At 66.1% G+C, this 111063-nt stretch carries 103 protein-coding genes, 1 tRNA gene, 1 other RNA gene and 2 pseudogenes (1 of these 107 only partly in view); 48 read left to right on the top strand and 59 right to left on the bottom strand.

Features of this window, described 5'->3' with window-relative positions; translation table 11 throughout:
* Positions 1 to 134: 134 nt before the first annotated feature.
* Both ACFVYC_RS16425 and ACFVYC_RS16430 read right to left on the bottom strand, forming a co-directional pair.
* A complete protein-coding gene (locus tag ACFVYC_RS16425; protein WP_387552233.1) occupies positions 135 to 767 on the bottom strand; it encodes a uracil-DNA glycosylase in 633 nt (210 codons plus the stop codon).
* 211 nt (positions 768 to 978) lie between these two features.
* Positions 979 to 2184, bottom strand: a complete 1206-nt coding sequence (locus tag ACFVYC_RS16430; protein ID WP_387552235.1) for a cobalamin-independent methionine synthase II family protein — start codon at positions 2182 to 2184, stop codon at positions 979 to 981.
* 349 nt (positions 2185 to 2533) lie between these two features.
* Between ACFVYC_RS16430 and ACFVYC_RS16435 the strand changes: the two genes are divergently transcribed.
* The 6 genes from ACFVYC_RS16435 (at position 2534) to ACFVYC_RS16460 (ending at position 8100) form a co-directional block, all read left to right on the top strand.
* Positions 2534 to 3583: a M14 family zinc carboxypeptidase gene (locus ACFVYC_RS16435; RefSeq protein WP_387552237.1), complete on the top strand. Its 1050-nt coding sequence runs from the start codon at positions 2534 to 2536 to the stop codon at positions 3581 to 3583.
* Positions 3584 to 3844: 261 nt separating this feature from the next.
* Positions 3845 to 5134: an adenylosuccinate synthase gene (locus tag ACFVYC_RS16440; RefSeq protein WP_387552239.1), complete on the top strand. Its 1290-nt coding sequence runs from the start codon at positions 3845 to 3847 to the stop codon at positions 5132 to 5134.
* 314 nt (positions 5135 to 5448) lie between these two features.
* Positions 5449 to 5802 (top strand): YegP family protein, encoded by a 354-nt coding sequence (locus tag ACFVYC_RS16445; RefSeq protein WP_387552241.1) that lies wholly within the window; start codon positions 5449 to 5451, stop codon positions 5800 to 5802.
* A gap of 295 nt (positions 5803 to 6097) precedes the next feature.
* The gene (locus ACFVYC_RS16450; RefSeq protein ID WP_387552243.1) at positions 6098 to 6649 is read left to right on the top strand and encodes an RNA polymerase sigma factor; all 552 of its coding nucleotides are present in this window, start codon (positions 6098 to 6100) and stop codon (positions 6647 to 6649) included.
* The gene (locus ACFVYC_RS16455; protein ID WP_387552245.1) at positions 6646 to 7617 is read left to right on the top strand and encodes a hypothetical protein; all 972 of its coding nucleotides are present in this window, start codon (positions 6646 to 6648) and stop codon (positions 7615 to 7617) included. Before ACFVYC_RS16450 ends, ACFVYC_RS16455 begins: the two co-directional genes overlap by 4 nt.
* A gap of 57 nt (positions 7618 to 7674) precedes the next feature.
* On the top strand, positions 7675 to 8100 hold the full coding sequence (locus ACFVYC_RS16460) for a CoA-binding protein (RefSeq protein ID WP_387552247.1): 426 nt from the start codon (positions 7675 to 7677) through the stop codon (positions 8098 to 8100).
* Positions 8101 to 8112: 12 nt separating this feature from the next.
* Here the strand turns inward: ACFVYC_RS16460 and ACFVYC_RS16465 are convergent, their stop codons facing one another.
* A complete protein-coding gene (locus ACFVYC_RS16465) occupies positions 8113 to 9141 on the bottom strand; it encodes an isopenicillin N synthase family dioxygenase (protein WP_387552249.1) in 1029 nt (342 codons plus the stop codon).
* A 45-nt stretch (positions 9142 to 9186) separates the two neighbouring features.
* Here ACFVYC_RS16465 and ACFVYC_RS16470 point away from each other — a divergent pair, with 45 nt between their 5' ends.
* From ACFVYC_RS16470 to ACFVYC_RS16485, 4 genes are read left to right on the top strand one after another with little or no spacing between them, the layout of a single operon-like run.
* Positions 9187 to 9603, top strand: coding sequence for an MmcQ/YjbR family DNA-binding protein (locus ACFVYC_RS16470; protein WP_387552251.1), 417 nt, complete (start codon positions 9187 to 9189; stop codon positions 9601 to 9603).
* Positions 9600 to 10175 carry a DUF1990 family protein gene (locus ACFVYC_RS16475; RefSeq protein WP_387552253.1) on the top strand — a complete coding sequence of 192 codons (576 nt, stop codon included), beginning with the start codon at positions 9600 to 9602 and terminating at the stop codon, positions 10173 to 10175. Before ACFVYC_RS16470 ends, ACFVYC_RS16475 begins: the two co-directional genes overlap by 4 nt.
* Complete coding sequence (locus tag ACFVYC_RS16480; RefSeq protein WP_387552255.1) at positions 10172 to 10489, top strand: putative quinol monooxygenase; 318 nt, start codon at positions 10172 to 10174, stop codon at positions 10487 to 10489. The genes ACFVYC_RS16475 and ACFVYC_RS16480 overlap by 4 nt, the downstream gene beginning before the upstream one ends.
* A gap of 26 nt (positions 10490 to 10515) precedes the next feature.
* The gene (locus ACFVYC_RS16485; protein ID WP_387552257.1) at positions 10516 to 10809 is read left to right on the top strand and encodes a DUF503 domain-containing protein; all 294 of its coding nucleotides are present in this window, start codon (positions 10516 to 10518) and stop codon (positions 10807 to 10809) included.
* An 85-nt stretch (positions 10810 to 10894) separates the two neighbouring features.
* Here the strand turns inward: ACFVYC_RS16485 and purL are convergent, their stop codons facing one another.
* The 3 genes from purL to purS are packed head-to-tail and all read right to left on the bottom strand — an operon-like array spanning position 10895 to position 14227.
* Positions 10895 to 13204: a phosphoribosylformylglycinamidine synthase subunit PurL gene (gene purL, locus ACFVYC_RS16490; RefSeq protein WP_387552259.1), complete on the bottom strand. Its 2310-nt coding sequence runs from the start codon at positions 13202 to 13204 to the stop codon at positions 10895 to 10897.
* A complete protein-coding gene (purQ, locus tag ACFVYC_RS16495; RefSeq protein WP_387552261.1) occupies positions 13201 to 13974 on the bottom strand; it encodes a phosphoribosylformylglycinamidine synthase subunit PurQ in 774 nt (257 codons plus the stop codon). Before purQ ends, purL begins: the two co-directional genes overlap by 4 nt.
* A 1-nt stretch (position 13975) precedes the next feature.
* Positions 13976 to 14227, bottom strand: coding sequence for a phosphoribosylformylglycinamidine synthase subunit PurS (gene purS, locus ACFVYC_RS16500; RefSeq protein ID WP_015935902.1), 252 nt, complete (start codon positions 14225 to 14227; stop codon positions 13976 to 13978).
* A gap of 270 nt (positions 14228 to 14497) precedes the next feature.
* On the opposite strand from purS, the gene ACFVYC_RS16505 reads away from it, so the two are divergent.
* Together ACFVYC_RS16505 and ACFVYC_RS16510 are read left to right on the top strand one after the other, a co-directional pair.
* Entirely contained in the window at positions 14498 to 14680 is a 183-nt protein-coding gene (locus ACFVYC_RS16505; protein WP_104043216.1) for a hypothetical protein, read from the top strand.
* Between the two features lie 283 nt (positions 14681 to 14963).
* Complete coding sequence (locus ACFVYC_RS16510; RefSeq protein WP_387552426.1) at positions 14964 to 18065, top strand: S8 family serine peptidase; 3102 nt, start codon at positions 14964 to 14966, stop codon at positions 18063 to 18065.
* Positions 18066 to 18152: 87 nt separating this feature from the next.
* Here ACFVYC_RS16510 and ACFVYC_RS16515 read toward each other — a convergent pair whose 3' ends face one another.
* The 4 genes from ACFVYC_RS16515 to ACFVYC_RS16530 are packed head-to-tail and all read right to left on the bottom strand — an operon-like array spanning position 18153 to position 20619.
* Entirely contained in the window at positions 18153 to 18500 is a 348-nt protein-coding gene (locus tag ACFVYC_RS16515; RefSeq protein ID WP_387552263.1) for a serine protease inhibitor, read from the bottom strand.
* A complete protein-coding gene (locus ACFVYC_RS16520; protein WP_387552265.1) occupies positions 18497 to 19438 on the bottom strand; it encodes a 3-methyladenine DNA glycosylase in 942 nt (313 codons plus the stop codon). The genes ACFVYC_RS16515 and ACFVYC_RS16520 overlap by 4 nt, the downstream gene beginning before the upstream one ends.
* Entirely contained in the window at positions 19407 to 20084 is a 678-nt protein-coding gene (locus tag ACFVYC_RS16525; RefSeq protein ID WP_387552267.1) for an SSI family serine proteinase inhibitor, read from the bottom strand. Before ACFVYC_RS16525 ends, ACFVYC_RS16520 begins: the two co-directional genes overlap by 32 nt.
* Positions 20085 to 20118: 34 nt before the next feature.
* Positions 20119 to 20619: a MarR family winged helix-turn-helix transcriptional regulator gene (locus ACFVYC_RS16530; RefSeq protein WP_387552269.1), complete on the bottom strand. Its 501-nt coding sequence runs from the start codon at positions 20617 to 20619 to the stop codon at positions 20119 to 20121.
* Positions 20620 to 20698: 79 nt separating this feature from the next.
* Here ACFVYC_RS16530 and ACFVYC_RS16535 point away from each other — a divergent pair, with 79 nt between their 5' ends.
* Both ACFVYC_RS16535 and ACFVYC_RS16540 read left to right on the top strand, forming a co-directional pair.
* Positions 20699 to 20941 carry a hypothetical protein gene (locus ACFVYC_RS16535; RefSeq protein ID WP_387552271.1) on the top strand — a complete coding sequence of 81 codons (243 nt, stop codon included), beginning with the start codon at positions 20699 to 20701 and terminating at the stop codon, positions 20939 to 20941.
* A 123-nt stretch (positions 20942 to 21064) separates the two neighbouring features.
* Positions 21065 to 21280: a hypothetical protein gene (locus ACFVYC_RS16540; protein ID WP_387552273.1), complete on the top strand. Its 216-nt coding sequence runs from the start codon at positions 21065 to 21067 to the stop codon at positions 21278 to 21280.
* Positions 21281 to 21395: 115 nt separating this feature from the next.
* Here the strand turns inward: ACFVYC_RS16540 and ACFVYC_RS16545 are convergent, their stop codons facing one another.
* Positions 21396 to 22754 (bottom strand): aspartate kinase, encoded by a 1359-nt coding sequence (locus ACFVYC_RS16545; RefSeq protein WP_387552275.1) that lies wholly within the window; start codon positions 22752 to 22754, stop codon positions 21396 to 21398.
* Between the two features lie 248 nt (positions 22755 to 23002).
* Between ACFVYC_RS16545 and ACFVYC_RS16550 the strand changes: the two genes are divergently transcribed.
* Together ACFVYC_RS16550 and ACFVYC_RS16555 are read left to right on the top strand one after the other, a co-directional pair.
* The gene (locus tag ACFVYC_RS16550) at positions 23003 to 23962 is read left to right on the top strand and encodes an ABC transporter ATP-binding protein (protein WP_387552277.1); all 960 of its coding nucleotides are present in this window, start codon (positions 23003 to 23005) and stop codon (positions 23960 to 23962) included.
* Positions 23959 to 25092, top strand: a complete 1134-nt coding sequence (locus ACFVYC_RS16555; protein ID WP_387552279.1) for an ABC transporter permease — start codon at positions 23959 to 23961, stop codon at positions 25090 to 25092. Before ACFVYC_RS16550 ends, ACFVYC_RS16555 begins: the two co-directional genes overlap by 4 nt.
* Positions 25093 to 25151: 59 nt before the next feature.
* Here the strand turns inward: ACFVYC_RS16555 and ACFVYC_RS16560 are convergent, their stop codons facing one another.
* The 5 genes from ACFVYC_RS16560 to ACFVYC_RS16580 all read right to left on the bottom strand — a co-directional run bounded on the left by ACFVYC_RS16560 (position 25152) and on the right by ACFVYC_RS16580 (position 30344).
* The gene (locus ACFVYC_RS16560; protein ID WP_387552281.1) at positions 25152 to 25751 is read right to left on the bottom strand and encodes a GNAT family N-acetyltransferase; all 600 of its coding nucleotides are present in this window, start codon (positions 25749 to 25751) and stop codon (positions 25152 to 25154) included.
* Positions 25752 to 25764: 13 nt separating this feature from the next.
* Positions 25765 to 26364, bottom strand: a complete 600-nt coding sequence (recR, locus tag ACFVYC_RS16565) for a recombination mediator RecR (RefSeq protein WP_387552283.1) — start codon at positions 26362 to 26364, stop codon at positions 25765 to 25767.
* 37 nt (positions 26365 to 26401) lie between these two features.
* Positions 26402 to 29827, bottom strand: coding sequence for a DNA polymerase III subunit gamma and tau (locus ACFVYC_RS16570; protein WP_387552285.1), 3426 nt, complete (start codon positions 29825 to 29827; stop codon positions 26402 to 26404).
* A gap of 51 nt (positions 29828 to 29878) precedes the next feature.
* Positions 29879 to 29975: signal recognition particle sRNA small type (gene ffs / locus ACFVYC_RS16575), an RNA gene on the bottom strand.
* Positions 29976 to 29993: 18 nt separating this feature from the next.
* Positions 29994 to 30344, bottom strand: a complete 351-nt coding sequence (locus ACFVYC_RS16580; protein ID WP_387552287.1) for a hypothetical protein — start codon at positions 30342 to 30344, stop codon at positions 29994 to 29996.
* A gap of 325 nt (positions 30345 to 30669) precedes the next feature.
* Between ACFVYC_RS16580 and ACFVYC_RS16585 the strand changes: the two genes are divergently transcribed.
* Positions 30670 to 30754 (top strand) — tRNA-Ser (locus ACFVYC_RS16585).
* A 47-nt stretch (positions 30755 to 30801) separates the two neighbouring features.
* Here ACFVYC_RS16585 and ACFVYC_RS16590 read toward each other — a convergent pair.
* Complete coding sequence (locus ACFVYC_RS16590; protein ID WP_387552289.1) at positions 30802 to 31743, bottom strand: oxygenase MpaB family protein; 942 nt, start codon at positions 31741 to 31743, stop codon at positions 30802 to 30804.
* A gap of 179 nt (positions 31744 to 31922) precedes the next feature.
* Positions 31923 to 32252 (bottom strand): hypothetical protein, encoded by a 330-nt coding sequence (locus ACFVYC_RS16595; RefSeq protein WP_387552438.1) that lies wholly within the window; start codon positions 32250 to 32252, stop codon positions 31923 to 31925.
* 34 nt (positions 32253 to 32286) lie between these two features.
* Between ACFVYC_RS16595 and ACFVYC_RS16600 the strand changes: the two are divergent.
* Positions 32287 to 32640: pseudogene (locus ACFVYC_RS16600) on the top strand (M23 family metallopeptidase); the annotation flags it as partial.
* Positions 32641 to 32780: 140 nt separating this feature from the next.
* Here ACFVYC_RS16600 and ACFVYC_RS16605 read toward each other — a convergent pair.
* On the bottom strand, positions 32781 to 33518 hold the full coding sequence (locus ACFVYC_RS16605; protein WP_387552440.1) for a hypothetical protein: 738 nt from the start codon (positions 33516 to 33518) through the stop codon (positions 32781 to 32783).
* A gap of 189 nt (positions 33519 to 33707) precedes the next feature.
* Between ACFVYC_RS16605 and ACFVYC_RS16610 the strand changes: the two genes are divergently transcribed.
* Positions 33708 to 34637: a phosphodiesterase gene (locus tag ACFVYC_RS16610; protein WP_387552291.1), complete on the top strand. Its 930-nt coding sequence runs from the start codon at positions 33708 to 33710 to the stop codon at positions 34635 to 34637.
* A 9-nt stretch (positions 34638 to 34646) separates the two neighbouring features.
* On the opposite strand, the gene ACFVYC_RS16615 is transcribed toward ACFVYC_RS16610, so the two are convergent.
* Together ACFVYC_RS16615 and ACFVYC_RS16620 are read right to left on the bottom strand one after the other, a co-directional pair.
* The gene (locus tag ACFVYC_RS16615; RefSeq protein ID WP_387552293.1) at positions 34647 to 36284 is read right to left on the bottom strand and encodes a stealth family protein; all 1638 of its coding nucleotides are present in this window, start codon (positions 36282 to 36284) and stop codon (positions 34647 to 34649) included.
* 61 nt (positions 36285 to 36345) lie between these two features.
* The gene (locus ACFVYC_RS16620) at positions 36346 to 37275 is read right to left on the bottom strand and encodes a hypothetical protein (RefSeq protein WP_387552295.1); all 930 of its coding nucleotides are present in this window, start codon (positions 37273 to 37275) and stop codon (positions 36346 to 36348) included.
* 148 nt (positions 37276 to 37423) lie between these two features.
* On the opposite strand from ACFVYC_RS16620, the gene ACFVYC_RS16625 reads away from it, so the two are divergent.
* Both ACFVYC_RS16625 and ACFVYC_RS16630 read left to right on the top strand, forming a co-directional pair.
* On the top strand, positions 37424 to 37723 hold the full coding sequence (locus ACFVYC_RS16625; RefSeq protein ID WP_170850843.1) for a type II toxin-antitoxin system VapB family antitoxin: 300 nt from the start codon (positions 37424 to 37426) through the stop codon (positions 37721 to 37723).
* Positions 37716 to 38390 (top strand): LytR C-terminal domain-containing protein, encoded by a 675-nt coding sequence (locus ACFVYC_RS16630; protein WP_387552297.1) that lies wholly within the window; start codon positions 37716 to 37718, stop codon positions 38388 to 38390. Before ACFVYC_RS16625 ends, ACFVYC_RS16630 begins: the two co-directional genes overlap by 8 nt.
* Before the next feature lie 74 nt (positions 38391 to 38464).
* Here ACFVYC_RS16630 and ACFVYC_RS16635 read toward each other — a convergent pair whose 3' ends face one another.
* Together ACFVYC_RS16635 and ACFVYC_RS16640 are read right to left on the bottom strand one after the other, a co-directional pair.
* Positions 38465 to 39115, bottom strand: coding sequence for a TetR/AcrR family transcriptional regulator (locus tag ACFVYC_RS16635; RefSeq protein ID WP_387552299.1), 651 nt, complete (start codon positions 39113 to 39115; stop codon positions 38465 to 38467).
* Between the two features lie 36 nt (positions 39116 to 39151).
* Positions 39152 to 39850, bottom strand: a complete 699-nt coding sequence (locus tag ACFVYC_RS16640; protein WP_387552301.1) for a DsbA family oxidoreductase — start codon at positions 39848 to 39850, stop codon at positions 39152 to 39154.
* Positions 39851 to 40076: 226 nt separating this feature from the next.
* Between ACFVYC_RS16640 and ACFVYC_RS16645 the strand changes: the two genes are divergently transcribed.
* Both ACFVYC_RS16645 and ACFVYC_RS16650 read left to right on the top strand, forming a co-directional pair.
* Positions 40077 to 41138 carry a glycosyltransferase family 4 protein gene (locus tag ACFVYC_RS16645; RefSeq protein ID WP_387552303.1) on the top strand — a complete coding sequence of 354 codons (1062 nt, stop codon included), beginning with the start codon at positions 40077 to 40079 and terminating at the stop codon, positions 41136 to 41138.
* A 60-nt stretch (positions 41139 to 41198) separates the two neighbouring features.
* A complete protein-coding gene (locus tag ACFVYC_RS16650; protein ID WP_387552305.1) occupies positions 41199 to 43358 on the top strand; it encodes a glycogen debranching N-terminal domain-containing protein in 2160 nt (719 codons plus the stop codon).
* Here ACFVYC_RS16650 and ACFVYC_RS16655 read toward each other — a convergent pair.
* The 5 genes from ACFVYC_RS16655 to ACFVYC_RS16675 are packed head-to-tail and all read right to left on the bottom strand — an operon-like array spanning position 43355 to position 47966.
* The gene (locus tag ACFVYC_RS16655) at positions 43355 to 43888 is read right to left on the bottom strand and encodes a GNAT family N-acetyltransferase (RefSeq protein ID WP_387552307.1); all 534 of its coding nucleotides are present in this window, start codon (positions 43886 to 43888) and stop codon (positions 43355 to 43357) included. The genes ACFVYC_RS16650 and ACFVYC_RS16655 overlap by 4 nt on opposite strands.
* Positions 43889 to 43905: 17 nt before the next feature.
* Positions 43906 to 44901, bottom strand: coding sequence for a sugar phosphate isomerase/epimerase family protein (locus ACFVYC_RS16660; RefSeq protein ID WP_387552309.1), 996 nt, complete (start codon positions 44899 to 44901; stop codon positions 43906 to 43908).
* A gap of 1 nt (position 44902) precedes the next feature.
* Positions 44903 to 46084 carry a Gfo/Idh/MocA family protein gene (locus ACFVYC_RS16665; protein ID WP_387552311.1) on the bottom strand — a complete coding sequence of 394 codons (1182 nt, stop codon included), beginning with the start codon at positions 46082 to 46084 and terminating at the stop codon, positions 44903 to 44905.
* Entirely contained in the window at positions 46081 to 47220 is a 1140-nt protein-coding gene (locus ACFVYC_RS16670) for a Gfo/Idh/MocA family protein (protein ID WP_387552313.1), read from the bottom strand. The genes ACFVYC_RS16665 and ACFVYC_RS16670 overlap by 4 nt, the downstream gene beginning before the upstream one ends.
* Entirely contained in the window at positions 47217 to 47966 is a 750-nt protein-coding gene (locus ACFVYC_RS16675; protein ID WP_387552315.1) for a sugar phosphate isomerase/epimerase family protein, read from the bottom strand. The genes ACFVYC_RS16670 and ACFVYC_RS16675 overlap by 4 nt, the downstream gene beginning before the upstream one ends.
* 154 nt (positions 47967 to 48120) lie before the next feature.
* On the opposite strand from ACFVYC_RS16675, the gene ACFVYC_RS16680 reads away from it, so the two are divergent.
* Positions 48121 to 49332 (top strand): ROK family transcriptional regulator, encoded by a 1212-nt coding sequence (locus tag ACFVYC_RS16680; RefSeq protein WP_387552317.1) that lies wholly within the window; start codon positions 48121 to 48123, stop codon positions 49330 to 49332.
* A gap of 42 nt (positions 49333 to 49374) precedes the next feature.
* Here ACFVYC_RS16680 and ACFVYC_RS16685 read toward each other — a convergent pair whose 3' ends face one another.
* The gene (locus tag ACFVYC_RS16685) at positions 49375 to 50334 is read right to left on the bottom strand and encodes a D-2-hydroxyacid dehydrogenase family protein (RefSeq protein ID WP_387552428.1); all 960 of its coding nucleotides are present in this window, start codon (positions 50332 to 50334) and stop codon (positions 49375 to 49377) included.
* Between the two features lie 138 nt (positions 50335 to 50472).
* Here ACFVYC_RS16685 and ACFVYC_RS16690 point away from each other — a divergent pair, with 138 nt between their 5' ends.
* Positions 50473 to 51669, top strand: a complete 1197-nt coding sequence (locus ACFVYC_RS16690) for a CynX/NimT family MFS transporter (RefSeq protein ID WP_387552319.1) — start codon at positions 50473 to 50475, stop codon at positions 51667 to 51669.
* Between the two features lie 366 nt (positions 51670 to 52035).
* Here the strand turns inward: ACFVYC_RS16690 and aceB are convergent, their stop codons facing one another.
* Positions 52036 to 53688 (bottom strand): malate synthase A, encoded by a 1653-nt coding sequence (gene aceB / locus ACFVYC_RS16695; RefSeq protein ID WP_387552321.1) that lies wholly within the window; start codon positions 53686 to 53688, stop codon positions 52036 to 52038.
* Positions 53689 to 53911: 223 nt separating this feature from the next.
* Entirely contained in the window at positions 53912 to 55228 is a 1317-nt protein-coding gene (aceA, locus tag ACFVYC_RS16700; RefSeq protein ID WP_387552323.1) for an isocitrate lyase, read from the bottom strand.
* A 177-nt stretch (positions 55229 to 55405) separates the two neighbouring features.
* On the opposite strand from aceA, the gene ACFVYC_RS16705 reads away from it, so the two are divergent.
* A complete protein-coding gene (locus tag ACFVYC_RS16705) occupies positions 55406 to 56893 on the top strand; it encodes a helix-turn-helix domain-containing protein (RefSeq protein WP_387552325.1) in 1488 nt (495 codons plus the stop codon).
* Positions 56894 to 56991: 98 nt separating this feature from the next.
* Here ACFVYC_RS16705 and ACFVYC_RS16710 read toward each other — a convergent pair whose 3' ends face one another.
* From ACFVYC_RS16710 to ACFVYC_RS16720, 3 genes are read right to left on the bottom strand one after another with little or no spacing between them, the layout of a single operon-like run.
* On the bottom strand, positions 56992 to 58008 hold the full coding sequence (locus ACFVYC_RS16710) for a TAXI family TRAP transporter solute-binding subunit (RefSeq protein WP_387552327.1): 1017 nt from the start codon (positions 58006 to 58008) through the stop codon (positions 56992 to 56994).
* Complete coding sequence (locus tag ACFVYC_RS16715) at positions 58001 to 59449, bottom strand: sensor histidine kinase (protein ID WP_387552329.1); 1449 nt, start codon at positions 59447 to 59449, stop codon at positions 58001 to 58003. The genes ACFVYC_RS16710 and ACFVYC_RS16715 overlap by 8 nt, the downstream gene beginning before the upstream one ends.
* Positions 59446 to 60114 carry a response regulator transcription factor gene (locus ACFVYC_RS16720; protein WP_387552331.1) on the bottom strand — a complete coding sequence of 223 codons (669 nt, stop codon included), beginning with the start codon at positions 60112 to 60114 and terminating at the stop codon, positions 59446 to 59448. The genes ACFVYC_RS16715 and ACFVYC_RS16720 overlap by 4 nt, the downstream gene beginning before the upstream one ends.
* 309 nt (positions 60115 to 60423) lie before the next feature.
* Here ACFVYC_RS16720 and ACFVYC_RS16725 point away from each other — a divergent pair, with 309 nt between their 5' ends.
* Both ACFVYC_RS16725 and ACFVYC_RS16730 read left to right on the top strand, forming a co-directional pair.
* A complete protein-coding gene (locus tag ACFVYC_RS16725; RefSeq protein ID WP_387552333.1) occupies positions 60424 to 61830 on the top strand; it encodes an MFS transporter in 1407 nt (468 codons plus the stop codon).
* Between the two features lie 231 nt (positions 61831 to 62061).
* On the top strand, positions 62062 to 63282 hold the full coding sequence (locus ACFVYC_RS16730) for a serpin family protein (RefSeq protein ID WP_387552430.1): 1221 nt from the start codon (positions 62062 to 62064) through the stop codon (positions 63280 to 63282).
* Between the two features lies 1 nt (position 63283).
* Here the strand turns inward: ACFVYC_RS16730 and ACFVYC_RS16735 are convergent, their stop codons facing one another.
* From ACFVYC_RS16735 to ACFVYC_RS16745, 3 genes are all read right to left on the bottom strand, one after another.
* Entirely contained in the window at positions 63284 to 64141 is an 858-nt protein-coding gene (locus ACFVYC_RS16735) for a hydroxymethylpyrimidine/phosphomethylpyrimidine kinase (protein WP_387552335.1), read from the bottom strand.
* A gap of 139 nt (positions 64142 to 64280) precedes the next feature.
* Positions 64281 to 65198, bottom strand: a complete 918-nt coding sequence (locus tag ACFVYC_RS16740) for a TIGR01777 family oxidoreductase (protein ID WP_387552337.1) — start codon at positions 65196 to 65198, stop codon at positions 64281 to 64283.
* Between the two features lie 27 nt (positions 65199 to 65225).
* A complete protein-coding gene (locus ACFVYC_RS16745; RefSeq protein ID WP_387552339.1) occupies positions 65226 to 65879 on the bottom strand; it encodes a TetR/AcrR family transcriptional regulator in 654 nt (217 codons plus the stop codon).
* Positions 65880 to 66065: 186 nt separating this feature from the next.
* On the opposite strand from ACFVYC_RS16745, the gene ACFVYC_RS16750 reads away from it, so the two are divergent.
* Positions 66066 to 66800 carry a queuosine precursor transporter gene (locus ACFVYC_RS16750; protein ID WP_387552341.1) on the top strand — a complete coding sequence of 245 codons (735 nt, stop codon included), beginning with the start codon at positions 66066 to 66068 and terminating at the stop codon, positions 66798 to 66800.
* 98 nt (positions 66801 to 66898) lie between these two features.
* Here the strand turns inward: ACFVYC_RS16750 and ACFVYC_RS16755 are convergent, their stop codons facing one another.
* From ACFVYC_RS16755 to ACFVYC_RS16780, 6 genes are all read right to left on the bottom strand, one after another.
* Positions 66899 to 67837 carry a type IV toxin-antitoxin system AbiEi family antitoxin domain-containing protein gene (locus tag ACFVYC_RS16755; RefSeq protein WP_387552343.1) on the bottom strand — a complete coding sequence of 313 codons (939 nt, stop codon included), beginning with the start codon at positions 67835 to 67837 and terminating at the stop codon, positions 66899 to 66901.
* Positions 67838 to 68025: 188 nt separating this feature from the next.
* On the bottom strand, positions 68026 to 69255 hold the full coding sequence (gene tgt / locus ACFVYC_RS16760; protein ID WP_387552432.1) for a tRNA guanosine(34) transglycosylase Tgt: 1230 nt from the start codon (positions 69253 to 69255) through the stop codon (positions 68026 to 68028).
* Positions 69256 to 69413: 158 nt separating this feature from the next.
* Positions 69414 to 70139, bottom strand: coding sequence for an SRPBCC domain-containing protein (locus ACFVYC_RS16765; RefSeq protein WP_387552345.1), 726 nt, complete (start codon positions 70137 to 70139; stop codon positions 69414 to 69416).
* Between the two features lie 48 nt (positions 70140 to 70187).
* A complete protein-coding gene (locus ACFVYC_RS16770) occupies positions 70188 to 71186 on the bottom strand; it encodes a DUF6707 family protein (protein ID WP_387552347.1) in 999 nt (332 codons plus the stop codon).
* A gap of 87 nt (positions 71187 to 71273) precedes the next feature.
* Positions 71274 to 71813, bottom strand: a complete 540-nt coding sequence (locus ACFVYC_RS16775) for an NUDIX hydrolase family protein (RefSeq protein WP_104043177.1) — start codon at positions 71811 to 71813, stop codon at positions 71274 to 71276.
* A 9-nt stretch (positions 71814 to 71822) separates the two neighbouring features.
* Positions 71823 to 72557, bottom strand: coding sequence for a VOC family protein (locus ACFVYC_RS16780; RefSeq protein WP_387552349.1), 735 nt, complete (start codon positions 72555 to 72557; stop codon positions 71823 to 71825).
* A gap of 105 nt (positions 72558 to 72662) precedes the next feature.
* On the opposite strand from ACFVYC_RS16780, the gene ACFVYC_RS16785 reads away from it, so the two are divergent.
* Both ACFVYC_RS16785 and ACFVYC_RS16790 read left to right on the top strand, forming a co-directional pair.
* On the top strand, positions 72663 to 73262 hold the full coding sequence (locus tag ACFVYC_RS16785) for a YdeI family protein (RefSeq protein ID WP_387552351.1): 600 nt from the start codon (positions 72663 to 72665) through the stop codon (positions 73260 to 73262).
* 113 nt (positions 73263 to 73375) lie between these two features.
* Positions 73376 to 75355 carry a glycoside hydrolase family 32 protein gene (locus ACFVYC_RS16790; protein ID WP_387552353.1) on the top strand — a complete coding sequence of 660 codons (1980 nt, stop codon included), beginning with the start codon at positions 73376 to 73378 and terminating at the stop codon, positions 75353 to 75355.
* A 59-nt stretch (positions 75356 to 75414) separates the two neighbouring features.
* Here the strand turns inward: ACFVYC_RS16790 and ACFVYC_RS16795 are convergent, their stop codons facing one another.
* Complete coding sequence (locus ACFVYC_RS16795) at positions 75415 to 76638, bottom strand: glycoside hydrolase family 76 protein (RefSeq protein WP_387552355.1); 1224 nt, start codon at positions 76636 to 76638, stop codon at positions 75415 to 75417.
* Positions 76639 to 76774: 136 nt separating this feature from the next.
* On the opposite strand from ACFVYC_RS16795, the gene ACFVYC_RS16800 reads away from it, so the two are divergent.
* Together ACFVYC_RS16800 and ACFVYC_RS16805 are read left to right on the top strand one after the other, a co-directional pair.
* Positions 76775 to 77626 carry an SDR family NAD(P)-dependent oxidoreductase gene (locus tag ACFVYC_RS16800; protein ID WP_387552357.1) on the top strand — a complete coding sequence of 284 codons (852 nt, stop codon included), beginning with the start codon at positions 76775 to 76777 and terminating at the stop codon, positions 77624 to 77626.
* Positions 77623 to 78846 (top strand): acyl-CoA dehydrogenase family protein, encoded by a 1224-nt coding sequence (locus ACFVYC_RS16805; RefSeq protein WP_387552359.1) that lies wholly within the window; start codon positions 77623 to 77625, stop codon positions 78844 to 78846. Before ACFVYC_RS16800 ends, ACFVYC_RS16805 begins: the two co-directional genes overlap by 4 nt.
* Here the strand turns inward: ACFVYC_RS16805 and ACFVYC_RS16810 are convergent.
* Positions 78843 to 79670: a DUF1684 domain-containing protein gene (locus ACFVYC_RS16810; protein ID WP_387552361.1), complete on the bottom strand. Its 828-nt coding sequence runs from the start codon at positions 79668 to 79670 to the stop codon at positions 78843 to 78845. The genes ACFVYC_RS16805 and ACFVYC_RS16810 overlap by 4 nt on opposite strands.
* A gap of 96 nt (positions 79671 to 79766) precedes the next feature.
* On the opposite strand from ACFVYC_RS16810, the gene ACFVYC_RS16815 reads away from it, so the two are divergent.
* The 3 genes from ACFVYC_RS16815 to ACFVYC_RS16825 all read left to right on the top strand — a co-directional run bounded on the left by ACFVYC_RS16815 (position 79767) and on the right by ACFVYC_RS16825 (position 83658).
* On the top strand, positions 79767 to 80327 hold the full coding sequence (locus tag ACFVYC_RS16815) for a hypothetical protein (protein WP_387552363.1): 561 nt from the start codon (positions 79767 to 79769) through the stop codon (positions 80325 to 80327).
* A 113-nt stretch (positions 80328 to 80440) separates the two neighbouring features.
* Complete coding sequence (ppc, locus tag ACFVYC_RS16820) at positions 80441 to 83263, top strand: phosphoenolpyruvate carboxylase (RefSeq protein ID WP_387552365.1); 2823 nt, start codon at positions 80441 to 80443, stop codon at positions 83261 to 83263.
* 89 nt (positions 83264 to 83352) lie between these two features.
* Positions 83353 to 83658, top strand: a complete 306-nt coding sequence (locus ACFVYC_RS16825) for a hypothetical protein (RefSeq protein WP_387552367.1) — start codon at positions 83353 to 83355, stop codon at positions 83656 to 83658.
* 6 nt (positions 83659 to 83664) lie between these two features.
* Here the strand turns inward: ACFVYC_RS16825 and ACFVYC_RS16830 are convergent, their stop codons facing one another.
* The 3 genes from ACFVYC_RS16830 to ACFVYC_RS16840 all read right to left on the bottom strand — a co-directional run bounded on the left by ACFVYC_RS16830 (position 83665) and on the right by ACFVYC_RS16840 (position 85479).
* Positions 83665 to 84288 (bottom strand): DedA family protein, encoded by a 624-nt coding sequence (locus ACFVYC_RS16830; protein ID WP_387552369.1) that lies wholly within the window; start codon positions 84286 to 84288, stop codon positions 83665 to 83667.
* Between the two features lie 86 nt (positions 84289 to 84374).
* The gene (locus tag ACFVYC_RS16835) at positions 84375 to 85088 is read right to left on the bottom strand and encodes a BTAD domain-containing putative transcriptional regulator (RefSeq protein ID WP_387552371.1); all 714 of its coding nucleotides are present in this window, start codon (positions 85086 to 85088) and stop codon (positions 84375 to 84377) included.
* A gap of 187 nt (positions 85089 to 85275) precedes the next feature.
* Positions 85276 to 85479, bottom strand: a complete 204-nt coding sequence (locus tag ACFVYC_RS16840) for a hypothetical protein (RefSeq protein ID WP_387552373.1) — start codon at positions 85477 to 85479, stop codon at positions 85276 to 85278.
* A gap of 224 nt (positions 85480 to 85703) precedes the next feature.
* Between ACFVYC_RS16840 and ACFVYC_RS16845 the strand changes: the two genes are divergently transcribed.
* The 3 genes from ACFVYC_RS16845 to ACFVYC_RS16855 all read left to right on the top strand — a co-directional run bounded on the left by ACFVYC_RS16845 (position 85704) and on the right by ACFVYC_RS16855 (position 88654).
* Positions 85704 to 85907: a hypothetical protein gene (locus tag ACFVYC_RS16845; RefSeq protein ID WP_387552375.1), complete on the top strand. Its 204-nt coding sequence runs from the start codon at positions 85704 to 85706 to the stop codon at positions 85905 to 85907.
* A 60-nt stretch (positions 85908 to 85967) separates the two neighbouring features.
* On the top strand, positions 85968 to 86168 hold the full coding sequence (locus tag ACFVYC_RS16850) for a hypothetical protein (RefSeq protein WP_387552377.1): 201 nt from the start codon (positions 85968 to 85970) through the stop codon (positions 86166 to 86168).
* 86 nt (positions 86169 to 86254) lie between these two features.
* Positions 86255 to 88654: a MinD/ParA family protein gene (locus ACFVYC_RS16855; RefSeq protein ID WP_387552379.1), complete on the top strand. Its 2400-nt coding sequence runs from the start codon at positions 86255 to 86257 to the stop codon at positions 88652 to 88654.
* Here the strand turns inward: ACFVYC_RS16855 and ACFVYC_RS16860 are convergent.
* Positions 88638 to 89645 carry an RluA family pseudouridine synthase gene (locus tag ACFVYC_RS16860; protein WP_387552434.1) on the bottom strand — a complete coding sequence of 336 codons (1008 nt, stop codon included), beginning with the start codon at positions 89643 to 89645 and terminating at the stop codon, positions 88638 to 88640. The two genes, ACFVYC_RS16855 and ACFVYC_RS16860, sit on opposite strands and share 17 nt — an antisense overlap.
* Before the next feature lie 98 nt (positions 89646 to 89743).
* Positions 89744 to 90319 (bottom strand): TetR/AcrR family transcriptional regulator, encoded by a 576-nt coding sequence (locus tag ACFVYC_RS16865; protein WP_387552381.1) that lies wholly within the window; start codon positions 90317 to 90319, stop codon positions 89744 to 89746.
* A 79-nt stretch (positions 90320 to 90398) separates the two neighbouring features.
* On the opposite strand from ACFVYC_RS16865, the gene ACFVYC_RS16870 reads away from it, so the two are divergent.
* Entirely contained in the window at positions 90399 to 90923 is a 525-nt protein-coding gene (locus ACFVYC_RS16870; RefSeq protein WP_387552383.1) for a DUF4188 domain-containing protein, read from the top strand.
* On the opposite strand, the gene ACFVYC_RS16875 is transcribed toward ACFVYC_RS16870, so the two are convergent.
* On the bottom strand, positions 90913 to 92448 hold the full coding sequence (locus ACFVYC_RS16875) for a PLP-dependent aminotransferase family protein (protein ID WP_387552385.1): 1536 nt from the start codon (positions 92446 to 92448) through the stop codon (positions 90913 to 90915). The genes ACFVYC_RS16870 and ACFVYC_RS16875 overlap by 11 nt on opposite strands.
* 61 nt (positions 92449 to 92509) lie before the next feature.
* Between ACFVYC_RS16875 and ACFVYC_RS16880 the strand changes: the two genes are divergently transcribed.
* The gene (locus ACFVYC_RS16880) at positions 92510 to 93160 is read left to right on the top strand and encodes a YitT family protein (RefSeq protein ID WP_387552387.1); all 651 of its coding nucleotides are present in this window, start codon (positions 92510 to 92512) and stop codon (positions 93158 to 93160) included.
* 90 nt (positions 93161 to 93250) lie between these two features.
* Here ACFVYC_RS16880 and ACFVYC_RS16885 read toward each other — a convergent pair whose 3' ends face one another.
* The 3 genes from ACFVYC_RS16885 to ACFVYC_RS16895 are packed head-to-tail and all read right to left on the bottom strand — an operon-like array spanning position 93251 to position 100774.
* Positions 93251 to 94081, bottom strand: coding sequence for an Fpg/Nei family DNA glycosylase (locus tag ACFVYC_RS16885; protein WP_387552389.1), 831 nt, complete (start codon positions 94079 to 94081; stop codon positions 93251 to 93253).
* Positions 94074 to 99191: a DEAD/DEAH box helicase gene (locus ACFVYC_RS16890; protein WP_387552391.1), complete on the bottom strand. Its 5118-nt coding sequence runs from the start codon at positions 99189 to 99191 to the stop codon at positions 94074 to 94076. The genes ACFVYC_RS16885 and ACFVYC_RS16890 overlap by 8 nt, the downstream gene beginning before the upstream one ends.
* A gap of 56 nt (positions 99192 to 99247) precedes the next feature.
* Positions 99248 to 100774: an FAD-dependent oxidoreductase gene (locus tag ACFVYC_RS16895; protein WP_387552393.1), complete on the bottom strand. Its 1527-nt coding sequence runs from the start codon at positions 100772 to 100774 to the stop codon at positions 99248 to 99250.
* Positions 100775 to 100966: 192 nt separating this feature from the next.
* On the opposite strand from ACFVYC_RS16895, the gene ACFVYC_RS16900 reads away from it, so the two are divergent.
* Entirely contained in the window at positions 100967 to 101428 is a 462-nt protein-coding gene (locus tag ACFVYC_RS16900) for a DUF4383 domain-containing protein (RefSeq protein ID WP_387552395.1), read from the top strand.
* A 140-nt stretch (positions 101429 to 101568) separates the two neighbouring features.
* On the opposite strand, the gene ACFVYC_RS16905 is transcribed toward ACFVYC_RS16900, so the two are convergent.
* The 4 genes from ACFVYC_RS16905 to ACFVYC_RS16920 form a co-directional block, all read right to left on the bottom strand.
* Positions 101569 to 102213, bottom strand: coding sequence for a DUF4232 domain-containing protein (locus ACFVYC_RS16905; protein ID WP_387552397.1), 645 nt, complete (start codon positions 102211 to 102213; stop codon positions 101569 to 101571).
* 104 nt (positions 102214 to 102317) lie between these two features.
* On the bottom strand, positions 102318 to 103073 hold the full coding sequence (locus ACFVYC_RS16910) for a YcnI family protein (RefSeq protein ID WP_387552399.1): 756 nt from the start codon (positions 103071 to 103073) through the stop codon (positions 102318 to 102320).
* Positions 103074 to 103169: 96 nt separating this feature from the next.
* Positions 103170 to 103796, bottom strand: a complete 627-nt coding sequence (locus tag ACFVYC_RS16915; protein WP_387552401.1) for a hypothetical protein — start codon at positions 103794 to 103796, stop codon at positions 103170 to 103172.
* Between the two features lie 151 nt (positions 103797 to 103947).
* Positions 103948 to 105021 carry an NAD(P)H-dependent flavin oxidoreductase gene (locus tag ACFVYC_RS16920; protein WP_387552403.1) on the bottom strand — a complete coding sequence of 358 codons (1074 nt, stop codon included), beginning with the start codon at positions 105019 to 105021 and terminating at the stop codon, positions 103948 to 103950.
* A 115-nt stretch (positions 105022 to 105136) separates the two neighbouring features.
* Here ACFVYC_RS16920 and ACFVYC_RS16925 point away from each other — a divergent pair, with 115 nt between their 5' ends.
* Positions 105137 to 105481, top strand: coding sequence for a hypothetical protein (locus tag ACFVYC_RS16925; RefSeq protein ID WP_387552405.1), 345 nt, complete (start codon positions 105137 to 105139; stop codon positions 105479 to 105481).
* A gap of 84 nt (positions 105482 to 105565) precedes the next feature.
* Here ACFVYC_RS16925 and ACFVYC_RS16930 read toward each other — a convergent pair whose 3' ends face one another.
* Positions 105566 to 106597, bottom strand: coding sequence for a LacI family DNA-binding transcriptional regulator (locus ACFVYC_RS16930; RefSeq protein WP_387552407.1), 1032 nt, complete (start codon positions 106595 to 106597; stop codon positions 105566 to 105568).
* A 200-nt stretch (positions 106598 to 106797) separates the two neighbouring features.
* Between ACFVYC_RS16930 and ACFVYC_RS16935 the strand changes: the two genes are divergently transcribed.
* From ACFVYC_RS16935 to ACFVYC_RS16955, 5 genes and pseudogenes are all read left to right on the top strand, one after another.
* The gene (locus ACFVYC_RS16935) at positions 106798 to 107643 is read left to right on the top strand and encodes a sugar phosphate isomerase/epimerase family protein (protein ID WP_387552409.1); all 846 of its coding nucleotides are present in this window, start codon (positions 106798 to 106800) and stop codon (positions 107641 to 107643) included.
* A gap of 48 nt (positions 107644 to 107691) precedes the next feature.
* The gene (locus tag ACFVYC_RS16940; protein WP_387552411.1) at positions 107692 to 108699 is read left to right on the top strand and encodes a Gfo/Idh/MocA family protein; all 1008 of its coding nucleotides are present in this window, start codon (positions 107692 to 107694) and stop codon (positions 108697 to 108699) included.
* A gap of 14 nt (positions 108700 to 108713) precedes the next feature.
* A pseudogene (locus ACFVYC_RS16945) lies at positions 108714 to 109094 on the top strand (peptide ABC transporter ATP-binding protein); the annotation flags it as partial.
* 58 nt (positions 109095 to 109152) lie between these two features.
* Entirely contained in the window at positions 109153 to 110013 is an 861-nt protein-coding gene (locus ACFVYC_RS16950; protein ID WP_387552413.1) for a sugar phosphate isomerase/epimerase family protein, read from the top strand.
* A gap of 27 nt (positions 110014 to 110040) precedes the next feature.
* A protein-coding gene (locus ACFVYC_RS16955; protein WP_387552415.1) for a Gfo/Idh/MocA family protein crosses the window boundary here: on the top strand, positions 110041 to 111063 show its 5' portion. It continues 144 nt past the right edge of the window; the window shows 1023 of its 1167 coding nt (coding positions 1-1023); it begins with the start codon at positions 110041 to 110043; the stop codon falls past the right edge of the window.

Genomic DNA, 111063 nt, shown 5'->3' on the forward strand with positions numbered 1-111063 from the left:
CCCTCGCCCCACCCCCCCCCGCGAGCCCGGGGGCGCGGGGGGGGGGGGGGGTGGGGTTACACACCCCCGGGGCCGTCCCCAACTAAACAAACCGCCCCCCCCCCGCCGTCGTTCGCTGCCGAAAACTCGAAAGGTCAGGCCGGCTTCTGGAGCCCGGTCCGCGCCATGGCGTCGGCGTAGGCCACGCGCATGTCCTCGAGGTACTCCTCTTGGCGGGCGGGTGAACCGGCGAACGCGCGGCCGCTGAGGGAGCGCACCTTGTACGTCTTCAGTCCGCGGCGCCAGAGCAGCGGCACTTCAGTCTTCAACAGCAGGTTGGCCAGGCGGTTGGCTTCGGTGCCGTGGGCCACGATCACCGAGGCGCGCGGCACCAGGGCCAGGAACTTGAGCAGCGGCTTGAGGCCGGCGGAGATCTGGTCCGGGGTGAACTTCCCGTTGATTTCACCGGCGGTGTGCCAGGGGTGGACGTTCCACGGCATAACGAACTCCGGACGAAGCCCCAGCTTCCACTGGATGCCGAGCATCCGGGTGGCAGCGTCATGGTCGCCGGGGGTGATGAACCCGGACGGGTCGGCCTCGCCGATGTTGGAGTACAGGCTGATGATGCGGCACTCGTCGACGTCGTGCATGGGGTCAACGTAGGGCACCACCGTGCCGGGCTTGGCCTCCTGCAGGGAATCGCACAGTTCGTTCACGGCGGCAACATTGGGTTCGTAGCGGCGGCTCAGAAGCTGCTCATGGAAGGATTCGGGTGCCAGGGCTGTCATGTAGTGCTGGATCTCCTGCGGGGATTGGTGTTGCTGCCACCTCGGAAAATGGGCGCACTATGGCGCAGGGATCCGCGGTGGATGAAATGGGGTGGACCGATTCCTGGTCGGCCTCTACTAGTTTAGCAAGCCCCGGGAAACGAAACGCCGGTCCCGAGCACCCGATTTCAGCGGGGCACGGAACCGGCGGGTTTACTCTTAGTGTCCTGTGTTACCAGAGCCGCTTGGTGGCCCGGCGTGCGCCCTCGCCGAGTGCTTCGAGCTTGGCGAAGGCAATCTGCGGGTGGACCCTGCCGCCGAGGCCGCAGTCGGTGGAGGCGATGACGTTCTCGCGGCCCACCACCTCGGCGAAGCGCACAATCCGGTCCGCCACGAGGTCCGGGTGTTCCACCACGTTCGTCGCGTGCGAGACGATGCCCGGGATGATGACCTTGCCCTCCGGGAGCCTGGTGTCCTCCCAGACCCGCCACTCGTGCTCGTGGCGCACGTTTGCCGCCTCGAAGGAGTAGCCGCCGGCGTTGATCTGCAGCATGGTCTCCACCAGGTCCGCAAGGGGAAGGTCCGTGGTGTGGGGCCCGTGCCAGGAGCCCCAGCAGAGGTGGAAGCGCACCTGCTCCTCGGGGAGGCCTCGGAGTGCGTAGTTCAGGGCCTCCACGCGGATCCGGGTGAAGTCGAGGTAGTCCGCCACGCTCGGCTCCGGGCTGATCTGGTCCCAGTTCTCGGCGATCGAGGGATCGTCGATCTGCAGGATCAGGCCGGCGTCGATGATGGCCTTGTACTCTTCGCGGAGCGCATCAGCGCAGGCGTAGATGTACTCCTCCTCGGTGGCGTAGTACTCGTTGGTGATGCGTGAGGCGCTCCCGGGGGAGAGCGCAGCAACGAAGCCCTCCTTCAGCCCGGTGGCTGCCAGGCCCGCCTTCAGGTTGGCGATGTCGGAGGCGACGGCGTCGTGGCCGGTGTAGACGAGCGGTCCCGTGACCTTCGGGAACGGCTTGGGGCCGCCGGTGAAGATGCCGCTGGTGGGATCGTTGTAGGCCTCGGCGAAGATGGTGCGGTCACGGCGGTGGATGAAGCCCGTGAGCTGGACGTTGCCCGGGGTGGACTCCTTCGGCTCAACGGCCCACTTCGCGTCGTTGTCCAGCTCCAGTCCGCCCATACGGGCAAAGGAGTAGGACCACCAGGCGCCGTAGTCCACGGAAGCGGACATGGCGTGCCCGTACTCGCCGTCGTTCGGGATATCAACGCCCAGGCTTTGCTGGCGCTGGACCAGGTCCACCACGGAAGCAGTGAGGAGTTCGTTGTAGCCCTGAAGGTCGGCGGGGTTCTCCTCGCGGGAGGCATTGGCGGCAATCAGCTCAGGGGTGCGGGGCAACGATCCTGCGTGGGTGACGCGGATGTGGTCTGTGTTCAAGGTCATGCTGGAATTTCCCTTCCATCGGTCCTGGCAGTAGCACCTTCGCAGGCAGGACGTCCTGCACTTGGGGTTGCTGCGGCGTCATCGATCCAGGTCTCTCGGCCGCTCCGGATGGTCCACTCTCACTTAAATCCAGATGGCTCCCCGGGAGCAAATTCGCTTCGGTTTGTGTCGGAGGGGAAGCCGGTGTGTGGCGCACTTTCGGAACGTAATAACTGTATGCACAATTCTGTTATTTCCATTGACAGGTTTCGTTTAGGTTGGTTGGCTTCTGTCACAGCCCGCGATGGGGAACATGGCGGGCTGGCCGCACCTAAGCACTCGAAAGAGGTACCGCACCGTGAGAAAAACCATGGCAACCTTCAGGACCCTTGCCGTTTCAGGGGCCCTGGCCCTTGCCGTAGTGGCAGCGCCCACCCCGGCCCTCGCCGTGGGCGAAGGCCCCAACTTTGACGGCAACGGCCAGATCACCACATCAAAGCTGGCCTCCTACGACCAGATGGTCTCGTTCCTCAAGGACCAGGATGCCCGCCAGCCCGCCATGGAACTGGAAGTCATTGGCCAGACCGTGAAGGGCCGGGATATCCACCTGGTCAAGTACATCTCGGATCCAGCCAAACCCACCATCCTGTACCTGACTCAGCAGCACGGCAACGAACAGCTCACCACCGAAGGCGCACTGGAATTCGTGAAGCACCTTGGCACCGGAAAGTCCGGGGATGTTCTCGACGGGGTGAATATCCTCATTGTGCCGATGCTCAACGCAGACGGCGCCATGGGAGACGTGAACTTCCCACTGGACGACTACCTGGCCAAGGGCGACCGGAACATGACCCGCTACAACGCCGAAGAGGTGGACCTCAACCGGGACCATGTAGCCAAGATCCAGCCGGAAACCCAGGCACTGCACAACAACGTGATGCGCAAGTACAAGATCGACTACATGATCGACCTGCACCACCAGGGCACCCGCAGCCAGCGCGACGGCGAGCTGGTGTCCGGGTCCATCCTGTATCCCACCACGCCGAACGCCGATCCCGCCCTGGTGGAGAAATCCAAGCAGCTTGGTGCAGTGGTGTTCCACAACGTCGACTCCACCGGCTGGGGGCACCTGGGCAAGTACGTGGGTGGCAGTGCCGAAACCATTAGCCGCAACGGCATCGCGGTGGAATATGGAATCGCCACGCTGCTGTTCGAAATGCGCGGGATGTCCGACCACTACCTGGATGGCTACGCCCTGGGCCTCCGGAGCAACGGCTACCTGATCAAGCAAACGGTCACTACGCTGACCGCCACGGCCGCGGCGATTGCGGACGGATCAATTGACGACGCCGACACCACCTTCTGGGACAGCCTCGCCACCCAGACCTCCCGCCCGGCCGGAGAAGCCGACGACGAATAAGCATCACCGCTGACAACCCGCCGCGGCCCTTCGTCCTGCAGGGGCCCTTTACCCTGCAAGAAGGACCGCGGCGGCCCAACGAGTGGACTAAGTAACTGATCGGCTAAACTTGGGTGGTAAGAGCCCCGAAACTCTTGCGTCGCTGTGCTGCCCGCAGACCAGCGAAGGCCGGTCTGCGGGGCATTCTCATGAACGGCGCTGCACCAGGCCTGCCACGTCGTGGCCGGCCCCGGGCGGCCCGAACGAATGGGGGAGGATCCCATGCCAGCAATTGTGATCGTAGGAGCCCAGTGGGGCGACGAAGGAAAAGGCAAGGCGACCGACCTGTTGGGCGGCCGTGTTGACTACGTCGTCAAACCCAACGGCGGCAACAACGCCGGGCACACCGTCGTCGTAGGCGGTGAAAAATACGAACTCAAGCTGCTTCCCGCAGGCATCCTCAGCCCCAACGCGGTACCCATCATCGGCAACGGCTGCGTGGTCAACCTCGAGGCACTCTTCCAGGAAATTGAAGGCCTTCAGGCCCGCGGCGCCGACACCTCAAAGCTTCGCGTTTCTGCCAACGCCCACCTCGTGGCCCCGTACCACCAGGTGCTGGACAAGGTGACCGAGCGCTTCCTCGGCAGCCGGGCCATCGGCACCACCGGGCGCGGCATCGGGCCTGCGTACATGGACAAGGTGGCCCGGCTGGGCATCCGTGTCCAGGACGTCTTTGACGAGTCAATCCTCCGCCAGAAGGTGGAAGGGTCGCTGCGGCAGAAGAACGAACTCCTGGTCAAGATCTACAACCGGCGCGGCGTGGTGGTGGACGAGATCGTGGAGTACTTCCTGTCCTTCGCCGAACGGCTCCGCCCCCTGGTCATCGACAGCACACTGGTTCTGAACACTGCCCTCGATGAGGGCAAGGTGGTCCTGATGGAGGGGGGCCAGGCAACCTTCCTGGATGTGGACCACGGAACCTACCCGTTCGTCACTTCCTCCAACCCCACCGCCGGCGGAGCCTCCGTGGGATCGGGCATCGGGCCCACCCGCATCTCCCGCTCCATCGGCATCATCAAGGCCTACACCACACGCGTTGGCGCCGGCCCGTTCCCCACGGAACTCTTCGACGAGATGGGCCTGTACCTGCAGAAGACCGGCGGTGAATTCGGCGTCAACACCGGCCGGCCGCGCCGCTGTGGCTGGTACGACGCCGTCCTGGCCCGCCACGCCTCCCGCGTCAACGGCTTCACTGACTACTTCGTCACCAAGCTGGACGTGCTCACCGGCATCGAACAGATCCCGGTGTGCGTGGCCTACGACGTTGACGGCGTGCGGCACGACGAGATGCCCATGACTCAGACCGAGTTCCACCACGCCGTACCGATCTTCGAGTACTTCGAGGGCTGGACCGAGGACATCACCGGTGCGCGCACACTGGCGGACCTGCCGGAGAACGCCCGCAACTACGTGCTGGCCCTGGAGAAGCTGTCCGGCACGCGCTTCTCCGCGATCGGTGTTGGCCCGGACCGGGACCAGACCATCGTGGTGAACGACCTCATCAACGACTAACGCGTGGGCCCACGCCCGCGGGGTTCCCTGGCCGAGCTTGCGAGGCTAGGGAGCGGGTGGGGACGACGACGGCGGGCCACCTTCACAGGTGGCCCGCCGTTTGCGTTTCCCGGGGAAGCACAGCAATTTACACAGGGTTAACGCTCCGGGCCTTGCGGGGCTGCAGGCAAAACCGGGAGACTCGTTGGTACACCCGGCGACCCGATCACCAATCGTTCGACCAGACCCGCGGGAAAGAGCTGCAGCGATGCGCCCGGACCGGCCGGTGGCAATGGCGCCGCCGGACAAGGACCCGCAGAACGGAAGGATTAGTTATGGCCGGCAAGTTTGAAGCATTTCTTGACCAGGACTCGTTTTTCAGGTTCCGCCTCCTCGCTCCGGATGGCGCCGTTATGGCTGTCTCCGGCCCCTTCGACAGCAAGTCTGCCCTTGCTGCCGGGATCGCCGCCGTCCGGGAATGCGCAGGCACGGGGCTGGTGACCGATCTCTGCCCCGCCGGAACTGCGGCGCGTCAGGCACCTGCTGCAGCTCCGGCGTCGGTCGCTGGAACCGTACCGGAAGACTGCGACGATCGGCGCGTCCCCGCCGGCGCACACACTTTCAGCCTGGCCCAGGGGCCCCGCCGCCAGGTCAGCCGGCCCCGCTGGATTACCTCCGCCGCCCGTTGAACCGGCCCGTATAAAAATCTTCAAAGTTTTTTGCCCCACGGCGTAACCCTTGGGGTGCCAACAGCGATTACCCCTGTGTAGTGCCGGCCTGGAACTTGTCCCCCATCACGTTCCGGGCCGGCTCTTTCTTATTCCGGTGGCAGGGGCAGCTGCCATACCCGCCGCGCGGCGTGTGCGTGGCGGGCTCCGGGCACTGGTTACTGAAGGGTAGAGTGTTCCGGGGAAAAGGCATTCCAGGCTTCGCCGCTGCCGTTCCCCGCAACACCACCTCTCTTTGACTGAAAGCACTACGTCCGTGACTGATGCACTGACCGACGGGGGCCTGGAAGACCAGACCGCCGGAACAGCCGTTTTCAGTGTCGTCTACCGGACCTATGCATCACAGGTCCTGGGCTATCTCGCGGCCCGGGGAGTCGAGGATCCGGAGGCGGCCATGCAGGAAGTGTTCCTCTCCGTCCTGCCCCGGCTCGACACGGTTCATGGGGGTGCCGCCGGACTCCGCACGTTTATCTTCTCTGTGGCCCACGCACGGATGGTTGACGACCATCGCCGCCAAAGCCGGACGCCCGCCAAGCTGCCTTTTGAGCCCGAGTTGGACGGCCGGGAAGATTCGTCTGCCGAGGCGGAAGCCCTCGAACGGATCTCCCCGTCTGAGGTCCTGCACCTGCTTGACGGCTTGCCGCAGGACCAGCGCGAGGTCCTGGCGCTTCGCCTTGTTGCCGGTCACACGGTCGAGCAGGCGGCTGAATCCATGGGCAAGAGCGCCGGTGCCGTGAAGCAGCTGCAGCGGCGTGCACTGGCGAAACTCCGGGACCTTGCGGCAGTGAAGGAGTACCTCAGGCCATGACCCAAGCCAATCACTTGCCTGACACTGTGGAGGAAATGCTTCTCGACGCCGGTCAGGCACGCAGCGACGAGTTGCGCGCCGCCCTTCTTGCACTGGGTTCCCTGGCGTTGCTGCCCGCCCCGGCCCCGTCGGGGGAACTTGCCGCCCTGCTGGCGGCGTCCGACGGCAAGCCCGGTGGCGGCGTGGACGGCGCGGGCGCTACAGCGGACAGCGGATCCGAAGACGAGTCGACGAAGCGCCGCCGCCTCCGCGCACACCGGCCGACGGTAGTTGGCCTTGCGCTGATCGCCGGGATGGGACTTGGCGTGGGCGGAGTAGCGGCCAGTTCCCCCGTCCCCGGACACTCCGGCGCCCGCTCAGTCCAGCACCTGCTCGAAGACTGGGCCCCCGCGTGGAGCCTTCCCGTGCCAGGTGCCCTCGGGTCAATGCTGCCGGAGGGCCCGAACGGCCTGAAGGGCCTGAACGGCCTGAACGGCCTGGACGGCCTGGGCGGACACGCTGAGGTGGAAACGGCGACGGGTGAACCGGTGGCAGGCGTCAGCACAGACAACGCCAACGGCGGCACCTCTCCGGCCCCTCTGGCTGCGGAGGATCCGTCTGTCCCGCCCAGCGCCGGGGAAGCCCCGGTGGTCCCGCCCTTTAACCCGCCCGGGCCCGGGACGCAAGGAAACGCCGAGGCACACGATGGCGGCGGGCAAGGCGCGGCCACAGACCAGAGGAAGAGCGACGCCAGTGCTGCCGCCAGGGAAAACCACGGCACTGCAGCCGGACTCCCGGAGCAGGCAGCCGGCCGGGATGCCGGCGCGCCTGTCGCCGGCGGCCAGGGCGGGGCGGACCACCAGGGTGGAGCAGGCTTGGGGGCACACGTGGATTCCGTGCCGGGAGCCCTCAGGCAGGGCGCAGAGGCCGCCGGGGCGGCGGTAAAGGCCGTTCCCGGGACGAAATGGCTGCAGAAGTTCAGCCGGTAGCCGCCACGGCGAAGTCCGGTGGCCCAGTCTGCCTTCCCGGCCACGTAGGCTAGGCGCATGGGGCACAAAAATGATCCTGCCGTCGTCGAACGCCTGATGCGGACCAAAGGGCGGTGGGCCATCGTTGGGCTCACCACCAATGAGTGGCGGGCCGCCTACGATACTTCGCTTTTCATCCGCGACCGCCTGGGCATGGAAATCATTCCCGTCAACCTTCCGGGCGAGGCCGTGCACGGGGAAGCAGGCTACCGGAGCCTGGGCGACATCCCCGCTGAAAAGCACCCCATCGACGTCGTGGACTGCTTTGTGAACTCCCAGAAGGTGGGTGACGTGGTGGACCAGGCGATCGCGGTAGGAGCGAAGGCGGTGTGGCTGCAACTGGGCGTCATTGACGAGGCCGCGGCCGAGCGGGCCAAAGCGGCCGGGCTGGACGTCGTGATGGACACCTGCCCCGCCCAGCAGGCCTGGAAATACAACCTCTGACGGCTCGGCGCTTCAGCGCTTCATAAGCTCCGGATAATGCCGCTCCGTGACGTCGGGGTGGGCGCGCATCCGGCCCTTGAGCATGTTCATCCCGAATGACGCCAGGAGTGGGTTGGCGGGATCGTCCGAGATGCCCCGGGCTCCGGCCTTCAGCTCGGGCGGCAGGGGCACGGGGTCGATCACGGCATCAAGCCGGGGAGACCAGAAAAACGGGACGGAGTACCTGTCCACGCCGGGGGGCGGCGCCTGCACCCTGTGGATGGTGGCAACAAGATAGCCCTCCGTGGCTACCTCCAGCATCTCGCCCAGGTTCACCACCAGGGCTCCGGGGATGGGTTCCACAGGCGCCCACTCGGTGGCGCCGGGCGGCAGGACCTCCAGCCCGCCGACGTCGTCCTGCAGCAGGAGCGTGACGAAGCCGTAGTCTGCGTGCGAACCGACGCCCTGGTCGTCGGCGGCTTCCACTACTCCACCTACGTAGTGGACCAGCTTGCCCATCCAGGCCGGGGAACCCTTGAACGGCTCGTCAAAGTAGTCCTCCGGCAGCTTCAAAGAGACGGCAATGGCCCGGAGCAGCTCCATTCCCACCGCGGACATCAATTCCGCCCATTCCATGGCCACCGGCCTGAGCTCGGGGAACGCGTCGTCCGGCCAGAGGTTCGGGCCTTGAAGCAGCCAGTACGGCCGGTCCGGCGGGTAGTCCGTGACCGGCTCGCGCTCCGGGGAGTAGTCGATCTGCTCGCGGGCATCAGCCCGCCCCTGGGTCACCTCGGTGCCCATCCGGGTGTACCCGCGGAAATGGGGGGACAGCCTGTTGTCCAGCTTCATCCTCTCCTCCAGCGGCAGGGCAAAGAACCGCCGTAAAGCATCCAGCAGGTTTTCCGCCTGGCCGGGGGCGGCGCCGTAACCGGTGATTTGGAAGAAGCCCACGTGGTGGGTGGCGTTCCGCAGCTGCTCTATGAAGTCCGGGCTGAATGAACCGTTGGCCTGCCGTGCCCTGCCCAGATCCAGAACAGGTATGGCCCCCTGATCGTGCGACATCCTCGCAGACTAGCACCGCAGCAGCCGGCTTTGTAGGCTTCCTGCATGGACCCTGCTGCACTGCGGAAAATCTGCCTTTCGTTCCCCGGCGCGTATGAGGATTACCCGTTCGGGCCGGAGACTGCCGTATTCAAGGTCCGTGCAGAGGTTGCCGGCGGTGCGCGGCATGTGGCCAAGCTCTTCGCCTTGTCCTCGCTGGACTCCCGGGACTTTTACGTGAACCTCAAGTGCGATCCGACCCTTGCCGTTCAACTGCGTGCAGTGCACCCGGAAATCACCGGGGCATGGCATATGAACAAGACGCACTGGAACGGCGTCCGCCTGGATGGCGGGCTGCCGGACGATATGGTCAGGGACATGGTGGAGGACTCCTACGACCTGGTGGTGGCAGGACTGAGCAGGAAGCAGCAGGAGCATCTCGGCTGGGCCCGCCTGGCAGGGGCCGGAGGCGAAACACGATGAGGGCAAAGCGCACGGCCGGGGGCGGCAATGCGAACTACCGCGGCGGGCTGAACTACCCCTGCATCGGGGGAACGGAGCACGGCGCGGCGCCGGAGGGCTACGCAACGGTGCTGGAGGAAGTGCACCTCGGCACCGGTATGGACGTTTACCGGCGGGTGGCCGCCGGCATCCTGTCGTGGGAGCTGCAGCGACGGGCAGGCCTTCGCGTCCGCACTGAATCGCCGCGGGCGGTGCCCGGTGCGCGGGTGGTGAGCGGCTTCGGCGTCGGGCCCTTTCGGCTGGACGCGCCCTGCGAGGTGGTGTGGGTCCACGAACCCATCCCGGCGGGCATGCCCCAAGCGGCCGGCTTCGGGTACGGAGCCCTGCCAGGGCATCCGGCCCGGGGAGAGGAGTCCTTCGAGGTGTTGATCAAGGACAACGCCGGGGTTTTCCTTCGAATTCGAGCATTCAGCAAACCGGGCAGCTGGTTTTACGCGGCCGGCGGACTGCTGACCCGTGCAGCGCAGCGCCACGTTACTTCCCGGTACATTGAAGGGGCACGCCAACTCGCCGCAGAAGGAAAATCCCCGTGATCTTTATTGTCGTCAAGTTCAAGGTCAAGCCGGAATGGTCGGAGCGCTGGCCCGGCCTGGTGGCCGACTTCACCCAGGCCACCCGGCAGGAGCCGGGCAATCTGTGGTTCGACTGGTCCCGCAGCGTGGAAGACCCGGACGAGTACGTCCTGGTGGAAGCGTTCAAGGATGATGCCGCCGGCGATCACGTCAACAGCGCGCACTTCAAGCAGGCCATGGCGGACATGCCGCAGGCCCTCGCCGAAACACCCCGCATTATCAGCCGACAGCTCGACGGCGACGCCTGGGACCGGATGGGCGAGCTCACCATCTAGAACCGAGCAGTGGATAGCATGAAGGCATGTGGATCGGCTGGATCGAATTCGACATCCTCCTGGGCGACGTTCAGAGCCTGAAGGAGAAACGCTCCGTCATCAGGCCCCTGCTGGCTGACATCAAGCGGCGCTACGACGTCTCCGTCGCTGAGGTGGGCTATCACGACCAGTACCGGCGTTCGCAGGTGGGCGCCGGCCTGGTGGCAGCGGACCGGGCGCACCTCGTGGAGGTGCTCGACGCCGTCGAACGCCTGGTGGCCGGACGGCCCGAAATCGAACTGCTGAGCGCACGGCAGCGGGACCACCACAGCGAGGACTAGACCAAACAACGCGGGGTCGCTTTCCGCCCATCCCGAGGGAATTCATGGGCGGAAAGTGACCCCGCGTTGTTCTACGTAAGGAAAGTCAGCCGAAGTACTTCGGCAGCGTGGCCTCGTGGGCTTCGCGGAGGGCGTCCAGGGACAGACCCGCCACGCCGTTGATCTCCAACGTGCCGCTGGCTGCATCCACCACGCCGATGCGGGTGTGGGCAAAGCCGCGGGCGGTGCACATATCCGTGAAGCGGACTTCCTCGGAGCGGGGAACGCCAACAACGGCACGGCCCTGGGACTCGGAGAAGAGCGCCGTGAACAGGTCCACGCCGTCCCGGTCCAGAACGTCCTGCAGGGCGATCCGGGCACCCACGCCGTAGCGCAGCGATGACTCCACCAGGGCCGCAGCAAGGCCGCCCTCAGAGAGGTCGTGGGCGGAGTCGATCATGCCGTCGCGTGAGGCGTTGATCAGGATCTCGCCCAGCGCACGTTCGGCGTCGAGGTCAACCTTGGGAGGCTGCCCGCCCAGGTGGCCGCGCATGTTGGCCCATTCGGAACCGTCCAGCTCGGCAGCGGTGGTGCCCAGCAGGTAGATTGCCTGCCCATCCTCGCGCCAGCCCGACGGCGTGCGGCGGGCGACGTCGTCGAGCTTGCCCAGGACTGCCACCACGGGGGAGGGGTGGATCGGCGTGGTGCCGGTCTGGTTGTACAGCGAAACGTTGCCGCCGGTGACCGGGATGCCCAGCACCATGCAGGCATCGGACAGGCCGCGGATGGCTTCGGCGAGCTGCCACATTACGTCCGGGTCCTCGGGGGAGCCGAAGTTCAGGCAGTCGCTGACAGCCATGGGCACGGCGCCGGAGGTGGCAACGTTCCGGTAAGCCTCCGCCAGCGCCAGCTGCGCACCGTGGTACGGGTCGAGGTATGTGTAGCGGCCATTGGCGTCGGTGGCCAGGGCCACGCCCAGGCCGGTTTCCTCGTCCACCCGGACTACGCCGGCGTCATCCGGGAACGCCATGGAGGTGTTGCCACCCACGTAGCGGTCGTACTGGTTGGTGATCCAGGACTTGGAACACATGTTGGGCGAGGCCACCAGTTCGGTGACGGCCTTGGCCAGTTCAGCCGGGGCGGAGGGCCGACCGGCGTCCTGCACGGAACCGGTGAAGGTATCCGCCTGGACGGTGTCCTGCCACTCGGGGCGGGCGAACGGGCGGTCGTAAACCGGGCCGTCGTGCGCCACGGTGCGGGGATCGACGTCGACAATCACCTCGCCTTCCCAGGTGATGATGAGGCGGCCGCTGTCTGTCACCTCGCCCAGCCAGGCATACTCAACAGCCCACTTGTCCATAACCGCCTCGAACGCTTCCACGTTCTCGGGGGTGACAACGGCCATCATGCGTTCCTGCGACTCGGACATCAGGATCTCGCCCGGGGTCAAGGTGGGGTCGCGCAGCAGCACGGAGGTCAGCTCAACGGCCATCCCGCCGTCGCCGTTGGAAGCCAGTTCCGAGGTGGCACAGGAGATGCCGGCGGCGCCCAGGTCCTGGATGCCTTCAACCAGCGAGCCCTTGAACAGCTCAAGGCAGCACTCGATGAGGACCTTCTCGGCGAAGGGATCGCCCACCTGGACGGCGGGGCGCTTGGAAGGCTTGGTGTCATCGAAGGACTCGGAGGCCAGCACGGAGGCGCCGCCGATGCCGTCACCGCCGGTGCGTGCACCGAACAGGACCACCTTGTTGCCCTTGCCGGAGGCGTTGGCCAGGCGGATGTCCTCGTGGCGCATGACGCCCACGGCCAGGGCGTTCACCAGCGGGTTGCCCTGGTACACGGAGTCGAACACCATTTCACCGCCGATGTTGGGCAGGCCCAGGGAGTTGCCGTAGCCGCCGATGCCGGCAACTGCACCGTGCATCACGCGGGCAGTGTCCGGGTGGTCGATGGCGCCGAAGCGGAGCGGGTCCATCACGGCGACGGGGCGGGCACCCATGGAGATGATGTCGCGGACGATGCCGCCGATGCCGGTCGCGGCACCCTGGTAAGGCTCAACGAACGACGGCGAGTTGTGCGACTCAATCTTGAAGGTGACGGCCCAGCCGTCCCCGAGGTTGGTCACGCCGGCGTTTTCGCCGATGCCCACCAGCATGTCCTTCTTCATCTCCGGCGTCACCTTTTCGCCGAACTGGCGCAGGTGGTTCTTCGATGACTTGTAGGAGCAGTGCTCGCTCCACATCACGGAGTACATGGCGAGCTCGGCACCGGTGGGGCGGCGGCCCAGGACCTTGACGATCTCGTCGAATTCGTTCTTCTTCAGGCCCAGCTCGGCCCAAGGCAGATCGGTGTCCGGAGTCTTCGCGGCGTTTTCGACGGTGTCGATGTTGAACTTCTTGGTGGTGTCGATGCTCACTTGTCGCCTCCCACAATCTTGGTCAAAACGGAAGTGAAGAAGCCCAGCCCGTCGGTGTCGGACCCGCCGACGCCGTCCAGCGATTCGGGGCCGAACCCGGCTTCCACAGCGTGCTCGGGGTGCGGCATAAGGCCCACCACGTTGCCGGCTGCGTTGGAGATGCCGGCGATGTCGCGGCGGGAGCCATTCGGGTTGAAGCCCACGTAGCGGAACACCACGCGGCCCTCGGCCTCGAGTGCGTCCAGGGTCTTCTCGTCCGCGAGGTACTGGCCGTCCTGGTTCTTCAGCGGCACAGTGATTTCCTGCCCCGCCTCGTAGTCCAGCGTCCACGCGGTGTTGCTGTTTTCCACGCGCAGGACCTGGTCGCGGCACATGAACTTCAGGTGGTCGTTCTTGATCATCGAACCGGGCAGCAGGTGCGACTCGGTGAGGATCTGGAAGCCGTTGCAGATACCGAGCACGGGAAGCTTGGCGTCGCTGTTGGCGGCGTCGATAATTTTGGACATCAGCGGTGCGAAGCGCGCGATGGCGCCGGCGCGGAGGTAGTCGCCGTAGGAGAAGCCGCCGGGAATCACCACGGCATCCACATCACCGAGCTCGGTATCGGCGTGCCAGAGCTCGACGGCGGTGCCGCCGGCGAGCCGGACGGCACGGGCGGCGTCACGGTCATCGAGGGTGCCGGGGAAGGTGACCACACCGATCCGGGCACCCGCGAGGCGCGGTTCGGCGGCGACGGCGGTGGCCTCGCCGATCAGGGGAAGTTCAGTCATGTCAGGCCTCGACGACCTCGACGTTGACGACGTCCTCGATCACGGGGTTGGACAGCAGGGTCTCCGCGGCATCGCGCGCCTGGGCAAGGATTTCCTCGGTCACCTCACCGTCAACGGTCAGTTCGAACCGCTTGCCCTGGCGGACAGAGCTGAAGCTGGTGAAGCCCAGCCGGGGGAGAGCGCCGACGATAGCCTTCCCCTGCGGGTCCAGAATCTCGGGCTTGGGCATGACGTCAACAACGATCCGGGGCATCCGGCAACTCCTGTGCGTGAGCTTGGGTAAGGGCGCAGCGGAGTGGTGCCGTCTCACGCCGTATTGAGGTGTTGGGGACACACTTTGTTAAACCTTGTGGACGGGCGCTCCGCGAGCTTGCCAGTCCATTCTACCGGCCGGAACGCCCGTCCCTGTATTCGGCTCTTTCCGGCCTTATGATGCGCGCTGAGGCCCGGCGTCACGGGCAGACCGGCCACGGTTTCCAGACGGGTTATGGAGTTGAGCCGATGGTGTCACTAGTATTGCTGAATGGCTGAGAAACCAAAATCCGTCCTGTTGCCCATGGTCGCCGCCGCAGTGTTCGCAGGGCTGGGACGCATGGTGCTCCAGAAGATCAAAGCCGACCGGTTCGCACGGGAAAACCGGGTTGCGGGGCCCTTGGATGAAAAGACCAGGCAGTGGATCAGCGACGTGGTGCGCACCCCCCGGTAGTTGCGCAGGAGCGCACCCAGTCTAAGGTTGCACGGGCGCCCTGTGGGGCGCCCTTTTCCATGCCATCCTGCCGTTGCCGGAGCAGTGGCTTGACTGGCAAAAAGTCCACAAATGTGTTCTATGTCATATCCAGCTATCAGTCTGTACTCTGTGAATCGGCTGGTCTCGCGGAATGACAAAACCTGTAATTTCGCGTTCCATGCCAGCAGTTTCCGGCCCCCCAATCTGGCTGAGCCGGTACATCGTGAAAGGGTTGCGCGTGATATCAACTGGAAAGAGCCCCATGCGGGGCGGGGGATTCCGGAAGGCCGCGGCGCTGGCCGTTGGTCTACCCCTTCTCCTTACCTCGATGGCCATAAGCCCCGCTACCGCGGCGCCGGCCGGACAGGAGCTGGCGACTGCCAGCAAGACCGGCCCTGCTGCTTTCAAGGACGGCCGCTACATCGTTGTCCTTGCGGGTGCGGCAGCAGCGGGTTACGAAGGCGAAACCCCGGGGCTTGGTGCAACCAAGCCGCAGAGCGGCCGGAAGCTTGATGCCGGAAGCCCGAACTACAAGGCCTACGACGCGCATCTGCGCAAGCAGCAAGGGGAGGTTGCTGCCAGCCAGGGAGTCAAAACCGGGAAGCAGTTTACCGCCGCCCTCAACGGCTTCAGCGCTGAGCTGACCGCTGCACAGGCGATGGAACTGTCCAGGGACGACCGTGTCCTGGTGGTTGCGCCGGACGCGGAGAACGCCCCGGACTACACCACCACCGACTTCCTCAAGCTGACCGGCCCCGACGGTGTCTGGGCCAAGCAGTTCGGCGGCGAAGCCAACGCCGGCAAGGGCGTCGTGGTAGGGGTCATCGACTCCGGCTACGCCCCGGACAACCCGTTCCTGCAGGGCGAGCCCGTACAGCCGCTGAGCGGTTCCGCCCAGGTCGGAGTGCCGTATCGCACCGCCGAGGGCCGGATCGCCATGCTAAAGGCCGACGGCACAACCTTCGAGGGCGAGTGCCAAAAGGGGCAGGGGACGGGCGTCGGCTTTGATGGGTCCCTGTGCAACTCCAAGGTCATCGGCGCCAAGTACTTTGCCGATTCCTTCCTGCAGACCGTGACACCCGGAAACCGCGCGCCACAAGAACTCATTTCACCGGTAGACGTCGGAAGCCACGGCACCCACACAGCCACCACCGCCGCCGGAAACGCGAACGTTGAGCAGGTCATTGACGGTTCCGGCTTCGGCAAGAGCTCCGGCGTCGCTCCCGCTGCAAAAGTGTCCGTCTATAAGGTCTGCTGGGAGGACACCAACCCTGATACCGGAGGCTGCTACTCGTCCGCTTCGGTCGAGGCCGTGGAAGCCGCCATCAAGGACGGGGTGGATGTCCTCAACTATTCGATTTCGGGCAACAACAACAGCACCACCGATCCCGTGGCGCTGGCCTTCCTCAATGCTGCCGCGGCCGGTGTTTTTGTTTCTGCTTCCGCCGGCAACGCCGGACCGGCCGTCTCTACGGTTAACCACGCCTCGCCGTGGCTGACCACGGTTGCCGCCTCCACGTTCCCGAGCGAACTGCTGGGCACTGTGAAGGTTTCCGATGGTTCGCTGTACCGCGGAGCTTCAATCATGAAGTCCGAAGTGGCGGACAAGCCGGTTGTCGTCGCTGCGGCTGCGGCAGCGGCAGGTGCTGCCAACCCGAACCTCTGCGGCCCCGGTTCCCTTGATGCTGCGAAGGTGGCCGGCAAGATAGTGGTTTGCGACCGCGGCGTGGTGGACAGGACGGCCAAGAGCCAGGAAGTCCTGGACAAGGGCGGCGTCGGGATGATCCTGGTGAACGTCACCAGCAGCTCCGAAGACGCCGACAACCACGTGCTCCCCACGGTTCACGTCAACGCTCCGAAGAGTTTGGAACTGAAGTCCAAGCTGGAAGCCAATCCCGCTTTGACCGTCAGCCTGGTCAAGGGGGACCTCACCGGTGAGCCCCCGGCCCCTGCCCCGCAGATTGCCGGATTCTCCTCCCGCGGGCCGAGCCTTGCTTCCGGCGGCGACCTGTTGAAGCCCGACATCGCTGCACCGGGCGTGAACGTCCTCGCCGGTGTTTCCACTATCGGCAACAACGGTGACCAGTTCGGGTTTATGTCCGGAACGTCCATGGCCGCACCCCACATCGCCGGTTTCGGCGCGTTGGTGCTCAGCAAGCAGCCCAAGTGGACCCCTGCCATGGTTAAGTCGGCCATGATGACTACCGCCTACCCGCTGGTGAACGCGGATGGTTCAGCCAACACTGATCCCTTCCAGGGCGGCGCAGGCCACATCGATTCCACCCGGGTCCTGGATCCGGGCCTGGTCTACAACTCGGGCGTCAAGGACTGGCTGGGCTTCCTCAATGGCCAGGGCGTCGACACCGGGGCTCCGCAGGCGGGCACCATTGCCGCGCGCGACCTGAACCTGCCGTCCATCGCACTTGGCAGCCTGGTGGGCGAAGTCCAGGTCAAGCGCCAGCTCACTGCCCTGGTGCCCGGAATGTACCGTTCGGAAGTCAACATGCCAGGCTTCAACGTTCAGGTGGAGCCGAAGGCGTTGAACTTTGCCAAGGCCGGACAGACCCGCGAGGTTACCCTGACCATCAGGAACGTCAGCGCTCCGGTGGGCCAATTCAGCACCGGCAGCCTGACCTGGAAGGGCCCGCGGACAGTGAGCTCTCCCATTGCCATCCGGCCCGTTGATGCACAGATCGCACCGTCATTCTCCTTCAGTTCGGCAACCGGCAGCGGCAGCGGAACCATGGAACTCGTGTCCGGTTCGGACAGCCCCATCAAGGTAGGCGTGGAAGGCCTGGCGCCCTTGAGCCAGACGGCCATCACCAAAACTCCCGGTGAATACGCGCCGAGAAACGATGAGCACAACGCCCTGCTCAAGGTGACGGTGCCGGCAGGCGCAACCTTCGCCCGGCTGGGGATCCAGGCGCAATCGAACGACGTCGATTGGGACATGGTGGTTTACGCCCCGAATGCCTCGGGCGGGCTGACGGCCACGCAGGTGGCCACGGCGTCTGCCAGTGAGTTCCTGGATCTGGAGGCACCCCGCCCCGGCACCTACTACATTGTGGCCAACCTCTTCTCCACGCCGGACAAGCTGGCAGCCAGTGCAGCGGTGCAGGCCGTGACGTTCACGGGGGACGCGGGCAACCTGACGGTGGAGCCGAACCCGATTGTGGCCCCCAACGGAACGGCCACCTCCGCAACGCTCTCGTGGGCGGATTTGGCCGAAGGGACCTACACGTCACGCTTGAGCCTGGGCGAAAACGGCATCAGGACCTGGGTTAACGTCCAGGTGGGCACCGCCCCCGTTTCGCCTCTCGGGGCTCCACGGGTAGCTCTCGCGGATGCGGTTCCCGCGGCCTAGCAGCCTGACGTTTACCGAACAGGATCCCCGGATGGTCGAACCGTCCGGGGATCCTGTTGTGCTGCGGTGTCCGCCTGGCGCGATCCGCTAGGTGGCGCCCGAAGCTCCGGTTGAGTTGCCCAGCAGGGGGGCCATTGTTTTCCAACGCGAGATTTCGCAACCGTCGATCCGCGTAAAGACCGCTTCGACTGCACGCCCGTGGAACGTCCCCGTCACCACGGCCACCTGTGGTCCGCCGTACTGCTGCGTGCACAGCTTCGGCGGCCCGGGTTTCGGGAAGAAGATGTCCTCACCGTACCGTTCCACCGCGGCCAGTGCAGCCGCGGGATCCGGCAATGTGCTCCCGGCCGAGGGCCGCACGCCGTCGGACACCAGGCGGAATTCGTACTCACCGGCGTCGGGGCTCTCCCGCAGCCTGATGGTCAGGTCGATCATGTGGGCCCGCTTTCGGACAGGGCGGCCAGTTCCTGAGCCAGCATGTTCCGGAGCCCGGCTGCCTCGGCTGCAAAGGACCGCTGGTGTTCAACGTATTCTGCCTTGCCCTGTGGCGTTTCGATGCGAATGGCAGGGTAGCCCCATTCAGCGAGGTCGTAGGGCGAGGCCTGCATGTCCATAGCCCGGATCCGCCAGGACAGCTCAAAACATTCCATCACCAGCTCGCTGGGCAGGGCGGGCAGGAGCTTGTACGCCCATTTGTACAGGTCCATGTTGGCGTGGAGGCAGCCTGGTTGTTCAAAATGTCGCTGGGTTTCCCGGCTTGGCGACAGCTCGTTGAGGGGAACCGCATCCGGGGTGTAGAAACGGAAAGCGTCGAAGTGGCTGCAGCGGATCCGGTTGTCCTCCACCACCTTGTCCGTGCCCGCTGACCCGAGGCGCAGCTGCAGATACTCATGGCGCAGGTCGAACCGGTCCTGGTGGTAGACCATGGCCCATTCGTGGAGCCCGAAGCAACCAAACTGCGCAGGGCGGGCAGCCGTTCCGCGCAGGATGATCCGGGCGAAGGCGACGGCGTCCCTGCGGTCGGCGAGGAAGGCGTCCCGGTCCATGGTTACCGCGTCGGTACAGGGCGGCAGTCCGAGGAAGTCACGTTCGCCGTCGTCGACCGTTCGGTAATGCTTCCACCCGCGGCGGGCGGCCGCCTCGCCGCCCGCCAGAACGACGCCGGCACCCGGGTGCCAGCGGTTGAGCTGGCCCGGTTTCTGGGTGTAGTAGGTGAAAAGGAAATCCTCCACAGGGTGCTTCTGCCCGGCCGAGCGGCGGGCAAGGTAGGGGTCCGCGTAGCGGCTGACGCGCTGCTGGTGGGCTTCTTCACGGGCCCGCCACTCGTCCGCCGCCAGGACCCTAAGCCGCTCCACCGGCTGCACCAAGTACATCCTTCGCGGCATCCCAGGCGCTGATTTCACAGCCGTTGATGCGGGAAAAGCCAGTGTCAACGGGAACTCCATCCACCGCACCGGTGACGGTGGCTTCCTGGGGGCCGCCGTACTGTTCGGTGCACACCTGGTCGGCCGGCCGCGGAGCGGGGCTCAGCAGCGCCGCGTTCTCCTTTAGGGCGGCGCAGGCGGCGTCCGCGGCAGGGTGGTTGCTTTCGGCATCGGGTGCGCCGTCAACGCAGACGAGGGTGTGGTGGACCTCCGGCTCGCCGGGCGAGGGAACAATCGTGATGACCAGTTCGGCGTTCCCCTGCCCCGGGCCCGACGGCGGTGCGGCCGGCTCGGGCGCAGGTGCCGGCACGGAAGATTCGGCATCAGGGTCGATGCTTCCGGACGGGGCCGGCGTGGCCGGCGGTGCAGGGGAGGAAACGGAAGGCGTGGGCGATGCGGAGGCGCTGCCGGAAGGAGTTCCCCCGCCCTCGTTGGGAGTGCAGGCCGGAAGCAGTACAGCCGCGAACAGCAACGCCGCGATGCGGACGGATGCTTTGCCCCTGGACTGTGCCGGGCGCGGCAGACCCGCCGTGTGCACTGACTGCACGATGCCCCCCGAATGCACACTGAACCCGCCCCGCGGCCTGTCCGTCATGATGCCATTCTAGCGCCCGCGTCCTGCCGGCTGGCTAAGCCTGATGGGCCTGGGACGTGGCTGCGATGAGTCCCATCATGGCCGAGTGCAGTTCGCTGACCTGGCCGCGGGTCAGGCCCAGGCGTTCCATCATGGTGCCGGGTACCTGGAGCGCCTGCTGCCGAAGGGCTGCCCCTGCAGGAGTGAGGTCGACGGCGAGGGCGCGCTCGTTGCCGTCCACCCGCCGTCGTGAAATCAGGCCGGACGCCTCAAGCCGCCGCAGCAAAGGCGAGATGGTGGCCGGTTCCTGCGCAAGGGCATCGCTGATGTTTCGTACCGTGCGCGGGCTGGACTCCCACAGGCACAGCATGACCAGGTACTGCGGGTGGGTGAGGTTCAACTTTTCGAGCACGGGTTTGTACGCTCCCACCACGCTGCGCGAGGCAACGGTCAGGGCAAAGCACAGCTGGTGCTCAAGCAGCAGGTCATCCTCCGGGCTGTCCCCGCCGCCGGGCGCGGTGCCGGCTTCGGTGGAAGTGCTGGATGCAGCGGTCAACAGGGCCTCCAATTGTTAGTGCACTAATTATTAGCGTACACTGTTGCCAGGAAATGTGGACTCTGGAAGGAGCCGGTTCATGGGTAAGGCCAGTTCAGAAGGCAAGGACAACGCTTCGCAGCGGTTCATGCGGGCAACCGGTAAGTTGCGGGCGATCTTCGGTCCGGCAAACCGCTCCTCCCTCCTGCACGACATGACGGAGGAAAACCGCCGGCTCCTGGCCCAGCGTGAAGCTGAAACCCGGCAATGGGACACCGTCACGCGGCCGGACGGCAGCACCTACGTGGTGCCCAGGAACCCGGACGACAAGTCGCTTCGCTGACACCCGGACCGCGGAGCGTTTTCGGGCGCCCGGGCGTAAAATAAGGGCACTGGCTCCGCGAGGAACAGTGGCTTATTCGGAACGGCTCTTCTTTCCCTGGATGCGGGAAGGGGGTGGATAACAGTGGCACGTGCACTCAGCGGCTTTATGAACGCGACTGACAGGCTCCGCTTCTTCTTTGGACCGGCCTCCCGCCTGGACACCAGCCTGCCCGTGGTACACAAACATGACGAGTTTGAGCAGGCCTCGGAGGAGGAACTCACACAGTTTGTGGTGGAAACGGATACGGCCGGCCACCACTACGCCGTACGCCGCGACGAGCTGGAAAAGGAGGCCTGACTTCGGTCAGGCCCGATCGGCGTTGCCGCGGTAACCCGCGGAAAGACAAAAGAAATGCACTGGCAAGGGATTGGATCCCCTGCCAGTGCATTTTTTGTTGCGTTGTCGGCGCCGGTTAGCGGCCGGTGCCGCCGTACACTGTGGCTTCGTTATCGCTGTCCAGCTCAAAGGCCTGGTGGATGACCCGCACAGCCTCGTCCAGCAGATCCGCATGGGTAACAACCGAGATGCGGATTTCAGACGTGGAGATCATGTTGATGTTGATCCCGGCGCCCGAGAGTGCCTTGAAGAAGGTCGCGGAGACGCCCGGGTGCGAGCGCATGCCGGCGCCGATCAGGGAGAGCTTGCCGATCTGCTCGTTGTACTCGATGGTCTCGAAGCCGATTTGGTCCTGCGCCGCATGAAGGGCCGCCAGGGCGTCTGCGCCTTCCACGATGGGCAGCGTGAAAGAGATGTCCGTCCGGCCGGTGCCGTGGGTGGAGACATTCTGCACGATCATGTCGATGTTCGAGTGTGCATCGGCGATGACCTGGAAGATCGCGGCGGCCTTGCCGGGAATGTCCGGAACGCCAACAACTGTGACCTTGGCTTCGGAACGGTCGTGTGCGACGCCGGAGATGATTGGCTGCTCCAAGGCAACTCCCTCTTGTGTGGTGATCTTGTCTTCGGCACTGGGGATGACCCAGGTGCCTTCATGCTGGCTGAATGACGAGCGGACGTGCAGCGGAACACCGAACCTGCGCGCGTACTCGACGCAGCGAAGGTGCAGGATCTTGGCGCCGGAGGCTGCGAGTTCAAGCATTTCCTCGCTGGAGATCTTGTCGATCTTCTGGGCGGAGGGGACAACGCGGGGATCGGCCGTATAGATGCCGTCCACATCCGTGTAGATCTCGCAGACGTCGGCTTCCAACGCTGCTGCCAGCGCTACGGCCGTTGTGTCCGAACCGCCGCGGCCCAGGGTTGTGATTTCGTTGGTGGCCCGGCTCATGCCCTGGAAGCCCGCCACAATGGCGATGTTGCCCTTATCCAGGGCGGTGCGGATGCGGTGGGGATCGACGTCGATGATCCTCGCCTTGCCATGGATGCCGTCGGTGATCATGCCGGCCTGGGAACCGGTGAAGGACTGGGCGGAGGCACCCAGTTTGTTGATGGCCATGGCCAGGAGCGCCATGGAGATGCGCTCACCGGCGGACAGCAGCATGTCCATTTCGCGGGCCGGGGCTGAATCTGTTACCTGGCTTGCCAGGTCCAGGAGCTCATCGGTGGTGTCGCCCATGGCCGACACCACAACAACCACCTCATTGCCCGCCACCTGGGCGTCCACAACGCGCTTGGCCACGCGCTTGATGCCTTCTGCATCAGCTACGGAGGAACCGCCGAACTTCTGAACGATGAGCTGCTTGGTTGCGGCACCGCCGGCGGGCAGCTCCTGCTGCTGCATTGCGTTGTGCACTTCGGTAGTGGGCGTACTCATGCGCGTACCTTCACTGGATCAATGGGAGTCCGGCCAGACAGCCGTAACGCTGTATTGGCCCTGACGCTGGGAATTAACGCCGCTGTTGGCGCGACTTCTGGCTCCAGTTTATCGCCGTCCGTGGCCGGGCGTTGAATTGTGACCGAATCTCAGCCCGTTGAAGGACCTGTGGGAAACCTCCCGGGGCGTACGCTCAAACTGTCAAAATGCATCACAAGACCCGGGGGACAGGTGCGCGTTAGGTGGCAATGATTTCTGAATTACCGGAGGCAGCGAACGGGCCGGAAGCCGACGACGGCATCACGGCCCGGGCGGTAAGCCGCAGCTTCGGAGCGGTACGCGCCGTCGAGCATATGGACTTCCATGCGCCCGCCGGAAAGGTGACAGCGCTGATCGGACCGAACGGGGCGGGCAAAACGACACTGTTGCTGATGCTGGCGTCACTGCTGGCGCCTGATGAGGGCAGCATCAGCGTGGGCGGGCTCGATCCGCGCAGGCACCGGGCGGAAGTGCGGCGCCGGCTGGGCTGGATGCCGGACATGCTGGGAGTGTGGGAGTCGCTGACCGCCCGTGAAATCCTCACGCAGATGGCCCGCTTCTACCGGCTTCCGGCACACGGCATCGGGCGGAGGGTCCCGGAGATGCTCGAAAGGGTGCGGCTCGATGACCTGGCAGACCAGCCGGCGCGGGTGCTGTCCCGCGGGCAGCAGCAGCGGCTCAGCCTGGCCCGGGCCCTGATCCATGACCCGTCCGTCCTGCTGCTCGATGAGCCTGCCTCGGGGCTGGACCCGGGCTCCCGCGTGGAACTGCGGGTCATGCTGCGGCAACTCGCGGCCGAGGGTAAGGCCGTGGTGGTCTCCTCCCACGTACTCAGCGAACTGGACGAAATCGCCGACGCAGCGGTGTTCGTCAACAAAGGCCGTACGGTTCGACATCAAACCACTGAAGAAGCTGCCGCCGCCGGCCGCCGCTATGCGGTCTTTGGCTCCGACCCCGCCGCACTTGCTGCCAAGCTCAATGAGCTGGGCCTGGCGTTCCGCCGGGAAGACGGGCGGCGACCTGGCGTGAGCCTCATGTTGCGAAGCGACGACGACGCCGAGCGGCTGCTGCGCGACCTGGTGCTGGCCGGCGTCGGCGTCAGTTCCTTTGCCCCCGCCTCCGGGGCCCTTGAAGAGACATACATGAGCCTTGAGGGGGAGCGGCAATGAGCCACACGACGGAAGACCGCCGGCACGGGGTCAGCGGCAGCGGAGTTGGCGGCTACCTGCCCGGCATTAGGGACGTGGTGGTCCTGGAGCTCAAGCAGCGGCTGCGGTCCCGTGGCTGGTACATCATGCTGGCCATTTGGTTTGCCCTGACGGGGCTGGTGACCTGGCTGACCTGGGCCAGCTGGAACGCCTCCCAAGCGGCGCAGCGTGAGTTCCCGGGCTATGTACCGCCGCCCGAATCGGGGCCGGGGTCGATGATCTTCGAGGTGGTCCTGGCGTTTGTCCTGCTGTTTGCGTTGCTTGTTGCCCCGGCTCTCTCTGCGAATGCCGTGAATGGTGACCGGGCAGGCGGCACGCTGGCCATCCTCCAGGTGACGCTGTTGCAGCCCGGCCAGATTCTGTGGGGCAAGTTCTTTGCAGCCTGGGCCGCGGCGCTGGCCTTCCTGGTGGCGAGTACCCCGTTCCTGGTGATCGGGGTGGCGCTGGGCGGGATGACTCCCGGCCATGTGCTGGTGGCGCTGCTGATGCTGGCAGTTGAGGTGGGTGTGGTGTGTGCCGTCGGTGTGGGCGTCTCCGCACTCGCCGGCAGGCCGCTGTTCTCCATTGTGGTCACTTACCTGGCAGTGGCCGGGCTGGCGGTCGGCACACTGATCGCCTTTGGGCTGGGCACGGGGCTTACCCAGGGCACGCTCATGGCGAACCAGGCTCAATACCGCACGAACGCTACTCTCAGCAACGGGCCCGTGGAACCCGAATACACCTGCTCCGGGCCACTGCAGGAACAGAGTGTGATGCGGACAGAACGGGTGGCCTGGATGTTGGCCATGAACCCCTACGTGGTGGTGGCTGACGCGATTCCGTACCCGGACCGCGCCGGCCAGCAGGGCTTCACCTCTGTGGGGGCGATAGAGAACGTCAGCCAGGGCGCGCGGTATGCCATGGCGGGTCCGGAAGGAACCTTCCCGTGCGCTAACGGAGAGGTGAAGCCGCGGTACCTGGCGCAGTCCACACCGCTATGGCCACTGGGCCTTGGCCTGCAACTCGTGCTGGCGGCGCTGCTGATGTGGCTGGGCTGGCGTTCACTCCGGACCCCGGCCCACCGGCTGGCACGGGGCACACGAATCGCCTAGGTGCTTCCCGGGACCGGCCCTGCCGCGGCGGGCATGTGGCGGCAGCGCGCCCGGGCGGGTCAGCCGGAAGAGGGGTGCGGGCTGTCCAGTCTGAACATCAGCAGGGGGAAGGCTTTGCCGGCCGTGTCCTGGTGGGACGGAACCGCGGTGTCCCGCTGGAACCCAAGGCTTTGCAGGAGCCGGACTGAGGCGCGGTTGGGTTCGTAGACTGCTGCGACGATGGTGCTGACACCGCATCGCGTGAAGAGCCATGAGACAAGCGCCGCCGCAGCCTCGCGGCCGTACCCGCGGTGCTGGTGGGAGGGATTCAGGACATACGCCAAGGCCGCGTGCCCGGCCGCATGTTCTCCGGGGGCGAGCACGCCAGCCTCGGTCAGGGCCGTGCTGTTCCATGTGCGTGCGTCGCCGATGACTTGACCCGAATCCCGCAGGGTAATGGCCCAGCCGTAGTTGAACCATTGGCCGGTGGAAGCCTTGCCAAGGGCCAGCAGCTGCAACAGCCTTTCCCGGTTTGCCTCCGCATCGAAGGGAGCGTGCGAAAGGTATTGGGTGGCTGCGGGGTCGCTCCGGTACTGGTGGATGGCGTCCTCGTCAGAACCGTCAACCAGGCGCAGGACAAGCCGATCGGTGACCAGAGGCCTTATCTCTTCCAGGACCATTGCCTGCCGAACCTCAGGTCAGGGCGTTGCGGCGGCCCTCGAAGGCACGCCCCAACGTGACCTCATCTGCATATTCGAGGTCACCGCCCACCGGCAGCCCGGACGCCAGCCGGGTCACGGTGATCCCGATCGTCTTCAGCATGCGGGCAAGGTAGGTGGCTGTTGCTTCCCCCTCGAGGTTGGGGTCGGTGGCGATGATGACTTCCTGGATGGCGCCGTCGTTCAGCCGGGTGAGGAGTTCGCGGATACGTAGCTGCTCCGGGCCGATACCGGCGATCGGATTGATGGCCCCGCCCAGCACGTGGTACCTGCCCCGGAACGAACGCGTGCGTTCCACGGCGAGGACGTCCTTCGACTCCTCCACCACACAAATTACCGCCGGATCCCGCCGGGGGTCGCGGCAGATGTTGCATAGTTCCTGCTCCGTGACATTGCCGCAGACGGTACAGAACTTGACCCGTTCCTTGACGGACGTGATGGCCTCCACCAGCCGCTTCATGTCCTGGGGATCCGCCTCAAGGATGTGGAACGCCAGCCGCTGTGCGGATTTTGGGCCCACGCCGGGAAGGCGTCCGAGCTCGTCAATCAGCTCTTGGACAGCACCTTCGTACACGTTTTTCCTCTTTAGCTATGGGTGGACAGTGGTTGGATCAGTAGCGGGGTGCAACAGGACTTCCGTCCAGGGAACGCTCTTCGATCAGTTTGCCGCCAAGGATTCGTTCCACCGCGGCCCGGCCGAACACCCCGGATTCCTCAATGGTCTCATCGTCGGCGCTGGGGATGTCCTGTACATAGCTGGCAGCGGCGGGAACCGCACGGGCAGGAGCCTTGGCCCGGCCTGCCTCGGCCTCCGGGCTGTTGGACAGGCGCTGGTAAAGGCTTTGCCGGGTGCCCGCCGCAGCAGGGGAATCGGTAGGAACAGGTGAAGCCGCCGGGGCACCCTGCGCGGGCGCAGCAGCCGGGGAAGCCGCAGAAGCCGTGCGGGCGGGCGCCGCTGCGGGCGCGGCCGAAGCCATGGCGTACTCCCGCGCCGGCTCGGGGGCGGAACCTGAGGGAGCAGAACCGGAGGGAGCTGGACCTGAGGGAGCGGAACCCAAGGAGGCGCCGCCCGAGGGAATCCCGTCCGGGGGAACCGCGCCTGAGGGGACGGGGGCAGGGGGCGCCGGTTCCGCAACCGTCGCCCGGGTGCTTGTCAGCGCAGGCGACGCTGCACTTGGAGCCAAACCCCACTCGGCGTCCACGGAAGAACCCGCCGTGGTAACAGGGATGGACGGCGGAACCTGGGCCGCAGCGGGCTCATAGCGTGTGGCTGAGGGGGCAGCAACCGCTTCCTCTGCAGGCGCCACCGCGGGTACGTTCCTGCCCACATTGCTGGCTTCCCCAACAACCCAAACACCCGGTGCCTGCTCAACGGCACGGGTCCAGGGATCGGGAGCCTCGACTCCCGGGGGAGCGGCCGTTGGAGACATGGCTGCTGAGGTTGGGATGCTGGCCTCTGTGCCGGGTGGTGGGCCATGCCGGCCTGAACTGGCGGGACCGGAGGTGCCGGCACTGGCAGGGGCGGTAGCGGAGCGGCTGCCGGACCGCGCGGAAGGGTCCCAGTCCAGGGGAGGTTCCTCTTCCAGTGGCGGCGCGTCCTCGTCCCGGGGCTGTCCCCAATCGTCGTCGGAGTAGGAGTAGTCACCGGCGCCAGCGTACGAGCCGGGCTGAACCGAAGGAGCCGGCGGGGAGGCCGCCGGAGGATGAGCCGGGGACAGGCTGCCGGCTGCCGTCCGGTGCGCGGAGGACGGGCCGGCAACGGGTGCAGGCGCCTCCGGGGAGGGGCCGCCAGCTTCGACGCGGTCAGCCGAGGGTGTGCCGGTGGCAGGTTCGCCCGCCTGGGCCAGGGATGAACCGGTGCGTGGTGCGGGCCGAGGTTGGGAAAACGCTGCTGCATCCACAGCCGGGGACGCCGGCGCGGGTACCAATCCCCAGGCAACATCGGCTGACGTTGCAGGGGCAGCTGATGCCGCCGGGTCAGTTGAAGGTGCCGGGTCAGTTGAAGGTGCCGGCTCAGTTGAAGGTGCCGGGGCGGGCCGGCTGGGGGGTGCTTTTGGGTTTGGCTCAGAGCTCGTCCGGCTGGCGCTTCCGCCGGCCACCGCGTTGATCTGGCAGTCGATGCCCACAGTTTTGTGGATCGCCTGCCGAAGGTTCTCCGAATGGTCTGCGCGGCCAAAGGCGCCGGCGAGCCCGGACGTGGCGAACGACAGTGTGAGGATCTGGCCGTCGAACGCGCTGACCTGTGCATTGGGTTCAACAAGTGCCCAGGTGCTGCGCTTGATCTTGGACAGCGTCTGCAGGACATCCGGCCACGCCCGGCGCAGCACTTCCACGTCGCCCATGGCGGTAGGAGCCACGGCGGGAACGGAGCCGGCAGGCGCCGGTTCCGGCCGGGCCGCAGCAGGGGCGGCCTGTGCAGCCGCAGCCTGCCTGGTGTCTGGTGCCGGTGTACCGCCTGTGGGACCTGCAGCAGGTATTACGGCGGCGGGGCGTCCCGGGCCGGGGCTCGAATCCGCGCGGCCCGGGCGCGAGTCCGTAGAAGCCTCGACGGGCCAGTCGCTGGTGCTGACCCGTGGAGCAGTCAGGGGAGCGCGGCTGTCCGCCTCGGCCGGGCTGGCCGTTGCAGTGTTGCCCGCCGATGATGCGCGCGCCGGTTCCGGCGCGGCGGCCGCGGGTTCGTGGGTGGCGGGCCGGGGAACGGCGGATTGGGGGGCTGCCGGCGCTGGGGGCGCGGGTTGGGGTATGACTGGTTCCGGAACTGCCCGCGCGGCTGCGGCCGGTTCGGGAGCCACCTGCGTTGCAGCACTGCGCACGGCGGCCTCAGGTTGTTGGGCCGCTGGGACGGCGGGAGCACCGACGTCGGTCCCTGCGTAGTTGAGCCGCCGCTCTACACGGTCTATCCGGGCAGCCATGCCGCGCTCGTTCTGCTCGGAACTGGGGAGCAGGATGCGGGCGCACAGGAGTTCCAGGTGGAGCCGCGGGGATGTGGCTCCGGTCATTTCGGTCAACGCCGTGTTAGTGACGTCGGCGGCGCGGGACAGCTCCGCTGCACCGAGGTTGTGCGCCTGGTTTTTCAGCCGCGCGATCTGGTCCGCAGGCATGCCGCGGAGAATGGTCTGGGCGCTTTCGGGCATGGCCTGGACGATGATGAGGTCGCGGAAGCGCTCCAGCAGGTCCTCGACAAAGCGGCGTGGGTCATGGCCGGTCTGGATGACCCTGTCCACGGCGCGGAAAATAGTGGCGGAGTCTGACGCCGCGACAGCCTCAACGACGTCGTCCAGCAATGACGCGTGCGTGTAGCCGAGGAGCGCCACGGCCAGTTCGTAGTCGAGCCCGTTGGGCCCGGCGCCGGCCATCAGCTGGTCCAGGACCGACAGGGAGTCGCGGACGGAGCCGCCGCCGGCGCGGATCACCAGTGAGAGCACGCCGGGAGCGACCGGGACGTTCTCCTGGTTGCAGAGAAGTTCCAGGTAGGCCATCAACGGCTCCGGCGGCACGAGCCGGAAGGGGTAATGGTGCGTCCGGGAGCGGATGGTGCCGATGACCTTGTCCGGCTCCGTGGTGGCAAAGATGAACTTGATGTGTTCCGGGGGTTCTTCAACGATCTTCAGCAGGGCGTTGAACCCGGCGGAGGTGACCATGTGGGCTTCGTCAATGATGAAGATCTTGTAGCGGTCCCGGACGGGAGCATAGGTGGCCCGCTCGCGAAGGTCCCTGGCATCGTCAACGCCGCCGTGGCTGGCGGCGTCAATCTCGATGACGTCCAGCGAGCCTGAGCCGCCCCGGGCCAGCTCAACGCAGCTGGGGCAGGTGCCGCAAGGGGTATCCGTGGGGCCCTGGGCGCAGTTCAGGCAGCGGGCAAGAATGCGGGCGGAGGTGGTTTTGCCGCAGCCCCTGGGACCCGAAAAAAGGTAGGCGTGGTTGACCCGGTTTTTCCGCAAAGCCGTCATGAGCGGCTCGGTGACATGTTCCTGCCCGATAACGTCAGCGAACGAGTCGGGACGGTATCTGCGGTAGAGGGCGGTAGTAACTGTCACAGAGAAAACCCTACCAATCCGGGCTGACAGTTCGCCGCCCTGTGGGGGAATAGTAAAGACCCCCCATGCACCCGCCAGAGCCCATTTACCCTTGCTACCTTCCGGTCCTGGGGGAGTTCAACAGGATGACGCCACATGAGGGGCCGCCAGTTACTTTACCCGAACTTCAGGCGTGACTCGAATCGGCCGCCGACTGCGACCAGCCCTCAACCCGCCAGCTCATAAAAGTCGGTTCCTCATAGGGGTGGGCGGCCCGCAAAGCAGCCACCACTGCCGGAAGCTTGTGCCGCTCAACCACGCACTCAATCCGGTCCTCCGGCACTTCCTCCGGCGCCCCCACGCGCCCAAGGTAAGGTGCGGCGCCGTCGTGCGCGGTGAAGCGGCCAACGCCTGAGGCAACAAAGGAGCAATGCGAGTAGTTGCCGATCCTGCCCGCGCCGGCGTCACCGATGGCCTTGAGGACCTGTTCCGTGTGGGTGCCTGGAACGTAAACCACCAGTGCATGAAGCTCGGTCATGCATCCCATCGTGCCGGAAGAGCCCCTCAATGGGTGCAAATCCATTGCTTATCCAACTCCCACCCATGATCATGGGTATGTACACCGATTGGGGCAATCTCAAGATTGTGAGCTGTGAGGCCTGGCTGAACGGAGCCGGACCCGGCAGCTCAACGGTGTTCCGGTGGAATGGGCGCATTGGGGGCGTCCATTTCTGGGTTAAGCCTTAGCCCGGAGTCCGCTTCCCGGGGAAGCTGGAAACGCTTCTGCGCCAGCGAAGCACCCCGATTGGGCGAAGTGGAAAAGTTCAGGTACTCTAGTATCTGCTTTTGATTCAGAAGCAGCTGGAGAATTCGCCTAGCGGCCTATGGCGCACGCCTGGAACGCGTGTTGGGTTAACGCCCTCGGGGGTTCAAATCCCCCATTCTCCGCCGGTAAAGAACCCGGCCCCGGCATTGCCGGGGCCGGGTTCTTTCGTTTAACGGAGGTTCACCAGCCCCGGCCCGCCCGCCTCAGTGAAGCCAAGCCGGCGGAGCCGTTCGCGTGCGGCCAGCTCACTCGGGCCGCGGCGCCCCAGTGCTAGGCGTACGACGACGAGCACCACCTTCGTGGCGAGCCTCACCGGCAGCGGGAACGGACCGAGCCGTGGTACGGACAGCCCGAGCATCCGGCGGTACTTCGGTTCGAGGCTGTACACCGCTCCCGCGAAGAGGACGCGGTAGCCGGGCCGAAGCATGGGGTGCAGCGGCGGATTGCGGATGAACGTCACGGTTTCTGTTACCCGGCCATCCACCCGAAGCTCACCGTCGCGGAAAAACCGCTCCAGTTGCGCGCGCATGTCCTTCTCCGAAAGCGGTGGATCCTGCACGCCCATCAGCCTGCCGGCCTGGGCCCATTCACGGACGTATGCGTCGGGGCCGCCGGGGATGGGACCGCCCCACAGCCCATGGGCTGTGAGGAAGGCGTCAGTAAAGGCGATGTGGATCCAACTGGCAAGCTCCGGATCGTTGGCGCTGTAGTTCCGCGGTGTTCCTTGATTGTCCACGAAGCTGCCCTGGACCGGCTCGTGCAGGCGCCGTACCCGGCGCGACGCCTCCTCCGCCGCTGCCTTCGAGCCGTAGGTAACAGTAAAAATCCAGCGGATGGTGGCTGCCAGGCGGGCGAGGGGGTCCTCCTGGAAGTTCGAGTGCTCGTGGACGCCGGCAAGGGCGCCGGGATGCAGGGACTGCATAAGAAGGGTGCGGATTCCGGCAACGATTGGCGACATGGAACCATGCACCGCCCACACAGCCGAACCCGGCAGGTGGTACCCGGGGTCGTCCCCCTCTGCCAGCTTCGGCACCCAGTCCGGCACCTCATCAGCCCTGCCCGTAAAGGTTTTCTTAAGTTCGTCCTGCCATTTCCCAAGGAAATTCCGCATATTTCATTGTGCCCTGCAAGGGAACCCTGTGGGTTAGCCGGCCCCATACCTCAAGGTTTTCGCAAGTAATGCCCGGCACCATGAAACGGGGTTCACAGGCTGCCGGGCCCTGTGGTCCCATGGGAGAACCGTCAGCTCGGGTGCGGTGATTAGTTACGGAGACAGGCATTGGGGAATCATCAGAAAACGGGTAAGCATACGGACGTGCGGCGTCCCAACGTTTCGGTGCTGCGCGCCCTGACCGCCACTGGTGCTGTTGCCTTATCCATCTGGTCCCTGAACCTGGCCGGCAGTGCGGTGGAGCGGGAGGCGTCGATCGCCGCAGCCGCCAAGACTGACACGGGGACAACCACTTCCGGCGGCGGCCGCTCGGACGGGCCGACGTCGGACAGGGTCGGTGCCGGGATGCTGCAGGCCACCGCCTTCACGAATCCGGATGCGCTCGTCACGTTTCCCCATGCTGCGATAGGCGGGTACCGCGGGGAGAACTCCACGGTATCGGTGGGCACCACAGGATTTGCCAGGCCGCCGGCCGGATTCTTAATGGCGCCGCTGTCTCTGCTGAACGCGAGCTCACCCTTCGGTTTCCGGGTAAGCCCGCTGTCCGGGGCCGCGGGCGACTTCCACTTGGGGCAGGATTACGCCGCCCCTTGCGGAACCAGTGTCTACGCGGCGGACTCCGGATTGGTGCGTGCTGCAGGTTGGCACCCCTGGGGAGGTGGCAACAGGGTGGAGATCGATCACGGCAACGGCCTGATCACCACGTACAACCACCTGGAGGCCATTGCCGTCCGTTCCGGGGACGAGATTAACGCCGGCCAGGTCCTCGGCGAGGTGGGCAGCACCGGATGGTCAACGGGATGCCACCTGCACTTCGAGACAATCCTCAACGGCCGTCACACGAGTCCGCAGAAGTGGGGCCTCATGCCTGCGCGGCCCGTCGACGGCGGTGCAACAGGGGAGATGCGAAGCTACCTGCCGGGTTCCGGTGCTCCCTCCCAGGGGACCATCAGTTGGGCGCTGCCGCTGAGCCACGATCACGACGACGACCATAACGACGGTGGAATCCAGGCAGGAACGCCTATGACGCCCGCCTCTCCGCCGTTGCTGTGGCCTGCCGCAGCGGCCACGCCTCCCCGCAATTTGCTGACTCCGTCGCCCACTGCGTCGGCACCGACGGGCAGCCCGAGTCCGTCGTCGCCCACCGCAACGCCAACGACGCCGACACCGACACCGACTGCGCCCACGCCGTCGCCGGGTGCTTCGTCGCCGTCGCCGTCGCCGTCCCCGGCGCCGACGCCCACTGAGACGACCCCGACCACTCCGTCCCCGACGCCGACTGAGACGACGCCCGCCCCGACCACGCCGTCCCCGACGCCGACTGAGACGACGCCGACCCCGACGCCCACGCCGACGCCGACGGAGGTCACGCCGCCGCCGGCTGAACCAACGCCCTCACCGACGCCGTCCCCCGCGCCGATCGAGCCTTCCCCGACACCTACAACCACACCGCCGCCCGTCCCGATTGATCCCTCGGAACCGTCGGTGACGCCCACGCCAACGCCTACGTCAACGCCGTCGGCCTCACCGACCACCGCGTCCCCGGCGCCGGACACCTGCCCCGCCGAGCCGTCCCCTGCTGCATCGACAACTGATCCCGCCGGAGAGCAACTTCCGGTGGACCCAACCTGTACTCCGATTGTGCGCGATCCCGCTGACCCTGCATGACGCCACCGGGGCTGAGGCAGGTTCAGAAGGAAAGCGGCGAGGGCCACGGGCGCCGTGGAAAAGCGCTGGCCTGGAACTCAGCCCTTTCCCGAATTAATTCTGCGATGGCGCAGTTCTTTTATCTTTTTCCACACGGGCTTCGGCGATTTACCCAAAGTTTGCCAAATGTCTGATTGGATAAACCTTACTGATTGGTACAAGGGAAGCGCCGTTTCCCACCGACCACAGAGGTTGCAATGGAACACATCGAGGCCGAGCATCCCCGGCCGCGCCACTTCCTTCTCCACCTGAGCGATCCCCACTTGATGGGAGGTCCGGACCCCCTGTACGGCGTCGTTGACAGCGAAGCGCGGCTCATCCAACTCTTCGAAGAAGTCAAGGCGTCCGGGGCGCGGCCGGGGGCAGTCATCTTCACCGGCGACCTCGCAGACAAGGGCGACCCGGAAGCCTATGCGAAACTGCGTGCCATTGTGGAGCCGGCCTGCCAGGACATGGGCGCAAGGGTCATTTGGGCGATGGGGAACCACGACAACCGGGCGAACTTCCGGAAGGGCCTGCTGGACCAGCCCGGCAATGACGCCCCCGTGGACCACAGCTACTTCATCAACGGATTGCGCGTCATCACTTTGGACACGTCAGTGCCGGGCTTTCACCATGGCGAACTCAGCGACGCCCAGCTGGACTGGCTGGCGGCGGAACTGGAGACGCCCGCTCCGGATGGCACCATCCTGGCGCTCCACCACCCGCCCGTTCCCTCCGTCCTTGACCTCTCGGTCCTGGTTGAGCTGCGGGACCAGGCATCCCTCGCCGCGGTGGTCCACAAGTCGGATGTCAGGACCATACTGGCCGGCCACCTGCACTACTCCACTACGGCGAGCTTTGCCGGTGTTCCCGTCTCCGTGGCTTCCGCCAGCTGTTATACGCAGGACCTGAACGTTGCGGTGGGAGGCACTCGGGGACACGATGCCGGGCAGTCCTTCAACCTGGTGCACGTCTACGAGCACACCATCGTGCACTCCGTGGTCCCGCTGGGCAGTTCGACAACGGTGGGGGAGTACGTTCCACCGGAAGAGACAGCCCGCCGGCTGGAGGCCGCAGGCATCCGTATCCCGGAGACCACCAAGCAGCGGAGCAGCGCCCGGGCTGAACTGTCTTCCGGGCGCTAGACCGTCTGCCTACTTTTCCCAGGGCGCCTTGATGGGGAAGTACTTCTCCAGGAAGTCTGTGACCAGTTCGGCGCGCTCGTCCGCGTGCACCTCCGGGAAGCTGCCGTCGTTCAGGCAGAAGAAGTCCATGTTCCGCTTGGACAGCAGCTTGGGCAGGTAGTTCAGCCCGGTCCGCATGGTGGTGTCCACGTAGCGGACCTTGGCGGATGTCTGGGTGACGGCACGCCCTGTCAGCAGTGCGTAGTAGTGGTAGAACGAGTTGGTGACGGAGATGTTGTCCGCGGCGCGGAACCGGCTGGCCGCGGTCTTGCGGAACTCCTCAGGGAACTCCCGCTCCATCCTGGAAACCACACTGCGCCGCAGCGGCGCAGCAGTGTGCTCAAGGTGTCGCGTAGTGATTCGTCCGAACCGGTTCCACAGCAGCTTCCGGTTTACCCGGGCTGCATTCTCGAAGCCGCTGCGTTCCGCCGCGTTCTCGCCCAGGCCGATCCGGGTTTCCGCCTCGATGAACTTGGTGATGCCGCCGGGGGTGAAGAACAGATCCGGACTGACCGGCCGGCCAAAGAACATGTCATCGTTTGAATACAGGAAGTGCTCGGACAGGCCTTCGATGTTGTGCAGCTGGCACTCGACCGCCTGCGAGTTGTGGGTGGGCAGCACGGAAGGATCGGAGAAGAACTCCTCACTGCGCACTATCGTGACCGCCGGGTGGTCTGCAAGCCAGGCCGGCGCGGGGGAGTCCGTGGCGATGAAGATCCGGCGGATCCAGGGCGCGAACAAGTAGACGGACCGCAGCGCGTATTTGAGCTCGTCGATTTGGCGGAAGCGGGCCTCGTGGTCGTCGCCTTCGCCCAGGACAACATCCTTCTGCTGGGCGCGCCGGGCGGCAATGTATTCGGGCGAGCTGCCGTCCACCCAGGAGAACACCAGGTCCACGTCGAAGCTGATGTCGCTGGCGTGGTCGGCGAACATGTTCTCGATGGTGGGCCAGGTGTGGCCGTAACGTTCCACCGTGCCGCGTACCGCGTCCTGCCGCAGCATGGTGCGGCGGGTCAGGGAGTTCTCGATCGGAAGGATCAGTTCCTCCCCTTCGAAGGACCACAACTCGATCTGCACTCCGGCGGAGGCACCAAATTCGAAGCCTCCCACCGGTTCGACGCGGGGGCGGTACAGGCGGAAAATCCGTGCCTGCCGGTTGGAGGACAACTCGCCGTCCGCCACCAGCACGGAGACCTTTTTCTTGGCGTCCACCGTCATGGAGTAGACCGGTTCGTCGCGGCAGGCCTCCACCAGGGCAGCACGGAGCTTCTTGCGGTCCTTCCAGTCCAGGGCGATGACGGGCCGGTCATTGTTGCCCCGGACCAGCAGGTATTCGAGGCCGGCCTCCGCCAGTACATTGCGCAGGAACAGCAGGTCCTCCACCATGGCCTGGTAGGGCGTCCTGTTGTAGTTGATCAGGGCGTAGCGGCCTTTGTGCCTGATGACGTCCGGGCGGTGCCGAAGGCGCTGCTCAGCCGCCGCAGAGGTGACCTCTGCGTGAAATTGTTCCTCTACGGACGCCTGGCTGCCGTAGTAAACCTCGTCCTGTACCGGTGCTTCTGTAATGGTCGTCTCCGTGCTCGTCAAAGTAAGCGTTCCTACCTGCATGATAGCCGCGCGGGGGAAACAGCAGGTTTCGGGCAGGGCTGCCGGGGGGTACGGAAGGGGGTTAGGCGCCCAGCGCCTCACGCCAGCTGCGCAGGAAAGCACCGCCGGCGTCGTCGTGGATGACGGAGGCTTCAAGCCCCAGGTCGGCGGCGGTCAGGACGGCGTATGGCTTGTCCGGAACACCGTCCGCGGGGCGGACATCCACATGCTTCACCGGGTGGTCGTTGTGGTGGAGCCAGTCAGCCATGGCGTAGTCCGTGCGGGAATCGCCCACCGTACGCCACGCCTGGGGCGTGATGCCTTGGGCGGCGAGCAGTTCCACCGCCCGGCTGGCGCCCAGGTCCTTGCCAAGCCGTACTGATTCAATGTCCGTGGAGATGATGGTGGGGTCCACGCGGTAGTCCACTTCGTCGTCGGAATTCGGGGCGTGGTGGTCCAGCCGGACCACGCCCAGCCCGTGGCGGGCCATCAGGTCCATGGCGTCGGCGTCGAAGAGTTTCTGCTCGGCGAGGTATTCGGCGCTGGGCACCTCGATGTGCTGTTCCACGGACACCATGGCCCGCTTGGTCTCGTCGAAGAACATGTGCGCCGAGTAGTCCTCGGCCACCATCCGCCGGACGTCGTCACCATAGGCTGCGGGCACCGCCAGTTCCCGGTCCACATGGATGGGGCCGGGCCCGGCAGCAGTGTAGCTGAACCAGACGGCGCCCTTTTCGCAGACTGCGTGGATGATGGTGCCGGCCGGAATGCCTGCCGCGATCATCGGTTCCATGACCTGCTCCCGGATGAAGGCATCGGAGCGGCCGGTGTTGAAAATTACGGGGATGCCGGCAGCGGCAAGCGCCACGAGGTCACCGATGATTTCCTGTTTTACGTCACGGGTCACGGGGCTTGCCACCGGTCCGTCCACATCCAGCAGCAGTGCGAGGGGAGGCGTGGCCGGATGGCGTTCGCCGGACGTGGACGTGGCTGGGAACTCGGAGGCTGTCATGGCTCCATTCTGTCAGCAGCGCCATGAAGTCCCGGCGCGGGCGCGGCGACGGTCACCGCACAGGGCAGTTGGTCACTGTTTGGCTACAACCTGCCCGGCGGCATGCCTGCTACTTTCGCTGGGACCCTTGCGTGCCTAGGGTGGCATGGTGATATTCAAAGCTGTGGGCGAGGGCCGCCCTTACCCTGACCATGGTTACAACACGCCGAAGGAGTGGGCTGCGCTGCCCCCGCGTCCGGTCAGGCTGGACGAGCTGGTGACCACCAAGCGCACCCTTGACCTTGAGGCTCTCCTTGCCGAAGATTCCACCTTCTTTGGCGACCTTTTCCCGCATGTGGTGCAGTACCAGGGAACCCTCTACCTTGAGGACGGCCTGCACCGCGCCGTCCGGACCGCCCTGCACCAGCGCACCGCGATCCACGCCCGCGTGCTGGTCATAGATGGCTAGGAAAAAGCAGCAGGACGCCAGCGTCCTCCACGGCCACCACGTTGTCAGCGGCCCCGAGCTTCGGGCCACCTTCGAAGCGGGGGGCGACGCCGACGACACCGCGCGCGTGCGCCGCCGCGTGCTGCATGCGGTGGTGCTGGTGGTCCTCATTGGACTGATCGTTGCCGCCATTATCACCGCACTGGCCATCATCGACGGGCGCCTCAGGATTCCCGCCGCGGAGCCGGCAGAGGAGACCGCCACCAGCTGCCCCACGGCAACCTTCGACTACACGCCCCACGAGAAGATCAACCTCAACGTCTACAACTCCACCAGCAGGCCGGGGCTGGCGCGGTCAGTGGCGGACGAGTTCCTTGCCCGCAAGTTCGTGGTGGGGGCGGTGTCCAACGTGGAGGCCAGCTACCGGGGCGTTGCCGCTGTGGTGTCCGGGGCGGCCGGCCAGTCCGCCGCGTTCAGCGTCCAGCGCAACCTGCAGGGCTCGGACTACTTCCAGGACGGCAGGACAGACGGCAGCGTGGATGTGATCCTGGCCCAGGACTACGGCGCGCTGGCCCCGCCGGAACTCGTTGACCAGACGCCTGGCACCCTTAGCTGCCCGCGCGAAAGCCGCCGGGTTGCCGATGACGACAAGTGGCCGGTCATGCCGTCCGCCGCGCCCGCTCCCTGAGCCCTGCCCTGCAGATGCGCTATCAGATCGGGTTGTCAAACGGGCCTGATAAGGACCAAAAGTGATAGGGCAACTCAGCCGGCCACGGCGGGAAGCGGGGCCACGCGCACGGGGCGTCCGGCGTCGTCGAACCTTGCTCCGGCGCCCAGCTGGATAAAGCGCACGGTCCTGGCCACCCTGGCTTCCAGCTCCGCGGGCTCGTCGCTGCCCCTGGCCGCGCTGGAGGAGAGCGTGCCAAGGATCAGCTGCGCCTGCTGGCCGATGTCCGCTGCCGTCAGGTAGCCCTGCTCCATTCCGTCGCGGAGGATGCCCTGCAGCAGGACGCTTAGCTCGCCCACGTGGTCGGCGAGTTTGGCAAAGGACGACGGCGACAGCACGGCTCCCATCGCCGGCCCCGGCGGCAGGTGGCGGCGGCTGAGGTCCACCACCTGGGCGCGGACGTACAGTGCCAGCCGCTCCACCGGGTTGTCCAGGCGGCCAAGTGCCTCGCGGAGCTCGGACAGGAACTTTTCGGTCTCCTCAAGGGCGTAGGAGATGAGGAGCTCTTCGATGTCCGCGTAGTAGTTGTACACGGCGGTGCGGCCGACCCCTGCATGGCGGGCCACATCGGTCATGGTCAGCCCGGGAAGGCCATGGGAAAAAAGGAGCTCGCCGAAGGCGGTAAGGATGCGGCGCTGAGTTTCTGCGCGCTGCTCGGCGTTGCTGGCCGCTGAAATCCTGGGCATGTAGACACTTTACCGCGAAGTGTCACCAAATCCGCGCTAGACCGGGCAGCCGTCCGGGCCGCAGGCGTCGCCGTCGGCGGAGTTCACCAGGACCAACGGGTTGGCCTCCTGCCACGCCTGGGTGAGGGCGGCGGTGAATGTCCCCACCGGTTGGGCGCCGGAGAGGCCGAACTTGCGGTCAATGACGAAGAAGGGGACGCCGCTGATGCCCAGGGACCGGCCTTCCTCGAAATCGAAACGGACGTCGTCGGCGTACTTATCCGTGGTGAGGAGTTCCTCCACCTCGTCCGTGCCGATGCCAAGGTCCAAGGCAAGCGACGTGAGGTATGCGCGGCTGCCGATGTCCTTGCCGTGCTCGAAGTGGTCGCTGAGCAGGCGCTCCTTGGCCTCATCCTGCTTGCCGTGGGCGGCCGCACAATGGATCAGGCGGTGCGCCGTGAAGCTGTTCGCCACAACCACCGAGTCGAATCGGTAGTTAAGGCCCTCGCCCTTGGCCTGCTGCTCGACATGGTCGAACATCTGCGAAACCTGCTGCCGTGGCATGCCCTTGCGGCTGCTGAGGTAGTCCAGTTCGGTCCCGTCATAGTGCTCGGGCAGGCCGGGATCCAGCTGGTAGCTGCGCCACTTTACCTCCACCGCATCGCGGTGCTCGAAGGTGGACAGTGCTGCCTCGAAGCGGCGCTTGCCGATGTAGCACCACGGGCACGCGACATCGGACCAGATTTCAATCTTCATGCTGTGGGCAACCCGGGAGCCTGGCACGGCATTCCTGCGCACCAGTGTTAGATACCGCACAGTAGGGGTTGTCGTGCGGATGATCGTGCGCAATAGTCGGATTGTCGGCCAAGCAGGAGCCGGCGGAACACCCCTAACAAATGGCCGCGGACCCGAGAAGGTTGCGCGGATGGAACTGCCCGGCCAGCTGGGAGCCCGGCCTGTCATTTCTCCTTGGAGGCCAGGGATGCGGATAGGACTGGTTGCAGGACCGTGGATTCCCATTCCACCGGTGACGTACGGCGGAACCGAACGGGTGGTGGACAGCCTGGCCCGCGGTTTCGCGGCCGCGGGGCACGACGTACTGCTGGCCGCACCGACGGACAGCACCTGCCCGGTGCCAAGGGTTCCGGGGATGCGGCCCTCGGTCCCGGACGAGCTGAACCTCACCCGCTCCGAACTCAGCCACGTGGCACGGGCCTACGCGGGCCTGGAAAGTGCGGACATCATCCACGACCACACGCTGGCCGGCCCTTTGTACGCCCATCGGCCGGAGCAGGTCCCTGTGGTGACCACCATCCACTGCCGGCTAGAACCCGAAGCGGCGGACATTTACAGGGCCATCGCCCGGAACGCAGCGGTCATCGCCATTTCCCATAACCAGGGATCCCACGCTCCGGACGTTCCGATCACCCGGGTAATCCATCATGGGATGGACCTCTCCTCGGTCCCCGTGGGGTCCGGCAGCGGGGGCTATCTGTGCTTCGTGGGAAGGGCATGCCCGGACAAGGGGCTGCTCGAGGCCGTGATGATCGCCCGCCAGGTTGGACTGCCGCTGCGGATAGCGGCCAAGATGCGCCAACCGGACGAGGTCCGCTTCTTCCGTGACGTGGTTCAGCCCATCCTGGGGCCGGACGACGACGTTGTGGACGAAGTGGATGACGCCAGCAAGTACCGGCTGATGGGGGAAGCACTCGCGTTCCTGAACCCGATCCAATGGCCGGAGCCCTTCGGGCTGGTCATGATCGAGGCGCTCGCCACCGGCACCCCGGTAATCGGAACCCCCGCGGGTTCGGCGCCCGAGATCGTCGAGCACGGACAAACCGGCTACCTGGGGGACATCGGGCAGCTGCCCGGCTACGTGGGGATGGCGGGAAGCATCAGCCGCGAGGCCTGCCGGAAGGCAGTGGAGGAGCGATTCAGCGAGGAACGGATGGTCAGCGAGCACCTCCTGCTGTACGGCCAACTGCTTGAAGGGGCTGGACCCGGAGGGGTTCCGCATCCTGCGCGGGTGCACCAGAATCAGTAAGGGTGTTTAGCCTGCTTCCGAATCCGCGGCAGCAGCAGCCCGCTGAGGAGGGAGTTGTCCGTGACCGCATGGAACGCTGATACAGAGGCCGCCGCATCCGAGTCGGGTTCGGTCACGGTAGTGGAAGGATCCTCATTCTGCATTTCATCCGGCGGCGGGGACATCAGTTCCGACGGCGGCACGAACGGTGCGTTCTTTCAGGACACCCGCATCATTTCCCACTGGGTCCTGCGGGTCAACGGATCCCTGCGCGAGCCACTGGTGGCCCAGCGTCCCCGGCCCTTTGAAGCCACCTTTGTAGGCCGGGCCAAGTGGCCGGATGGCCGGTTCGACAGCCCGCTGGTGGTCCGGCAGGTGCGCCACATCGGCCCCGGACTGCAGGACGACATTACGCTTGAGAACTACTCCGCGGAAGCGGTGGACTGCGACATCGAGCTCCTGGTCGACGCAGACCAGGCCGATCTGTTCGACGTCAAGGGCGGAAGGACCTCCCGCGGTGCAGAAGCGGTGCGCAGCGTCCGCGACGGCCAACTGGTCATTGAAAGCGCCCACAACGGGCAGCAGCGGGGAACCGCCATCCGCGCCCGCGGCGCCGATGTCACCACGGACGGTCTCCGGTTCCGTGCCACTATTCCAGCCCGTGGCAAATGGGCCACCAGTGTTATCGTGGTGCCGCTCATCAACGGGCAGGCACCCGGCGAACCCTTTAAGGAGGGCGGGCTTCCGCACCACCGGGAAGGGGCCGTCCGCCACCGCAACTGGGAGCAGAACGTCCCCCGGATCACCGTTTCGGACAGCAACCTGCAGGCAGTCCTGAACCGCAGCGAGAGCGATCTCGGCTCCCTGCGGATCTTCGACGAGCACCACCCCGAGCGGGCCGCTGTGGCTGCCGGCGCGCCGTGGTTCATGGCGCTTTTTGGCCGCGACTCCATCCTGGCCTCGTACATGTGCCTGCTGGTGGATCCCAACCTGGCCGCCGGAACGCTGCAGACACTGGCAGGCCTCCAGGGGTCGAAAGTGGACGTGGATTCAGAGGAGGAACCCGGGCGGATACCGCATGAAGTGAGGTTCGGCGTCACAGCCGGCCTCGCGCTGGGCGGTACCGCCTACTATGGAACAGCCGACGCCACTCCACTCTTCGCCGCCCTCGTCGGTGAGCTCAGCCGGTGGGGGATGTCACGGGACATCATAGAACCGCTTCTTCCGCACGTTGACCGCGCCCTGGACTGGATCGAGCAGTACGGGGACCGCGACGGCGATGGGTTCGTGGAATACGCCAGGCCGAATGACCACGGGCTGATCAACCAGGGCTGGAAGGACTCCTGGGACGGAATTAACTTCGCCGACGGCACCATGGCCGAGGCGCCCATCGCCCTCTGTGAAGTGCAGGCCTACGCCTACTCCGCTTACATCGGCCGGTCCCTGCTGGCGCGCTGGAGCGGGGATGCTGCCCTGGAACAGCACTGGGCAGAACGCGCCGCGGATTTGAAGACTGCCTTCAATGAGAAGTTCTGGCTGCCGGACAAAGGCTACTTCGCTGTTGCCCTGGACAAGGACAAGCGGCCGGTGGATGCCTGCGCGTCGAACATGGGCCATTGCCTCTGGCTGGGCATCGTGGATGAGGACAAGGCGCCGTCAGTGGTGGAACACCTGATGTCCCCGCAGATGTTCACCGGCTGGGGCATCCGCACGCTGTCCTCCGACATGGGAGCCTACAACCCGGTGAGCTACCACAACGGTTCGGTCTGGCCGCATGACTCGGCGCTGGCGGCCACGGGCATGATGCGCTACGGCTTCGTGGAGGAAGCCCGGCAGCTTGCTACCGGAATCATCGAGGCGGCGGAGCATTTTGACGGCCGGCTCCCGGAGTTGTTCTGCGGCTTCGACCGCGGCGAGTTCCCGGGCCCGGTGCCGTACCCCACGGCCTGCTCGCCGCAGGCTTGGGCGGCGGCGGCGCCGGTGCAGTTGGCAAGGATCCTCCTGCGGTTCGACCCCGACTTCACCCGTGGTGTGGTCCACCTGGCTCCGATCCTTACCGAGCAGATTGGCGGATTCAGCGCCGAGAATGTACTGCTGGACACGTCCCGGGTGACCATCAGGGCCAAGGGCACCGAAGGCAGCATCGAGGGCCTTCCGCCCGGACTGCGGCTGCTGGCCGAGCCCCGCCCGCCGCTGGAGTCCCTGCTGGATGACTTCGGCGACGTGCGCCCCGGCCGCTAAGGGACGGCGCGCTCCAGCACGAAGTCATGCTCCACGGTGCTGCCGAGCCGGAACGACTTTGTGCCCACCTTGCGGAAGCCGGACTTCTCGTAGAAGCGGATGGCCCGGGCGTTCTGGCTGTTGACCCCCAGCCAGACGCCCTGGCCGCCGGCTTCCGCTGCCGCCTGGAGGCTGGCCTGCATCAGCTCAGCGGCGGCGCCGAGCCCGTGGTGTTCGGGGTGCACGTAGCACTTACTCAGTTCCACTGACGGCAGGATCTGCAGCGCGGAAGCAGCGTCCGGGTCTGCCGCCGGCCGGTTCACCAGCAGGCTGTAGCCGCGCAGGTCTCCGCCGGCGTCAATCACCAGGATGGTGATATCGGAGTCGGCCAGGTAGCCCTCGAAATGGCGTTCGCTCAACGTGTTCGCCAGGTGCGCCGCGATGTCCTGTGGCGACGACGACGGCGGGCAGGCCAGCGGAAAGGTGACGGCCGCCAGCACGGCCAGCGCGGCGGCGTCGTCTGCTGTTGCCTTACGGATGGAAGAGCTCATGCAGGGACCTTATGTCCCTACTGCTTGAAGGCGGCGTCGAAGGAGGTGTTCGACGGCGGGAAGTCGAACTTCTTGAGGGCCGCGAGGGCTTCGGGGGCGCCGTGGAGGCGGTCCATGCCGGCGTCTTCCCATTCGACGGAGATGGGCCCGTTGTAGCCGATGGCTGTCAGGGCGCGGAAGGAGGCTTCCCAGGGGACGTCGCCGCGCCCGGCGGAGACGAAGTCCCAGCCCCGGCGGGGGTCGCCCCAGGCGAGGTGGGAGCCCATCACGGTGTTCCGGCCGGTTTGGCGGACCTTGGTGTCCTTGCCGTCCACGTGGTAGATCCGGTCCTTGAAGTCCCAGATGAAGGAGACGGGGTCGATGCCCTGCCACATCATGTGCGAGGGGTCCCAGTTCAGGCCGAACGCTTCGCGGTGGCCGATCGCTTCGAGGGTGCGGACGGTGGTCCAGTAGTCGTAGGCAATTTCGGACGGGTGGACTTCGTGGGCGAAGCGGACGCCGTTTTCGTCGAAGACGTCCAGGATGGGGTTCCAGCGGTCGGCGAAGTCCTGGTAGCCGGCGTCGATGACTTTTTCCGGGACGGGCGGGAACATGGCCACGTACTGCCAGATGGAGGAGCCGGTGAAGCCGACGACGGTGTCCACGCCGAGTGCCTTGGCGAGCCGGGCGGTGTGCTTCATTTCCTCGGCGGCGCGTTGGCGGACACCTTCGGGGTCGCCGTCGCCCCAGACCTTGGCGCCGACGATGGCTTCGTGGCGGAAGTCGATGGGGTTGTCGCAGACGGCCTGGCCCTTGAGGTGGTTGGAGATGGCCCAGACCTTGAGGTTGTACTTGTCCAGGATGGCGAGTTTGGATTCGACGTAGCCCGGTTCGTCCCAACGCCAGGCGTCCAGGTGGTCGCCGGAGACGGCGATTTCCAGGCCGTCGTAGCCCCAGCCGGAGGCCAGTTTGGCGACCTCTTCGAAGGGGAGGTCGGCCCACTGGCCGGTGAACAGGGTGTAGGGGCGGGGCATGTCAGGCTCCTTCTGTCGTGGCTGCAGTGCCGGTTGCTGGTGTCAGCTGGATGGTCGAACTCTTTGCGGCGGCGGACTGCTCCACCGCCGCCAGGATGCGCTGGACTTCCAGCCCGTCCTCGAACGACGGCGAAGGCTCGGTCCCGCTGTCAACGGCAAGCAGGAAGTCGCGGATTTCGTGCGTGAAGGTGTGCTCCCAGCCGATGATGTGGCCTTGCGGCCACCAGCCCTCGATATACGGGTGGTCGGGTTCGCTCACAACGATCCGGCGGAAGCCCTGCTCGCGGGCGGGGGCGGTGGCGTCAAGGAACTGCAGTTCGTTGAGGTTTTCCAGGTCGAAGGCGATGGCGCCTTTGTCGCCGTAGACCTCCAGCTTCAGGGAGTTCTTCCGGCCGGTGGCCACCCGGGAGGCCTCCACTGAGGCGATCGCCCCGGAGGCGAGGGTCAGCGTTGCCCAGGCGGCGTCGTCGACCGTTACGTCTTCAAGCCCCTCGGCTCCCGGCCTCTGGTTCACGAACGTCTGCAGGCGGCCCGAGACGTCCGTGACCCGGTCGCCCAGCAGGAAGAGGACCTGGTCGATGGCGTGGGAGGCGATATCCCCCAGCGCCCCGGAGCCTGCGGTGTCCTTGGTCAGCCGCCAGGTCATGGGGGCGGATTCGTCGGCGAGCCAGTCCTGCAGGTAGGATGCGCGCACCTGCCGGACCGTCCCGACCCTGTCGTCGGTGATCAGTTCCTTCGCGAGGGCCAGGGCGGGCACGCGGCGGTAGTTGAATCCCACCATGGACTGCACCCCCTTGGCCCTGGCGGCCTGAGCAGCGGCGGTGATGGCCTCGGCCTCGGCCAGGGTGTTGGCCAGCGGCTTCTCCAGCAGCACGTGCTTTCCGGCTTCGAGGGCGGCGATGGCAATCTCGGCGTGCAGCCAGCCCGGGGCGCAGATATCCACGATATGGATGTCGTCACGGTCCAGCACGGTGCGCCAGTCCGTGGCCGTTTCGCTCCACCCGTACTTTGCGGCGGCTTCAGAGACTGCGGCGGCGTCCCGGCCCACAAGGACCTTCTGTTCGAATGCGGGGACGTCGAAGAAGCTTGCCACGTTGCGCCAGGCGTTGGAATGCGCCTTGCCCATAAAGGCGTAGCCGATCATCGCCACGCCCAGCGGACCGTTGTCTGTCTCGTTACTCATGCGCTGCCGCCAAGCGTCAGCGTTTCAGGGGCCCAGTCCTCCGGGAGGGGAGCCGACGCCGGTGCCGAACTCTCTACGTTGACGAACGTGCCGGACGCCATGGACTCTGAGATGGAGACCATGCTGTCCAGGACGTGATAGGCCAGGTTCCCGATGGCGCGGTGCGGGACGCCGGCGCGGATGGAACGGGCCAGGTCCAGGACTCCCATTCCGCGGCCGTTCGCCGGGCCGCTGGCGGGGACGGTGGTCCAGTCCTCGTCTCCTGCGCGCCACAGCTTGATGTCGCCGTCGAAGTAGTTTGGATCCGGCAGGGACAGGGTGGCCTCGGTGCCGGTGATCTCCACGAAACCCATCCGCTGGCGGGGGGACTCGAAGGAGAACACGCTGTGCGAGGACGCGCCGCTTTCGAACTGGGCCATCGCGGACAGGTGGGTGGGTACCTCCACCGTGAACTCGTCGCCGGCTTTGGGGCCGGAGCCGATCACGCGGACATCCTTGGACTTTGACCCGACGGCGGCCACCTTGCGGATGGAGCCGAAAGCCTGGATCAGGGTGGTGAGGTAGTAGGGGCCCATGTCGAACAGGGGGCCGGCACCGTGCTGGAAGAGGAAGGCCGGGTTGGGGTGCCAGGATTCCGGGCCGGGGGTCTGGAATGTGGTCATGGCGGTGAGGGGGGTGCCGATGTCGCCGCGCTGGATCAGGCGCAGTGCGGTCTGGAGGCCGGCGCCGAGGAAGGTGTCCGGGGCGCAGCCGAGGCGGATTCCGGCGGCATCAGCGGTCTTGAGCAGGCCCAGGCCGGACTCGCGGTCCAGGGAGAAGGGCTTCTCGGTCCAAACGTGTTTGCCGGCGTTCACGGCGGCAGTGGCAACCTCAACGTGGGCGGCAGGGATGGTCAGGTTGACGATGATTTCGACGTCGGGGTGGCCCAGGGCCTTTTGAACCCCGCCCCACTCCGGGATGCCGTACTCCTTGGCACGGGCTTCCGCCGCTTCCTCGAACAGGTCCGCGACCACGTGGACCACGAGGTCCGGGAACGTGGTGAGGTTGTCCAGGTACTGCTTGCTGATGTTTCCGGCGCCGATAACACCAACGCCCACCGGGCCGCGGCCTGTTGGGTTCAACGGGGCGGCGCTCATGCTTCTGCTCCTGAAGTTCCGGACTCCTGCAGGAACTTCAGGCTCTGGGCGATGCCGTCGAAGATGTCACCGTCGTAGTCATCAAACTCCACCACTCCCACCTCGAGCGACATTGCGGCCGCGATGACGTCCAGGACTGCCACCTTGCCCTTGCCCGCCGGCAGCTGGGCCTTGGTGTCGGTGGTGAGCGGGCCGTCCTTGATGTGGATGAACTTCACCCGGTCCCCAAGCCTGGTGAGGATGTCCACGGGATCATACCCGCCGACGGCCACCCAGTACGTATCCACCTCCAGGACCAGTTCAGGGTCCAGCAGGTCCGCAAAGTACTCCAGCGCGGTCCGGCCCTCGATGGTGGACTCCAGTTCCCACTGGTGGTTGTGGTAACCCACGCGGATGCCGTACCCGGCAGCCTTCCTGGCTGCTTCGTTCAGCCTTTCGGCCGTCTCCCGGACGTTGGCCGCGGACTGCCATCGGTCTGCCGGAATATACGGCTCGATCACGGTGGTGATCCCCAGTTCCCTGGCGGCCGTGAAGATTTCGTCCTGGTCCTGGCTCAGCAGCGGGGCATGGCCGGACGGTGCCGTGAGGCCGTTCTCCCGCAGGGCCGCGCCAAGGCCGGTGGCAGTGGCCACGAAGTTGTATGGCTCCACCTGGGTGAAGCCGAGGTCCGCCACCCGTTTGATGGTGCCCGAAAGGTCTTCCTGGATCGCGTTCCGCAGCGTATAAAGCTGAAGGGAGTAGGACATGTGGTCTCCTGCGTTGTGGGACTCGTTGCGGGCTGCAGGGATACGGGCTCGGCCACAGCTCTTTGGTCTACTGCCAAGCTAGGGGTGCTTTTGCTGCGAGTCAAGCAAAAGTTGTCAGCGTGACATACAGAAGTGGCCGTGCTATCCATGTCCTATGAACACCACAGCAGGCGGCAGCCTTCCGGCGTCCGGGCCTGCCGCAGCCCAGGGCGGGGCCGGCGTCCTGTTCCAGCTCCTCCGCGACGGTAAGGCGCGGACCCGTGCTGAACTTGCGCTGACCACCGGGCTGGCGCGGTCCACCGTGGCATCACGGATGGACGCGCTCATCGCTGCAGGATTGGTGGGCCCTGCCGGCGAGGCGAATTCGAGCGGCGGAAGGCCGCCGTCGCGCTTTGCCTTCAACCCTGCCGTGCGCGTTGTGTTGGCGGTGGATGTCGGGGCCACCCACATGATCGTGGCCGTTACCGACCTCAACGGCCAGGTTCTCGCCGAACAGCGCCTGGCGCAGGACGTGGCGGACGGGCCCGAAGCCGTACTGGGCAGGGTGGTCACCGAGGGTGCAGCGCTCCTGGCCGCGGCCGGACGGGGGGACGCTGACCTGGCGGGGGTGGGGATTGGCTTGCCGGGGCCGGTGGAGCACGCCAGCGGGAGGCCGGTCAAGCCGCCCATCATGCCGGGCTGGGACGGGTTCGACGTCGTCTCCTACGTTCAGCGCTCCCTGCCGGTTCCCGTGCTGGTGGACAATGACGTGAACATCATGGCGCTGGGGGAGCAGACCGCCCACTGGCCCGGGGATGGGAATTTCCTGTTCATCAAGGTGGCCACCGGAATCGGTTCCGGGATTATCAGCAACGGGACGCTGCAGCGCGGTGCCAACGGCACCGCCGGCGACCTGGGCCACGTGCGGGTCCCGCGCGGCGACGACGTGCTGTGCCGTTGCGGCAACTACGGCTGCCTGGAAGCCCTGGCGTCCGGTCCGGCGCTGGCCGCCGCATTGGAGCGGCAGGGGGTTCCGGCCGCGAAGGGCAGTGATGTGCTGCGGCTGGTGGCGCACGGAAACCTCCAGGCCATCCAGGTGCTGCGCCAGGCCGGCAGGGACGTTGGCGACGTCCTGGCCACTGTGGTCAACCTGCTTAATCCGTCTGTTGTTGTGATTGGTGGAAGCCTGGGCCAGGCCGGGGAGCACCTGATGGCGGGCTTGCGCGAAGTCGTTTACCGGCGCTCGCTGCCCCTGGCCACAGCGCACCTGCGGATAGCACTGTCCCTGGCCGGCGACCGGGCTGCCATCCTGGGCGCAAGCCAGATGGTGACGCAGCATGTGTTGTCGCCGGCGTCGATTGAGGCGACGCTTCAGGCAACCGGGTAACCGGACGGAACCCCTCAGGACCGCCTGAAGGCTGGAACTGTTTCAGGCCGTGATGACGCGCACGGGTGAGCCTGCGAGCCAGGCCTTGACGTCTTCGAGCGCCCCGCCGTAAAACTGCCGGTAGCTCTCCCGCGTGACATAGCCCAGGTGCGGGGAGAGGACCGTGTTGGGGGCGCTGAGGAGCGGGTGGACAGCCGGCAGGGGTTCGTGGTCGAAGACGTCCAGTGCTGCACCGGCTATCCAGCCCTCGGACAGGGCACGCACCAGTGCGTCCTGGTCAACCAGGGGCCCGCGTGCGGTGTTCACCAGGACACCGTCCGGCCCCAGCAGCCGGAGCTCCGGCTCGCCTACGATGCCCTCGGAACGGGGAGACAGGCGCAGGTGGAGCGTGGCGACGTCGGAATTTCGGAACAGTTCCTCCTTGGACACTTTCCGCACCCCCGCCCCGGCAGCAGCCTCGTCGGTCAGATTCTGGCTCCATGCCAGGACCTCCATGCCGAAGGCTTGGCCGTAGGCGGCAATTCTGCGGCCGATCCGGCCCAGGCCCACCACGCCCAGCGTTCTGCCGGCGAGTTCGAACCCGACGGTGTTCTGCCAGGTGCCGGTGCGGAGCGAAGCATCCTCGGCAGGAATGTTCCGCGCCAGCGCCAGCAGCAGCGCCCAGGTCAGTTCCGGGGCGGCGGTGGGAGAACCGGGAGTACCGCACACGGTCATTCCGAGCTCGGTTGCGGCGGCGACGTCGATTGAGGCGTTTGCCATCCCGGTGGTGACCAGGAGTTGGAGGGCGGGGAGCTTTTCCAGCACCTCGCGCGGGAAAGCGGTCCGCTCCCGCATCGCAACGACGATGGTCGCTCCTGCCAGCGCGGACACCAGTGCGTCCTGTGACGCGAACGGCTCCCGGTACGAGGTGACCGTGACGCCGTCGGCCTCCAGGGAAGACCAGTCAGCGAAACCATGCGCCACGTCCTGGTAGTCATCGAGGATGGCAAGCCGGTGCTGCATGTTGTGTCCTTCGTCCCGGGAGTCAGCGGCAGTGATGTTCATCGTAAGGCAGGACCGGCCCGCCGCCGCCGGGACCTGCCGCCTGCCCGTGATAGCAATGAGGGTGATGGAAAAAGATTCAACTCCCAAGCCCCGCAGGTGAGCGGCCGCATCTTCGCCAGGATTCCTCACACCTGGATCCTGCTGGCGTGCATCGGGCTGCTGGCGCTGAACCTTAGGGGCCCTTTCGTGGCGGTCGCCCCGGTGGTGGACGTGATGCAGGCCGACCTGGGTTTTTCCCCGGTGGTGCTGGGGCTGCTGACCAGCATTCCGGTGTTGTGTTTTGCGCTCGCGGCGCCCCTGGCGTCACTGGTTGCCCGCTGTTATGGCGCCGAGTTCGCCGTAAGCCTCACCATCCTCGGGGTGCTTGCCGGCGTTATCATCAGGTCCTCGGGCGGCCCGGCACTAGTGCTGGCCGGAACCGTGGTGATCGGCCTGGCCATCACCATCGGCAATATCGCGGCACCACTTATCATCCGGCGCGATTTTCCGCCCCTTCGGCAGGGAACCGCCATGGGCGTCTATACGGCCGCGCTGAACGTCGGCTCCTTCCTGACCTCGATGGTCACGGCGCCGCTGGCCGAACTGGCGGGGTGGCAGCTGGCGCTGGCCGCCGCCGGTATCTTCGCGGTGGCGGCGATTGTGTGCTGGGCGCTCGCCGTCGGGCTCCGCGCCGCATTTGTGCCGTCCGCAACTGTTGCTCCGGACGGGCCGAGGGATGGAGCCGTGGCCGGCTCACGATGGACCACGGCGGGGCTGACGGCCGCGTTCGCCGGGCAGGCCTTCTCCTACTACGCAGTCACGGCGTGGCTGCCCAGCTACCTGAACGACGAGTTGGGGATGTCCGCTGCTGCAGCCGGAGCGGGATCCTCGCTCTTCCAGGTGTTCGCCATTGTGGGCGGCCTTGGTGTGCCATTCGCTGCAAAATACTTCAGTACGACGCCGGTGGCCGTCGCCCTGGGCGTGTTGTGGACGGCCGTGCCGGCCGGTCTCCTGCTGGTCCCGGAACTCTGGTGGCTGTGGTCCGTCTTTGGCGGCGTCGCCCAGGGCGGCGGCATTACGCTGATCTTCATCGCCATCATCAAGCTGGCCCGCGACCAGGTTTCCGCCGGCCGGATGTCAGCCACCGTCCAGGGGCTCGGGTACTGCTTCGGCGCTGTGGCACCGCCGCTGGTGGGTTACGTGCACGATGTCTCAGGATCCTGGACGCCTGCCCTGCTCCTGATTCTGGCGTCGGTGCTGACGTTCTTCCTCGCCGCCACCCTCTCCGTCCGGCGGGTGCCAAAGGGGCGGTAAGGCGTGGTCCCGGCCCGCCGTCGTCGTACCTAACCACCCCGGACGCTCGCTGAGATAACGCAAGAAATACAGGGATGCTCTCTCGGATCCTGCGACAAACAGGGGGACGCTCTCTCCCTTAATGCCGCCAAACGGCGGACGCTCTCTCCCTTAATGCCGCCAAACGGCGGACGCTCTCTCCCTTAATGCCGCTAAACGGCGGACGCTCTCTCACTTTTTTCTGGAAAGTGAGAGAGCGTCGCCGGGTTTCTTGCTTTAAGTGAGAGAGCGTCCGAATGTGTTCCGTCGCCGGGCCGGCCCTCCGGATTTCGGAGGTGCCTGTTGCGAAGGGCGTGCCGGCCCGGCGGACGGAAGTTTATTGGCAGCTCAGGCTGCGGCGAGCTCCTCCTGGGTTGCCTTTTCGCGCGCTTCGGTGAGGTACCGGGCGTAAGCGGGGAGGGTCAGGAAGGACGGGAAGTCCTGGGCCAGGGTGACTTCCTCAAAGATGTCGCGGGCGTCTTCGAAGCGGTCGCCGTCGAACCGTTCCAGCCGGGCGAACTCCTCGTCCAGCAGTTCCTCGATCCAGTGGTGGGTGATGATCTCGCCGTGGTCGGTGATGGCCCGGGCGTAAATCCACTGCCAGAGCTGGGAACGGGAGATTTCGGCGGTGGCGGCGTCTTCCATGAGGTTGTGGATGGCCACCGCGCCGTTGCCGCGCAGCCAGGATTCGATGTAGCGGATCCCCACTTCGATGTTGTTCCGGATGCCCTGCTCCGTGATGGTCCCTTCGGTGGCGGCCACGTTGATAAGGGCGCGGTCGTCGGGGGTGACGTCCTCCCGGGTGCGGTCCAGCTGGTTGGGCTTGTCGCCGAGGATGCCGTCAAACACTTCGCGGCAGACCGGCACGAGGTCGGGGTGGGCCACCCAGGAGCCGTCGAAGCCGTCGTTGGCTTCGCGGGTCTTGTCCGCGCGGACCTTTTCGAAGGCGTTGGCGTTCGCTTCGGGGTCCTTGCGGTTGGGGACGGCCGCTGCCATGCCGCCGATGGCCATGGCGCCGCGCTTGTGGCAGGCCCGGACGAGTTGTTCGGTGTAGGCGCGCATGAAGGGTGCGGTCATGGTCACCTGGCCGCGGTCCGGCAGCACGAACCGGGGGCCTCGGGTGCGGAAGTTCTTGATCAGCGAAAAGATGTAGTCCCACCGCCCGGCGTTCAGGCCGGCGGCGTGGTCGCGCAGTTCGTAGAGGATTTCCTCCATTTCGAAGGCCGCGGTGATGGTTTCGATCAGCACGGTCGCGCGGATGGTGCCCTGCGGGATGCCGAGCAGGTCCTGGGCGAGGATGAAGATGTCGTTCCAAAGCCGGGCTTCGAGGTGGTTCTCGATCTTGGGCAGGTAGAAGTAGGGGCCTTTGCCCTGGGCCAGGAGGCGGCGGGCATTGTGGAAGAAGTACAAGCCGAAGTCCACGATGCCGCCGGCTACGGGGGTGCCGTCGATGAGCATGTGCTTTTCGGGCAGGTGCCAGCCGCGGGGGCGGACCACGATGGTGGGCAGCTCACCTGCGGGGCGGAGCTTGTATTCCTTGCCCTCAGGAGAAGTGAAGTCGATCCGGCGTTCCAGCGCGTCGGTGAGGTTCAGCTGGCCCTTGATGACGTTGCGCCAGGTGGGGGTGGAGGAGTCCTCCATGTCCGCCAGCCACACCTTCGCGCCGGAGTTTAGGGCGTTGATGGTCATTTTCTGGTCCACCGGCCCGGTAATCTCCACCCGCCGGTCCTCCAGCCCCGGCGCCGGGGGAGCGACCCGCCAGGACGGGTCGTCGCGAATGTGCTCGGTCTCGCGGAGGAACCGGGGATCAGCGCCGGCGGCGATCCCGGCCCGCCGGGTCCGCCGTGCCTGCAGCAGTTCCTGCCGACGCTCGGCAGTGGCCCGGTGCAGCCTGGCGATGAAGGCCAGCGCATCAGGAGTAAGGACCTCATCCTGCCGGCAAATCGGTTGGGCCGTGAGGGTGATTCCATTGATGGTGAAGCTGTCAGTAAAGGTGTTCATCTGAAGTCTCCTTAAAGACGAAAAGGGAAGGTCGACGGCGGCAAGCGGCAGAGTGGCGACTGAGGCACGAGGCCGAAGGAGCCGGTAACGCGGCAGCCTGCGTAAAAGGGGCCCTGTGCCCGCCCCCGACCGAGTTCTACGAGGTCCTGGGGCGGGCATGGGGAATAGCAGGCCGAGCGATGCCGGTCCGAAGGCCGGACGGAATAGCCGCCGTCGTAAGTTACTAGTGGAATTGGCCCTCTTCGGTCGATCCGACCAGAGCGAGGGTGGATGCGTTCGGGTTGAGCGCGGTGGCGATGTCGTCGAAGTAGCCGGTGCCGACTTCGCGCTGGTGCTTGGTTGCGGTGTAGCCGCGGGATTCGGAGGCGAATTCCTTTTCCTGGAGTTCGACGTAGGCGCTCATGCCTTCCCGGGCGTAGCCGTGGGCGAGGTCGAACATCGAGTAGTTCAGGGCGTGGAAGCCGGCCAGGGTGATGAACTGGAACGTGAAGCCCATGGCGCCGAGTTCACGCTGGAACTTCGCGATGGTGGCGTCGTCCAGGTGCTTGCGCCAGTTGAACGACGGCGAGCAGTTGTAGGAGAGCATCTGGTCCGGAAACTCGGCCTTGACGGCCTCGGCGAACTTGCGGGCCAGCTCCAGGTCCGGGGTGCCGGTTTCCATCCAGATCAGGTCCGAGTAGGGGGCGTAGGCCTTGGCCCGGGCGATGCAGGGTTCGATGCCGTTGCGGACCTTGTAGAAGCCCTCGGCAGTGCGTTCACCGGTGATGAACTCCTTGTCACGTTCGTCCACATCAGAAGTGATCAGGGTAGCCGCCTCGGCGTCGGTACGGGCGATGACCACGGACGGCGTGCCGGCGACGTCGGCTGCCAGGCGGGCGGCGTTCAGGGTTCGGACGTGCTGCTGGGTGGGGATCAGGACCTTGCCGCCGAGATGCCCGCACTTCTTCTCCGAGGCGAGCTGGTCCTCCCAGTGCACACCCGAGGCGCCGGCCTGGATCATGGATTTCATGAGCTCGTAGGCGTTCAGCGGGCCGCCGAAGCCGGCCTCGGCGTCAGCAACGATCGGGACCATCCAGTCCTCGACCGTTTGGACGCCCTCGGCGAATTCGATCTGGTCGGCGCGGAGCAGGGCGTTGTTGATCCGGCGGACCACGGTGGGTACCGAGTTGGCGGGGTAGAGGGACTGGTCCGGGTAGGTGTGGCCGGAGTTGTTCGCATCCGCAGCCACCTGCCAGCCCGAAAGGTAGATAGCGCGAAGGCCGGCCTTGACCTGCTGCACGGCCTGGTTGCCGGTCAGCGCACCGAGGGCGTTGGTGTATTCGCCGGTCTTGTGCTCTTCGGTGAGCTGCTTCCACAGCTTCTCGGAGCCGCGTCGGGCCAGGGTGTGTTCTTCGGAGACGCGGCCGCGGAGACGGACGACGTCGGAGGCTGAGTAGTCCCGGGTCACACCTTCCCAGCGGGGATTGGCGGCCCACTCAAGCTCCAGGGCTCCCGCCTGCTCTTCGGGCGTCTGCTGGCTAGGCTCAAATGCTGCAGTCATCGTTGATCTCCTTGATTGAGCTCCGGTCGTGAGCCCGGCCGGGCTGCGTCGTTGCAGTTCCGGCCGGCTGTCCCGGTGCGGTGTTTCTTTCCGTGTTCACTACTTTTCTGCATTTACAACCGGCTTTCTAGATAAAAAGTCTGGAAAGAAACGCACTTCTTCACGTATTCTTCAAAAATGTCGCCTTCAAGCTGGAACAGGGAAGTTTCCCAGCCGCCGTCTCCCGGGACCGCAGCGGAACTGGACGTCATCTCACTGGGCCGCCGCGTGCGCCACCTCCGCAAACAGGCGGGGCTTACCCTGGAAGGCCTGAGCGCCGCCGTCGGGACAGCACCAAGCCAGCTGAGCCTGATCGAAAATGGAAAGCGGGAACCCAAGCTCGGTCTCCTCCAGCATCTGGCGTCCGCGCTCAACGTGAGCATCGATCAACTGCTCGGGGCTGAACCTCCCAGCCGCCGGGCCGCCCTGGAGATCGAGCTCGAGCGGTACCAGCGCGGACCCCTCTACGAGTCCTTGAACCTGCCCAAAATCCGCATCAGCTCACGGCTTCCGCTGGATGTGCTGGAAGCCCAGGTGGGGCTCCTGCACGAGCTGGAACGCAAGTTGAACGAGCAGGTGGCCACGCCGGAAGAAGCCCGCCGGGCGAACGGTGAACTGCGTGCCATGATGCGCGAGCGAGGCAACTACTTCCCGGAGTACGAAGCTGAGGCGCTGAAGGTCCTCAAAGGGGTGGGCTACACCACGGGGCCGCTGAGCCAGCACGTCATCGCGGACATCGCCGAAAACCTCGGCTTCAGCCTCCACCACGTGGGTGACTTGCCGCATTCCACCCGCTCTGTCACCGATTTGAAGAACCGCAGAATTTACCTGACCCAGAGCCAGCGGCAGGACCACGACCCCCGATCGGTGCTGCTGCAGGCGCTCGGCCACTATGTTCTGGGGCATGAGACGCCCAAGAATTACGGCGACTTCCTCGCCCAGCGCGTGGCCACCAACTATTTCGCTGCGGCCCTTCTCCTCCCTGAGCAGGCAACCGTCGAATTTCTGCAGAAAGCCAAGGCTGCGAAGGAGATCGCGGTTGAGGATATCCGGGACGCGTTTGCCGTTTCCTATGAGACTGCGGCCCACCGCTTCACCAACCTGGCCACCAAGCATCTTGGCATCACCACACATTTCCAGAAGACGCACCAGAGCGGGATCATCTACAAGGCGTATGAGAACGACGGCGTGAACTTTCCGCAGGACCATACCGGCGCCATCGAAGGGCAGCCGTCGTGCAAGGCCTGGACGTCGCGGGCAGTGTTTGATGTGCCGGACAAGTTCAGCGCCTACAGCCAGTACACAGACACGCCGTCCGGAACCTACTGGTGCACCGCCCGCACCGAACGTTCCGCGAGCGGCGAGTTTTCGCTCAGCATCGGGGTGCCGTACCAGCATGTGAAGTGGTTCCGCGGGCGGGAGACGACGGCGCGGGCTACTTCAAATTGCCCGGATCCCACCTGCTGCAAACGCCCGCCTGAGTCCTTGACGTCCGAGTGGGCCGGGAACGCCTGGCCGTCCGCCCGGGCCCATTCGCACCTGCTGGCCGCCATGCCGCCGGGCGCCTTCCCGGGCGTGGACGAAACCGAGGTGTACAGCTTCCTGCAGGCCCACTCCGGGTCCTAGACGGTTTTTCACTTCCTGCTGCTTTTCCCTTAACGCTCTTCCAGTCGGTGCGAGAGCGTTTCGGTAAAAGGTGCAGAAAGTGAGAGAGCGTCGCCGGGTCAGCCGTGCAGCGCGCGGTACGCGTCCGCTGCCGCAGGGTGCAGCGGGAGGCCTGCCGTGTTGATGAGGGATTCCGGGCTGAGGAACTGCACCCCCAGGCTGGACTGCGGAATGAGCTCGTCAGCGTGACCCACCAGGAGCTCCACAGTCCGCTTCACGGAGGTATCCTCCAGGTCAGTCCGGCACAGCAACAGGTTGGTCACACCGACTGTCCATACCGCGGGCAGGCCTTCGTAAGCTCCGGCCGGAATCAGCACGCGGTCGTAGAAAGCGCCATACTTTGCACGCAGCGAAGGAAGCAGCACGGAGAGATCCAGGAAATTGAGCCCCACGTCGCTATGGGCGGCAGCGATGGCGGCTGTAGGAACACCACCGGACCAGAACAACGCCTCCACAGATCCCTCGCGGAGCGCTGTCAGGCCGTCGTTGAGTCCCAGGTTCACAACGGTGACCGCCTGTCCGCCGGGGCCCGTGGAACCTGCGTAGCCGTCGGCTGAACTGAGCCCGGCCGCTTCGAGCAGGCGTGGCGTCGTCAGGGAAGTTCCCGAACCGGGCTCGCCCGCAGCTACTGCCCTGCCGGCCAGGTCGGGGATGGTGAGGATGCCGCTGGCCTTTCGGACCACGCAGTGGACGTAGTTTTCGTAGACCCTGCCAAGAGCTGAAATTCCGGCACTCGGTGCGCTCCTGTCCGCTGAGCTTTGCGCTGCGGCATCGGCGAGGGCGACGGCGAATGTGGCCCGCCCGCTCAGGAGGTGTTCAAGGTTGTCCAGGCTGCCCCCGGTGGTAAGCGCCGCGGCATGGCGGGCCACGCCGTTGCGCTGCAGGGATGCGGCAAGCAGGGTGGCGAATTCGAGGTAAAAACCGCCGGGTTCACCCCCTGCAACGGTGATGGAGTCCGGCCGGCCGTCCACGGTGCAGGCGCCAAGCGCAGGCATCATCAGAACTGCCAACCCTGCGGCAACACCGGCCGTGAGGGCCTCGCGCCGCGACAGTTGGATTGACATCAGGTCACGCATGCGGTGCTCCCTTGGTATCAGGGGCGTGAAATTCGGGGGCGCGCGGAAACTCAAGGGAAGCCGCCAAGCCGTGGGGTTGTGCCTCGGCAAGCAGGAGGCGCCCTCCGTTGGCGACGGCCAGCTTCTCCACAATGGTCATGCCCAGGCCGGTGCCGCTGACGCCCCTGTGCTGCGGCGAGCGCCAAAACCTGTGGGTGGCGGCCGCCCGCTCTTCGGCCGAAAGTCCGGGGCCGTCGTCGGACACTTCGATCACCACGGTGCCGCCGCGCCCGCGGACGGCAACTGAGATGTGTGCAGGACCGGCGTACTTGACGGCGTTGTTCAGCAGTTCTCCCACCATCTGCGCAAGGTGGTCCCGGTTGCAGGCAATGGGCGTGGAGGGCCGGGGCGGACTGCCGAGGATGACGGAGGCCCCGGCAAGCCGTGCGGCAGGTCCGGCCCGTTCGGCTATGTCCTGCACGACGGCGAAGGGATCAATGGGTGCCTGACTTCCCTGTGGAGGCGTCTTGAAAGTAGTGCCGGCGGAGTCTTCGGCGGCCCGGTGTTCGGCCGCCGCCAGCCTGAGGACACCGTCAAGGATTTCTTCCACCCGCTCAAGCTCAGTCACCACGGCGGATGCAGCAGCCTGCTCCCGGGCTGTTTTCAGCTCCAGCTGCAGCAGGTCGATCCGCAGCCGCAGGGCGCCCACGGGATTACGCAGTTCATGCGAAGTGTCAGCAATGAGCTGGCGCTGGGCCTCGATGCTGTCGCTGACGCTTTGCGCCATCGCGGTGAACGAGCGGGTCAGCTCCCTCAGCTCCGGCGGTCCCTCCGCCGGCAGCCGGCTGCTTCGACCGGTGGTTTCAAGCTCCGCGACAGCGGCGTTGAGGCGGTGGACCGGGCGAAGCACCCAGCGGGTCACCTGGCCGGCTCCGATGAGGAGCATGGCCGTGAGGGCGGCGGCGGCAAGTCCGACGGCGAGCCAGCGTTCGCGCAGTTTCTGCCGGGCCGCGTCCTGGTTGACCTCCAGGACGGCGGCACCGAGTACCTGGCTGGCGCTGCCGAAGGAACGGGAAATGACGTCGGAACCGGTCCCGAACGGTTGCAACGGGTCCAGGCTTGTGTCACTGAGGTTCAGGTTTGCCCGGGCCAGCGCGTCCTTCACGTCCGCCCTGTCCTCGCTCAGGCCGCCGGACCGCAGGGTGCCGTTCTGGAGCCGGACCAGGATGCCCTCCCCATAGAGCTCGGAGTATCTGTCCATTTCGGCCTGAAGCTGGGTGGAATCGCCGCCTTCAGTCCCGGCGTCGAACGCCACCTGCGCAAGCCTGTTGAGGGCTGCCGCCCTGTTGATCTGGAGTTCCTGGGTGAGTTCCCGGCTGGCCGAAGCCAGGATAGTGTTGGAAGCGATGAGCACCAGCAGGACGGCCAGGATGCTCAGGACCCCGAGGACGCGGAGCTTCACGCAGGATCCGCCTCTACCCGGTAGCCAACCCCACGGACGTTGATGATGAAGCCCGGCAATTGGAGCTTTGACCTCAGGCCCGTCAGATGCACGTCCAGGGACCGGGAAGAGGCAACGAACGCGTCGCCCCACAGCGCGTCCAGAATCTGTTCCCGTGTGACCACTGACCCTGCGTGGCCGGCCAGGAGCGCGAGCAGATCGAATTCGGTGGGGGTCAGGGGAAGGGCCTGCTGACCGAGGACGGCCACCCTGCGCTCGAGGTCCACTTCGAGTTCTCCCAGCACGATGCTCCGCTGCCTGGTGTCACTGGCCCGGCCCGTCCGGCGGGTGACAGCTTCAATTCTGGCGAGGAGTTCCACCAGCTTCACGGGCTTGACGAGGTAATCGTCGGCTCCCGAGCGCAGTCCCAGCACCACGCTGCGTTCGTCGTCGCGGGCGGTGAGGATCAGGATGGGAACGGGGGTGACCTGGCGGAGCTTGCGCAGTACCTCGAGGCCGTCCATATCCGGAAGGCCCAGGTCCAGCAGGATGACCTCGAACCGCCGGTGTTCCAGGAGTGCGTCGGCACCGCGGGAAACCCTGCTGGACGTGTGCCCGGCGGACACCACGGCCGCATCCAGGGCGGACGCCATGGCGTCGTCGTCCTCGACGATGAGCACCTTCATTGCCAGTTCCTGTCCCGTTTTGACCCCGCGAAATTCCTTTCCTGCCTTTGGAGGTTACCGCGTCCGCCGGATTTCAGCCCCGCCCCGGCGTCCGTCCGGCACCAGGGCCCGAAGTGAAAACCTAAGGAAGTGTTAGGAAATCGCCTTCCGCTTGGGATGTGCCTTGGCTCACGAATAGCTTTGGTGGGGTCCTCCGGCTTCCAGGGGACGTCAACGTCGAGGAGGAACCATGAGCAATGCTGCCATGGAGAGCACAGCAGTCAGGCCGCAGCGTACAGTGGGGGCCGCGCAGCCAAGGAAGGTTCAGCGATGAGCACCCAGCAAACCACAGCCGTGAGCGAGGCAGCCCAGACGCGCCGGGCGGTGAGCAATATCCTCAAGGGCTCGGCCGGCAACCTGGTCGAGTGGTACGACCTGTACGTTTACACGGTCTTTGCCGCCTACTTCCAGTCCCATTTTTTCAACTCCAAGGATGACCTTCAGGCCGGTCTGGAGGCAATGGCCGTCTTCTCGACGTCGTTCCTGATGCGGCCCATCGGGGCATGGTTCTTCGGCCGCTACGCCGACCGCAAGGGCCGCAAGGCGGCGTTGACCCTCAGCGTCACCCTGATGTCCGCCGGCTCCTTCGCCATCGCGATCCTGCCCACCACCCAGCAAGTGGGAGTTTGGGCACTGGTCCTGCTCATCCTGATCCGCCTGGTCCAGGGCTTTTCGGTGGGCGGCGAGTACGGCACCAGTGCCACCTACATGTCCGAGGCCGCAACGTCCAAGCGCCGTGGCTTCTTCTCCAGCTTCCAGTACGTCACGCTCGTTGGCGGACAGATGCTGGCCCTGCTGGTCCTGGTGATCCTGCAGAACGCCATGCCGGATGAGGCCCTCACCGAGTGGGGCTGGCGGATTCCCTTCGCACTGGGCGGCGTCGCAGCGCTGGTGGTCCTTTGGCTGCGGCGTTCCATGGAAGAGACCGTTTCCCAGGAACAGGTACAGGCCGCCAAAACGCCGGCCGCGGCAGGCGTTGCCCAGCCCGGCACCATGAAGTTGCTGTTCACGCAGTACTGGAAGCCGCTGCTGATCTGCATCGGCGTCACGCTTGGCGGCACGGTGGCGTTCTACACCTACACCAACTTCATCCTGAAGTTCATGAACGATACGTCCGGCATCGCCAAGACCGACACGTCCGTGATCAACTTCTGGGCGCTGTTCATCTTTATGCTCCTGCAGCCCGTGTACGGCATCATCTCGGACAAGGTGGGCCGCAAGCCCCTGCTGCTCTGGTTCGGGATCACGGGGGTCCTGTTCACCTGGCCGCTGCTCTCCACGCTGTCCAACACCAAGGATTCCTTCACGGCCTTCCTGCTGATGCTTGGTGGCCTGCTGATCGTGGGCGGTTACACCTCCATCAACGCACTGGTGAAGGCTGAACTGTTCCCGGCCTCCATCCGTGCCCTAGGCGTCGGCCTGGGCTACGCGATTGCCAACTCGCTGTTCGGTGGCACGGTCCCGCTCATCGGAGCCGCACTGCAGAAGGCCGAGCGGGTGGACCTGTTCTTCACCTACGTCACGGTGGCCATTGCCATCTCGCTGGTGGTTTACATCTTCGCGCTGAAGAACAAGAAAGCCACCCACCTGGACCGCGAGCAGGGCGACGCCTGGAACCGTCCCTCCAAGGACGGCGACAAGGAAAGCGACAAAGACAAGGACCTGCTGGGCGTCTAACGCCCGGTAACAAAGGGAGGATACGACGGCGGGTGGCCACCCGCCGTCGTACCCGTCCTGGTGGGAGGGGGCACCGGTGAGACCCAAATGAGTGCAAAGCGTGACCGTACCGGCATCGCCTGATGCCCCCCGCCGCTGCTTCACTGGGAGGAGGCGGATTCCCGCCGCGGTATGCCGGGGGAGGCAGCAGAGGTGTTTCGTTTTCAGCGGACGATGGCGTTGGGTGCTGTGATGGGACTGGCGGCGTGTGCAGCCCCGGCGGCGCCGGAATTACTCACTGCCCACGGCGTGGAACGCGCCTCGGCGGACCGTGGGGCCTACCCGGACGAACTGGCCTCGTTCCGGGACTCCGCACTGAGGCTCGGCGACGCCCTCCTGGCCAGCGATCAGGGGAACGTCATCGCATCGCCGGGGAGCCTGCTGATTGCCCTGGCCATGTTGCGGGCCGGGGCATCGGGGGAGGCTGCCGCGGAAATCGATGCCGTGCTGGGCCTTCCGGAGACGGACCGGGACGAGGCCATGAATGCGCTGCTCGCGTCCCTGGAAGAGTACGACGGCGACCCCGGCTCCGTGGACGAGGACAACCCGCCTGCCAAACCGCTGGTGCATACTGCCAACGGACTGTTTGTGGACAAAAACGTCCCCACCGGCGGGGGCTACCTCGATACGCTCGCGAAGCACTACGGGACGGGTGTGCACCCCGTCGATTTCCGGGACGAGGCTCTCACCAAACCCGCGATCGATGCATGGGTCAGCCGGCATACAGGCGGCCGGATCAAGAAAGCGCCGGCTCCCTACGACCGCGACAACACCTTCAGCCTGCTCAACGCCGTTTATTTTGCTGGCGCCTGGGACGTTCCGTTCAGCGCGGGGACTACTTTCGATGCACCGTTCGCCACCCCGGATGGCGTGGTTGATGTCCCCATGATGCACGGCATGCAGGAGGTTGCCTACGCCGAGGGCGCCGGCTGGCAGGCCGTTGACCTTCCGTACGGTGAGGGTTTTGTGATGCGGCTTGTGCTTCCCGCCGAGGATTCCGACGGCGGTGCCGGCGGCCTCAAAGCCGACCGGCTGGCCGAGGTGGCACGTGCCCTGGACGCTGCGGACCCCGAGGACGTTGACTTGGCATTGCCCACGTGGGACCACAAAAGCCACTTCGACGTGCGCGCCATCCTGGAACAGCTTGGACTGCGGGAGACATTGAGTACCACCACCGATTTCGACGCGATCCAGCCGGGGCTGATGATCACCCAGGCTGCACAGGACGCCAACATCACCGTGGCGGAGAAAGGGACCGTGGCCGCCGCCGTCACCCAGATCAACGGCATGGCCACAAGCATCCAGCCGGAGCCGGCACAGTCCATCAGCTTCGACCGGCCGTTTCAGTACCAGATTGTGCACGTCGGGACCGGCCTGCCGCTGTTTATGGGGAAGGTCGCGGACCCGCGCTAGGCTAGGCCGCGCCGCCCTGCCAGAGCGCATCAAACGGCGCACCCGAGGCCACGCGGTTGCGGATTCCCTCGGTGACGAAGGCCTTTGCCGTGCGGGCGGCCTCCAGCGGCGTGGCGCCCTTGGCCAGTTCTGCAGTCACCGCCGCAGCAAGCGAGCACCCGGCACCGGATACCGCCACCTCGCCCACCTTCTGCTCGCGGAGGACTTCGAGGGTTTCACCGTCATAGAAAACGTCGACGGCGTCAGGGCCTTCCAGCCTCACGCCGCCCTTGGCGAGCACCGCGGCTCCGCTCAACTCGTGGATGCGCACGGCTGCGGCCTTCAGCGACTCCACGTCCGTGATTGCCAGGCCGGAAAGGGATTCCGCTTCGAAGTGGTTCGGCGTGACGAACGTTGCCAAGGGCAGGATCTGCGCCTTCAGTGCCTGATCGGTGTCCAGTGCGTGCCCGGGCTCCTGGCCCTTGCAGATGAGCACCGGGTCCAGGACAACGTTGCGGAATTGGCTGGCTGCCAGCGCGCCGGCCACGGTGCTGATGGTGGCCGGGCTGCCCAGCATGCCGATCTTCACGGTTTCCAGTACGGACGGTGCACCGGACTCCCGCCCGTAGGCCGCCGTCGTCGCCTCCAGCTGGTCCGCAATCACCTGCTGGTCCATCGGCACGAAGCGGTGGTTCCAGCTGTCATTCGGGTTGAAGGACACGATGCAGGTCAAGTTGGCGATGCCAAAAACGCCGAGCTCCTGAAAGGTCTTCAGGTCGGCCTGGGCGCCGGCGCCGCCGGTGGCCTCAGAGCCTGCGATCGTCAGGACGACGGCGGGAGCGGCAGCGGACGACTGGACGTCAGCGGAAACAGAAGTCATGGCACTATCCTGCCATCCGGCGTCGCCCGCCCGCTTTGTGTGTCTGAACAGCGCAGGCCATTGAAGCGTGGTCAGGGCTCCAGGGTCAGCTGCCGGCACTGCTCCGTGGCCTTGTTCAGCTGGTTGCTAACAGCGCGGGTCATGACCTGCCCTTGGCGATCTGCTGTAGTGCCCGGCCCAATTCAGGCTGACTGTAGACAAAACCTGCGTCCAACAGCTTCTGCGGCTGGACCCAGCGGCTTTTCAGGACCAGTTCGGTTTCTGTCCGGATCAGTCTGGCGCCCAGCCGCAGCAGCCACGCCGGCGTGGGAACTCCGAACCGGGCGCGGTAGGCACGCCGGACCATGCGCATCAGTTCGCGGTTGTCCACCACGTCCGGTGACGAAACATTGACCGGGCCGGCGATGTCCTTCCGGGCATGCACAAAGCGCACGGTCCGGTAGAGGTCCTCTACGTGGATCCAGCTGAATTTCTGTGTGCCAGGGCCCATGCGGCCTCCGAGTCCCAAGCGTGCCAAGGTGGCAAAGGGCCGCAATGCGCCGCCGCCCGGGCCCAGAACGATGGCGATCCGGAGCGGGATCTTTCGTGTCGCAGGTGTATCGGCCGCTTCCAGCTCCGTCTCCCAGGCGCGGGCCACGTCTACCGAGAAGCCGGTCCCCAGCTCGCCGTCGCGTTCTGTCTGGGGGCCGTCCAAGGCGTAGCGGTAGATGGTGCCCGTGCTCGCGTTCAGCCAGGTCGACGGCGGCTGGCGGCAGAGAGCCAGAGCCCGGCCGAGTGCCGCCGTGGTTGCGACCCGCGACTCCAGAATGCTTGCCTTGTTCTTGGCGTTGTAGCGGCAGGAGACGGAGCGTCCGGCGAGGTTGACGAGAAGTTCGGCACCGTCGATCACCCGGGCCAGCCCGGCGTCGTCGTCATCCCACGTGACTGAGGGCGAGCTCTTGGCGCCCTTGCGGCTGATGGTGCGGACGGTCCAGCCGTCCTGCTCAAAACGCTGCCGGAAGTACCTGCCGATGAAACCGGAAGCTCCGGCCAGGACCACCGTTCGAGTGCTGCTCATCTTTTCCCCCATTGTTGTTTCTGGTGTTTAGCTGCGGACGCTGCGGCTCAAGCTGAGGACGTCGTCCAATATTTTGCCCACCCCGGGAATCCGCGCCAGCGAGAGTCCCCGTGTGATCAAGGGGACGGATCCGTCCACCAGGCGCCGGGTCCGCTGCTGCCCTTCTGACGTGTCGTAGACCCAGAAGAGGGTGATGCCCATGTAATAAAGCCACAGCAGTTCAGGCAGGTCGGCGCGCAGCTTCTTCGGTGCCGCGGGTTTAGCTCCGTCAACCGCCGCGCGGAAGATACTCAGGGAAGCCTCGCGTGCTGTCGTTGAGCCGGCAGCAAAGGGGTTCACCGGGGAAGTGGGACGGATGGCCGTGGCCACGAAATCGGCACCAAACCGGTGGTAGGGAGCCATAACGTCCAGGCCGGCGTGAAGGACGGTTTTGAGGCGCGCGGACAGATCGCCGGAATCATGGAGTTCCTCGGCTGCCTTGGCCGCATGCTCTGCCTGCACCTGAAGGTAGAGCTCGTGGACCAGATCGTCCTTTGAGGCGAAGTAGTAGTAGGCGTTGCCAACCGAGATTCCGGCTTCCCCGGCGATGGCGCGCATGGTGGTCTTCGCGAAGCCGATTTCACGGAACATCCTGAGGGCAACGTCCGCCACCAGCTGGCGTGTCTGCTCGCTCTTGGTCACTTGAAGGCTCCTGGAGTTTGAACGTGTTCAATAAGGTATTTCATAAATTGAACGCGTTCAGTTCCGTGCGCACATCCCGGTCTTTTTGCTGCTGCAGTTCAATGGGAGAATTGGGCGGACAGTGCTAATACAGCCGGCGGCCGGTACCATCCCGTGCGCCGAGCGAACCACTATGAATGGACTCCCATGCCCTCAGCCCCAGGCCACAACGCCCTGCCCGAAACAACCCCGTCAGGCGGCGCGGCCAAGTTCGCCTCGATAGGGTCCCCGTACTTCGGGATCATGCTGGCATCCATGGCAGTGGTGCTGATCCTGTCCAATATCGGCGCGTCCAAGGGCGTAGCCATCGGGCCAATCATCACCGACGGCGGTTTCTTCCTCTTTCCCCTGGCGTACATTTTGGGCGACGTCATCAGTGAGGTCTATGGGTTCAAGGTGGCCCGCAAGGCTATTCTGACCACCTTCGCTCTGTCTGTCTTCGCATCCCTCTGCTACTGGGTGATCATTGCCCTGCCCGGCTTCGACGACGAGTTCGGAACGACCAAGCAGGCCGCCCTGGAAGGCGCACTGGGCCCCGTCCCGCAGATTGTGCTGGCTTCGCTGCTTGCCTTCCTCGCAGGGCAGACCATCAACTCGTGGATCCTTGTCAGGATGAAGGCCCGTTCGGGGGAGAAGTCCCTGTGGGCGCGCCTGATGGGTTCTTCAGGTGCCGGCGAGTTCGTGGACACCCTCATCTTCTGCAGCATCGCGGCGTCTGTCATCGGCATCACCGACTTCGGAACTTTCGTGAACTACGTGGTGGTGGGCTTCGTCTACAAAACCCTGGTGGAGTTCATCCTCGTGCCTGTCACATCCCTGGTCATCGGCTGGATCAAGAAGCGCGAGCCGAGCTACGGCGTCGTCCCCGCGCCCGCGGCTTGAGCAGCCTTCGCCGGCCCCTGCTGCCCGACTCGACGGTTCCCTGCTCACTCGACGTTCGAGATCGTCGCGTGCGCAGGGAACCGTCGAAACGGCGGTGCTTAGCCGTGTTCCGCGCCCTGCGCCAGCGCCCGCAGCACGCGGTACTTGAACTCGGCCTCGTTGAAAAGGTCCTTCCACTCGATCCGGAGAAACGTCCAGCCTTCCTCCATTAGCGCTTTCTCTCGCCGGCGTTCCTCGAACAGGACCTCATTGGTGGGCCGGTACTCGAAGTACTTTGACTTGCCATCAAATTCAAGGGCAACCTTGCGTTCCGGCCAGGCGAAGTCCAGCCGGTGCCGTCCCAGTGGCGTGTGAACTTCGAACTGCGGTACGGGGAGCTCGATTTTGAGCCTCACGAGCAGTTCCCGGGTGAGGCTCTCGCCGGCTGACTCTGAACGGGGGTCGGCAAGTTCAAGGGCCCGGCGCAGTGCCACCACTCCGTTGCGGCCTGCCAACGCGGCGCACTGACTCCTTAGGAGCTGCAAATCTGCGCCCAGCCTGGCAGCGTGATCCACCAGGATCACCGACTGGCGGAGATTGAACATAAGGCAGCAGTCCACCACCGTTCGCTCCAACGAGGTGCACGGCAAGCCCTCTACAAAGGCAAGGTCCCGGCTACTAAGGCTCCTGGTGTGGGCAACGACTCCACGCCCGTGTGAGATCTTGGACGGGCGGCCCGATTGGGTCAAGTGCACCAGGTCATCGACGTCCCACAGGTGAAGCCGCCGCAAGCTGGCACCCGAGGTGTGGCTGTAAACAAAGCCGCCCGTCGACGTCGTTCTGGTTCCGTGCGCATGGGCGTGGATGATTTGGCGACGGCGTCCGGCGGCTTTCAAAGCTGTCCACCAGGCGCTGCGGGCGTAGCAACCACGCCGCACACGGAGCAGCGTCCCTTCGCGGACCAGTGCCGCGATGGCCCGGGAGTTCAGCCCCTGTTCGAGAAGTTCCTCCGTCCGCCAGAGGTTTGCCGACGAAGGAAGGGCAGCAAGTGTGGTCATGGCTACACAATCCCCGGGCGGAAGTCAGCCGCCCAGGGCCGGACACCGCTATGTGGACAAGCCCGTTTCGACGGTTCCCTGCGCACGCGGTGCTGCGGAACGTCGAGCGCGCAGGGAACCGTCGAAACGGCGCCTGGGCACCATCCTGCCCGCCGCCCCATTCCAGGAATTACGACGGCGGGGTCACGCTAGGAGTAGTACTGCCCCAGCGTCTCGGCCTTGAACTCGAAGAAGGTGCCGGCCTCGATGGCCAGGCGGGCGTCGTCCACCATCTTCACCACGAAACGCTCATTGTGGATGGAGATCAGCGTGGCGGACAGCATCTCCTTGGCCTTGAACAGGTGGTGGATGTACGCCCGGGAGTAGTGGGTGCAGGTGTAGCAGCCGCAGCCGTCCTGGAGGGGTCCGAAATCGCGCTTGTACTTGGCGCCGGACAGGTTGAAACGGCCCTGCGGTGTGTAAAAGGCGGAGTTCCGCGCCACCCGGGTGGGGGAGACGCAGTCGAAGGTGTCGGCGCCGTTCTCGATGGCGGTGAAAATGTCGTCCGGCTCGGAAATCCCCAACAGGTGGCGCGGTTTGTCCTCCGGCAGCTCCTCGTTGCACCAGCGCACAATGGTGCCCAGGTTCTCCTTTTCCAGCGCCCCGCCAATGCCGAACCCGTCGAACGGCATGGCACCCAGATCCCGGCAGGCCTTCCGCCGCAGGTCCTCGTACTGCGCGCCCTGGATGACCCCGAACAGGGCCTGGTACGGCTTGCCCACCCGGGACGAGGTGAGCCGGAAGTGCTCCTCGATGCAGCGCAGTGCCCACAGCCGGGTGCGCTCCAGCGATTCCTCCTGGTAGCCGCGCGAGTTCTGCAGCGTGGTCAGCTCATCGAAGGCGAACATGATGTCCGCACCGATCTGGTGCTGGACCTGCATCGAGATCTCAGGGGAGAAGCGGTGCTTATCGCCGTTCAGGTGCGATTTGAACCAAACGCCGTCATCGTCGATGTGCGCCAGGCGTTCCTTGCCGGGGGCGACGGCGTCATCCGGCCCGGAAGCGTCCACCGACTTCATGTCGATGACCTTCTTGAACCCAGAGCCCAGGCTCATCACCTGGAACCCGCCGGAGTCCGTGAAAGTGGGCCCGGACCAGTTCATGAACGCGCCAAGGCCGCCCGCCTCGTCCAGGATGTCCGCGCCCGGCTGCAGGTACAGGTGGTAGGCGTTGGCCAGCAGGGCCTGGGCCCCGAGGTCCGCCATGGACTCGGGCAGCACTGCCTTGACCGTGGCTTTGGTCCCGACGGCGATGAACGCCGGAGTCTGGATCTCACCGTGGGGGGTGGTGATGGTGCCGGTGCGCCCCAGGAACTGGCCGCCGTTGGCCGCCGCCTGGGCAGCCGAGGGCCCGCAGGACTCCGCAAGGCGGGTACCCACCCGGAACCCGAACTCAGACTGCCGCGCCGCTGCACCCGGCGCAGCCTCGCCGGGGGACGACGGCTGGAAGCCAGTGGCAGTCGGGGCGGCAGAAGGGGAAGGAACAGAAGCAGGGTTGGCTGGCACCGTACCAGTGTGCCAGCAATCGCGCAGGTCCCTCAGCTCACCGGTTCGGATGTGGGGTAGTTCTCAGCGCGCCACGAGTCCCAGGATTCGCGGATCGAGTCGAGCCTGCCGGCACCCAGGCCGTACGTCGAGGCGATGACCAGGGACCCGCCGTCGGGCCGGACGTCCTCAATGGCAAGCTGGTCGGCCACTACGAGCAGGCCGTCACCATGGTCCGCGTAGCTGTGGACCGTCAGTCCCACCTGATGGTTGGTCCGGTACCAGACCTTTCCGGAGATTTCCTCGCCCGTGCCCAGGGTCAGCCGGTAGTCGTCACCACGCGCCGGGAGCTCGGCCAGACCGAGTTTTTCGATCGCCGAGCCGGGTCCGCCCGGTAGTTGCAGGAACAGTGTATGGCGCTTGCCGTGCGGGTGGCGTTCCAGTGCGAAGCGGAGCTGCTGCAGGAACGTGAGCCAGCCCTGGGTGATGTCCTCGTCCCAGGCCGCCCATTCGGAGTTGTGGTCCACCGCAGCCCGCGTCACGCTCACCAAGGTCCCTTGGGGAACCGGCCTCAGCTCGAAGATGTCACCGCCGTGGACCGTAAAGCTGGTGTGGTCCGGCGCTTCCTCGACGTCTGCCGAGAAGTAGATTTCCTTGATCTCGGCGTCCAGGTCCTCGGCCTGCCAGCCGTGCCATTCGGCGACTTTGGACGGTTCGCGCAGCATTGTCCAGACCTGCGGCGCGTCAGCATTGATCACCACGCTCAGATTGTTAGTCATAGCCCCGAATGTACAACTCCGGCCGGACGCCGGGTAGGGGTAATTTTCCTAGGCGCGGACGGCCTCGAGTTCATTGCTGATGCGGCGCTCAAGTTCGCCCTGCCCGATGGTTTCCGAACCTCCGTGCGCCCGAAGGAACAGCAGGGATTCGAGCCGCAGCAGCCGCCATTCCCGCTCGGCGTCGTGGTTGGAGTTGTCGATGGACCGGAAGATTTCCTTGTCGTACAGGTTGGGCTCGTTCAGCGAGCGCTGCCGGACCTTGGCTGCCATCCTGGCCTTGAACGGATCGGTCTCCTGGTTTTCCGGCGTGCGGATCAGCCGTTCGTACACCTCTGCCCGCTCCCGCTGGCCGTCCTGCCGGCAGATGTAGCTGGACAGCGCCAGGGACGCCTCCACAGACGCCCACCGGCCGGGATTCCCGTCAAAGGGCAGGACATTCAGCAGGTCCGCGACAGCCAGGGAGCCGTCCGCGTCCTTGAGGGTGATGAAGAGTTCATGCGCGAGATCGCTCAAATCCTTGAGGCAGCTGCCGGACTTGAAGTTCACGCCCTTCGCCAGGCGGTCCGCCAGCAGCAGCACTCCCGTGGCGTCCGGGTGGGCTTCCGATGCGGCTTCCACCACCGATTCCGGCGTACCTTGTGGAGCCGGAATCAGCGCGAGCTCCTCCTCGCTGGCGCCGCTGCCGGCCGGGGGAACAGGCGGCAGGGGAGGTACGACGACGGCGGGAGCCACAGGTGCCGCAGCGGGAGTGTCGCCGGGCTGCTCCTGCCCGGCCTCCCCGGAAGGCTCCACGGGCAGCCGAAGCTGCGTGACGGCGTCGGACTCTCCGTCAGTCACCGTCACGGTGGTGCCCACGGCGATGCGCAACGTGCCGCCTCCGGCCAGGCTGGCGAGTACCAGCGCCGGGGCGCCGAAATCGTCCGGTTCCAGTTCCACCTGGTGGATCTCCGCCGTCCGTTCACCGTCGGGCAGGAGGATGTGGCTGCCGGTAGTCAGGGATCCAGCCTGCTGTTCACGATGGTGCCGGGCGGCTGGTGTTTCGGTCATGGGAGTCCTTAAGTTCTCTTGCGGTCCGCCCTACAGTCTACAAAGGAGGGTGCCGGAAGTCGGGGACGCCGGGTGCGGCCGAGGGTGTCAGAACCCCACGCCCGCGAAGGCCAGGGCCTGCCGGATGAGGCCGCCGCGTCCGCCGGTGAACTCCACCTGGACGCCGGGACTGAGCACTTCCTCGGGGGTCATCCAGGTGAGTTCCAGGGCGTCCTGGCGGGGCTCGCATTCGCCGGTCACGGGGATCACATAAGCCAGGGAGACGGCGTGTTGGCGCTCGTCGGTGAAGCCGGTCTGGGACGGCGCGGGGAAGTACTCCGCCACGGTGAAGGGCACCGGGCTGATGGGAAGTTGCGGGAACGCCAGCGGGCCGAGGTCCTTTTCCATGTGCCGGAGAAGGGCCGCGCGGATGGTTTCGCGGTAGATGACGCGGCCGGAAACAAGGGACCGGACCATGGTGCCGTCCTCGTCCGCCTGGAGAAGGGTTCCCACTTCATTGACGAAGCCCAGCGGATCCAGCCGGACCGGCACTGCCTCGACGTAAACCATGGGCAGCCGCCCGCGCGCTTCAAAGAGGTCTTCTTCGGAGAGCCAGCCGGGATTCGGGTCAGGGGTGCGCACGTTCATGGTTAAGTTCTACCCCATGGGACGCCGCTCGGAGATCCATACCGTGGCCGGCACGTGGGGCGCGGCGGCGCCCGCGTCCGGGTTGGGCACGTGGAGCGTGCTGCCAAACGCCTCCTCGGTGATGCCTGCCTCGATCCCGGCGGCGGCGAGGCGTTCCCGCAGCGGCGCCAGCCCGCCGTCGTACTCAAAGCCAAGTCCGGAGCGCGGAGTGCCCGACGCCGGACGCACCAGGAGCACCCCGCCGTTCTTGGCGGTGAAGTCGGCATTTTCGTCAGCATCCGGCACGGGCCGCGGGCGGGCGCCCACGTGCCGCAGCGTCTGCGCAGCGGACGTGGGGTCCTCCGTCAGCCAGACCCCCACGACGGCGAGGGCCGGGTCGGCGCCGCCGCCCTGGGCATCGTGGGCGGCCGGGTCAGCCAGGAAACTGAAACCGTCCGGCGCCGTGATCCTGCAGGCCTCGCCGTGGTCTGCCGCAATCATTTCCGCGGGCGTGGTTCCGTCGTCCGCCGCTGAGAGGTTGGTGCGGCGGGCGAACTCAGCTACGTCACCCACCTCCACTGCCAACGCCGTGGTCCCGTCTTCGGCTGCGCCGTCCGGCACGCCATGGAGGGCAAGGCGGCCCGAGCCGGCGTCGAACACGCGGAAGCCGCCGTCGCCCTCGGTCAGGACCAGGCCCAGGGCGCTGAGGAGCCGGTCCCAGGACTCAATGTTGGAGGTGAAGTGGAGGGGTCGGATGCGCAGCATGTCTTCTCCTTCGAAATCGTAACGGGACTTTGGTGCCATCCTGCCACGTGGTGTGCCGGGTGTCGCCGCGCTTGTGGTGCCGGTGTGCAGGAGCAGAATAGGGCCATGGCTGTTGAACTCATGGAACTGCTGGTTCCGGACGCGTCCGCCTGGCGCACCTGGCTGGAGGAAAACCACAAAACCAGCCCCGGTGTATGGCTTGTCCTGCACAAAAAGGGCGGCCAGGTCACCGAACTGGACTATGCGGCCGCGCTGGACGAGGCGCTGTGCTTCGGCTGGATCGACGGCCAGGCAAGGCGCCGGGACGGGGAAAGTTCCTTCCAGCGGATGACGCCCCGGGGACCCAAAAGCCCGTGGTCGGCACGGAACGTCACTTATGTGGCGCGGCTGGAGTCGGAGGGCCGGATGGCCGACGCCGGGTGGGCGGCGGTGAACGCAGCCAAGGAAGACGGCCGCTGGGACAAGGCCTACGAGGGACAGGCCACAGCCGAAGTCCCGGCGGACCTGGCAGCGGCCATAGCCGCGGTTCCCGCCGCCCAGGCGATGTTCGATGTCCTGACCAGGACCAACCGGTTCGCCCTGATCTACCGGACCAACTCGGTGAAGCAGGCCGCCACCCGGGAGCGGAAGATTGCCGGGTTTGTGGAGATGCTGGCCCGCGGCGAGGCGCCCTACCCGCAGAAGAAGCGCCCGCCGGCGGTGTAACAGTAATTGGGTCCCGGAGCGGTGCCGCGTAGGATTGATGGTTCAATTGCGCTGGTGCCGTTCCCCTCCCGAGGGGGACGGCATTCGTGTGTTCGGCGACGGAACGAAGAACCATGACCCGCGAATTTCCCAAACTCACCCTCCGGAATCGCCCCGGCCGGCGCTTGCCCTGGTTTGCCGCCGCAGCCGGAGTTGCCCTGGTGCTGGCCCTCTTCCTGGCGCTGTCCGGCAACATCGGCTCCGGTGCGGACGCCACTGCCGGGCGTGTCCTGGCCAGTGTTGCCGCCGCGCAGGACACGGCCCGGGAACGCACCGGCTCGTACGCTTCGCTGTGGCTGAAGGGCGAAGACCGGACGCTGGCGGACAGCGGGAAGGCCGTGGCGGCGGACGGCGCCGAGGACGTGCGCAGCATCGAATGCGGCAGTGGCTGGCTGGCAGGCGCACGCGTGGACGGCCAGGTTTACCTCCGCAGCAGCGCGGCCGACGGCGTTGGGCAGGATCCGGGCACCGTGCGGCTGCCGCCGTGCATCAGTTCCGAGGCCCGGGATTCCCTTGTCACGGATCTTGGCGTGGCGCGGACGTGGCCGGAACCTGACGCTGCAAGCCTTGAAGCCCCTGCCGGGGATCCCGGCTACCGCCCCGCCTACCACCTCACCCCGGAACAGCGGTGGATGAACGACCCCCAGCGCCCGTTCTTCCTGGACGGTCTGTGGCACTACTACTACCTTTACAACGCCGACTACCCGGAGGGGAACGGGACCGAGTGGTTCCACGCCACCAGCACCGACCTGGTCCATTGGAAGAACGAAGGCGTAGCCATCCAGAAGTTCCGCAACGGGCTCGGGGACATCGAAACCGGCACGGCCGTCGTCGATGCCGAGGGCACGGCGGGCTTTGGCAAAGGGGCAGTGGTGGCAATCCTGACCCAGCAGCACGACGGCGTCCAGCGCCAATCACTGTTCTACTCCACCGACAACGGGTACAGCTTCAGCAGCTACGACGGGAATCCGGTGATGGAAAACCCTGGTGCGGAGCACTGGCGGGATCCGCGGATTGTCCGGGACGACGCCAACAACCAGTGGCTCATGCTGCTCGCCGAAGGCCACAAGATCGGCTTCTACACCTCCAAGGACCTGTTGCAGTGGAGCTATGTGTCCGCCTTTGAACGCGACGGGCTGGGCATCCTCGAGTGCCCGGACTTCTTCCAGTTGGACGTTAACGGCGATCCCGCCCGCCGGACCTGGGTGCTGGCGGCCAGCGCCAACGGCTCGCCGGAAGGCCGGACCACCGGCCTGGCCTACTGGACCGGCGGCTGGGACGGACAGACCTTCGCCCCGGACGCCGGCGGCCACCAGTGGCTCGACGACGGCGCGGACTTCTACGCCGCCGTCACCTGGGACGATCCACGGCTGACCGACGGCCAGCGCAAAGCGTCCCGCCACGCCATCGGCTGGATGAACAACTGGGCTTACGCCCGCGGCCTGCCCACGCGGGACTGGTTCGGCGCGGCGTCCGCCGTGCGTGACATCAAGTTGGTGTCCGACGGCGGGCGGCCGGTTTTGGTTTCCACGCCCACCTCGGCGCTGGAGTCCCTGGAGGGCGCTCCGGCGCAGATCCCCGCCGGCCCTGTCGAGGAGGGCACGGGCGAGGCCCTGCCGGTTCCGGACAGCGGGGCGTTCAAGGTTGACGTGGAACTCGAAAAGCCTGCGTCCGGAACCGGTGAGGCCCGTTTGCTCCTGCAAAGTGCCGGCCAGACCTACGCCACCATGGGTTACGACTTTGCCACGGGGAAGGCCTTTGTGCTCCGGGAGGGGGACGCGGCGGCGGACGGTTCCGGCCCGGACGTGGCAGGTGATGAGGCCAGCGGCACCTACCGCCAAGTCCGCACCACGCAGGCCGGTTCAGGCGGGACCGTGCGCCTGACCGCCTACGTGGACCGCTCGTCTGTAGAGGTGTTTGTGGACGGCGGCCGGCGGACCCTCACCTCGCTCGTCTTCCCGCCGCCCGGCGGCAAGGAAGCACGGCTCACGGCGGCCGGCGGTCCCGTCAGCGTCAAGAGCGGCACGGTGACGCCCCTCGCCGCCATCCACTGACCGGTTCCTGAACCGGAAGCTAACGCCGGCAGGCTGCCGGGTGGGGAAGCCTGCACGCGCTACTCCGCCCCGGCGATGGAAGCAGCGGCCTCGATGGCCATCCAGGCCTGCAGTTGGGTGGAGAGCTCAACGACGGATCCGGGCGGGTAGCTGGTGTCCGCCGGGTGGGACGCGTGCTGCGGGAAGACGGACCTTCCGTGCTGCCCCTTGTGGACCGGCCCTCCGGTGGGGCGGGCAGGCCGCTGTCCTTCCCAGAATGCCCCGGCAGTGTCCAGCACCAGCCGGGCAGCGGTAGCCCGGGTCCGCACCGAAAGCCTGGCATCGGCTGCGGCGAGGGCAAGGTAACGGGACAGGATCCCGGTGAACAGGCCGCCGTCGCCCGTTCCCTCGCAACGCAGCACCCTGCCTTCGGCGTCCCCGGCGCCTTTCGCTGCGGAGACCTGGACCGGGACGGTGAGCAGTCGGTCCACCGCGTCCACCAGTTCGGCCGCCCTGGCGAGGTTCCTGTCCCCGCCCAGCTCGAGCAGGGCGCCCAGGACCGGGCCCTGGTTGTAGGTGTAGACCGCCCTGTCCACCACCACGGTTCCTTCCGGGCCCAGCCGGGCGCCGTCCAGGTACAGGCCCTGGTCCGGATCGAAAAGCGTTGCGTCCAGCCAGTCCAGCAGCGACTGCGCCTTTGCAGGGTTGCCTGTGCGGGCATAAAAGAGCGCAATGGGTGCCGTGGCCGGAGTGTTCTTGAAGTCCCGTTGTTTGCTCCAGAAGGCACCCCCGCCCAGGTCACCGGTGCAGGCCTCATCAAACTGCGGGGTGAGGGACGTGCGGACGCGTGCATTACGCCGGCGCCCGGGGTTGCACGTCTCCTCTGCGAGCTCGTCGAGCCGGTGGGTGGCGAGTGCCAGCCAGGCCATGTCGTCGTAGTAGTTATTGACAAAGCTGAAGCCGTTGCGCAGCCACATCCCGGTCACCAGCCGGGAGGCCAGCCGGCCCGCGCTGGGCTGAGCGGGGCCGTCGAACCTCGCGGCCGGGGCGGCGCCGTTCCCCAACTCCCGCCGGCCCGCATCCACCAGGCAGTCAACGTAGTGGGCCTGCCACCAGTAATGCCACGGATGGAGCGGTGTCCCTTTCAGGCCGTACCGCCAGGCCGGGGCCGGCCACTTCACCGCCGCCAGGTGGGTGCCGGGCAGGAAGAACAGCTTCCTGCCAAAGAGCGCAGTCACAGAACGGGCGGCCACGTTGGCCCTTTCCTGCCAGTCAACGGTAGGGGAGGCATCCGCGAAAGTCATGGCTTCCACCCTAGCCGGGCCTGGCGGCATGCCGGCGGAGGGCCGGTAGTGCGGACCCGCAGGAATTTCAGTTAACATGCACTAACTAATGCTTCCGCGGTTACCCGCGGAAGCATTCACTCATCAAGGAGGATGGATGGACGTCACTGGCAGCGTCGCGCTGGTCACCGGAGGCGCCTCGGGCCTGGGGGCCGCGACGGCCCGCAGGCTGTTCGACGACGGCGCCTCCGTAGTGCTTGTTGATCTTCCGTCCTCGGCGGGCGCAGCTTTCGCGGCTGAGCTGAACGGGGCTGCGAACAGTGTGGCCTTGAACAGCGGCGGCAGCCCCCGCCCGGACGCGGGCCCGGCCGGAAGCCCCGAAAAGTCGGCTGTCTTTGTGCCTGCGGACGTGACAAGCGAGGCCGACGTGCAGGCCGCCGTCGACGCCGCCACAGCACTGGGGCCGTTGCGGATTGTGGTTAACTGCGCAGGCATCGCAACCCCCGGGAAGGTGCTGGGCAGGGAGGGTGTGCTCCCGCTGGAGGCGTTCACCCGGGTTATCCAGGTCAATCTGGTGGGGACCTTCAATGTGCTCCGTCTGGCCGCAGCGGCGATGGTTGCCACCGAACCGGCCACCACGACGCTGGGCGGACCCGAGCGTGGCGTCATCATCAACACCGCCTCGGTGGCTGCTTTCGAGGGACAAATCGGGCAGCCTGCCTACGCTGCCTCAAAGGGCGCCGTGGCAGCCATGACCCTGCCCATCGCCCGCGAGCTGGCGCGCTCGCTGGTGCGGGTGGTCACCATAGCCCCTGGAATCTTCGAAACGCCCATGATGGCGGGGCTGCCGAAGGAAGCGCAGGATTCGCTGGGCTCACAGGTTCCGCACCCTTCCAGGCTTGGCCGGCCCGACGAATACGCAGGCCTGGTGGCGCACATCGTGGACAACGCCATGCTCAACGGAGAAACCATCCGGCTTGACGGGGCCATCCGGATGGGGCCGAAATGACCACCGCCGCCCAGTCCACCGCGGAAACCGTGTCCAGCCTGCCCGCGGCAGACTTCTTCGCCGTTGAATCCCTGCTGAACCAGGCCGAACGGGAGAAACTGGCCGAACTGCGGGAGTTCCTGGCCACGGAAATTGCCCCGTACGCCGGCGACTGGTGGAACAAGGCCGAGTTCCCGGCGCACATCCTGCCCAAGCTCGCGGCCCTGCAGTTGAGCACACCCGCGCAGCGCGGCTACAGCCACCTCTTCGCCGGGCTGGTGATCGCCGAGATGACGCGCGTGGACACCTCCATCGCAACGTTCTTCCTGGTCCATCACGATCTGTTTGTGGAGTCCCTGTACGCCTTCGGCACCGAGGACCAGAGGCAGCGGCTTCTGGAGGATGCCTCGAACCTGCGCATCACCGGGGCCTTCGCCCTGACCGAACCGAACCACGGCTCTGACGTTGCCGGCGGCATGGAGACCCGCGCCCGGCGGATCTCCTCAGCAACAGGAAAATCCGACGACGGCGGGGACACCTGGGTCCTCAATGGCGCCAAGCGGTGGATCGGCAACGGGACGTTCTGCGACTACATGCTGGTCTGGGCCAAGGACGAGGCGAACGGGTCAGTGCGGGGCTTCATCGTGGACGCCACCCTGCCGGGAGTCAGCCGGAACCGGATCGAAAACAAGATCGCCCTGCGCACCGTTCAAAACGCTGACATCGTCTTCCACAACGTCCGGGTGGCGGAGGCGGACCGCTTCGCCGCCATCAACAGCTTCGAGGACACCAACGAGCTGCTGCGGGGTTCGCGCATCATGGTGGCCTGGCAGGCGGTGGGCCAGCAGCTGGCGGCGTTCGACGTCGCCCGGCAGTACGCCGTCGAACGCCGGCAGTTCGGGCGTCCGCTGGCACAGTTCCAGCTCATCCAGCAGCAGCTCGTGACCATGCTGGGCAACGCCGTGGCGAGCATGGGCATGATGGTGGGGCTCGCCAGGCTGCAGGACGACGGCGCCGCCGACATGCCGCAAGTGGCGCTCGCCAAGTCCTACCTCAGCGCCCGGATGCGGGAGACCGTGGCGCTGGGCCGCTCGATCCTTGGCGGGAACGGCATCGTGACCGATTACCGGATGGCCAGGATCTTCTCGGACGCCGAGGCCATCTACACCTACGAAGGATCGTTCGAAATCAACACCCTGATTGTGGGCCGTGCCGTCACCGGAGTCTCGGCGATCGTCTAGTCCCCGGGCGGGTACGGCTGCTTCTCGCCGGCCTCCACACGCACGTCCAGCGAGTTGTTCTTCACGGGCATGGGGCAGGTGCCGTAGGGGGTGAAGGCACTGGGGTAGTTGATGGCGCGGTTGAAATCCAGCACCACTGACGCGTTTGGCCGGGGCCGCGGCACGGCGAGTTTACGCCAGTCATCGGTGGTGTCGCCGTTGGTTTCGTCGTGGAACGTGACGGTCAATGCCCCGAGCTTTTCCTCCTCTGCCTGCAGCCGGCATTCGTGGGGGCTGCCCGGAAGGCGGAACACCACCTCGCCCACGGTGCGGTGGACGCCGTCCACCAGGGGATTTGCCGTGGCGATGGGCACATCCACTGGTTCGGGGTAGGGTTCGAACCTGCCGGCCACTTCCCAACGCGGGTCATATCCGTAGGTGGGGACGCCGGCGAACTCAGTAAGGGTGGGGGACGCCGCGTCCCGGGTGCGGATGGCGTAGCGGCCACCCCGCATGGCCAGCTCAACCACCACCTGTGCGCCGTCCGCCCCGCCGTACTGGACCCACATCAGCGATTCCTCATCGTTGAGCGCGGCGGAAACCGTCCCGTTGACTGCTTCGCCCGACTCCACCATGGACAGCGCGTCAGCCGGCACTGCGGTGAGTGTCGCCGTCGTACCGTCCGCGGACCACAGTCCGGGCACCAGCTCGACGGCGGCGGGGGAGTCTTCCAGCCACTGGAAGGACGTGAGGGTCAGCCAGCCGTGGCGGGCGGCGAGGGCCTTGTTCCGGTTGTCGCGGAAGCGCTGCCAGCGCTCCGCCCTGGCGGCTGGAATGGTGCTCATGGTTCCTTTCGGAGGTTTCTTTGCCCCGGCTACAACCGTGCATGGCGGGTGTTCATTCCGGGGTGGTTTGAAGAACTGCGTGGTCCGCACTGTTGAATGGGTGCTGTGGACATACTTGCGGGAGTCAGCAGCGGCTGGCTTCAATACCTGACCTGGATCGTGGCATTGGCTTTCGCGGCGGTGGTACTGCTGTTGCGGCGGCCCTGGCGTCCGGATCTGGCTCTGTTCGCCGGTGTCCACGTATTTATTGCAGCCAGCCTTGCCGCAGGCATCTACGTCCTGAACCATCTGGGCGAAGGCCGCTGGGGCGGCGATAAGGAAGCCAGGATCGATCCGCCGTCGCTCGCGGAGACACCCATGGTAGGGCAGTTCCTGGAGCCGCTGGACGGGACACTCAGCGGCGTCGCCAACGTTGTGAATGAGTTCGTGGACTTCCGTGCCGCACTTCCGCTGGCACTGGACTTTTTTGTTGCGGCCGGCTGGGCCCTTGCTGCCGCTGTGCCGGCCGGGCTGTTTGTCCTCATCGGCAATGCCTGGGAAGCGAAGCGTCGCAGGGCTCAATTTGCTGCCTCCCGGAAGGAGCTTGCACAGCTGCGGGCGGAGCTCGAGAGCGTAAAGCAGCATGTCGGATATCAATCGGGAGCTGACATTATCTGAGACAGATTCCCGTGAGGTGCCCCACTGCGGGTAGCATCTTTAGCTAGTAACGTGGCTCACAGTATCCAGCGCAGTGTACGAGCCAAGTCCGAAACCCTCGAAAGATAGCTTCCATGGCTCACACTGCAGAACATCCCGAAACCGATCTTGCCTCAGAATTGAGGGCTGACGTCCGCCGCGTCTCCACCCTCCTGGGTGAATCCCTGGTCCGCCAGCACGGGCCCGAGCTTCTGGACCTCGTGGAGCAGGTCCGCCTCCTCACCAAGGAATCCAAGGAGGCGGCGCGCGGGGGTGCGGATGCCACCGGCCCGTGGAGTGCGCACGACGTCGTGGCCCAGGTCCGCGAACTCCTCGGCTCCCTGCCCATCGAGCAGGCCACGGACCTGGTGCGCGCTTTCGCCTTCTACTTCCACCTCGCCAACGCGGCCGAACAGGTCCACCGCGTGCGTGGCCTCCGGACCCGGGCGGAAAAGGACGGCTGGCTCGCGAAAACCGTCGCGGAGATCGCTGAACAGGCCGGCCCCGGCGTGCTGCAGGAAGTAGTCAACGGGCTCGATGTCCGGCCCATTTTCACGGCACACCCCACCGAAGCCTCGCGCCGCTCGGTGCTGGACAAGATCCGCAAGCTCTCCGACGTGCTGGCCCAGCCCACCTCGGAGGGCACCACTGCCCGCCGCCGCCAGGACCGCCAGCTCGCCGAGATCATTGACCAGATGTGGCAGACGGACGAACTCCGCCAGGTCCGGCCCACACCGGTGGATGAGGCCCGGAACGCGATTTACTACCTGGGCGGCATCCTCACCGACGCCATGCCCGAAATGCTGGCGGAATTCTCCGAACTGCTAGGCGAGCACGGCGTCAGTCTCGCGTCCAAGGATGCTCCCATCCGCTTCGGTTCCTGGATCGGCGGCGATCGCGACGGCAACCCCAACGTCACCGCGGCGGTCACCCGGGAGATCCTGCAGATCCAGAACCAGCATGCCGTCCGGATCAGCATCGCGATGATCGACGACCTGATTTCCATTCTCTCCAACTCCACGGCGCTTGCCGGAGCGGACAACGAACTGCTCGAATCCATCGGCGCGGACCTGAAGAAGCTGCCTGGCCTTGACCGGAGGGTCCTTGAACTCAACGCTCAGGAGCCTTACCGGCTGAAGCTCACCTGCATCAAGGCCAAGCTCATCAACACGGGCAAGCGGGTGGCGGCCAACTCCAACCACGAGCATGGCCGGGACTACAGCGGCACCGACGAACTCCTGGCGGACCTGGAACTGCTGGAACTCTCGCTCCGCAACCACTCGGCGTCGCTGGCTGCAGACGGCGCACTGGCCCGTGTCCGCCGCGCCATCGCTTCCTTCGGCCTGCACCTGGCCACCCTGGATATCCGCGAGCACGCCGACCACCACCATGACGCCGTGGGGCAGCTGATGGACCGGATCGGCGGTCCCGGACTGCGCTATGCGGAACTCAGCCGCGAAGAACGCTTCGAAGTCCTCGGCTCTGAACTCGCCTCCCGCCGCCCGCTGTCCGGCCACCCGATCAAGCTCGACGGCGCCGCCGACGGCACGTACGACGTCTTCCGGGAGATCCGCCGCGCGCTGCGCTCCTACGGCCCGGACGTCATCGAGACGTACATCATTTCCATGACCCGCGGCGCGGACGACGTCCTCGCCGCCGCCGTCCTGGCCCGTGAAGCCGGCCTGGTGAACCTCTTTGGCGAGAAGCCCTACGCCAGGATCGGGTTCGCGCCGCTGCTGGAAACCGTGGAGGAGCTCCGCGCTTCCGCCGAGATCGTGGACCGGCTGCTCTCTGATCCGTCCTACCGGGAACTCGTGCGGCTGCGCGGCGATGTCCAGGAGATCATGTTGGGCTACTCGGACTCCAACAAGGAATCCGGCGTGATGACCAGCCAGTGGGAGATCCACAAGACCCAGCGCAAGCTGCGCGACGTCGCCGCCAAGCACGGCGTCCGTGTGCGCCTCTTCCATGGCCGCGGCGGGTCCGTGGGCCGCGGCGGCGGGCCCACCTACGACGCCATCCTTGCCCAGCCCAACGGCGTCCTCGAAGGTGAAATCAAGTTCACCGAGCAGGGCGAAGTCATTTCGGATAAGTACTCGCTGCCCGAACTGGCCCGCGAGAACCTTGAATTGTCCCTCGCCGCAGTGCTCCAGGGGTCCGCCCTGCACCGCGATCCGCGTACCTCCGCGGACCAGCGCGAGAGGTACGGGCATGTTATGGAGACGATCTCCGACGCCGCCTTTGACCGGTACCGGAACCTGATTGACGATCCCGACCTGCCGGCCTATTTCCTGGCCTCCACGCCGGTGGAGCAGCTGGGTTCGCTGAATATCGGCTCCCGTCCGTCCAAACGGCCCGATTCCGGTGCAGGGCTCGGCGGCCTGCGCGCCATCCCGTGGGTTTTCGGCTGGACCCAGTCCCGCCAGATCGTTCCGGGCTGGTTCGGTGTGGGTTCCGGCCTCAGGGCGGCCCGCGAGGCCGGCAACTCCACGCAGCTGCTGGAGATGTGGGAACACTGGAACTTCTTCCGGTCAGTGCTCTCCAACGTGGAGATGACGCTCGCCAAGACGGACATGGACATCGCCGGCTACTACGTGTCCACCCTGGTCCCGGCCGGGCTGCACCACATCTTCCGGGCCATCCGCGAGGAATATGAGCTGACCGTGGCCGAAGTGCAGAACCTGACGGGTGAGCACCTGCTCCTTGACGCCCAGCCCACACTCAAGCGCTCACTGGAGATCCGTGACCAGTACCTGGACCCCATCAGCTACCTGCAGGTAGAGCTCCTGCGACGCGTCCGCGCGGAAGCCGCGGATACTGCCAGCGGCATCAGCGGGTCGGAGATCGACGAACGCCTCCAGCGGGCCATGCTGATAACCGTCAACGGCGTGGCCGCAGGCCTTCGCAATACCGGGTAGCCCCGGCTTGCCCTATCACTTTTGGTCCCTAAGACGGGCTGTTAGGGACCAAAAGTGATAGGGCAACGGGGGTGGGTAGGGTTGGAGGCATGCCTTCATTCCAAACCCGCCTCAAGATCACTGGCCTGCGGCCGGGCAACCCGCCCGAGGCCGTTATGGACGCGGCGGTGGAGGCTCTCGAAACACGGCACCATGTGGAGTCGAACCAGTTGCAGATCGCGGGCGGGGTGCCGCAGTTGCACCTGCGCTTCCTCGTCGAGGCGACGGAGTACAGCGGTGAGAACCAGCAGGCGCTGGAGTCGGCGGCCATGATGCGCGACGCCGTCGAACGCGTTGCGCTGACCGGCTCGCTGATGGTGCTGCGGCGCAACCGGGGCCGCTGGGCACCAGTCTAGGAAGGACTAGGCGAGGGGAGGCCCGGGTTCCTCCACCACGGGTGATCTGTTGCCGCGCCGCCTCGTCACAACGATGCCGACGACGACGCCGATGACCAGGCCCAGCGCCACTCCGATCAGCGAGCTGGCCCAGAAGGGCAGGCCGGTTGCCGAACCGGTGAAGTAGCCCAGCCCTACCAGCCAGCAGGCCCACAAGAGTGCCCCGAGCCCGGCGCATAGGCTGAAGCCGGGTACCGAGACGTTGGCGATCCCCGCCATGGCGGACGTGGCAAGGCGCCCGCCCGGGATGAACCTGGCTCCGATAATGGCTCCGTACGTGGACGAGCGGCCGGCCCTGGCGATCGCCTGGTGGATTCCGGAGTGCACGCGCCGGCCCCAGCCCCAGCGGTCCAGGACGTGGCTCAGCCGCCGCCTGAACAGTTGGAACACCACAACATCGCCGATCCAGGAGGCCAGGGCGGACAGGGCCAGCACCAGGAACACGTTGGCCCGGCCGTCGGCGGACAGTGCTCCGCCGGTAATCACCACCATCTCGGACGGAACGGGCGGAAAAATGGCGTCGCCGAGGACGACGGGGATGATCCAGAAATAGATGGCCGTCCCCCAGCTGTCAGCGTAGACGTTGTCCATTGCCACAACGTACCTCACATTGGGAGGGCTGGAACCGGCGGTGGCAGGGAGATTGCCGCGGGCCGGACCCTCCCGCCGGGAGACGTTCAGCGCCGGACGAAACCGGACACGAGGCCGCTGAGCTGGTCAGAAGGCGGGACGCCGAGTTCTTCATAGAGCCGGTCTGCGAACATTGTGTAGGCGCGGACGGCCGCTGCCCTGTTTCCGGCGCCAAGGTGGGCCTGGACCAGGAGCAGATGGGCTGATTCCCTCAGCGGTTCGATACCGGCCGCGGACAGAGCAGCATCGACAGCCCTCGCGGGGTCTCCTGCCGCAAGATGCTGCCGGGCCAGCAACTCCAGGGCGCCCAGGCGCAACTGCCGGAACCGCTCCTGCTCGAAGATGACCCAGTCGTCGTACCAGCCGGGGAGCAGATCGGCCCGGCCGAGGACCTCCACGTAAGTGCCGGGTATTTGGGCTTGAGGCTGCGTTTGTATCGTGGCCACCTGCCGTTGCAAAGCCTTGGAGTCCACGTGGACGGATTCGTCGAGCTCCAGCGTGTCAGCCCCTGTACTAACCAGATGCGGGAAGGTGTGGGAGATGCACCAGACGGTGGTCCGCAGATTCCCCGCCGCCTGCGATTCGCTGCTTTTCGGCCATAAGAGCCCGGCCAGGAAACTTCGGTGGCGGCACCCGAATAATCCAAGGCACGCGAGCAGCCGTTGCTCCCGGCTGGCCACGGTCACGGCAGTGCTGCCGCGGCGCAACCGCCAGGCTCCCAGCAGACTTAAGTGCCACTCCTGCGCGAGAGTCACCGTCATGCCAATCCCCTCAAAGACCGGATACCACCGATCCCCCCGAGTACCATGTTGACACCCAGCCGAAGCATGTCAAGTCATTTTAGTAACAGAGGCTTGGGGAGCCTATATAGCGGGAACCTTGTCCAGATAGTGGTCTGAATTGTGAGGTCCCGATACCAATAAATCCGCTTTAGTGGCTGCGGGATCGTTATGCGCTGGGAGCACTCTCCGGCGGCTGCAGCAGGTCGAGCCAGCGCCGGACAGCAAGCAGGACCGCGTCCGGATCCGCAACAGTCTCCACAACTTCCGTGTCCTGGCCTGGGCGGCTGGAGATCAGGCGCGCCCTCAGCGGGTGGTCGTGAGCGGGTTCGACCCATGCCCGGATTACCATCGTGCCTTCAATTTCCGCCATAAAAGAGGCGCCTGCTTTCCTTGTCTGTAATTTCCGAACGTATTTTCCCGTATTCGAGGCATATTACTGCCCGGTTTGACCATCCTAGGCACAGAATATTCGGCACCCAAGTCAAGACTGTCACAGCGGCGTTACTGGATAACGAAAAAATGATGCTGCAGTAACGGGACTGCCACGGGCCCCCGCGTTGACTGAACGGGAGACGTCGAGAGGGGGTGATTGACATGATGAAGGAACTCACTATTCAGGAACTGGAAAGCCAGCAGGTGGAGTTGCTGCCTTCGCGGGAGACCCTGTACTTCGGAGGCGACAGCATTAACCTGGCAAGCGTTTACGCGACCAACACGTCCGTGGCATTGAACGCAGGCTCGCTGTTCTCGGACGCTTACAGCGCCGCGGTCCAGAACATCGCTGTCGTCCAGCATTAACTAAGTCCATCATTTCCATGTCTGGACCTGGGAATGCCCGGGGGAGAGAGGTGAGGTGCTATGACAGCATCTACCGCGCTGACACCGGTGGATCTTGACGCTGAGGTTGTGGAGCTGCTTCCGATGAAGGAAACGCTGTTCTTCAACGTCAACGTCTCTCCCGTGATCGCTGTGAACCTGTCGATGGCCATCAATGCGGCTTCGATTGGTTCCGTTGCGAGCTCGGGAGCGTTGCAGGACATCCTGGTTCTGCAACCGTAGGTCCGCCGGTTTCCAACCAGGTGGGCATGGCTCAGCGTTGTGGGGCCATGCCCACCTTCCGACTCGATCAACTAACTGGGGGGGAAGTGGCAACTGCACCCGATTCGGCCGTTCTGCGGCGCTGGTCCCCATCACCGGGCGTTGTGTTCCTCGGGAAGGTGGAAGGCTCGGGGCTCAAGAACAGCAGCTATTTGCTGCAGCGCGGGGACGGGCAGGTAGTCCAGCTTTCGGAGCTGCTCCACGTGGTGATGCTCTCCCTCGCACCGGAAAAATCCGCTGAAGAAGTAGCCCGGGAAGTCAGCGCGGCGTATGGACGCGAGCTTGGCGTCAGCGGGCTCCTCCACCTGGTGGATACCAGGCTGGCACCAATGGGCCTGGTGGCTGAGGCCGGAGCCGACGCCGCCGGCCCAACGCCGGAATCCGCCCCGCTACCCACCGCCAACCCGCTGCTGGCCCTGCAACTGCGCGGAACACTCCTCCCGGGACAGGCTGCCAACGCACTGGCGGGGATCCTGGCTCCCCTCTATTGGCGACCGGTGGTTGTGGCCGTCCTGGTTGCCCTTGTCATTGTCGATGTCCTGTTGCTGGCCAAGGGAGACCTGATGGCTTCCCTGCAGCAGGTCCTGCTCACCCCGGCGCTCCTCCTGGGAGTGGTGGCGCTGCTGACCGCCGGAGCCGTGTTCCACGAAATAGGTCACGCCACGGCGTGCCGGTACGGAGGCGCCAAACCCGGAAGGATCGGCGTCGGCGTTTACCTGGTTTTTCCAGCCTTCTTCACCGACGTCACAGACTCCTACCGGCTGAACCGGGCGGGCAGGATCCGCACCGACCTGGGTGGACTGTACTTCAACTGCCTTTGCCTGATCGGGCTGGGCGGCGCCTACCTGCTGACCGGGCAGGGGTTTTTCCTGCTGGCGGCGGCCCTGATGCATTTTGAAATGATCCAGCAACTGGTGCCCACACTCCGTTTCGACGGTTACTTTGTGCTCGCCGACATCGCAGGCGTGCCGGACCTCTTCAATCGGATCCGCCCCGTGCTGCTGAGCCTCATACCGGGGCGTCCCGAGGATCCGCGGGTTTCCGGGCTCCGCCCGTTCGCCCGGCGCATCGTCACGGCGTGGGTCCTCACCGTGGTGCCGCTCCTGTTCCTGGCGCTTGGCTGGATGCTGTGGAGCCTGCCCGTGATAATCCAGCAGACCGCCGCAGCCGTCCGGCAGCACGCTGCGGCCGCTGGCGGCGCCATCTCCAGTGGCGATGCCGCCGCAACCGTGTTGTCGATGTTCTCCATCCTGATGCTGTCCCTGCCGCTCATCGGCCTGGGCATCCTGGTGTACCGGCTGCTGTTGGGCCTGCTTTCCCTCCTCGTGCGCCTGGTAAAGAGCGCTGGCGGAAGTGCAGCGAAACCAGCGGGGGCGAAGCCCCAGCATCGTGGGTCCATGGCGAAATCCGGTCCGGTGGAGAATACCCTGCCCTTCCATAAACCCGTGCCGCCACAGAAAGTAGAGCCCGCCATGGCCATCGCAGTCCCTCCCGCGGTTTCAGCCGACGACGGCGTCCCCAACCTTCAGGATTTCCTCGCCGACCGGCCCACACCACCCTCCGCGCTGGCGGAAGCAGGCTGGCAGGGTGCCATCCGCAGGCTTAGCCAGAACTCCATTTGCCCCGCGCCGGGACGCCGCGAGCGCAGGCACCTGGACGCAGTGGAGGCAGTCCAGCGCCGCCTGGAGGGACCCAGGACCGTGGTTGTGGTCAACCCCAAGGGCGGTGCCCACAAAACCACAGCCACCCTTCTCCTGGCCGCGACGCTCGGAATCCTCCGCGGCGGGTACACACTGGCGTGGGACAACAATGAAACGCGCGGAACGCTCGGATGGCGTGCCCCTCTGGCCGGCCACACCAACACCGCCGTTGACCTCATGCGGGAAGTGGACCGGTTCGCCGATCCCGTCCTCGGGCGGATCGGTGACCTGGACCGGTTTGTGCGCAACCAGGGCTCCGCGCAGTTTGATGTCCTTGCCTCGGATGAGGATGCCGCCGGCGCTGCCACCATCGGTGCCCGGGAGTTCGAGCAGCTGCACACGGCGCTGCGCCGTTTCTACCGGATCATCCTGGTGGACACCGGAAACAACATGCGGTCCTCAAACTGGGAAGCCGCGGTGGCGGCCGCGGACGAGCTGGTGATCGTTTCCACGGTCCGGGAAGACACTGTGGCCAGCGCTGTGTGGCTGGTCGACGGGCTGCGGGAGCGCGGCTACCAGGCGAAGGTCAGCAACGCTGTGACCCTGCTCGCCGCGCCGTCGGGGCAAACCGATGTGCAGCTCCTCAACCGGACACGGGCGCACTTCTCGGACCTGACCCGGGAAGTCCTCGATGTTCCCTACGACAGGTCGCTCGTTTCCGGCGGTCCCCTGAACTACCAGGCCCTGCTTCCCGGCACCCGCGAGGCCTGGCTGCACGCCTCCGCCGCCGTTATGCGCGGCCTCTAAAACCGCGATCGGCCAAGGAACCTGCGGCCTCACTGAGGTGCAGTCGGCTGCGGTACTCCACCGGCTTTCCCGAGATGGGGTCCACGAAGCGGATGCCGCGGGCCAGGAGCTGCAGGGGCTTGGTGTAGTCGTCCGGGGCTTTGTCCAGCAGTTCGGGGTAGAACGCGTCATTGACGATGCCCAGCCCCAGCGATGCCATGTGCACCCGCAGCTGGTGGGTCTTTCCGGTGTGGGGTTCGAGCCGGTACAGCGCGCGGCGCGCGGGACTGCCGTGCGCCGCAGCAGCGGCGCCGCCGGCACTCCATGTTGCACCGCCGTCGAACGTCTCCAGCCGCTCAATCCGCGTCTCCGCGTTCGGTTCACCCGCAATAACCTCGGCCAACAAGTAACTGCGGGACTTGGTCATGCGGTTGCGCACCACCACGGGAAACTCGACGCCGGGATGCCCCGGGGCTGGCTCTGCGGCGGAGACGCACTCATATTCCTTCTGGACCTGGCGTTTCTCAAAGAGCACCTGGTACTTGCCGCGGGTGTCCGGATTCGTGGAGAGCAGCAGGATACCGGCCGTCATGCGGTCCAGCCGGTGCATGGGAATCAGGTCCGGCAGGCCCAACTGATTCCGCAGGCGGACCAGGGCGGATTCCTGGATGTAGGTCCCGCCGGGGGTGGTGGGCAGGAAGTGCGGCTTGTCCACCACCAGCAGGTGCTCATCCTGGTGCAGGATGCCCAGCTCCACGGGCATGCGGGTCTCCGGCGGCAATGTCCGGTAGTACCAGATGAAGGTATGGTCCTGCAGCGGAGTGGAGCGGCTCAACGGTGCGCCGCCCTCGCCAACGATCTCGCCGGCGTCGAACCTGTCCTCGATGCCCTGCGGATCGATATGCCCCCAGCGGTGCATCATGTAGTCCATCGCGGTATCCCACGGGCCCTCCCCGGGTAGGCGCAGGCGGGTGGCATTCACGCCGTCGCGCACGGGGAGGGGGGATTGCATCACCGAACAATTCTACGGGGCCGCAGAAACTGTACCGGCACCTCCAGGCGCTCCGCCTGGCGGAGCCGGTTGAAAGCGCTACGGCCGGCGGGCCGGGTTCAGGCGGCCCAGCCGCGGGCGACGGCGTCCAGGGCGGAGCTGTAGGCGGCTGCCCAGTCCGCGTCCGGCGGGCCCACCTGGGCCAACTCGAGGCTCACCAGCCCGTGCACCTGGCCCCAAATGGCGAAAGCAACCATCTCAACCGGCGCAGGCAGCACAATGCCGTTCGATTGCGCGGCAGCCACGGCTTCCATCAGGGGTTGCATGGACCCGGCGGCCACTTCCGGCGTGGGCTGGCAGTCCACATACGCTGCCAACGCGCCGCCGAACATCAGCCGGTACAGGGCACGGTGCTCCAGGGCCCACGTTCTGTAGGCGAGGCCGAGCCCCCGGAGTCCTCCCGGCGCGGCACCGGCCTGTGAGTCGCCGAAGGACCGGAACCCGTCATCCACCACCGCTGTCAGGAGCTGCGACTTCCCGCCAAACAACGAGTAGACGGCAGTGGTGGACGTCCTGGCCGCCGATGCCACATCCCGAAGCGTTACCCGGGCAGGCCCGTCCCGGTCCATTAGCTCGGCCGTTACGCTCAGCAGCTGCTGCCTCAGGGAATCGTTGTGCACCACGGGTCTTGCCATAGCGCCCATTGTTTCATAACCTTGTTTCATAACGACGTTACGAAACTGCGTTACCTCAATCGACACCAAGGAGCCTCCCATGGCGCAGAATGTTTTTTCTGGCCGGTACACCGCTGAACCCGGCCGGGAATCAGTGACCGTTTTCCTGATCGGCATGCGGGCCAACCGGTGGTGGAAGGTGGGGACCGTGGGAAAGATCGCATCCGCCATGCCGCGGATGCTCCAGCACCTGGCGGGGGACCCGGCGTCGGGAATGCTGGGCTATGAACAGTGGTTCGGGAGGACCACGGTGCTGCTCAGCTACTGGGAGAGTCCGGAACACCTGCGGAAGTTCGCCGCGGACCGGGAATCCCCGCATCTGGAGCCTTGGCGCCGGTTTATGAAGGAAACTTCCGGGAGCGGCGACGTGGGCGTCTGGCATGAGACCTACCAGGTGCCGGCATCCGGGATCGAGGTCATCTACAACGGAATGCCCCTGTTTGGGTTGGCGAAGGCTACTGCCCATGTTCCCGTTGGGGCCGGCACCAATACCGCGAAGCAGCGCCTGCGCAGATCCGCCCGGCCGTCACCCTCCGCTGCGCCGGCGGCCTCCGTTACGCAATAGCTACGGCCGGAGCGTCCTTGAGCGTCCGGCGGAGCTGCGGGGCGGCGTCGAGCCGGTCCTGCGCCGACCGCAGGGCCAACACTGCGGTCTCCAGCTTCTCCGGCGGCAGCGTAAAGGGCACCCGGAGGTAGCGCTCGAAGGCACCGCCGATCCCGAAACGCGGCCCTGCAGCCAGCCGGATCCCGAAATCGGGGGCGATGACCGTCAGCGCGGTGCTGGTCGGCGAGGGCAGCCTGCACCAGGCGGACAGGCCGCCGGATGGGTATGCCACCGTCCACTCCGGCAGGTGCCCGGCCAGCAGATCCAGCAGGGCAGCCCGGTTGTCCCGCAGCGCGGTGAGGCGGGCTGGCAGCGGCTCATCCAAGGCCCGGACCAGGTGCGCCGCGGCCAGTTGCTCCATCACCGGCCCGCCCAGGTCCAGGGACGTCCGCGCCGCCGCAAAGCGCTGGATCAGATCGCCGGAGGCCCGGATCCATCCTGTGCGGAGGCCGCCCCAGTGGGACTTGCTGAGCGAGCCGATGCTTACCACCGCCGGACTGAAAGCCGCCACCGGAGTGGTCCCGACGCCGTCGAGGTTCAGTTCCCGCAAGGTCTCATCCACCACCAGTGTTGTTCCCGCCGCCGCGGCCGCGCTGACCAGGCGGCTGCGCTGGAGATCCGGCATTACATGGCCGGTGGGATTGTGAAAGTCCGGGACCATGTACGCGAGTTTGGGCCGCTGCTGCATCAGGGCGGCCTGCAGTGCCTGCATGTCCCACGCTGAAGCGGCGGATCGGCCGCCAGTACCGGGGAGGCCGGCCCCGGGGGTACCCCTGAACGCCACCGGGACGGCCCGGCAACCCGCTGCGCGGACGGCATCAAGGGCGTTGGGGTAGCTCGGGTGCTCGACGAGCACCCGGTCCTGCCGGCCCACCAAGGCGCGGAGGATGACATTGAGCGCATGCTGTGCTCCGGACGTCACCAGGATCTGGTCCGCGGTGGTGGGCGCCCCGGCTGCCGTGTAGCGCGCCGCAACTGCCTCGCGCAAGGGGAGCAGGCCGATCGCGTCATAACCGAATCCCGGGAGCAGGGCGGGAAGTTCGGTGAGGGCTGCCGCGAACGCCCGGTGCACCACCTCGCCGCTGGCGGGAAGGGACGCGTACGCGAGGTCGATCAGCCCCTCCGGCGCAGCCAGCCCGGGTGCCGCCATTCCCGGCCCTGCCAGGGTGGGACCAGGCAGTGGGCCAGCGACGGCGGTGGTGCCGGCCGGCGTCGTGCGTGGAATCCGGGTCCTGCTCCTGCTGCCCTGGCCGCTGGTGAGGAACCCCTGCTCGCGCAGGATGCCGTAGGCGGCCGTAACGGTGGTCCGGCTGACGCCCAGCGATTCCGACAGGGCACGCTCGCTGGGCAGGGCGGCGTCCAGTGCTACCCGGCCGTCCAGGACCAGGAGGCGTACGACGTCGGCCAGCTCGCGGTAGGCGGGCGACGCGCCGACGTTCCACGTGCCGAGGAGCCGGGCAAGGGCAGGCGCGCCGAGGGAAGTCATAGGGCCAGTATTTCAAACTGGCTATGTAAATCAAGGCCAGTTTTCTGCGAGAGTTGTTCCCATGTTGACCCGTAGACTCCTCCAGCTCTTGCTCGGCCTCGCCATGTACGGCATTTCCCTCGCCATGTTCATCCGGGCGGGACTGGGCCTTGACCCCTGGGATGTCTTTCACCAGGGCGTTGCCGGCAGGACCGGGCTCAGCATAGGCGTGGTGGTCATCGTCGTGAGCTTCCTGGTGCTGCTGCTGTGGATTCCGCTGCGGCAGCGGCCCGGTTTCGGCACGCTGTGCAACGCCGTGCTGGTTGGCCTCTTCGCTGACATCGGCCTTGCCCTGATCCCCGCCTTTTCACACCTGGGCGGGCAGATCGGGATGCTTGCGGGCGCCGTGCTGCTGAACGGTATCGCCTCCGCCTGCTATATCGGCGCCCGTTTTGGTCCTGGCGCCCGGGACGGCCTGATGACAGGGCTGGCAAGGCGCACCGGCTGGTCCGTCAGGTTGTCGCGCACCCTCATCGAAGTGGTGGTCCTGGCTGGCGGTTGGCTCCTGGGCGGCTCGGTGGGAGTGGGCACCGTTGTTTACGCCATCGCCATTGGGCCTCTTGTGCAGCTGCTGCTTCCGGTGTTTATGGTGCCGGCGGCGCTTCCGGCCCGGCCTGATTCACAGGCGCACGACGACGCCGTTGCGCCGGCACCGCTGGCCGGCAACGGGTAGCGCAGGGCTGCTCCGCCCAGTTGGCACCGGGGAACTCCTGGACGGAAGGTGGTGCCTGGAGCGCGTGGTCCGGATGACCGGCCGAAGTTCTTAAGGCAGGAGCGGCTGGCATTGAGGGCAAAAATAAATGTCCCTCTCCTCCTCGCCGTTCAGCTTCCCCAGAAGGCCGCGCCGGATGGGTGTTCCGCACTTGAGGCAGGGCTGGTGCTCCCTGCGGTACACCCAGTAGCCCGGCCGTCCGGCCATTCGCCCTACCGGCATGCCCTTGGCGTTCAGGATGGTCACGCGCCGGCCGGGGCCGAGGTTCACTTCCAGCAGCTGTTTGGCGTCGGTCATCATGGTCCGCACATCCTGGACGGTGGAGACGGGGGATGCAGGGTGGACGCCGGACAGGAAACACGCCTCACAGCGGTAGATGTTGCCGATCCCGGCGAGGTTGCGCTGGTCCAGGAGGGCGACACCAATGGGGACGTCCGGGGCGGCGCGGACCCGCCGCTCCGCTTCGTCCAGGTCCCAGTCCGGGCCCAGGAGGTCCGGGCCGAGGAACCCTACGATGGAGTCCTCCTTGGCCGTCGCCACCACCTCAACGACTCCCAGCGAGAACCCGACGGCGTCCGCCACCGGCGTCCGAAGCACGCACCTGGCCGTGTAGCCCGGCTTCCGCCACCTGCCTCCCGGCGGGTAGACCTGCCAGGTGCCTTCCATTTTCAGGTGCGAGTGGATGGTGAGTTTCTTGTCCCCGGGGCCCTCTACCCGCATGAGCAGGTGTTTGCCGCGGGCCAGGACCTCCGCCACCGTCCAGCCGGCCAGGTTCAGCGTGGCGAAGCGGGGCACCCGGAAATCGGAGGCCACCAGTTTTTGCCCCGCCAGGGCCTGGTGCAGTTGGTTGGCAGCCCGCCAGACTGAATCCCCCTCAGGCACGGATCCTCAGTCCCTTCGGCGTGGAGTAGGCGCCGGCCGCGCTGAGGGCAGCGGCAACCGGGGTATCCAGGATGCCGTGCCCGTTCACCTTTTCCATGATCAGCTTGTCGATGGCGCCACGGGTCACCACGCCCACCAGCGCCGTGCCGGCTGCGGCGAGGATGGCGTCCTCGTCGCTGAATGCCAGCAGCGTTTTTCCGCCCCGCTCCACATAGAGGACCAGCGCTCCGTCCACCAGCACCACGAGTGCACCGGCCTTCCGCCCGGGGCGGTGCCCGGTCCCGGCCTCGTCATGGAGGGCCGGCCACGGGAGGGCGGCGCCGTAGGGGTTGGCGGGATCGGTGGCGGCCAGGGCGAGGGCCACAGGTTCGGGCTTGGCGAGCTGCGTGTCCTCCGAATATGAACGCAGCCGGTCAACGGTGGCGGGAACGGCGAACTGGGCCGCTCCAAGGTGCTCGATGAAGTAACCGCGGCGGCAGCGTCCGGCTTCTTCGAGCCGGGCCAGGACTTTGTACATCAGCCCGAATCCGCCAAGGATTTGTTCCGCCATCACGGAGCCGCGGGTGACCACGCCGTAGCGGTCAAGCAGGAGTTCGGCGGTGGCCCGGGCGTGGATGGTGGCGTCCAGTTCGGGCTGCGGAAGGGCGGACCAACGGCCTGCCGCCATGGGCGGAGTGGCCTGGCCGGCGGATGTGCCATAGCGTCCGCTGCCCGCCCCGGCAGAGCCCAGCAAGCCGCTTCCGTGGGAACGGCCCAACCGGCTGAGACGCGGAGCCCTGGCCCGGGGTGCACGGGCAACCTGGCGGTGTGCGGTGTGCCCGCCGGCGATCAGCGCCCGGACGGGGGCGAACGTGTCGCCGGTGATCCGGCCGGACCACGCCAGGTCCCACAACGTGGTCACAACCTCCTGGTCGCTGAGAACCGAATCCATTCCGCCGGCCACCTCAGTCAGCTGCCGGAAGAAGTAGCCACCGCCGTTGTTGCGAAGGTGGTCCAGGAGCCGGAGCTGGGCGCCCCCCGGCTCGTAGTCGATGGCGGGATTCAACGTCAGCTCGGCGGAATCGGCCAGGTGCAGGCTGATCCAGCCGTCGTTTCCGGGCAGGGCTCCTGCTCCGGACCAAAGGACCTCTCCGGTGGCCATGAGTTCGTCGAGCATGGCCGGCTGGTAATTGGAGACGCGGCTTGCCAGGATCAGGGGCTCCCAGGCCGAGGCGGGAACAGGAACACCCGAGAGCTGGTCGATGGCGGTGACAATGCCGTCCAATCCGCGCAGCGCGGGCTGGCCGCGGCCCGCGCCCGGGGTGCGGACGTGCTGCCATGCCGGCAGGAAGCGGCCGTAGGCGGCCGCATCCACAGGTTCCACCTCTGCCCGGAGCGCTGCAAGGGACCGGCGGCGCAGCTTGCGCAGGACCTCCGCATCGCACCACTCACTGCCGGGAGCGGGGTTCAGCACTTCCGTGGGGGCAACAGGTTCCTCTGGCGGTACCTGCGCCGGGGGTTCCAGCCCACCTTCCGCTGAGGTGGGGGCGGAGGCGCTGTCCTTGCCGGGTGGGCTCGAATGGGGCCGGAACTCCCCTTCCACTACCCGTCCATCCGCGGCCAGGCGCTTCAGGGCGGTGCTTACCACTGCCACGCCCAGGCCAAGCCGTGCCGCTGCTTCACCCGCTGTGAACGGCCCATGGGTGCGGGCATGACGGGATACCAGGTCACCAAGGGGATCGGCCACTGGCTCGATAAACGCGAGCGGGACACCCATGGGAAGGGGTACGCCGATGGCATCCCGGAGCCGCGCGGCGTCCTCGACGGCGGCGAAACGTTCAACGCCGCCGATGTTGACTTTGATGGCGCGGTTGGCCCGTTGCAGCGCCAGCAGGTGTTCGGTGGCGGATCCGGTACTCGCGTGCGCCGCATTGCGTGCCGGCGCCTGGCCGGCGATGTCCGCCGCGAGCTCGGCGTCTGTTGGTTCCCCGGCAGTCCCTTCCAGGGACGTCGGCGCGTCCATAGCCGGTGCTTCTGCGGGAGTTGCAGCTGCCGGTGGTTCCGGGACTGCGGCCTCCGTGCCCTGGAGCCTTTCCGCAGTTTCCTCCGGCGCCAGCGGACCGAGGAGCCGCAGCAGGTCCGCGACGCCCTCCACACCGCGCGCCCGCCGGTCCGGGGCAAGGCGCTGCAGTTCCCGTTCGGTGGCGTCGATGACTCTGGCGTCCAGCAGTTCGCGCAGCTCGACGCGCCCCAGCAGTTCGTTGAGGAGGGTCGAATCGAGGGCGAGGGCAGCGGCGCGGCGTTCCGCCAGGGGTGAGTCGCCCTCGTAGAGGAACTGGGCTACGTACCCGAACAGGAGCGACTTCGCGAACGGCGACGGCTGCGAGGTGGTGGTCTCCACGATCCGCAGCTCCCGCCGCTCCACGGACGCGGCGATGTCCTTCAAGGCCGGGAGGTCGTAGACGTCCTGCAGGCACTCCCGGACCGTTTCCAGCACGATGGGGAAGGTGGGGTACTTCCGGGCCACGTCCAGCAACTGGGCGGACCGCTGCCGCTGCTGCCACAGCGGCTGCCGCTTCCCGGGAGTCTGCCGCGGCAGCAGCAGGGCCCGGGCGGCACACTCGCGGAAGCGTGAGGCGAAGAGCGCACTCCCGCCCACCTCAGACGTGACGATCTGCTCCAGTTCCTCAGGATCGAACAGGAACAGATCGGCCCCCGGCGGTTCGTCCTCCATCATGGGCACACGCAGCACAATGCCGTCGTCGGCGGCCATGGCGGAGCCGTCCATGCCGTACCGCTGGTGGAGCCGCTGGCCCACTGCAAGCGCCCAGGGTGCGTGCACGGGCATGCCGAACGGGCTGTGGAGGATCACGCGCCAATCGCCCAGTTCGTCGTGGAACCGCTCCACCACCAGCGTGGTATCACTGGGCACCACCTCGGTGGACTGTTTCTGTTCGCTGAGGTACTGGATCAGGTTGTTGGCCGCGAAGGCGTCCAGTCCGCTGGCTTGGCAGCGCTCGGTGGCGGGCCCGACGTCGGACGCTGACAGTTCGCGCACGAACGCACCCAGGGCGCGGCCCAGGTCCACGGGGCGTCCCAGCGAATCGCCTTTCCAGAACGGCAGCTTGCCGGGCTGGCCAAAAGCGGGGGAGACCAGCACGCGGTCGTGGGTGATGTCCTCGATCTTCCAGCTGGTGGCGCCGAGGGCAAAGACGTCACCCACACGCGATTCGTACACCATTTCCTCGTCCAGCTCGCCCACCCGCCGGCCGCCCTTCGGTGCGGGCGCGGGCTTGCCGTCAGTGGAGGGCGACGCCGATCCCTCAACCTCGGTGCCGATGATGTACACGCCAAAGAGCCCGCGGTCCGGAATGGTGCCGCCCGAGGTGACGGCGAGGCGTTGGGCCCCCGGCCTGCCTTCGATGGTGCCGGCGTTCCGGTCCCAGACAATTCGGGGACGAAGCTCCGCGAATTCGTCGGAAGGGTAGCGGCCGGCGAGCAGGTCCAGCGTTGCCTCGAACGCCGAACGGGGGAGGGACGCGAACGGGGCCGAGCGGCGGACGGTGGCAAACCATTCCTCAACATCGATGCTGCCCAGCGCCGTGGCGGCCACGGTTTGCTGCGCCAGGATGTCCAGGGGGTTGGCAGGGATGCTGAGCCGCTCGATCTTCCCGCCCAGCATCCGTTCCACCGTGATGGCCGTGTGCACCAGGTCTGCCCGGTGCTTCGGGAAGAGGACGCCCTGGGAAACTTCCCCCACCTGGTGGCCGGCGCGGCCCACCCGCTGCAGCCCACTGGCCACCGACGGCGGCGATTCCACCTGCACCACCAGGTCAACGGCGCCCATATCGATGCCAAGTTCCAGTGACGACGTGGCCACCACGCACCGCAGCCGGCCGGATTTGAGGTCGTCCTCAATCAGGGCCCGCTGGTCCTTGGAGACGGATCCGTGGTGGGCGCGGGCCAGCACCGGGTCCGCCCCTGCGGAGGTTCCCGCCTGGGCCATCATGTGCGCGGGTGTGGCTGTGGAAACCGGCGCACCGGCCTTTGCGCTGAGGGCGGCTTGCCCCGCAGGGACAGGATCGTCCCAGCCGCCCCCCTCCGTCATGAGCTGCCGTTCCACATAGATCTCATTGAGCCGCGCCGTCAGCCGTTCGGACAGGCGGCGGGAGTTGGCAAAGACGATGGTGGACTGGTTGGCCAACACCAGGTCCACGATCTTTTCCTCCACATGCGGCCAGATGGAGGCCTGGGGCTGAAGCCCGGACGCCGGGCCGGAGTCGAACGCGCCCGCAGCGCCCTGGAGATCGGACATATCTTCCACCGGCACAGAAACGGTGAGGTCCCAGTTCTTCGTGGCCGGAGGGGCAACAATTTCCACCGGCGCGGTGCCGGCCAGGAACTGCGCCACCAGCTCCCTCGGTTCCACGGTGGCGGAGAGCCCGATCCGCTGCGCCGGTTTGGGCAGCAGGGCATCGAGCCGCTCAAGGGAGACAGCGAGGTGGGCTCCGCGCTTGGTCCCGGCGACGGCATGGACCTCATCAATGATGATGGTGTCCACCTCGGTCAGGGTTTCGCTGGCCTTGGAGGTGAGCATCAGGAAGAGCGATTCCGGCGTAGTGATCAGGATGTCCGGCGGGTTGCTCAGCAGCGCGCGGCGGTCCGCCGTTGTGGTGTCCCCGGACCGGACGCCCACCGTGGTCAGCGGGGACGGCAGCCCCAGCCGCTTGGCGGTCTGGGTGATGCCGATGAGCGGGGAGCGGAGGTTCCGCTCCACGTCCACGCCGAGGGCTTTCAGCGGCGAGATGTACAGGACGCGGGTCTTGCGTTTGGGGGCCCGGACGCGCTTGCCCTTGGCCGGAACCCCAACGGGGGCCTCGGGAGCAGCCGTGGCGGAAGCGAGCAGCCGGTCCAGCGCCCAAAGGAACGCGGCGAGCGTCTTTCCCGAACCGGTGGGAGCGACCACCAGCGCGTGTGACCCGGACGAGATGGCCTGCCAGGCCCCGTTCTGCGCCGGAGTGGGTTCCGAAAAGGCGCCCAGGAACCAGTCGCGTGTTGGCCTGCTGAACTGGGCCATTGGCGCCCGCAGGCCGGAATCCCTGCCGCCGTCCGCGGGCTGTTCCTGATTCATGCCTCCATCATGCCCCAGGCCACCGACAGTGGTGCCGGCCTCCCCCTTGCCTTGGCTCAAGCCTTTCCTGCAGCCGGAAGGTCCTTAATGGCAGGGCCCTCAAGGCGTTTTCCGTCGCTGTCGAAGCGGGAGCCGTGCAGCGGGCAGTCCCACGTCAGCTCGCTGTCGTTCCAGTGCAGAATTCCGCCGAGGTGGGTGCAGACGGCGGACAGCTTGCAGGTGGTGCCGCCAACAGTGGAGACGGCGACCGGTTTGGATCCTTCGCGGTAGACCCTGCCCTCGCCTTCGGCCGGAGCTGCCGGGGCGGGTGCGGGCGCCGGCTCCTTCCTGCCTTTTCGCAGGCCCTCGGCCGCTACCTGCCCCCAGTCCGAAGCAAGCTTGGCTGCCACTCCGGCATTAAGGGCGACGGCGGAGAAGGCGCCGGAGGGTGAAGTGACCCGGTGGTGGATGGTGTTTGCCCAGGGCACGTTCCCGCCCAAAATGTCAGCCGAGATGCCCACGGCGGCGGCCACGGCGTTTGTCATACCCCACTTGTTGTAGCCCGTGCCGAAGTAGATGTGGCCTTTGCCCCGCGGGAACTTGCCGAAGAAGGGCATGAGGTTGGTGGGCATGTAGTCCTGCGCGGACCAGGTGTGGGTGGCCACCGCGCCGGGGTAGTGCTGCACCGCCCAGTCCAGGAGGCTGCCCAGGTGGTGTTTCTCGGAGCGGGCGCGGCCTACGGGGTGCCCGTGACCGCCCACCAGGAGCAGCCTGCGGCCGTCCACCTCATAGTCGCGCAGCGAATGTGTGGGCTGTTCAACCGAGATGTACATCCCGGGGGGAGGAGCCTGCCCTTCCTGCAACTGCAAAGCCGCCGCGTAGGAGCGGCTGGGCTTCAGCTTCGCGAAGTACAGGCCGCGGTCCAGCACCGGAATGCCGGTAGCGAGCACCACTTCGTTGGCGGTAACAGTGCCCCGGTCCGTGTGGACTGTGGCCGGGCTGGAGCCGGTGACATCCTGCAGCCGCACGCCACCCACGATCGAGCCGCCGCGGCCGCGGATGTCCGCTGTCAAGGTGTTGAGCACCTCCACGGGGTTGATCTGCGCCTGGTCCGCGAGGCGCACGGCGCCGTGGACGGAAAACGGCAGCCCGGCGTCGCGCACGTATTCCATGTCCAGCCCCGCGGTGGTGCCGGCGCTTACCTCTTCACGGAGCTTTTCCGTCCCCTGCGCGGACGCCGCGTACGTGTAGGCGTCCCGGGTTTGAAACGGCACCTTGTGTTCTTCGAGGTACCGCAGCAGCCACGCCTGGCCTTCGCGGTTGGCATCCACATACGCCTGGACCTGTTTCTGCGGGTACTGGCGCGCCAGCTGGGACAGGAAAGTGCCCTGCAGCAGCGAAACTTTTGCCGTGGTGTTTCCTGTGGTCACAGCACCGGGATACCGTGCCTCCAGCACCAGGACGTTCTGCCCCGAACGGGCGAGCAGGAGCGCGGTCACCAGGCCGGTCAGTCCTGCGCCTGCCACCACGGTGTCATAGCTGCTTCCGGGCTCGAACGGATCAGAGGTGAAGGTCTCCGCACTGTCCAACCAAATCGACGTCATCCCAGTTCAGCCTGCCTTTTGATCCTGGCCCCGGCGGGCCCGTTTGTGATGTGTCTGTTATAGATCATGATCTATGCGTGGCGTAGTTGCTAAGTATACTTATGATGTCGGTGTTTAAGTCTATGGTTCAGGCGCAACCCGGCAGCCATGATGTGAACGTGAACGACAACAGCGGGAGTAACCATGACAAGCATGAGTTCCGACGGTCGCACCGTAGGCCGTACAAACATCCAAAAAGCTGCCCTTGCTGTAGGCGCAGTGTTTCTCCTGGTGGGCGTCCTGGGCTTCATCCCGGGCATCACCTCCAACTACGAAACCATGGGCTTCGCGGGGCATGAATCCCAGGCCCTGCTGCTGGGCATCTTCCAGGTGTCGATCCTGCACAACATCGTCCACCTGCTCTTTGGTGCGGCCGGCATCGCCATGGCCCGCAGCGCTGCGCAGTCGAGGAACTACCTCCTGGTTGGCGGCGCCATCTACCTGGTCCTCTGGCTCTACGGCCTGCTGATCGGGCACGACACGCCGGCCAACTTCGTCCCGGTGAACACCGCGGACAACTGGCTCCACTTTGTCCTGGGTGTGGCGATGATCGGTGTGGGCGTCGCCCTGTCCCGCGGTACCGCAGGCGCCGGACGGACCACAACCGCACACTAACCACATCGGCAATCGCCCCAGCGGGCGGAAACAACTGCAGGCGGCCCGGCACCTTGCCGGACCGCCTGTAGTTGTTTCTGAGCTTTTCCAGTTGAAGATGTCACCATAAAAACAGGAGGCGGAACCCGCCGTGAATGCCCTTAGGCCGGCTGGAAAGCCCCGATGGTCAACAACGTGACCCCGGCGTTGCTGCAGGCCTTCGTCGGCTGGGGCAGGAACAGGGATCCCGTGTCCTCCGGCGGGTAGATCCGGTAGCCGGCGGCGTCAACCATGGCGCACTCCGGGTAGTTTCCGGCCTGTGTATAGCGCAGGACCGCGGAGCCTGCCTGCCCGGGTGCGAGCAGGACGTCGACGGGGGCCGTGGCTTCGTCGCGGGCAGCCGGCGCGCCGATAGGGGCGCCGTCAGCATCGGCGGCGAGGGACACCCCGGCGAAGCCCCGCAGCACGCAGGCCTCGGAGCCCGTGTTGGTGAGGTTGAGCGTCATAAAAACGCTGCCCGCCGCTCCGCCGCCTGACGCATCCGTGGCGGCGGACAGGCCCGCCGCCTTGCAGAGGGCCGGGGCCGCCGGTTCGGCCGGAGCGGGCGCCGGGGCGGGTGGCGTTTCCGACGGCGTCCCGGACACCGTTGGCGACGCGGACGTCGCGTCGGGGCTGGCGGAGCCGGTGGCCGGTGTTGTAGTCGCCTGCGTTTGGGGCTGGCTGGGGCCACACCCGGTGAGCATCAGGGCAGCTGCCGCGGCCGCCGTCGTCAAAATCAACCTATGTGAAATTCGCTGAGACCTCATGGCACCACCTTTGCGGCAGTGGATGGCCGCGTCAATGATGCCACGAGCCGGCGGAGGCTTTTGATGCCCGGATCGTGATGATCCGGGCATCAAAAGCCGCTGTCCTACTTGGCAGGCGCCGCTGCTGCATTGCGGCGCGCACCGCTGCGCAGGAATGCCGCACCGCCGAGCACCAGGCCTCCGACGCCCGCCGCCAGTCCGGCCCAGCTGAGGGCGTCAGCCCCGCTGTCCGTCACTGACGCCTGCTCGGTGGCGGCGGTTTCGGTGGGGTGGGATGCAGCGGCGGCGGCTTCGCCGTGTCCGTCCGTGCCGGCAGCCGCGGTCACCGTGATCGATGGCGCAGGTGCTCCCAGCGAGTGCGGGTCCTGGCCGTCCTTGGCGATCTCCGACCAGTCCGTCTGCCCGATCTCGCAGCTCTGGAGGGTGGGGAAATACAGGGTGGTGCCGGCCGCATCAGGAAGTTTGACCGAGAGCACCAGTGCGTCCCGCAGCTCGTGGGCGAGGGGTGTCTTTGCGGTGTAGACGATCTGGCTGGTCCGCTTGGTGATGGACGTTCCGTCGGCGAGCTTTTTTGGCTCGGCGAGCTGCTCGGTGACCTTTTCCACCGTCCAGTTGGGGTTGACGGTGGGCTGGGCATCGTTCAGTTCCTGCGGCAGCGTGATGGCTACCTTCGTGGTGCCGGAGGTGTCGCAGCCGTGCGGAATACCAAAGGTGAGCAGGGCGTAGGAGTTGGCTGCGGTCTTGTCCGGCGTTACGCCGACGTGCGCCGAGGCTCCGCCAGCGGCGGCGAGCAGCAGCGCTGCGGCGCCGCCGGTGATGGCGGCAGTTTGAAGGGTACGGCGAAGAGCTGGGGTGTTCATGGTTTGCCTTTCAGGCGCGCTCCCCTTGGGCCGGAGCATGGCCGGGAGCACAAAAGTATGGGATGCCGCCGCCCTGCGGGAGGTGCGGGGGCAGTTCTAGCGGGAAAGCACGACGGCGGAAGGCGGGCCGCGCCGGCTGTCTTGCCGGAGGTTCCGCCAGGGAGGGAGGGGCGCCGGGAAGGTGGGGAAGGCAGCCCAAATTGGGGGAACGGCGTCGGGCGCCACCGCGCAGGGGAGGGAAGCGAGTGGCCGGAGCCAGGCGGCCAGGGCCCACAGGGCTGCTTCGCCCCTGGCCAGCAGGAGCGCGCAGCCCAGCGTCGCCAGCGCGTGTGCGGCCAGCATCACGGGCCCGGACGCATCGCCCGGCCCGTGGAGGTGAACCGCAGCGGGAACCAGGATGTCGGCGCCCGAAAGGTGGGCGCTATGAGGGGCAGCAGCGGTTGGTGCTTGCCAGCCGGCGGGCGGGCTGATGGCTGTAAACAGCTTGTGCAGGGCGAGTTGTCCGCCGCCCAGCAGCGCCGCCATGGCGGGAAACCCGAGGTGCAGGCGCGTGGCGGTGGTGCTGCCGAGGGTGGTCAGTGCCAGGACTGCCAGCAGGATGGCAGGGGCCGGGAGCTCCCCGCCGCCGGCCAGGTGTGCTCCGGCCGCGAGGGTCAGGATGACGGTGGCCACCGCGGACGAGCGGAGGAAATGGAAGGGGGTCTGCGGACGGCGCGTGCGCACGGCTTCTCCCTTCCCGGTGGCCGGACCAGGCGCGGGCGTGCCGCGCCGGTCAGATAGTTATCGTTCAGATTCTACCGGTGATCCCTTGCTGACCCGGTGCCGGGCGGCAGGTGCGGTACCAGCGTTACGTGCACGCTGAGCAGCCTGGCGGCTACCGTGCTCCGGCCAGGAGTTCGGCAAGGACCTCCGCCGCGGTGTCGTGCCGCAGCAACGGTGCGGACTGCCCGGCCCACAGGGACATCAGCTCCGTGTTGTTCCTTGAGGCTGCCTCCGGCCGGAACCTGCCGGTCAGCCAGTTCTGGACGGGGAAGGGGGCAACAGTGCCTGCCTTTTCAATCTCTGCGATGATGCGGTTCGGGATGCCGCGTGCCAGCCGGCCGCTCAGGGCACGGGTCAGCACCGTCTGCGCTGCGGCGGGGCTGCGGAGTACCGTCCGGTAGGCGGGCGCGGCAGCCGATTCCCGGGTGGCCAGGAACGCCGTTCCCACCTGCACGGCCTGAGCGCCCAGGGCCAGGGCGGCGGCAAAGCCGCGGCGGTCTGCGACTCCGCCGGCCGCGATCACCGGAATGGAGACGGCATCGGCCGCCTGGGGGACCAAAGCGAATGTTCCGATCAGCGATTCTTCGGCGCGCTTCAGGAAAGACACCCGGTGGCCGCCGGACTCCATTCCGCTGGCCACCACGGCATCGACTCCGCCTGCCTCCAGTGCCGCAGCTTCGGCAACGGTGGTGGCGGTGCCAACAACCTTGATGCCGCGGCGGTGCGCTTCCTCCACAACGTCAGGAGACGGCACGCCGAAGACAAAGCTCATGACGGCTGGGCGCGCCTCCAGCGTGGCTTCCACCTGTTCGCGGTAGTCCGGCATGTACCGCGCGGGCATGTCCGGAAGGGGAATGCCCAGTTCCTCGAAGTACGGCGTCAGCGCGCTCGCGTAGCGGTTGAACTCTTCCTGAGGGACGGCTGGTGCCTCACTGCCGTTGGGGACCCAGAGGTTCAGGGCGAACGGCTTTGCTGTGGCCGCGCGAAGTTCGGCTGCCGTCCGCTGGATGGCGCCGGCGTCATACCCGTACAGGCCGTAGGAACCCAGCCCGCCGCCGTCGCTCACTGCTGCAGTCAGCGGTACCGAGGAGACGCCGCCGAACGGGCCAAGGACCACAGGAACGTCGATTCCGAAAAGCTCCGCGACCCTGCTGGCGGAGGCGGACGGGCGGGGGTGGGTGGTCATGGCAGCTCCCGGAGGCTCGTGTGGTTGGGCTCGAACCCAGTCTTGCACTATGTACCGGTCCAAGACGGCGACGCTAGACTGCTGGCGTAGATGTCGGCGACCTTGAGGAGTAGTTATGGAATACACCCGCAGCCAGCAGGAAAAGGTTGTTACCGCAGGTGACCTTGGCCGGAGCCACATCGGCCAAACCATCAGCTTCCAGCCGAACGAGTTCACCGTTGTCTTTGGCAAGATCGCCGGAATCGCCCGGACGGAAGCCATGGTTTACGTGTCCCTGGACGGAGTGGGAAACGGCACCCACCTGAAGGATGAATACGACCTGCCGCTCACGCACGAGGTCTACCTGCCCGTGGATGTGCTCACCAACGCTGAATCCACCATCAAGGATTTGTTCGGCAAGGTTCAGGAGAACCTGCGTGGAACAGGCCACAAGGGCGAAGACCAGACGGACCGGCTCTAGCGGAGCCAGCCAAAGGGAGGCCCCTGCGCGTGCGTGCTGGGGCCTCCTTTTGTGCGTGCCGATGATGTTCTGCGCCGTCGATCGCTACGGAGCAACCGATGAGGCGGGTGCCGACGCTGTGGAGCCCCGGACTGTGAGGTGCGTGGGCATGACGGAGCGGCGGCGGTTGCCCCCGCTGGCCAGGGGATTGAGCTGGGCCAGGAGCATGGACACCGCCACCCGCCCGGCTTGCTCTATCGGCGAACTTAGTGTGGTCAGCGGGGGATTGCAGAAGTCGGCGCCGAAGATGTCATCACAGCCCACGATGCTCATGTCCTCCGGGACACGGAGCCCGCGCTCGCGGAGCCGTTGCAGCATGCCGATGGCGATGAGGTCGTTAAACACGATGCAGGCGGTCACCCGGCTGTGGACGGCAGCATCGGCTGCCACTGCGCCTGACTGTGTTTTCGGCGCGAAGGGCCCCAGGTTCCGCACCTGGACCGCGCGGTCTTCGGCCAACGCTGTCAATGCAGCCCAGCGGCGGGCACTGGACTGTGACACGGCAGGCCCGGCCACGTAGGCCACGGACGTGTGGCCCAGGGAGATGAGGTGGTCCAGGGCCTGGGTCATCGCCGATGGGGTGTCGATGATGACGGCCGGTACCTCATCGACGTCGCGGTTCACGGTAACCATAGGCATCCGGAGGGCGGCTGCGGCGAGCGACTCGTCGTTGAGGCGGGACGCCGCAACGATCACGCCGTCGGCGCTTTTGCGCAACTGTTCGAGGGTGCTGGCCTCCACTTCATCCGATTCCTCAGTGTCCACCAGCAGCTGCGTGTAGCCGGCTGCCTTGAGCTGAAGCTGCGTTCCGCGGATGAGGTCGAAGTAGAACGGGTTGGTGATGTCCGGGACGAGTACGCCCACGGCACCTGTCTTGCCGGAGCTCAGCGCCTTCGCCTGCGAATTGGGCGTGTAGTTGAGTTCGACGGCAGCGGCCCGGATCCGCTCCCGGGTCCGGATATTCACCCGGTCCGGGTTGGTCAGGGCCCGTGAGACGGTTGACGCAGCAACGCCGCACAGGGCCGCGATGTCATGGATGGTGGCAGGGCGGTCTGCCGCCATGGGCTGCGTCGCCATGGGCGTTCCTCTCTGAACGTCGGGTCGTCTGGCTGTGACTGCTGCCACCGTGGATCAACCATGCCACGCTTGGAAGATAATGGCAACCGGTTGTCAGGATCGTGCCAAGTTGGCTAGACTCGTCGGGACAAAGACCCGCTGTGACTGCCTCACCGCGCACTGTTGCCCCAGAAACGTGCCGGAACCCCCAAGGAGATTCTGTGACTCAACCCAACGCCGTGTGGAGCCTTTCCGGTTTCGGTGACGAAGTGGACCCCGATCCCGCCATCCAGGCCGCCGTGCTGCTGGCCCTCGGCGCCAGCCACATCGAAGTGCGCAGCGCGTGGGGCACCAACGTGTCCGAGCTGGAGGCCGCTGACGTGGAGCGCGTGAAGGCAATCCTCGATGAGAAGGGCCTCAAGGTCTCTGCCGTCGCGAGCCCCATCGGCAAAGTGGACGTCAGCCTGCCCGTGGAGCACGAGGTTGCCCGGCTCCGGCAGATCATCGCGGTAGCCAAGGGGCTGGACACCAAGTACGTCCGGATATTCTCCTTCTACCGTGCCGAGGGGCAGAGCCAGGAAGAAGTCCGGGATGCCGTCATTGCACGCATGGCCGCGCTCACGGAAGAAGCTGCAGCAAGCGGCGTCGTCCTGCTCCACGAGAACGAAAAGGGCATCTACGGCGACACGCCGGAGCGCGTCCTGGACATCATGGAGTCGGTCCATTCACCGGCCCTCCGCGTCGCGTGGGACAACGCCAACTTCGTCCAGGTGGGAGTCAAGCCCTACACCGAGGGCTACGCCATCCTGCGTCCCTACCTGGAGTACTTCCAGGTGAAGGACGCCATCGCGGCTACCGGCGAAGTAGTCCCGTCCGGCGAGGGCGACGGTGAGCTTGAGGCCACCATCGCCGCGCTGGCAGCGGACGGGTTTGCCGGTTTCGCCTCCTTGGAACCACACCTCGCCAGCGCCCACGAACTTGGCGGGTTCTCAGGTCCGGTGGCATTCGGCCTCGCTGCACGGGCCTTCGCCGGCCTGGCTGCCAGGAATGGTGTCCGGCTGGCCTGACCGGCAGGACACCAACAAGCCGTATCAATCCTTCGAAGGAGCAGGAAAATGCCCACAGCGGCGGTCATCGGTTGCGGTGACGTATCGAGCGTCCATTTCGGGGCGCTGGCCACCATGGCTGACGCGGAACTGGTTGCGGTATGCGACATCAATCCAGGACGGCTGGAGGCAGCGACAGCTTCCCACGGCGTACCCGGATACGCGAACCACCTCGATTTACTCGAGAAGGTGCGGCCCGACGTCGTACATATCTGCACACCGCACCACCTCCACGCGTCGATTGCCGCCGACTGCCTGGAGCGGGGCGTCCACGTGATCGTCGAAAAGCCGCTCGCGCATACCCTCGAAGAGGGGCGGCGGCTGATCGAGGCGGCCGGGCGGAGCCCGGCGAAGATCGCCGTCTGCTTCCAGAACCGCTACAACGCGACGTCCCAGGCCATGCGGGAGCTGCTCGACGGCGGCCGGCTGGGCCAGGTGCTTGGCGCCTCTGCCACCGTGATGTGGCACCGGTCCGGCGATTACTACCGGGACAGGCCGTGGCGCGGAACCTGGGCGGAGGGCGGCGGCGGCCTGATGATGAACCAGGCCATCCATACCGTAGACCTGCTGCAGTGGCTCGTAGGCGATGTGGCCAAGGTTGAGGGGCGCGCGTCCACCAGGGCCTTGGCCGGCGTGATCGAGGTGGAGGATACCGCCGAATTCGTCGCCGAACACGAAAGCGGGGCCCGGAGCGTTTTCTACGCGACACTGGCCAACGCCGTCAATGCCCCCGTGACGCTGGACATCGTCACGGAAAAGGCAACGCTCAGCCTGCGCGGGGACCTCACGGTCACGTATGCCGACGGAACGGTTGAGGTTATTGCCGAACGGGTCCTCGAAACCGGCGGCCGCTCCTACTGGGGTGTTTCCCATGAGCTGCTGATCAAGGACTTCTACGCCAGGCTCGACGAGCCCGGGCCGTTCTGGATCAACCCGGCGGAAGCGGGAAAGTCACTCAAAATCGTCAAGGACATTTACGCCCAGAGCTATCCGCAGTTGCTGGAACGCGTGGCCTGACGCTTAGCAGCCGTGCCCGGGCCCTGGCGTTGTCGCCCAAGCTGATCGTCTGCGACGAACCGGTCAGTGCCCTGGACCTTTCCACGCAGGCTCGCGTTCTGGACCTCTTCCTGCAGATCCAGAAGGACACCGGCGTCTCGTACCTGTTTGTCTCGCACGATCTCGACGTCGTCCGGCACATCAGCCACCGGGTGGCCGTTATGTACCGGGGCGAAATCGTCGAGCAGGGTCCGGCCGAAGTTGTGACCCGCGACCCCGAACACCCCTACACCCAGCGGCTCGTGCTGGCATCGCCGGTCCCGGATCCTGACCGGCAGGAACAGCGCCGGGCCGACCGGCACCGGCTGCTGGAAGGACAGCGCCAACAGACCGAACAGGCGGGGGCGGCGGCCTAACACCCGCAGTCCACGCACACCCACGGCCTGGGAAGGCCGGCAAACGACGGAGGAAGTAGTGGCCAAGATAGGCGTACAGGCGATGATGCTGAAGGACAGCTTCGCCGAAGTGGGAGCGTTCGAGACGCTCCGCAAGGTCAGCGCGATCGGGTACAACGCGGTGGAGATCTCCCAGATCCCCATGACGCCGGAGAACGTGGACGAACTCGACCGTTCCCGGAGCGAGCTGGGGATGGACATCGCAGCGCTGTCCGTGGCTGTGGAAGGCCGCAAGGGAATGCCGGTGGAATCACTCGCGGACAACTTCGACAAGATCGTTGAGGACGCGAAGCGCCTGGACACCGCGCTTCTTCGCATAGGCATGCTGCCATTCGGCGCCATGAAGTCGCTGGAGGCCGTCACCGACTTTGCCAAGCAGGCGAACGGCTACGCGGAGCGCCTGCAGGAACACGGCATCAGCCTGTATTACCACAACCACCACATCGAGTTCGCCAAATTCGACGGCAAGTACATGCTGGACATCATCGCGGACAACTCCCCGGCCATGGGCATGGAAATCGACGTCCACTGGGTGCAGCGCGGTGGCCTGGACCCGGTCCGGACCCTGGAAAAGTACGCCGGCCGGACGGCCATGGTGCACCTGAAGGACTACCGGATCGGCCAGCTGCCGGAATCGTCCTTTGGGCACCTGGAGAAGGGCGACTTCCCGGGCTTCATGGCGGACTTCAAAAACGTGGTCCAGTTCGCCGAAGTGGGCGAAGGCAACCTGGATTTCCCCTCCATCATCCCGGCCGCAGAGGCCGCCGGCGCACAGTACCTCCTGGTGGAGCAGGACGAACTGTACGGCCGCACCGTATGGGACGCCCTCCAGACCTCCTACGACAACCTTGTGGCCATGGGCCACGGCAACCTTTTCTAGGTTCAAGACAACAAACGGAGTATCACCATGAGCAAGAAAGTACGCCTCGGCATCCTGGGCCTGGGCCAGCAGGGCGGCGCCTACGCCAAGTTCATCAAGGACGGCCTGGTCCCCAACATGGAGATCGGGGCCATCTGCGACACCGATCCTGCCAAAAAGGACCTGGCTGCCTCCCAATACCCGGACGTGCCGTTCTACGACGACTACATCGCGATGCTCGAAAGCGGCGACATCGACGCGATCGTCACCTGCGTCCCGCACTTCCTGCACCCTGAAATCGGCATCGAATCCCTCAAGCGCAACATCCACGCGCTGGTGGAAAAGCCGGCCGGCGTCTACACCAAGCAGGTCAAGGAGCTGAACGCGTTCGCCGCTTCCAAGCCCGAACTGTCCTTCGGGATCATGTTCAACCAGCGCAACAACCCGCTGTACAAGAAGCTCAAGGAAATCGTGGACAACGGCGAAATCGGCAGCATCCGCCGCACCAACTGGATCATTACCAACTGGTGGCGCCCGCAGGGTTACTACAACTCCAGCGAATGGCGCGCCACGTGGGGCGGCGAAGGCGGCGGCGTCCTGGTGAACCAGGCACCCCACCAGTTGGACCTCTGGCAATGGATCTGCGGAGCGCCCAAGTCCGTGTACTCGAAGGTAGCGTACGGCTTCCGCCGCGATATCGCCGTCGAGGATGAAGTCACTGCCGTGGTGGATTATGGCGACGGCGCCACTGGTGTTTTTGTGACGGCCACCCACGACATCGTGGGCACCGACAGGTTCGAGATCCTGGGCGACCAGGGCAAGATCGTTGTGGAGAACAGCAAGACCGCCACCGTCACCCGCCTGGTCAAACCCGAACGCGAACTCAGCGACTCCATGGATATGGACGACGTCCGGAAGCTTTTTATGGGCCAGCTGAATCCCGAGGAGTACTACAGCACCGAGGTCATCGAGTTCGAATCCGTCTGGGGCGGCCAGCACGCCGGTGTCCTGGAAAACTTCGCCGCCAACATCCTGGATGGCACTCCGCTGCTGGCACCGGGTTCGGACGGC

The organism is Pseudarthrobacter sp. NPDC058329 (assembly GCF_042879835.1).
Taxonomy (GTDB): domain Bacteria; phylum Actinomycetota; class Actinomycetes; order Actinomycetales; family Micrococcaceae; genus Arthrobacter.

Bases quoted from the DNA above. Each gene is read 5' to 3' on its own strand.
- ACFVYC_RS16660 (WP_387552309.1), bottom strand. From the start codon at position 44,901: ATGCCCCGCCCCTACACCCTGTTCACCGGCCAGTGGGCCGACCTCCCC.
- ACFVYC_RS16465 (WP_387552249.1), bottom strand. From the start codon at position 9,141: ATGTCGCACGATCAGGGGGCCATACCTGTTCTGGATCTGGGCAGGGCA.
- ACFVYC_RS16455 (WP_387552245.1), top strand. From the start codon at position 6,646: ATGACCCAAGCCAATCACTTGCCTGACACTGTGGAGGAAATGCTTCTC.
- ACFVYC_RS16670 (WP_387552313.1), bottom strand. From the start codon at position 47,220: ATGAGCGCCGCCCCGTTGAACCCAACAGGCCGCGGCCCGGTGGGCGTT.
- ACFVYC_RS16800 (WP_387552357.1), top strand. From the start codon at position 76,775: ATGGACGTCACTGGCAGCGTCGCGCTGGTCACCGGAGGCGCCTCGGGC.
- ACFVYC_RS16475 (WP_387552253.1), top strand. From the start codon at position 9,600: ATGAGGGCAAAGCGCACGGCCGGGGGCGGCAATGCGAACTACCGCGGC.
- ACFVYC_RS16910 (WP_387552399.1), bottom strand. From the start codon at position 103,073: ATGAACACCCCAGCTCTTCGCCGTACCCTTCAAACTGCCGCCATCACC.
- ACFVYC_RS16550 (WP_387552277.1), top strand. From the start codon at position 23,003: ATGATTTCTGAATTACCGGAGGCAGCGAACGGGCCGGAAGCCGACGAC.
- ACFVYC_RS16555 (WP_387552279.1), top strand. From the start codon at position 23,959: ATGAGCCACACGACGGAAGACCGCCGGCACGGGGTCAGCGGCAGCGGA.
- ACFVYC_RS16840 (WP_387552373.1), bottom strand. From the start codon at position 85,479: ATGGCGGAAATTGAAGGCACGATGGTAATCCGGGCATGGGTCGAACCC.
- ACFVYC_RS16920 (WP_387552403.1), bottom strand. From the start codon at position 105,021: ATGACCACCCACCCCCGCCCGTCCGCCTCCGCCAGCAGGGTCGCGGAG.
- ACFVYC_RS16730 (WP_387552430.1), top strand. From the start codon at position 62,062: ATGGGACTGGCGGCGTGTGCAGCCCCGGCGGCGCCGGAATTACTCACT.
- ACFVYC_RS16590 (WP_387552289.1), bottom strand. From the start codon at position 31,743: ATGCGGAATTTCCTTGGGAAATGGCAGGACGAACTTAAGAAAACCTTT.
- ACFVYC_RS16485 (WP_387552257.1), top strand. From the start codon at position 10,516: ATGTGGATCGGCTGGATCGAATTCGACATCCTCCTGGGCGACGTTCAG.
- ACFVYC_RS16615 (WP_387552293.1), bottom strand. From the start codon at position 36,284: ATGCAGGTAGGAACGCTTACTTTGACGAGCACGGAGACGACCATTACA.
- ACFVYC_RS16460 (WP_387552247.1), top strand. From the start codon at position 7,675: ATGGGGCACAAAAATGATCCTGCCGTCGTCGAACGCCTGATGCGGACC.
- ACFVYC_RS16850 (WP_387552377.1), top strand. From the start codon at position 85,968: ATGACAGCATCTACCGCGCTGACACCGGTGGATCTTGACGCTGAGGTT.
- aceA (WP_387552323.1), bottom strand. From the start codon at position 55,228: ATGACTGCAGCATTTGAGCCTAGCCAGCAGACGCCCGAAGAGCAGGCG.
- ACFVYC_RS16665 (WP_387552311.1), bottom strand. From the start codon at position 46,084: ATGAGTAACGAGACAGACAACGGTCCGCTGGGCGTGGCGATGATCGGC.
- ACFVYC_RS16830 (WP_387552369.1), bottom strand. From the start codon at position 84,288: ATGGACAACGTCTACGCTGACAGCTGGGGGACGGCCATCTATTTCTGG.
- ACFVYC_RS16580 (WP_387552287.1), bottom strand. From the start codon at position 30,344: ATGACCGAGCTTCATGCACTGGTGGTTTACGTTCCAGGCACCCACACG.
- ACFVYC_RS16685 (WP_387552428.1), bottom strand. From the start codon at position 50,334: ATGCAGCACCGGCTTGCCATCCTCGATGACTACCAGGACGTGGCGCAT.
- ACFVYC_RS16655 (WP_387552307.1), bottom strand. From the start codon at position 43,888: ATGAGCTCTTCCATCCGTAAGGCAACAGCAGACGACGCCGCCGCGCTG.
- ACFVYC_RS16680 (WP_387552317.1), top strand. From the start codon at position 48,121: ATGAACACCACAGCAGGCGGCAGCCTTCCGGCGTCCGGGCCTGCCGCA.
- ACFVYC_RS16775 (WP_104043177.1), bottom strand. From the start codon at position 71,813: ATGAACGTGCGCACCCCTGACCCGAATCCCGGCTGGCTCTCCGAAGAA.
- ACFVYC_RS16755 (WP_387552343.1), bottom strand. From the start codon at position 67,837: ATGACCACACTTGCTGCCCTTCCTTCGTCGGCAAACCTCTGGCGGACG.
- ACFVYC_RS16545 (WP_387552275.1), bottom strand. From the start codon at position 22,754: ATGAGTACGCCCACTACCGAAGTGCACAACGCAATGCAGCAGCAGGAG.
- ACFVYC_RS16510 (WP_387552426.1), top strand. From the start codon at position 14,964: ATGCGGGGCGGGGGATTCCGGAAGGCCGCGGCGCTGGCCGTTGGTCTA.
- ACFVYC_RS16525 (WP_387552267.1), bottom strand. From the start codon at position 20,084: ATGACGGACAGGCCGCGGGGCGGGTTCAGTGTGCATTCGGGGGGCATC.
- ACFVYC_RS16675 (WP_387552315.1), bottom strand. From the start codon at position 47,966: ATGTCCTACTCCCTTCAGCTTTATACGCTGCGGAACGCGATCCAGGAA.
- ACFVYC_RS16785 (WP_387552351.1), top strand. From the start codon at position 72,663: ATGGCTGTTGAACTCATGGAACTGCTGGTTCCGGACGCGTCCGCCTGG.
- ACFVYC_RS16865 (WP_387552381.1), bottom strand. From the start codon at position 90,319: ATGGCAAGACCCGTGGTGCACAACGATTCCCTGAGGCAGCAGCTGCTG.
- ACFVYC_RS16765 (WP_387552345.1), bottom strand. From the start codon at position 70,139: ATGACTAACAATCTGAGCGTGGTGATCAATGCTGACGCGCCGCAGGTC.
- ACFVYC_RS16880 (WP_387552387.1), top strand. From the start codon at position 92,510: ATGTTGACCCGTAGACTCCTCCAGCTCTTGCTCGGCCTCGCCATGTAC.
- ACFVYC_RS16925 (WP_387552405.1), top strand. From the start codon at position 105,137: ATGGAATACACCCGCAGCCAGCAGGAAAAGGTTGTTACCGCAGGTGAC.
- ACFVYC_RS16810 (WP_387552361.1), bottom strand. From the start codon at position 79,670: ATGAGCACCATTCCAGCCGCCAGGGCGGAGCGCTGGCAGCGCTTCCGC.
- ACFVYC_RS16440 (WP_387552239.1), top strand. From the start codon at position 3,845: ATGCCAGCAATTGTGATCGTAGGAGCCCAGTGGGGCGACGAAGGAAAA.
- ACFVYC_RS16645 (WP_387552303.1), top strand. From the start codon at position 40,077: ATGCGGATAGGACTGGTTGCAGGACCGTGGATTCCCATTCCACCGGTG.
- ACFVYC_RS16890 (WP_387552391.1), bottom strand. From the start codon at position 99,191: ATGAATCAGGAACAGCCCGCGGACGGCGGCAGGGATTCCGGCCTGCGG.
- ACFVYC_RS16860 (WP_387552434.1), bottom strand. From the start codon at position 89,645: ATGCAATCCCCCCTCCCCGTGCGCGACGGCGTGAATGCCACCCGCCTG.
- ACFVYC_RS16845 (WP_387552375.1), top strand. From the start codon at position 85,704: ATGATGAAGGAACTCACTATTCAGGAACTGGAAAGCCAGCAGGTGGAG.
- ACFVYC_RS16770 (WP_387552347.1), bottom strand. From the start codon at position 71,186: ATGACCGAAACACCAGCCGCCCGGCACCATCGTGAACAGCAGGCTGGA.
- ACFVYC_RS16560 (WP_387552281.1), bottom strand. From the start codon at position 25,751: ATGGTCCTGGAAGAGATAAGGCCTCTGGTCACCGATCGGCTTGTCCTG.
- ACFVYC_RS16620 (WP_387552295.1), bottom strand. From the start codon at position 37,275: ATGACAGCCTCCGAGTTCCCAGCCACGTCCACGTCCGGCGAACGCCAT.
- ACFVYC_RS16710 (WP_387552327.1), bottom strand. From the start codon at position 58,008: ATGCGTGACCTGATGTCAATCCAACTGTCGCGGCGCGAGGCCCTCACG.
- ACFVYC_RS16930 (WP_387552407.1), bottom strand. From the start codon at position 106,597: ATGGCGACGCAGCCCATGGCGGCAGACCGCCCTGCCACCATCCATGAC.
- ACFVYC_RS16725 (WP_387552333.1), top strand. From the start codon at position 60,424: ATGAGCACCCAGCAAACCACAGCCGTGAGCGAGGCAGCCCAGACGCGC.
- ACFVYC_RS16740 (WP_387552337.1), bottom strand. From the start codon at position 65,198: ATGAGCAGCACTCGAACGGTGGTCCTGGCCGGAGCTTCCGGTTTCATC.
- purS (WP_015935902.1), bottom strand. From the start codon at position 14,227: ATGCCCCGGATCGTTGTTGACGTCATGCCCAAGCCCGAGATTCTGGAC.
- ACFVYC_RS16870 (WP_387552383.1), top strand. From the start codon at position 90,399: ATGGCGCAGAATGTTTTTTCTGGCCGGTACACCGCTGAACCCGGCCGG.
- ACFVYC_RS16430 (WP_387552235.1), bottom strand. From the start codon at position 2,184: ATGACCTTGAACACAGACCACATCCGCGTCACCCACGCAGGATCGTTG.
- ACFVYC_RS16825 (WP_387552367.1), top strand. From the start codon at position 83,353: ATGCCTTCATTCCAAACCCGCCTCAAGATCACTGGCCTGCGGCCGGGC.
- ACFVYC_RS16635 (WP_387552299.1), bottom strand. From the start codon at position 39,115: ATGCCCAGGATTTCAGCGGCCAGCAACGCCGAGCAGCGCGCAGAAACT.
- ACFVYC_RS16895 (WP_387552393.1), bottom strand. From the start codon at position 100,774: ATGACGTCGATTTGGTTGGACAGTGCGGAGACCTTCACCTCTGATCCG.
- ppc (WP_387552365.1), top strand. From the start codon at position 80,441: ATGGCTCACACTGCAGAACATCCCGAAACCGATCTTGCCTCAGAATTG.
- ACFVYC_RS16735 (WP_387552335.1), bottom strand. From the start codon at position 64,141: ATGACTTCTGTTTCCGCTGACGTCCAGTCGTCCGCTGCCGCTCCCGCC.
- ACFVYC_RS16425 (WP_387552233.1), bottom strand. From the start codon at position 767: ATGACAGCCCTGGCACCCGAATCCTTCCATGAGCAGCTTCTGAGCCGC.
- ACFVYC_RS16520 (WP_387552265.1), bottom strand. From the start codon at position 19,438: ATGTACTTGGTGCAGCCGGTGGAGCGGCTTAGGGTCCTGGCGGCGGAC.
- ACFVYC_RS16805 (WP_387552359.1), top strand. From the start codon at position 77,623: ATGACCACCGCCGCCCAGTCCACCGCGGAAACCGTGTCCAGCCTGCCC.
- ACFVYC_RS16470 (WP_387552251.1), top strand. From the start codon at position 9,187: ATGGACCCTGCTGCACTGCGGAAAATCTGCCTTTCGTTCCCCGGCGCG.
- ACFVYC_RS16900 (WP_387552395.1), top strand. From the start codon at position 100,967: ATGAGTTCCGACGGTCGCACCGTAGGCCGTACAAACATCCAAAAAGCT.
- ACFVYC_RS16905 (WP_387552397.1), bottom strand. From the start codon at position 102,213: ATGAGGTCTCAGCGAATTTCACATAGGTTGATTTTGACGACGGCGGCC.
- ACFVYC_RS16445 (WP_387552241.1), top strand. From the start codon at position 5,449: ATGGCCGGCAAGTTTGAAGCATTTCTTGACCAGGACTCGTTTTTCAGG.
- ACFVYC_RS16720 (WP_387552331.1), bottom strand. From the start codon at position 60,114: ATGAAGGTGCTCATCGTCGAGGACGACGACGCCATGGCGTCCGCCCTG.
- ACFVYC_RS16610 (WP_387552291.1), top strand. From the start codon at position 33,708: ATGGAACACATCGAGGCCGAGCATCCCCGGCCGCGCCACTTCCTTCTC.
- ACFVYC_RS16790 (WP_387552353.1), top strand. From the start codon at position 73,376: ATGACCCGCGAATTTCCCAAACTCACCCTCCGGAATCGCCCCGGCCGG.
- ACFVYC_RS16705 (WP_387552325.1), top strand. From the start codon at position 55,406: ATGTCGCCTTCAAGCTGGAACAGGGAAGTTTCCCAGCCGCCGTCTCCC.
- ACFVYC_RS16435 (WP_387552237.1), top strand. From the start codon at position 2,534: ATGGCAACCTTCAGGACCCTTGCCGTTTCAGGGGCCCTGGCCCTTGCC.
- ACFVYC_RS16515 (WP_387552263.1), bottom strand. From the start codon at position 18,500: ATGATCGACCTGACCATCAGGCTGCGGGAGAGCCCCGACGCCGGTGAG.
- aceB (WP_387552321.1), bottom strand. From the start codon at position 53,688: ATGAACACCTTTACTGACAGCTTCACCATCAATGGAATCACCCTCACG.
- purQ (WP_387552261.1), bottom strand. From the start codon at position 13,974: ATGACTGAACTTCCCCTGATCGGCGAGGCCACCGCCGTCGCCGCCGAA.
- ACFVYC_RS16505 (WP_104043216.1), top strand. From the start codon at position 14,498: ATGGCTGAGAAACCAAAATCCGTCCTGTTGCCCATGGTCGCCGCCGCA.
- ACFVYC_RS16535 (WP_387552271.1), top strand. From the start codon at position 20,699: ATGGGTAAGGCCAGTTCAGAAGGCAAGGACAACGCTTCGCAGCGGTTC.
- ACFVYC_RS16750 (WP_387552341.1), top strand. From the start codon at position 66,066: ATGCCCTCAGCCCCAGGCCACAACGCCCTGCCCGAAACAACCCCGTCA.
- ACFVYC_RS16630 (WP_387552297.1), top strand. From the start codon at position 37,716: ATGGCTAGGAAAAAGCAGCAGGACGCCAGCGTCCTCCACGGCCACCAC.
- ACFVYC_RS16835 (WP_387552371.1), bottom strand. From the start codon at position 85,088: ATGACGGTGACTCTCGCGCAGGAGTGGCACTTAAGTCTGCTGGGAGCC.
- ACFVYC_RS16940 (WP_387552411.1), top strand. From the start codon at position 107,692: ATGCCCACAGCGGCGGTCATCGGTTGCGGTGACGTATCGAGCGTCCAT.
- ACFVYC_RS16815 (WP_387552363.1), top strand. From the start codon at position 79,767: ATGGGTGCTGTGGACATACTTGCGGGAGTCAGCAGCGGCTGGCTTCAA.
- ACFVYC_RS16780 (WP_387552349.1), bottom strand. From the start codon at position 72,557: ATGCTGCGCATCCGACCCCTCCACTTCACCTCCAACATTGAGTCCTGG.
- ACFVYC_RS16875 (WP_387552385.1), bottom strand. From the start codon at position 92,448: ATGACTTCCCTCGGCGCGCCTGCCCTTGCCCGGCTCCTCGGCACGTGG.
- ACFVYC_RS16640 (WP_387552301.1), bottom strand. From the start codon at position 39,850: ATGAAGATTGAAATCTGGTCCGATGTCGCGTGCCCGTGGTGCTACATC.
- ACFVYC_RS16795 (WP_387552355.1), bottom strand. From the start codon at position 76,638: ATGACTTTCGCGGATGCCTCCCCTACCGTTGACTGGCAGGAAAGGGCC.